Consider the following 115,343-nt stretch of genomic DNA (forward strand, 5'->3'; position numbering starts at 1 on the left):
GAATGCCATATTGTCGCGCAGGTAGTCAAAGCCGTATTCGTTGTTGGTGCCGTAAGTGATGTCTGCTGCATAAGCTTCACGCTTTGCTGGTGCAGGCATGTTTGGCAAGTTGATGCCAACGCTCAAGCCCAGGTATTCGAACAGCGGACGGTTGTTTTCAGCATCACGTTGAGCCAGATAGTCGTTCACGGTAACAACGTGAACACCACGGCCACTTAAGGCGTTCAGGTATGCAGGCAGAGTAGCCGTCAGTGTTTTACCTTCACCAGTACGCATCTCTGCGATACAACGTTCGTTCAGAACCATACCGCCGAGCAACTGCACGTCGAAGTGGCGCATGCCGAATACACGTTTACTCGCCTCGCGAACAACAGCAAAAGCTTCTGGGATCAGATTCTCCAGCACTTCACCTTTCTCAAGGCGCGCACGGAATTCGCCCGTTTTTGCTTTTAATTCATCATCGGAAAGTTTTTCAATTTCCGGTTCCATGCTGTTAATCAGGGTGACAACTTTACGCATACGACGCAGGGTGCGGTCGTTACGGCTACCGAAAACTTTAGTTAATAATTTGATTAGCATAATTAATTCTCAAACGCCTGCCATCGGGGCAGAGCTAAAAATAACGTTATAATTAAAGGAAATGAAATTTAGCTGAGACGGAGTGGGCCGGCGCGGATACCGTGAACCTGGCTTATCCAAATGGCAGGACTAAAAGTCTCGACAGCTGGCGATTGCCAAAGTGCAGTGTGGCGCACAATAACTGGGGGTTTGCTTTCCTGAGTGAGCAGCGCACTGAGCGTGTCCAGTAAAGCGAGTTTATGTGCCTGAAGTGGCAAACTCTCTTGTGCTGCTGGCTGCGTTTGCGGTGCCATTGCAAAAGAAAGGTGACGAATTACAGTTCGAATTGCATGCTGATGCCAGTAATCGACACTAAATGATGGTCGGCGGGTACTTTCCTGCAATAATGCCAGACTATTGAAGCTGACCTTGTTGAGGTAATCGTGGCTACTGGTGGATGTTTCAGCAGGGGCTGTTGGCTCGGTATTTTGGCTGAGCGCAGGCATACCAAAACTCGCCGCGACCATCCCTAATAAGAGATGCGGCCAGAAATAACGTCTGCCAAACTGTCGCCAACAATTTAGAATACCAATCACTTTATCCGCCGGAGCATTATGTATGCGTGATAGTCGCCCACAATCTTTAGATCATTTGTTCGATGATGCTGGAGCCGAAAGCGTGTTGCAAAACGTGCAACAACGCGCAACTGCACTACTTAGGCTCAACAGGGCTGTGAAAGGGGTATTACCCGCTCAACTACATCCCTGGTGCCGGGTAGCAAATTTCCGACAAGGCATTCTCGTACTTGAAACTGCAAATGCTAGCTGGTTGATGCGTTTACGCTATGAACAAGCCACGCTACTGAGTGCATTACGTGCACAAATATTACCATCATTGACATCAATCGACATCAGGATTAATCCATCACTGGCTGCAATTGGGCAAGAATCAGTACAAGAAAACAGCATTCAAACAGTGAAGGGGAAAACTGAAGGGGTTAACAGAGTTCTGAGTCAGCAAAGTGCAGAGGCATTAAGAATGGTGGCTGAACGTAGCCCTGAGAAACTGAAGGTAATAATAGAACGACTGGCATCATTGGCCGGAGAGAGTACCAATGAAACCAGTCGCAATAAATAATTCTGGTGTTATGCCAGAACCATTTTTGGTGCTTTGAACGCTAGCGGGAGCTCAGCATCGTCTTCGAAGGTTGCCCATTCCCAGGCTTCCTGCTTCGCCAGAACCGCTTGAAGCAATTTGTTATTCAGCGCATGACCAGATTTATAGGCGGTAAACGCGCCGATAATGTTGTGGCCGCACATGAACAAGTCACCAATTGCATCGAGCATTTTGTGACGAACGAATTCATCTTCAAAACGCAAGCCGTCTTCGTTCAGTACGCGATAATCGTCAACAACGATGGCACAATCGAAGCTACCGCCCAGGCACAAACCACGGGACTGCAGATATTCGATATCACGCATGAAACCGAAGGTACGAGCACGACTAATCTGGCGCATAAACGCGTCAGCAGAGAAGTTCATGCTGTAGCGTTGGGTGCTGGCATCAATCGCCGGATGGTTAAAGTCGATGGTAAAATCCAACGAGAAACCATTATACGGCTTGAATTCAGCCCATTTGTCGCCGTCTTCAACGCGCACTGTTTCTTTAACGCGTACAAATTTCTTCGCACAGTTTAATTCGTCAATCCCGGCATCAAGCAGCAGGTAGACGAATGGCGCTGCACTACCGTCCATGATTGGGATTTCAGGGGCATTGACTTCAATAATGATGTTATCAATACCTAATCCCGCAAGGGCGGCATTCAAATGCTCAACGGTAGAAATCCGCACATCGTGCTCGTTCACCAGGCAAGTACAGAGCATGGTATCACGCACAGATTTGGCATCTGCCGGAAAATCTACCGGAGGATTCAAGTCAGTGCGACGATAGATGACCCCGGTATTTGCCGGCGCAGGGCGTAACGTCAGCATGACTTTCTTGCCGGTATGTAAACCGACACCAGTCGCCTGAACGATACGTTTAAGAGTCCTTTGTTTGATCATCGTATAATCTCGCCAAATTAACTATCCAACCGAAGTGTATATCACAATCGGTGGGCCAGTTTAGCACAAAGAGCGCAGTTCCCCAAATTCCGGTTTATTCTTAATCAGCTTGCTTGCGCAAAAACGCTGGAATATCCAGATAATCAGGCTCTTTCGTCGTTTGTGGCGTATTGTCATTAACTACCTTGGCAACAGGTTTCTGCTCTTGCTGAAGCGGAGCCATACCGTGTTGTTGGTAGCGATCCATAACTGGCTGCTGAGTCTGCTTGTTAGTAACCAGGGTAATTTCTGGACGTTTGTCCATGCCAATACCGGTTGCAACAACAGTTACACGCAGTTCGTCGTTCATCTCTGGGTCCAGAGAAGTACCGATAACCACAGTCGCGTTATCAGATGCGAACGCACGAATGGTGTTACCCACAGTTTCGAACTCATCCAGACGCAGGTCGAAGCCAGCGGTGATGTTGACCAGAACGCCACGAGCGCCGGACAGATCGATGTCTTCCAACAGTGGGCTGGAAATCGCCATTTCTGCCGCTTCTTCAGCACGGTCTTCGCCACTTGCAACACCAGAGCCCATCATGGCATAACCCATTTCGGACATTACGGTGCGCACGTCAGCAAAGTCGACGTTCATCAGGCCCGGACGAGTAATCAGTTCTGCGATACCCTGCACTGCGCCTTTGAGCACATCGTTTGCTGCGCCAAAAGCGTCAAGCAAAGAAATACCACGGCCCAGCACTTTCAACAATTTGTCGTTAGGGATGGTGATCAAGGAGTCGACGTGCTTAGAGAGCTCAGCAATACCCTGCTCCGCGAATGCCATGCGCTTCTTGCCTTCGAAATTGAATGGCTTAGTCACAACAGCAACGGTCAGAATGCCCAGATCTTTAGCAACCTCTGCAACTACAGGTGCAGCACCTGTACCTGTACCACCGCCCATACCTGCAGCGATAAATACCATGTCTGCGCCTTCAAGGGCCGCACGTAACGCGTCACGGTCTTCTTCCGCAGCGGTACGACCCACTTCAGGATTCGCTCCAGCTCCCAGACCTTTGGTAATACCATTACCAATCTGGATAGTCTGGCCTACAGCAGTTTTACGTAACGCTTGAGCATCAGTATTCACTGCAAAGAATTCAACACCTTCGATGCGTTCACGCACCATGTGTTCAACGGCATTACCGCCGCCACCACCGACGCCGATGACTTTAATCACCGCGTCGTTGGTCAGTTCCATAGGTTCAAACATAGTTTCTCTCCGTTTTGTGCCTGTCGCCTGAGACCGCTAATTTTGTCTGGTCTCTTATAAAAATTAAAACTCTTTTCTCAGCCAGCTGTTGATTCGTTTAATCCATGAGCCGACAGAGGTTCGTTTTTCCACTTCTGCTTCACCACTGAGATGTGTTTCTTTCCCGTAGTGCAGCAAGCCGACTGCTGTGGAGTAATAAGACTCCTGGGCATAATCAGTCAGACCTGTAATATTTAGCGGTTGCCCGATACGTACTTGCGTATGGAACACCCGTTGTGCACAGGCAGCCAGCCCTTCGATTTGCGCGGCACCACCTGTCAAAACAATCCCCGCCGCCAGATGGTGCTTCACACCTTGCTGGCGAAGTTGTTCTTGTAACTGCAAAATCTCTTCGTTTACCAGGTTCAATAATTCGGTATAACGAGGCTCGATAACTTCTGCGAGCGTCTGGCGTTGTAGGCTACGCGGTGGACGTCCACCTACGCTTGGCACTTCAACGTTTTCGTCTTTACCTACTATCGAACCCAGCGCGCAGCCATGGCGCACTTTAATGGCTTCAGCATCACTCGGTGGAGTGCCGAAAGCATATGCGATATCACTGGTCACCACATTCCCGGCATAAGGGATAACTTTGGTGTGGCGTAATGCGCCGCCAGTGTAAACCGCGATGTCCATAGTACCACCACCGACATCGACTACGCAGACCCCTAATTCACGTTCATCTTCGGTCAATACTGCATAGCTCGCTGCAAGACCTGCAAAAATTAGTTGGTCAACTTTGAGGCCACATCGTTCAACAGCTTTGACGATGTTTTTAGCCATATCGTTGTGGCAAGTAATCAAGTGCACTTTAGCCTGCATACGTACACCCGATAAACCTACAGGATTTTTGATGCCTTCCTGGTAGTCAATCGCGTATTCTTGCGGGATTACATGCAAAACACGATGTTCGTCACGTACACGCACCGACTTTGCGGTGTGAACAACGTTCTCAACGTCTTCCTGCGTCACTTCTTCTTCAGAGATTGGCACCATACCAATCTCGTTTTGACAGCTAATATGCTTACCTGACAGCGCAAGGTAGACCGAAGATATCTGGCAATCAGCCATCAACTCGGCTTGGTCTATCGCACGTTGAACGCATTTAACGACTGACTCAAGATCGTTTACGCCACCTTTGTCCATACCACGCGATGGGCAACTGCCCACGCCAATAATATTGACCATACCGTCAGGCAGAACTTCCCCTACTAAAGCGGCAACCTTTGCGGTACCGATCTCCAGTCCTACTACCAGTTTTCTGTCCGTCGCCTTGATCATTGTTATTCTGCCTGTGCCTGATTCTGTTGCTGATTAGGATTAGGTTGTTCTGTTACGGGAGCAGGCTGCCAGCCTACTGCCGCGCCTGAGTCATAACGCAAGTCGACATAACTAATCCTTTTGTTGTCGGCTTGCTCTTGCTGCTGCAGAACAGGGTAAAGTTCCACAAAGCGACTCAAGCGTTTCATCGTATCGCCCCGGCCCAAGTTGAGCTTAATGCCATTATTCAACGTCAATTGCCAGGAACGACGAGCGGTCATCGCCGCTTCTTTCAACGTAAATTTATCCTTTGCCAGCACTGCGCCCATGTCGCGGAAGCCTTCCAACACTTCACCTTCACTGCCTTCTGGCCCGGATAACATAGGTAAAGTCTGCTTTGCAGAACGTTCTGCAGGAACACTAAACGAATTTCCTTGCGCATCAATCATATGCTGATCATTCCAGCGCGCGATGGGCACATATTCAACCAGATGAATCTTCAATTCGTCGGGCCACTGCTTTCTTACACTCGCCTGCTTAATCCATGGCAAGCGTTCAATTTGCTGCTGGATGATATTCACATCCTGGGTCATAAAGGTGCCAGGGGGCCCAAGTGCCAGAATTGACTGACGAATATCATCGTTACGGGTGTAATGCCGTTCACCAGTAACCACCAACTTCGATAGCGGCAGGCGCTGAGCATCTTCCATCCAGCCGACCACAATCCAGCCGCCGATAAATACCGTAAACAGTACTGCGCTCAGGAAAATTATCCCGGCCAGTCGCCCACCATTACTGCGACGAGAACTGGTTTCTTCTTCTTCCTGGCGATTACGCGTATTCAGAGCTGCTTGCGACATATCAGTCTGCCAACTCCAGAATACGCACTACCAGTTGAGAGAACGTCATACCTGCCTGACGTGCTGCCATTGGCACAAGACTATGGCTGGTCATACCCGGAGAGGTGTTAACCTCAAGCAGATAAAACTGACCGTCGCTATCTAGCATGACGTCTACGCGCCCCCAGCCACTGCAGCCCAAAACTTGCCAGGCTTGCAGCACTAAAGCCTGCAATTCTTGTTCGCGCTGCTCAATTAAACCGCTCGGGCAGAAATATTGTGTCTCATCAGAGAGATACTTCGCCTCATAATCATAGAAAATTCCAGCGGGTTGGATACGAATTGACGGTAATATTTCTTCGCCAAGAATCGCAACCGTGTACTCAGGGCCACTTAACCATTTCTCAATGAGCACTTCTTCGTCATGTTCGAAGGCTAATTCAAGCGCTGCAGGCAGTGCTGCAACGTTATCAACCTTAGACATACCAACGCTTGAGCCTTCACGGCTTGGCTTAACGATGACAGGCAGCCCTAAGCTTGCGATGCGTTCAACTGTAGTTGCACTAATGCCCGCTTCAACATCACGACGAGTTAACGCAACCCACGGAGCAACCGGTAAATCTGCACCTTTCCACAGCAATTTGGTACGCAATTTATCCATAGTGACAGCAGAAGCCATCACGCTGCTACCGGTGTACGGCAACTTTAAGAATTCCAGCAATCCTTGCAGCGTTCCGTCTTCCCCGCCACGACCATGTAAGGCAATAAAAACTTTGTCAAAACCCAGCGCTTTTAGCTCGGTCACTGGCGTGTTTTTAGGATCGACTTCGTGTGCATCAATTCCTGCTTCTCGAAGACCTGCAAGCACTGCAGCTCCTGATTGCAATGACACCTCACGTTCAGCGGAAGTACCGCCCAGCAGGACAGCGATTTTATCAGCCATGTTGGTCTCCTTCCTTAGTGTGGGGCTGCAATTTGAATTCAGCCAGGTTTCTGGCAACTTTTCCAACATTTCCCGCACCTTGCACCAGGATCAAGTCATTTCCCGACAAAACGGGTGCTAAAACGTCAGCGATCTGACTGGCATCAGGCACCAGAATCGGGTCCACTTTTCCGCGGCCACGAATGGTGCGGCAAAGTGAACGACTATCAGCACCGGGAATTGCAGCTTCGCCAGCAGAATAAACGTCCAGCATCAGCAATGAATCCACTTGCGACAATACGTTAGCAAAGTCATCGTACAAATCACGGGTACGAGTGAAACGGTGTGGCTGGAAAATCATGACCAGGTTTTTATCCGGCCAGCCCGCGCGCGCCGCCTTAATGGTTGCATCGACCTCTGTCGGATGGTGACCGTAGTCATCCACCAGCATTGCAGTACCTTCTTTGCCATTCACTTGCGCGAGTGGATACTCACCGAGGAAATCAAAGCGGCGGCCTGTCCCCTGGAAGCTTTCCAGGGCACGCAGAATATCGGCATCATCAATACCTTCTTCTGTGGCAACAGACACCGCAGCAGCCGCATTTAATGCATTGTGGCGGCCAGGTGCATTCAGGGTAACGTGCAACGCAGGTTTATCCTGACGCGAAATAGTGAAGTGGCCCTGAGCCCCTTTCTGCAGATAACTTTCAATGCGCACATCCGCATCTTCGCTAAAACCGTATGTAGTGATTTTGCGACCTACGCGCGGCAACAACTCGCGGATCACCGGATCATCGACACACATTACAGCTAAGCCGTAGAACGGTAAGTTGTGCAGGAAGTTAATAAACGTCTGCTTTAAGTTCTCGAAGTCACCCTGGTAAGTGTCCATGTGGTCAGCTTCGATATTCGTGACCACAGAAACCATTGGTTGCAGGTGTAGGAATGACGCATCACTCTCATCTGCTTCTGCAATCAGGTAACGGCTGTGACCTAAACGCGCATGTGTTCCTGCCGCTTTAACCAGGCCGCCATTCACAAAAGTAGGATCGAGGCCTGCTTCTGCATAAATACTAGAAATCATCGCCGTAGTGGTCGTTTTACCGTGCGTACCGGCAATCGCGATGCCATGGCGGAAACGCATCAGCTCGGCCAGCATTTCGGCACGACGAATAACGGGAATACGTGCTTCATGAGCTGCAACAATTTCCGGGTTATCCATAGAGATAGCTGTGGAAACCACCACAACGCTCGCATCAAGCACGTTTTCCGGGCGATGGTTGAAATAAATCGTGGCGCCCAGCGCCGACAACTGCTGAGTGACCGGGTTCGGAGCCAGATCAGACCCACTAATCTGGTAACCTTCGTTAGCTAAAACTTCGGCAATACCGCCCATACCAGCGCCGCCGATGCCAACAAAGTGAATGTGCCGGACGCGACGCATCTCGGGCACGATAGAACGCAGTTTCGCCAGTTGTTGTGTATTCATTCTCTAACCTGCAGCGTCAAACGCCATTACTTCAAATATTCATGGGCAACATAGCCACCCACAATGATTACGCCAGTGCTGCGGCGCTCACTTCTTTTGCTACCCGCTCTGTGGCATCAGGAATGGATACAGCACGCGCACGCTCGGCCATTGCCAATAACGTTGCTCTGTCCCACCCGGCGAGAGTTTGGGTAACGGCATCCACGGTAAACTGCGGTTGCTCCAGTATTTTTGCCGCTCCAGCTTTTTCCAACGGCAGCGCATTCCAGTATTGCTGCCGGTCTTTGTGCTGGAAGGGAACAAACAGTGCAGGTAACCCTGCGGCCGCGACTTCACTAACGGTTAATGCACCGGAGCGACAGACCACGACATCGGCCCACGCGTAAGCGGCGGCCATATCATCAATAAATTCGGTTACTTTATGCTGAGGCTGTCCTGCGTCGGCATAACCTTGCTTAACAAACTCTTCGCCACCTTTGCCACTCTGGTGCCAAATGGTGATGGCATCGCCCAGGCGACCTGCAACCTGCGGGATGGTCTGGTTCAGCACACGTGCGCCCTGAGAACCACCAACAACTAATACCCGCACAGGGCCTTCGCGCCCGGAAAAACGTTCTTGTGGCAATGGTAAAGCCAGCACATCCGTACGTACCGGGTTGCCCACTACGTCAGCATTTGGGAATGCGCCCGGAAATGCCTGCATCACTTTTTTAGCGATCCTGGACAGCCATTTGTTGGTCAACCCGGCAATACCGTTTTGCTCATGCAACACCACCGGAATACCCAGAGACCATGCCGCCAGACCACCTGGACCAGACACATAACCGCCCATGCCCAGAACCACATCCGGACGATAGGCCTTCATGATGGCCCGCGCTTGGCGCCAGGCATTGAAAATACGAACCGGCGCCAGCAACATTGCTTTCAGGCCTTTGCCACGCAAGCCAGAAATACGAATAAAATCGATCTCAATTCCATGCTTCGGAACTAAGTCAGCTTCCATACGATCGGGGGTTCCGAGCCAGCGTACTTGCCAGCCCTGAGCCATCAAGTGATGAGCAACTGCAAGACCCGGGAACACATGCCCGCCGGTCCCGCCTGCCATCACCATTAACCGCCGGGTTTGATTACTCATCGCACACCCTTCGTAAACGCCTGCGCTTTGGCCAGACGTGTTTCATGATCGATACGCAGCAACATCATGATTGCTGTAGACATAATTAATAGACTCGAACCACCGTAACTGATCAGTGGTAATGTCAGGCCTTTCGTTGGCAGCATACCCGCTGCTGCACCCACGTTTACCAGTGCCTGGAAACTAAACCAGACTCCAATTGAGCAACCTAAGAAGCCCGCAAAACGCTGGTCCATTTCTAATGCACGTTTGCCGATGGACATCGCACGAAAAGCCACGAAGAATACCATCAATAAAGCCAGTACCACACCGATATATCCCAGCTCTTCAGCGATAATCGAGAAGATGAAGTCGGTATGTGCTTCTGGTAAATACTCGAGTTTTTGAACTGAGTTACCTAAACCCTGCCCCCACAATTCGCCGCGTCCAAATGCCATCAGAGACTGTGTTAGCTGGTAACCACTACCAAACGGGTCATCCCATGGGTTCCAGAATGACGTTACGCGGCGGATACGATACGGTTCAGCCAGGATCAGCAGAATAACGGCTGAGATACCCATACCGATAATGGCCAGGAACTGCCAGAGTTTGGCTCCCGCAAGGAACAGCATCGCAAGCGTGGTAACAAACAGCACAACCACCGTACCAAGGTCAGGCTGCGCCAGCAGTAGCACGGCTAATACCAGAATAACGCCCATCGGCTTGAGGAAGCCGCGCAGGTTATTACGCACCTCATCAACCTTACGAACCAGATAGTTGGCGAGATAACAGAACAACGACAGTTTAGTGAATTCAGCTGGCTGAATACGCAACGGGCCGAAAGCAATCCAACGTGATGCACCGTTAACCGAGCTACCGACAACCAGTACAATCAAAAGCATAGCGATAGAGAGCAACAGCATTGCGGTACTGTGACGCTGCCAGAAATCCATCGGCAGGCGCAGCGTCACCATTGCCAGAGCAAACGCCAAAATGATGTACAACCCGTCGCGTTTCGCAAACAGGAAGGGATCATTGGCCAGGCGCTGCCCTACTGGCATAGATGCAGATGTCACCATAATGAAACCGACAGCTGCTAACCCGAAGGTCAGCCATAACAACGTGCGGTCATACATCACGATGTTATTGGAATCTGCTTCCTTGGTGCCCATCACCCAGCCTTTAAGCGCCGACCCCAACCAGGCCAGGATGGCAAATCCAGGCACGCGAGGCATACGCAGGCGAGGGAGAGATAAGCGCATCAGCCAAGCTCCTTCGCAAGTAAGGTGAATTGGTCACCACGTTGCTCAAAGTTTTTGAACTGATCGAGGCTTGCACAAGCAGGGGAAAGCAGAACCATATCACCTGCCTTGATACGAGAAGCGATTAATTTCATCGCCTCTTCCATCGTTTCAGTTTGCTCAGCAACATCCGGACGCAATGCAGCAAGCTCAGCACCATCGCGGCCAAAACAGTAAAGACGAATTGCAGAGCCCTGCAGGTATTGAGCAAGTGAAGAGAAATCAGCAGATTTGCCGTCGCCACCTAACAACAGATGTAGCGTACCCTCAACTTTCAAGCCATTTAGCGCCGCTTCAGTACTGCCAACATTGGTTGCCTTCGAATCGTTAATCCAGCGCACGCCGTTACGTTCCCAGGCAAGCTGGAAGCGATGAGCAAGGCCGGTAAATGTTGTAAGTGCTTTCAGGCTACTGGAACGCGGAAGTTTCACCGCATCGGCCAGCGCCAGCGCAGCAAGCGCGTTGGTGTAGTTATGACGACCAACCACTTTCATTTCTTTAGTGTTCAGTATTTTCTCGCCTTTCACCCGCAGCCAGGTATCGCCTTGCTGGTGGTTGAGATGATAGTCACCTACGTCGACGCCAAAGCTGATGCAGCGTTCATCTGCACCACGCACAGGCATCGTCAACGCATCATCGGCGTTGACTACACAAACAGCGGCGTTTTCATAAACACGTAATTTGGCTGCACGATACTGCTGCAAACCAAACGGATACCTGTCCATATGGTCTTCAGTGACGTTAAGAATCGTCGCTGCAGCAGCTTTCAGGCTAAAGGTGGTTTCCAACTGAAAGCTTGATAACTCAAGCACGTAAAGCTCACGATTTGGCTCCAGCAGCATTAACGCGGGTAGGCCGATATTTCCGCCGACACCCACATTCACACCAGCCGCTTTAGCCATTTCACCGACTAAAGTGGTGACGGTGCTTTTACCATTCGAGCCAGTAATCGCCACAATCGGCGCTTGTGCTTCACGGCAAAAGAGTTCGATATCACCCACAATCTCTACGCCCGCATCAGCCGCACGGCTCAAAGCAGGATGGGCAATCGCGATACCAGGACTGGCAACAATCAAGTCAGCCGCTAACAACCAGTCTTCGTTGAGTGAGCCAGTATGTCGCTCCACCGATTCAGGCAGTTTATCCAGACCCGGCGGTGAAATGCGGGTGTCCATCACACGTGGCGTAACACCACGCGCAAGGAAAAAGTCCACGCAAGACAGGCCCGTGAGGCCCAATCCGATAATGACGACATTTTTACCCTGGTAATCAGTCATAGTTAACGCACCTTCAGGGTAGCCAGGCCAATCAGGACCAGCATCAGCGAAATAATCCAGAAGCGCACAATAACTCGCGGCTCAGGCCAGCCTTTCAATTCGTAATGGTGATGAATAGGCGCCATGCGGAAAATACGCTGCCCACGCAATTTGAAGGAGCCGACTTGCAAGATGACTGACAGCGTTTCAACCACAAACACGCCGCCCATAATCACCAACAGGAATTCCTGACGCAGCAGCACGGCGATAGTACCGAGCGCACCGCCCAGAGCCAGTGAGCCAACATCGCCCATAAAGACTTGCGCTGGATAGGTGTTGAACCACAAGAAACCAAGCCCAGCACCAACAATCGCCGTACAGACGATGACCAGTTCCCCGGCATGACGCAGATAAGGAATATGCAGATATTCTGCAAACTTAATGTTACCGGTCGCCCAGGCAACCAGCGCAAAACCTGATGCCACCAGCACGGTTGGCATAATCGCCAGCCCGTCCAGGCCATCGGTCAGGTTTACTGCGTTGCCAGTACCGACGATAACGAAGTACGCCAGTAGCACATAGAAAAGACCAAGCTGCGGCATTACGTCTTTAAAGAACGGCACAACCAGCTCGGTGGCTGGCGTTCCTTTTCCTACGCTGTACATCGTGAAAGCTACAGCCAGCGCGATAACCGACATCCAGAAGTATTTCCAGCGTGCAATCAGACCTTTAGTATCTTTACGCACCACTTTGCGGTAGTCATCGATAAAGCCAATCACCCCGTAACCAATCAGCACGAACAACACACACCAGACATAAGGATTTGATGGATATGCCCACATCAACACGGAGATAACGATAGAAGTCAGGATCATAATCCCGCCCATCGTTGGTGTACCGCGTTTGCTGAAGTGAGATTCCGGGCCGTCGTTACGCACAACCTGGCCGAAGGAGAGTTGCTGCAAACGAGCAATCATACGCGGCCCCATCCATAACGAGATGAACAGAGCAGTCAGCAGGCTGACAATGGCGCGAAACGTCAGATAGGAAAAGACGTTAAAGCCGGAATAATATTTGACCAAGTGTTCGGCCAGCCAAACTAACATGTTCCATTCTCCTGTAATGCGTGTACTACCTGTTCCATGGCGGCACTACGTGAACCCTTCACTAAAATGGTAATCATTGAATGCTCAGCGAGTAGCGCCCTCAGGCGCACAATTAAAGAAGGCTTATCGGTAAAATGTTCGCCAACTTCAGAGGCAGTACTGATTGTTTCGCTCAGTGTGCCTACGCTTAGTACGCAATCGATGCCTGACGCTTTTGCTGCTTCACCCACCTGACGATGGCACTCAACAGACTCTGCACCCAACTCACCCATATCACCGACCACCATCACGCGGTAACCCGGCATTTCAGACAGCACCTGTGCTGCAGCGGTCATCGACCCCACATTGGCGTTGTAACTGTCGTCGAGGAGCAGTTGGTTTTCAGAAAGTTGAATCGGGAACAGACGCCCAGGAACGGCTTTAAGACCCGCCAGACCGGCTTTAACTGCTTCCAGAGAAGCCCCCACCGACATCGCAAGTGAGGCCGCAGCCAGCGCATTAGCAATGTTATGGCGACCAGGAAGTGGCAGCGTAACATCAACGTCACCCGCTGGTGTTTTGATGGTGAAATCGGTGCCATGCGCGGTGATGTGCACATTGGTTGCAGTAAAATCACTACCTGTGGCATTAGGTGAAAAACGCCATACTTTGCGCTCACCAATCACTTCCTGCCAGTTCAGCCAATCATTGTTATCTGCGTTGAGAATAGCGATGCCGTTCTCAGGCAAACCAGTGAAGATTTCACCTTTTGCTTTCGCAACACCGGCAAGCGACCCAAACCCTTCCAGGTGTGCAGCTGCCAGGTTATTGACCAATGCAGCTTCCGGGCGCGTGAGATTCACAGTCCAGGAGATTTCACCCTGGTGATTCGCACCGAGCTCAATGACTGCATATTCATGTTCTGGCGTCAGGCGTAACAACGTCATCGGTACGCCAATATCGTTATTCAAATTGCCAGCTGTATATAATGTGTTACCGCACTCACGCAAAATAGCGGCAGTCATCTCTTTTACAGAGGTTTTGCCGGAAGAACCGGTCAGCGCGACAATACGGGTTGGAACTTGCTGACGCACCCAGGCTGCGAGCTCGCCAAATGCCTGATGCGTATCGGCAACTACTAGCTGTGGAACATTGATAGCTAACTTGTGGCTAACCAATAACGCTCCTGCCCCACCCTTCACGGCATCTTGCGCAAAGTCATGAGCATCAAAACGCTCACCTTTCAGTGCGACGAACAGACAGCCCGGCGTTAATTTGCGCGTGTCGGTAGTGACATCAATGATATCGGCGTCAGCACCATGCAACTCTCCCTTCAGGACAGTGGCAAGTTGGCTCAAGGAAACGCGGATCATGCCACAACCCCCAACAGACGGGCGACAGTGACACGGTCGGAGTAGTCCAGACGGCGCACACCCACAATTTGATAATCCTCATGACCCTTGCCGGCAACCAGAACCACATCGTTTTCTTTGGCTTGCATAATCGCGTTAGTCACAGCTTCGGCGCGGCCTGAAACCACATGCGCGCGGCCTGCATCCAACATGCCTGTCAGAATATCGGCAACAATCGCTTTCGGCTCTTCGGTGCGTGGGTTGTCATCGGTGACGACAACGACATCTGCATATTGCTCGGCAATTCCACCCATAATTGGGCGCTTGCCTTTATCGCGATCGCCGCCGCAACCGAACACGCACCACAGCTTGCCGCTACAATGTAAACGCGCGGCTTGCAGGGCTTTTTCCAGCGCATCTGGCGTATGGGCGTAATCCACCACAACCGTCGGCTTACCAGGAGCTGTGAAAACTTCCATGCGACCGCAAACAGGTTGCAGGCTCTGAGCCGTTTTCAGCAGTTCTTCGAGTGGGTAATCCAGCACTAACAGAGTGGCAAGCGCCAGCAGCAAGTTGCTAACGTTAAACGCGCCCATCAGGCGGCTTTCAATTTCGCCATTCCCCCATGAAGAGCTGAACTGGATAGTGGCCCCGCCATCGTGATAATGCACGTTGGTTGCTTTCAACCAGCGTCCACGGCAGCCGGGCTGCAAATTGTTTTCCATCGTAACGGCAACAGCGTCAGGCAAGCGTGCTAACCAATTGCGTCCGATTTCATCATCAGCATTAATGATTGCATTGCCGTAATCATGTTCGGAGAACAGCAACCATTTCGCAGCTTCATAGCCTGCCATATCACCATGGTAATCCAGGTGATCTCGGCTGAGATTGGTGAACACGCTGGCAGTGAATTTCAATGCGGAAACACGATGCTGAACCAGCCCGTGTGAGGAAACTTCCATCGCTGCAAAGCTTGCGCCTTCATCAGCCAGTGTCGCCAGCACGTGCTGCACGTCAACGGCAGAGCCAGTGGTGTTTTCGGTCGGTTTCACATTGCCGAGTAAACCGTTGCCCACGGTACCCATAACGGCACTGGTTTCGCCTAATAACTGGCTCCACTGTGCTAGCAACTGAGCGGTAGTCGTTTTGCCATTTGTGCCCGTCACGCCAACCAGGCGTAATGCACTTGAGGGTTCGTTGTAAAAACGCCCTGCCAAAGCAGAAAGTCGTTGATGCAACTGGCTCAGATAAATAACCGGCACACCGTGCATTTCACGGATTTCACCATCTACTGCTTCGCCTTCAGCTTCAGCAACGATAGCGGCTACACCTTGCGCTATTGCCTGCGGGATATATCGACGCCCGTCCGCCTGATGACCGACTATAGCTACAAAAAGGTCGCCCGATGCCGCCACGCGGCTATCGAGTGTCATTTCTCGCAGAGCTCTCTCCGGCGCTTGTGGCACCCACGGAGCAAGAAGGTCGCGCAAATTACGATCTGCCACCTGATCCCTCATTTTGATTAATTACAAATTCACTTTTTTCACCTGTCGCCAGAGCATCCGGTTCGATATTCATGGTGCGCAGAACGCCGCCCATAATGGCACCGAACACAGGTGCAGAGACGGCACCACCGTAATACTTCCCTGCTTGTGGGTCGTTAATCACCACAACCAGCGCAAATCGAGGGTTACTTGCTGGCGCTACGCCCGCGGTGTAAGCAATGTATTTGTTGACGTATTTTCCGTCCGGCCCGACTTTTTTCGCCGTACCGGTCTTAATTGCAATGCGGTAGCCTTTGATGGCCGCTTTAACGCCACCACCACCAGGCAATGCCACACTTTCCATCATATGAACGACGGTACGAACCAACTGTTCAGGGAAGATACGTTCACCTGGAACAGGGGGATCAACCTTCGTAATTGACAGTGGGCGATACACACCGTAGCTGCCAATCGTTGCGTAGACTCGCGCTAACTGTAACGGGGTTACCATTAGCCCGTAGCCGAAAGAGAAGGTGGCCCTCTCTATGTCAGACCACCGTTGTTTTTGCGGATATAAGCCACTGCGTTCTCCGACCAGCCCCAAGTTGGTCGCTTTTCCCAATCCAAAACGTGAGTAAGTATCTACCAACGCTGAGGAGGGCATCGCTAACGCCAGTTTAGAAACCCCGACGTTACTCGACTTCTGTAGCACCCCGGTAAGGGTCAATTCGCTGTAGCGCGCCACATCTTTGATCTCATGACCATTAATGCGGTACGGCACGGTATTCAGAACGGTATTTTCACGTACCACGCCACGTTGCAGCGCAGTCATGACCACCATCGGTTTCACTGTAGAACCCGGCTCGAAAACGTCCGTAATGGTACGGTTACGCATCACGTCTTTCGGGGTTCCACTTAAATTATTTGGGTTATAGGATGGGCTGTTTGCCATCGCTAAAACTTCGCCAGTGCTCACATCAACCAGCACCGCACTGCCCGATTCCGCTTTGTTGAAGGCCACAGCATTGTTTAGCTCGCGATAAACCAACGCCTGTAAGCGTTCATCGATACTCAATGCGAGGTTATGAGCGGCCTGACTATCGGTTGAAGAAATATCTTCAATGACGCGCCCGAAACGGTCTTTACGCACGACGCGCTCGCCCGGTTGGCCGGTCAGCCATTTGTCGAAGCTTTTTTCAACGCCCTCGATACCCTGGCTATCCACGTTAGTGAAGCCAATAAGGTGAGCGGTTACTTCGCCTGAAGGGTAGTAACGGCGAGATTCCTGGCGTAAATGAATACCGGGAAGTTTCAGTTTTTTGATGTAATCGCCAATATCAGGGTTAACCTGACGGGCGAGATAAATAAATCGGCCTTTCGGGTTGCTGTTAACACGGGAAGCCAGTTGATCAAGAGGGATTTTCAGAGCATCCGCCAGCGCTTTCCAGCGGTTATCCAGCGTAATACCACCTGCATCATGCAGCTCTTTCGGATCGGCCCAAATCGCATTCACCGGCACGCTGACTGCCAATGGGCGACCAGCACGATCGCTAATCATGCCACGAGAAGTAGAGACTTCCTGCACACGCAAAGAGCGCATGTCTCCCTGGCGAACCAGCATATCTGGCGCAATGATTTGCAGCCAGGCAACGCGCCCCAGCAAGAAAACCAGCGCCAGCAAAATGCAACCGCAAAGCAACGCAAAACGCCAACTTACAAAGTTGGCCTGTTCTTCCTGGCGTTTCGGTTTAAGCGTTTTTGCCGCTGCTCTCATCTGCCACGCGATTCCTTATTGCTGAACTACAATGTTTTCCTGCGATGGGTCAACATGCTGCAATTGCAGCTTTTCCGTTGCGACCCGCTCCACCCGGCTATGATCGCCCAGTGCATTTTCTTCCAAAATCAGATTTCGCCATTCGATATCCAGCGCATCACGTTCCACAACCATTTGCTCACGCTGAGCGGTGAGCAGTCGGGTGTGGTGAGCGGTAGTCACAACAAAAATGGCGGTAACGATAATGGCGGTGAACAAGATCAGCGGTAGTTTCCCATGACGCAACAAATCACCACCAATCACTGTTGGTAGAGCATGCCGCTCGCCACTGCTCAACTGGCCAGTAACTTTATTCAGGGCTTCTGCCACTCTGCTGATCATGCGTTCGTCCTTTCAGCGATGCGCAGAACCGAACTACGCGCACGCGGGTTTTCCGCCACTTCTTCATCGCCTGGCATCATTTTGCCAATTGATTTTAAATATCTGCCACCAAGCTTATTCAACTGGGCTTCAGTCATTGGGATACCGGCCGGAACCTGTGGTCCACGGGTGTTTTCACGCATAAAGCGCTTAACAATTCGGTCTTCCAGAGAGTGGAAACTGATAATTGACAGGCGGCCACCCGTTGCGAGCGTTTCAATCGAGCCTTTCAGTGCCTTTTCGATCTCATCAAGTTCGCTGTTGATCCAGATACGAATAGCCTGGAAAGTACGCGTGGCCGGGTGTTTGAATTTGTCTTTAACCGGCATTGCTGCAGCTACAACCGTCGCAAGTTCTTTAGTGCGTGTCATTGGCTGTTCACGGTTGCGCTCGATAATGGCGCGCGCAATACGTTTGCCAAACTTTTCTTCACCGAAGGTTTTAATCACCCAGGCGATATCTGCTTCTTCAGCACTGAGCAACCATTCCGCAGCTGACTGGCCACGAGTCGGGTCCATACGCATATCCAACGGGCCATCACGCATAAACGAGAAGCCGCGTTCTGCATCATCAAGTTGCGGTGAAGAGACGCCAAGATCCAACAGGATGCCGTCAATTTTGCCCAGCAAGTCGCGTTCGCGTGCGTATTCAGCTAATTCAGAGAAAGGTCCATGAATGATAGAGAAGCGCGGATCATCAATTGCCCTGGCAGCCTCAATTGCTTGAGGATCTCGGTCGATTGCCAGCAGGCGCCCTTCTGGTCCCAGTTGGGAAAGAATCAGGCGAGAGTGACCACCGCGGCCAAACGTGCCATCAATGTAGATGCCATCCTGACGAATGTTGAGACCATTCACGGCCTCATCAAGCAGGACTGAAGTATGTTTAAAATTTTCCATCATTATTTATAGTGACAAGTCCTGCAGACGGTCCGACAAGGTGGTTGTCGTAGCCTGCTCAGCGTCGATGTCTTCCTTGACCTGTTGATGCCAGGTCGTTTCATCCCACAGTTCAAATTTATTGAACTGCCCAACCAGCATCACTTCTTTGGTTAGCCCAGCGTATTGGCGCAAAACAGGTGCTAGCAATAATCGCCCGGCGCTATCCATCTGACATTCACTGGCATGCCCGAGTAACAATCGCTGCACGCGACGCTCAACCGGGTTCATGCTCGACAGACGAGCTAGCTTTTGTTCAATAATTTCCCACTCGGGAAGGGTATAAAGCAGCAGGCATGGGTGATGGATGTCGATGGTACAAACCATCTGACCTTCAGAGGTTTCGACAAGCGCATCCCGGTAACGGGTAGGTACGGCAAGCCGCCCTTTGCTGTCGAGATTGACTAATGTTGCCCCACGGAACATGCCAGCCTCACCCTTAAATTCCCCTTTCCACCACTTTGACCCACAAAATCCCACCTAAAGGAGTTTACGGAGCGGAGGAAAACCTTGTCAAGCAAGCTACAACGCTGATGGAAATAATTTTCATCTCCTAAGCGATTGATAAATGACTGGCGTGAAAAGGCGCTACATCCACGATGCAAAATTAACGTTATGAATATTTGAAAGAAAAAAGATCAATAAGCATAAATATCGTTAAATCGACTGAAAACCTGCAAGGTAAAATATGAAGTGTTCAGTTTGCGACGCGGTCGGCATTTTAAGGTATTTCTCTGCAGGATAACAGCGCCAGATGCAGGCGAAACGCGGGCTGCGGGTTAGTTTGAAGGGGCACTGAGAACTATTGTTTAATTATCGGGCACTTTTACACACTGCTATGTAACAAAATAATTCAGAAGAAGGAATTATATCGATTCTGGAATTAAGAGAAGTGTCTATTATCAATGAAAAATAATTACCTGAATAACTAAGGTAAATAAAACGAGATTATTCTTAATTAAGAATGGCAGCCGTAACTGCCATCTCTTGTTAGTGCCGACTTAAACTGCCACGGCGATATAGATTACGACGAATACGTGTTAATCCAGGCTTAGGTTTACGTGGCTCATCGAGGCTTGCCAATACCAATTCCAGTACTCTTTCGGCTACATCACGGTGGCGCTGCGCAACAGCCAATACTGGACATTGCAGGAAATCAAGCAACTCATTGTCACCGAAAGTCGCAATTGCTAACTCTGACGGCAAATGCCCTTCACGGCGCAATGTTACATCCATAACACCTTGTAATAATGCAAAAGACGTCGTGTATAGAGCCTGCGGCATTGGGTGAGTTTCCAACCACTTGTCAAAAAGCTGCGCTGCGGCTTCACGCTCATAACTGTTGGCATATAAGAAGTGTACTTCACGTGGATCATCTTTCCACGCGGTGCGGAAACCTTGTTCGCGCAAGTAGCTAACTGACAGCTCCGGCAATGCGCCAAGATAAAGAACCGTTTCAGCAGGGAAAGTACGCAGCTCACTGGCCAACATTTCCGCATCTTCCTGGTCTGCACCGACTACGCTAATGAAATTTTCGCGATCTAATGCACGATCGAGCGCGATGATTGGAAAAGGGTCGTTCGCCCAGCGTTGATAGAATGGATGTTCAGGCTGCAGTGACGTTGAAACAATGATCGCATCAACCTGACGTTGTAGCAGGTGCTCAATACAACGCATTTCATTATCAGGCTGGTCTTCCGAGCACGCGATAAGCAACTGATATCCACGCTGACGAGCCTGGCGCTCCAGATAGTTGGCGATACGGGTGTAGCTTGTGTTCTCAAGGTCTGGAATAACTAATCCGATAGAACGCGTGCGCCCGGCACGCAATCCTGCAGCCACAGCATTCGGGTGGTAGTTATGTTCGCGTACAACTGCCATGACTTTCTCAACGGTCTTATCGCTAACGCGATACTGTTTTGCCTTACCGTTGATGACGTAGCTCGCCGTAGTGCGCGAAACTCCAGCCAGGCGCGCGATTTCATCCAATTTCACAGTAGCCCCTTATTTAGGATTTCCATAACCATACCCTGGTCATGGTTTCATTTTTATCATCTAAGCGCAGAATAATACCTCGGGCAACCGCTTTTGCTGGCAGTTGCTGCGCTATTTGCAAAAAAAAAACCCGGTACGTGTTTTACCGGGTTTTTTATTTAGCCGCCATTACAGGCTAGCGCATAATCTTATCGCCACGCGATACGCCCACAATACCTGAGCGTGCGACTTCCACAATCTTAGCCACTTCACGAATGGTATTCAGGAATGCGTCCAGTTTGTCGCTAGTCCCTGCCAGTTGAACCGTGTAGAGCGTTGGTGTGACATCAATGATTTGCCCACGAAAGATTTCCGCGTTGCGTTTCACTTCTTCACGCCCGTAACCACTCGCCTGCACTTTTACCAGCATGATTTCACGCTCGACATGCGCCCCTTGCACCAGTTCGCTGACACGCAGGACATCCACCAGTTTATGCAGCTGCTTTTCAATCTGCTCCAGCACTTTCGCATCACCAACCGTTTGGATAGTCATGCGAGACAGTGTGGGATCGTCAGTTGGAGCCACGGTCAGACTTTCAATGTTGTAACCGCGCTGAGCAAATAAGCCTATTACACGGGACAGCGCCCCGGACTCATTTTCGAGTAATACAGATAATATCCGGCGCATAATCAGGTTCTCTCCGTTTTGCTTAACCACATCTCATCCATACCACCGCCACGGATCTGCATCGGGTACACATGCTCAGTGCCATCAACTGCGACGTCGACAAATACCAGACGCTGGTTACGCACGGCCTCCAGCGCTTCGATCAACTTGCTTTCCAGCTCATGCGGCTCGTTAATGTTGATCCCTACATGCCCATAAGCTTCCGCAACGCGCACAAAATCAGGTAAAGACTCCATATAGGATTGAGAATGGCGGCCAGAGTAAATCATGTCCTGCCACTGTTTCACCATACCGAGATAACGGTTGTTGAGGTTAAGCACCAATACCGGCAAACCATATTGCAGCGCGGTAGAGAGTTCCTGGATATTCATTTGAATACTGCCATCACCCGTAACGCAAACCACGGTCTCGTCTGGCAATGCCAGCTTCACACCCAGTGCGGCTGGCAAACCAAAGCCCATAGTGCCGAGACCGCCAGAGTTAATCCAACGGCGAGGTTTATCAAAGGTGTAATAAAGTGCAGCAAACATTTGGTGCTGACCGACATCAGAGGTGACGTAAGCCTCACCTTTGGTCAGACGATAGATAGTTTCAATAACCGCCTGTGGCTTAATCTTATCGCTTGTTCTGTCAAACTCCAGGCACTGGCGTGCACGCCATTGCTCAATCTGTTGCCACCAGTCACGGATATCATCGCAGGACTGCGACGTATCTTCCTGCGCCATCAGCTCCAACATTTGCTGTAAAACCTGACGCGCATCACCAACAATAGGAATATCCGCACCGACAGTTTTAGAAATAGAAGTTGGGTCGATATCAATATGCAGCACTGTCGCATTCGGGCAGTACTTCGCGAGATTGTTGGTGGTGCGGTCATCAAAGCGCACACCAACTCCGAAAATCACGTCAGAGTTGTGCATCACCATGTTAGCTTCATAAGTTCCGTGCATCCCCAGCATGCCTAATGCCTGGCGATGAGTCCCTGGAAACACGCCAAGACCCATTAACGAGGAGACGACCGGAATATTCAGCTTCTGGGCTAGTTCAAGCAGTTCATCATGACAGGCAGAAGTGATCGCACCGCCACCGACATACATGACCGGCTTTTTCGCCGCCAGCAAGGTTTGCAATGCGCGCTTAATCTGCCCTTTGTGACCCTGAGTGGTCGGGTTATAAGAACGCATACTGACTGTTTCGGGGTAGCTGTAAGGGAACTTATTTGCCGGACTCATAATGTCTTTTGGCAAATCGACCACAACCGGCCCTGGGCGGCCACTTGCTGCAAGCCAGAAGGCTTTTTTGATGATGCCAGGAATGTCTTCTGCTTGTTTGACTAAAAAGCTGTGTTTCACGACCGGGCGCGAAATCCCCACCATGTCGCATTCCTGGAATGCATCATAGCCAATCAGCGATGTTGCAACCTGACCAGAAAGCACCACCATTGGAATGGAATCCATGTAAGCCGTAGCAATGCCGGTGATTGCGTTTGTAGCACCTGGACCGGATGTCACCAGCACGACCCCCACTTCACCGGTTGCACGCGCCAGGCCATCAGCCATATGCACTGCCGCTTGTTCATGGCGTACCAGTACGTGATCAATGCCACCAATAGTATGAAGCGCATCATAGATATCGAGTACTGCGCCTCCTGGGTAACCGAATACATGTTTAACGCCCTGATCGATAAGCGATCGGACGACCATCTCGGCTCCTGACAACATCTCCATGGTTTGCCTCCAGGCTTACGTGTTTGACCGACCACCGAAATCATTTCGGCTAAGTCGTTGAGGCAGGTTGTTGCGCCCTGCATATGTCTTTTTATTATTGATAGTTGCCTAACATAACCGTTGAAAATCTGGCAATCAATTGCCAATCTTCAAGCCTCAAACAAGGATTTTTTTACGAACACTACAAAACCCTCGAGTGGCAGAGTTAAGCTCTGACCATAAGCAGAAATTATGAATGAAAATACCATGGATGGTGGCTTTGCAGGATAAATCTAATTAGCGCACGATTTATCATATGTTTTGGAGAGAAAGCACAAAAACAACTAAAGAAGAAAAAACTATAAAGGCTAATAAAAGAAGGATAACCGGATAGTTTTAACCATCCGGATTACTCAGACAAGGATTCTAAATCTACTTACTGCACACTGTAGTCAGTAATTTTTCCATCCATTGATGCCCTTTATCGCGCCCTGCTGCTTCATGCCACGATAAATAACAAGTAGCTGTATTTTCTTTAAGCGGCAGTGTGAATGTTTGTAAATTCAGCGAGTCAGAAAACTCCTCAGCTAACCAGCGTGGTGCTATCGCAACCAGTTGAGTCTGCGACACAATATTTAAAACGCTGATCATTGCCATCCCTTGATAAGCAATACAGGCCAGTTTATCTGCTGTTTGATACCATGGTGCACTGAATGATGCAAAGCGATCCAGGGAAACAACCGCATGTTTTTCGTTATAAACGTCTTCTTCAGTTAATGGTTTAACTAAGCGTGGATTTTTCTTACTCGCCACCAGAACCATTTCATCTTCAAATAGTGGAATACATGTGAACTCAGGTCGACGAAATTCAGAATAGCTAATAACAAATTCTGTTTCCTGATAACGTAATTGGTGTTCAATATCTTTATTTAAAGACGATTTAAAGAGTAACTGAATACCCGGCGCAAAGCGTTTCACATTATTAAAGATAACAGAGGTTAAAAAATTATCTAAAGGGCTGCTAACGCAAATATTAAACACCCTTTCACTACTGCTCGGGTCGAAACCTGCTCCTGGTAACTCATTCTGTACCAGCTGCAATGCCTGGCGAATGGAGCCAAACAGTTGGAAGGCCCGAGCCGTAGGCTGAATGCCTCGGCCATAACGTACGAATAGTTCATCATTGAACATTATTTTCAACCGAGCTACCGCATTACTCACTGCGGGCTGAGACATCCCCAGGGTTTGAGCAGCACGGGTAATATTCTGCACTTGCATAACAGCATCAAATACAGTTAATAAATTTAAATCAACAGAACGTAGTTGAGGTTTAAACCCATCATGAACTGTTGGTTGTTCTACATAATTATCAGACATGGCAAACTCCACTAAGATGGTTCGTCCTTTTTCACAGATTAACTCTGCGGGCTATCCCTATTATCACTTGCTAAGCAGAACATGCTGATCAATACAATTGAAAACATTATTTAAAAATAAAAATAAAATTTTTAATTCACGTTTCCTGACACGCCAACACGGCTTCAGCTACTGACAAGTCTGGTATAACTATAAAGATGTATATAACTTTTTTGTGTCAGTTGATTTCCTGAACATGCTAATGAAATCACAAAATGACTTATCGCACAATGATTCACCTAATGAATTATATATCAACCATGGATGACATCGCTGGTCGGAAACAATAGTTCTACTGAGAATCGAGTGATAAGGAAAGGAGATAAATTCCTAAAATAGGATTCTTGCCTTGATTAACCCTCGCAAATCATAACTATGATGAATGACGATGGTAATAAACATATTATTTTTAATTGTTTCTGACGATTTCATTTTTACATAAAACGGTAAGCAGTCCTTTTTCATACCTTTTATAAATATTATGAAAAATTGATATACCAGCACAAATAACTGACCGTCACACCCACCTTACTATCGCCAAAACTGTGCCTGAGAGAATCGATTGTTGACACAGCAGGGCAGATCAAGTACCAATAAATGCATAACGAATTCACTTGGGGCTTGAAAACATGATTCGCACCATTCGCCTACTAGGTCTACTACTAAACGCAACTTCTTTGCGCGGTAGGCTGGTGGGCGAAATCGAGCGTTGATTCAAGCCATCAGACAGAAAAAACCCGCGCCACTGCGCGGGTTTTTTTATGCTCGTAGCAAGGGCCCCTAAGACGAGAAAGGACCACAACATGAGCCAACAAGTCATTATTTTCGATACCACTTTGCGTGATGGTGAGCAGGCATTACAGGCAAGTCTGAGTGTAAAAGAGAAGCTGCAAATTGCGATGGCACTGGAACGTATGGGTGTTGACGTAATGGAAGTCGGTTTCCCTGTTTCCTCTCCTGGTGACTTCGAATCCGTACAAACCATCGCCCGCAACATCAAAAATAGCCGTGTGTGTGGCCTCGCTCGTTGTGTAGATAAAGATATCGATGTTGCCGCCGAGGCGCTGAGGATTGCCGAAGCATTCCGTATTCATGTGTTTCTGGCCACGTCCACCATGCACATCGAAACCAAATTACGCAGTACCTTCGATGATGTTTTAGCTCGTGCAGTTAATTCTGTTAAACGCGCCCGTAACTACACCGACGACGTAGAGTTCTCATGTGAAGATGCTGGTCGTACTCCAATCGATAACCTGTGCCGTATAGTAGAAGCAGCCATTGGCGCAGGCGCTACAACCATCAATATCCCGGACACAGTCGGCTACACCACTCCAGTCCAGTTCGGCGGTATTATTCAGACTTTGTATAACCGCGTCCCTAACATTGATAAAGCGATTATCTCTGTCCACTGCCACGACGATTTGGGCATGGCAACAGGCAACTCTATCGCAGCAATTCAGGCCGGTGCCCGTCAGGTTGAAGGCACACTGAACGGTATAGGCGAACGTGCCGGTAACACTGCGCTGGAAGAAGTCATCATGGCGATTAAAGTACGCGGCCAAATGTTAGACGTGCATACCAATATCAATCACCATGAAATCTACCGCACCAGCCAGATTGTCAGCCAGCTGTGCAACATGCCAATCCCGTCGAACAAAGCGGTTGTCGGTTCAAACGCATTCGCCCACTCCTCCGGTATTCACCAGGATGGCGTGCTGAAAAACCGCGAAAACTACGAAATCATGACGCCGGAAACCATCGGCTTGAACCAGGTGCAATTGAACCTGACCTCCCGCTCGGGCCGCGCCGCAGTGAAACACCGTATGGAAGAGATGGGCTATAAAGAAGCCGACTACAATCTGGATTCTTTGTACGACGCCTTTCTGAAACTGGCCGACAAAAAAGGCCAGGTCTTTGACTACGATTTGGAAGCATTGGCCTTCATCGGCAAGCAGCAGGAAGAACCAGAACATTTCCGCATGGAATACTTCAACGTGCAGTCGGGTTCAAGCGTGATTTCCACCGCTTCCGTCCAACTGCAATGTGGCGAAGAAACGCATTCAGAAGCCGCGACCGGCAACGGCCCGGTTGACGCTGTCTACCAGGCGATTAACCGCATCACAAATTACGACGTTGAACTGGTGAAATATCAGCTGTCTGCGAAAGGCCAGGGCAAAGACGCATTGGGCCAGGTTGACATCGTTGTGACCCACAAAGGCCGCCGCTTCCATGGCGTAGGTCTGGCGACCGACATCGTTGAATCTTCAGCGAAAGCGATGATTAACGTGCTGAACAACATCTGGCGTGCGGGCATCGTCGAAAAAGAATTGCAACGCAAAGCTCATAATAAAGAAAATAATCAGGAAACCGTGTGACATGTCAAAAACTCATCATATAGCAGTATTGCCGGGTGACGGCATTGGCCCAGAAGTTATGGCTCAGGCGCTGAAAGTGCTGGATGCAGTTCGTAAGCGCTTCGATATGCGCATTACCACCAGTCAATATGACGTAGGTGGCATTGCTATCGACCGCCACGGCAACCCGCTGCCACCCGTTACCGTTGAAGGCTGCGAGCAGGCAGATGCGATTCTGTTCGGCTCCGTGGGCGGCCCTAAGTGGGAACACCTGCCTCCGGCCGAGCAGCCAGAGCGGGGCGCATTATTGCCGCTGCGTAAGCACTTTAAGTTGTTCAGTAACCTGCGCCCTGCTCGCCTGTACCAGGGTCTGGAAGAGTTTTGCCCACTGCGTGCTGACATCGCCGCGAACGGCTTTGACATTCTGTGTGTGCGTGAACTGACTGGCGGGATCTACTTCGGCCAGCCGAAAGGCCGTGAAGGCTCCGGCATGCACGAGAAAGCCTTTGATACCGAAGTGTATTACCGCTTTGAGATCGAACGTATTGCGCGCATTGCCTTCGAGTCCGCTCGCAAACGCCGCCATAAAGTGACGTCAATTGATAAAGCGAACGTGCTGCAAACTTCCGTCATGTGGCGCGAAATCGTCGGCGAAATCGCGAAAGAATACCCGGACGTTGAGTTGGCACACATGTACATCGACAACGCCACCATGCAGCTGATTAAAGACCCGTCGCAGTTTGACGTGCTGCTGTGCTCCAACCTGTTTGGCGACATTCTGTCTGACGAATGCGCGATGATCACCGGCTCCATGGGCATGCTGCCATCGGCAAGCCTGAACGAGCAAGGTTTCGGCCTGTACGAACCTGCGGGCGGTTCCGCGCCTGATATCGCAGGTAAAAATATTGCTAACCCAATTGCGCAGATCCTGTCTCTGGCTCTGTTACTGCGCTACAGCCTGGATGCTGAAGAGGCCGCTTTGGCCATCGAAAACGCTATCAACCTTGCGCTGGAAGAAGGTTTCCGTACCGGCGACCTGGCTCGTGATGGCAACGCAATCAGCACCGACGAAATGGGCGATACCATTGCTCGCTTCGTGGCAGAGGGGAAATAATCATGGCGAAGACGTTATATCAAAAGTTGTACGATGCCCACGTAGTCTACGAAGCCGTCGATGAAACACCACTGTTGTACATAGACCGTCATCTGGTGCACGAAGTGACTTCGCCACAGGCGTTTGACGGCCTGCGTGCCCACAAGCGCCCGGTGCGTCAGCCTGGCAAAACGTTTGCCACCATGGACCACAACGTTTCTACGCAGACTAAAGACATCAACGCTTCCGGCGAAATGGCCCGTATTCAGATGCAGGAACTGATGAAAAACTGCAAAGAATTCGGCGTTGAGCTGTACGACCTGAATCACCCGTTCCAGGGCATCGTTCACGTGATGGGGCCAGAGCAAGGCATTACGTTGCCGGGCATGACCATCGTGTGTGGTGACTCCCACACCGCGACCCACGGCGCATTCGGCGCGCTGGCGTTTGGTATCGGCACTTCCGAAGTTGAGCATGTGCTGGCGACGCAAACCCTGAAACAGGGCCGCGCCAAAACCATGAAGATTGAAGTGACCGGCACTGCGGCACCTGGCATCACCGCAAAAGACATCGTGCTGGCGATTATCGGCAAAACCGGCAGCGCTGGCGGCACCGGGCACGTAGTGGAATTCTGCGGTAGCGCAATTCAGGCGCTGTCGATGGAAGGCCGCATGACGCTGTGTAACATGGCTATCGAAATGGGTGCCAAAGCGGGCATCGTGGCACCAGACGAAATCACCTTTAACTACGTGAAAGGCCGTCTGCATGCGCCGAAAGCCGCCGATTGGGACGACGCAGTGGCGTACTGGAAAACCTTCAGCACTGACGAAGGCGCGAAATTCGACACCATCGTCACGCTGGACGCCGCAGAAATCGCTCCGCAAGTCACCTGGGGGACCAACCCAGGCCAGGTGATTTCCGTTACCGAAAACATCCCGAATCCAGAATCGTTCGCTGACCCGGTAGAACGCGCTTCTGCCGAGAAAGCGCTGGCATATATGGGCCTGAAACCGGGCATTCCATTGACCGAAGTCGCCATCGACAAAGTGTTTATCGGTTCATGCACCAACTCACGCATCGAAGATTTGCGTGCCGCAGCCGAAATCGCCAAAGGTCGAAAAGTCGCACCAGGCGTGCAGGCGTTAGTGGTTCCAGGTTCTGGCCCGGTAAAAGCACAGGCGGAAGCGGAAGGTCTGGATAAGATTTTCATCGAAGCTGGTTTTGAATGGCGCTTGCCAGGCTGCTCGATGTGCCTGGCGATGAATAACGACCGCCTGGAACCGGGCGAGCGTTGTGCTTCCACCAGCAACCGTAACTTTGAAGGCCGCCAGGGCCGCGGTGGCCGCACTCATTTGGTTAGCCCCGCAATGGCCGCCGCAGCCGCTGTATCCGGTCACTTTGCTGACATCCGCACGTTGAAATAAAGGAAAACACCATGGCAGAGAAATTTATCCAACATACCGGCCTGGTCGTTCCGCTGGATGCCGCAAACGTTGATACCGACGCAATCATTCCTAAGCAATTTTTGCAGAAGGTGACCCGCACTGGTTTTGGTGCTCACTTGTTTAACGACTGGCGTTTTCTGGATGATGCAGGGCAAAAGCCAAATCCAGAATTCGTGCTGAACTTCCCGGAGTTTAAGGGCGCTTCTATTTTGCTGGCGCGAGAAAACTTCGGCTGCGGTTCTTCCCGTGAACACGCGCCGTGGGCGTTGACTGATTACGGTTTCAAAGTGGTTATCGCGCCAAGTTTTGCGGATATTTTCTACGGCAACTCATTCAACAACCAGTTACTGCCGGTGACGTTGAGCGAAGCAGAAGTCGATGAGTTGTTCAAACTGGTCGCGGCCAATCCAGGTATTAAATTCGTTGTCGACCTGGAAGCGCAGACGGTGATTGCGGGTGAGAAAAGCTATTCATTTAATATCGATACTTTCCGCCGCCACTGCATGTTAGAAGGGCTGGATAGTATTGGCCTGACGTTGCAGCACGAAGGTTCAATTTCTGCTTACGAGCAGAAACAACCGGTGTTTATGCGTTAACAGACTCCAATTCTTATACCCAAAATAATTCGAGCTGCATCGAGGCGGCAAGTGTTCGAGGCCCAGGGAGCTTACATAAGTAAGTGACCTGGGCGAGGACACGCAGCCAACAAAGAGGCAGCTTGAAGTATGAAGGGTATTACTTCAGCGTTTCGACCAACCCCTTCCGCTGCCCTTCCAGCGTCACCACTTTGCTACACACATCGCGGCCAAACTGCTCGAAATCTTTTTCCTGATTCTTCCACTCGTTTTGAATCGACGTCTGTAACCCGCCGAGGCTACCTAACACGCCTTGCAGCGGATTGCCGCCGCCTTTCAGAACCGCTTTTGCACCCATTTCGTTGATGCTGTCCTGCAAGATGCCGCCCATCGCCTGATTCACCAACTGTTGCCCTTCGGAGCGCACTTGATCAATCGCTTTATAGTGGAAGGTTAAACCATCCGAGCGGGTTTCAATAATACGGTTCATCTGCTGCTTGAGTTGCGCGTCGAGTTTAGTCAGACGGCCACGCATATTGCTGCTCTCGCCCACTTCTTTAGCGATGATTTTATCCAGCGCAACACGGCCCTTTTCAACACGGGTCAATGCACCGTTGTTAATCCACGGAAGATCGCTACGCAACGCTTTCTGGTAATCCAGAGCCAACTGGCGCTGCGTTGCGTTTAATGTGTGTGGCTTGCCGTTAAATTGCAGGCTGCCATCGGGGGCAATAACCAGATTGCCATTCTCACCAACAACCTGAACGGATTGCGGGTTGATTACCACGTCATCGCGAGGCGTGACGCTGCATTTATAGTCGGCCTGTGCCTGCATCGCAGTTAGTAGCAGAACGCCCATCAAAGCCTTACGAATCATAGTCACTCCTGAAAAAAAGGGCCGGTTCTCACCAGCCCATTTGTTCTATTTCAATCAATCCCACCAGACATCAAACAGATCGCTGGTGCGAACGTCTTCAGCCTTGTGATCTTCAAGCCATTTACGCACCAGAGCTTGATGCTCTTCGGTGCATTTGCCGATTTCCTGCAGGCAAATTAAGCCTTCCCAGGAAAGGTGGCCGCCGCCATCAAAAGCCAGACCATTTTTATCGATCACTTCATCGATGAATTCATCAACGATTTTATCGATTTGTTCTTCGGAGGTGCCTTCCGGGAAACGCCATGCAACAGAGAACCCCACTTCCTGGAATTCGTCGATGTGCATTTTCTTACGCAAACGACGGCTACGATTAATTGCCATTACTTTACCCTCTCGAACATTAAGTCCCATACGCCGTGACCAAGACGATGGCCACGTTGTTCAAATTTGGTCACCGGACGTGAATCCGGGCGTGGTACGTAGTCGTTAGTCTCTGACTGGTTTTGATAACCGTCGACAGAGGACATCACTTCGAGCATGTGTTCAGCATAAGGTTCCCAATCGGTCGCCATATGGAACACACCTCCCAGTTTCAGTTTGCTTTTCACAAACTCGGCAAACGGCACCTGAACGATACGGCGCTTATTATGACGCGCTTTGTGCCACGGATCAGGGAAAAAGAGCTGAACCATGGATAAAGAATTGTCAGGAACCATTTTTTGCAGCACTTCCACCGCGTCGTGACACATCACGCGCAGGTTCTCAACGCCCTCTTCATGAGCGGTCGCAAGGCATGCGCCCACGCCCGGCGAGTGCACTTCAATGCCTAAAAAGTTCTGCTGTGGATTAGCCTTCGCCATTGCCACCAGCGACGTGCCCATGCCAAAACCGATTTCCAGCGTGACTGGCGCTTCGCGGCCAAACAGCTCGGTAAAATCAACAGGCGCGTCTTGATATTCAACGCCCATCACCGGCCAATAGTTTTCCAGTGCGAATTCCTGGCCCTTAGTCAGGCGGCCCTGGCGGCGCACAAAACTACGAATCCGGCGCATTGCGCGGCCTTCTTCATTAAATTCCGGTGAGATGACGTCATTTTTCATGGTGTTCAGGCTTTCGTTAGTGTTCGGGAAACGGGCATTATCCAAAGTTAATGATGAGAAGCAAGCACCAGAAAGTTCCGGTTTACAGCACGGAGTCGTCTGTGCTGGAATCAGCCCCCTAATTTATATTCTTATCGGATGCCAGGTAACAATGACACATGCGCCGCAATTCTCCCACCAGGTTCTCGACTGGTACCAAAAATACGGCCGCAAAACACTGCCATGGCAACTCGAAAAAACGCCTTATAAAGTATGGCTGTCTGAGGTGATGTTGCAACAAACTCAGGTTGCGACCGTTATTCCTTACTTTGAGCGTTTTATGGAGCGCTTCCCGACTGTCACAGATCTCGCCAACGCCCCCCTTGATGAAGTGCTGCATCTGTGGACTGGGCTGGGTTATTACGCTCGCGCCCGAAACCTGCATAAAGCGGCGCAAATGGTGGCGAACCAGCATGGCGGTATTTTTCCGGAAACCTTTGAAGAAGTGTCTGCACTGCCAGGCGTTGGGCGCTCGACTGCGGGCGCGATCCTTTCTCTGTCGCTCGGTAAACACTTCCCGATTCTCGATGGCAACGTAAAACGCGTGCTTGCACGTTGTTATGCCATTGGAGGCTGGCCGGGTAAAAAAGATGTTGAGAAGAAACTTTGGGATATCAGTGAGCAAGTCACGCCCGCGCAAGGTGTGAGCCAGTTTAACCAGGCAATGATGGATCTTGGGGCGATGGTTTGTACCCGCTCGAAACCAAAATGCGAACTTTGCCCGGTGAATAATATCTGCGTGGCCTGGGCCAATAACAGTTGGGCCAGTTATCCAGGCAAGAAGCCTAAAGTTACAATACCGGAACGCACCGGCTATTTACTGATGATGCAGCACCAGGACAGCGTACTGCTTGCCCAGCGTCCACCGGTTGGTCTGTGGGGTGGCTTGTACTGTTTCCCACAATTCGAAACCGAAAATGAACTGCGCGACTGGCTGGCACAACACCAGATTCCAGCAGATAATCTCACGCAATTAACCGCCTTCCGCCATACATTCAGCCACTTCCATTTGGACATCGTCCCAATGTGGCTCCCAGTGCCTTCATTTAGTGGGTGCATGGATGAAGGAACAGCTCTCTGGTATAACTTAGCGCAGCCACCGTCCGTAGGACTGGCCGCCCCTGTAGAACGTTTATTACAGCAATTGCACGCCGAGCCGGTAGTCGTAAAAGCGGCCCGAGCCGTTGAAGAGGAATAATGATGAGCAGAACTATTTTTTGTACTTACCTACAACGTGACGCAGAAGGCCAGGATTTCCAACTTTATCCAGGCGAACTTGGCAAACGTATTTATAACGAAATTTCTAAAGAAGCGTGGGCGTTATGGCAGGCAAAGCAAACCATGCTGATTAACGAACGTAAAATGAGCATGATGAATCCAGAGCATCGCAAAGAGCTGGAAGCTGAAATGGTCAACTTCCTGTTTGAAGGCAAAGAAGTCCACATCGAAGGCTACACGCCGCCAGAAAAATAAAAATACGAGGGCCATCGGCCCTTATGCAAACCAACAAGCACAAGCATACGTATACACGGAACGATGAAAAAATTTCTCGCGCTAGCTCTGGTTGTCCCGTTGCTCATCTCCTGTTCGAGCAAAAAAGATGATTCCTATAACGAGGCCTTTGTTAAGGACACTAATGGTTTCGATATTTTGATGGGGCAATTTGCTCACAACATCGAAAATATCTGGGGTATGAAGGAAGTGTTGATTGCGGGTCCAAAAGACTACGTAAAATATACTGACCAGTACCTGACACGTAGCCACATCAACTTTGACGACGGTACGATTACCATTGAAACCATTGCTGGCACCGATCCTGCGGCGCACCTGCGCCAGGCGATCATCACTACTTTGCTGATGGGTGACGATCCTGGTTCTATCGATCTTTATTCCGATGCCAACGATGTGTTGATCTCCAAACAACCGTTCCTGTATGGCCAGGTTGTTGATAACACCGGTCAGGCAATTCGCTGGGAAGGCCGCGCTGCCAAATTTGCTGACTATCTGCTGCAAACTCGCCTGAAAAGCCGTAGTACCGGGCTTAAAATTGTTTATAGCGTGACTATCAATCTGGTACCAAACCATCTTGATAAACGTGCACATAAATATATCGGCATGGTGCGTAAAGCATCGAAGAAGTACGGTGTCGATGAATCGTTGATTCTGGCCATTATGCAGACTGAATCAAGCTTCAACCCATACGCAGTAAGCCACGCAGACGCGCTCGGTTTGATGCAAGTTGTACAGCACAGCGCAGGGGTTGATGTATTTAAATCTCAGGGGAAATGGGGCAAGCCAAGCCGCAGCTACTTGTTTGATCCTGAAAGCAATATCGATACGGGTACTGCTTATCTGGCCATTTTGCAAAATAGCTACCTGAGTGGAATTGATAACCCAACATCACGTCGCTACGCTGTGATAACTGCTTATAACGGCGGTGCGGGTAGTGTTCTGCGCGTGTTCAACAACGACAAGAACCGTGCCTACAACATTATCAACAGTATGGATCCGGGCGATGTGTATCAGACTCTTACTACACGCCACCCTTCAGCGGAATCACGCAACTATCTATACAAAGTGAATACCGCACAGAAGAGTTACCGCCGACGCTAATTTCTGATGCTTGTCCTATCTCCCACCAGCCGTTTCTACGGTGGGAGATATCACTCTCCCTCCGGTTTATCGCCTGATTGCGCAAAAAGTGTAACCTAAATCACTATTCTCGAATGCAATTCGAAGATGTTTTCATTTATTTGCTGAATGTACCAAAAATTACTTCACGGCACTGCTAATGTTACTTTCACAACATATTTCATGTCATATGTTAGAAATGAAACATTCAACACCAAAATCCTGTGAGGAAATTTACATGAACCTTAAGCTGCAGCTAAAAATACTTTCGTTTCTGCAGTTCTGCCTGTGGGGGAGTTGGCTCACTACGCTCGGCTCCTATATGTTCGTCACCCTCAAGTTCGATGGCGCAGCTATCGGCGCGGTGTACAGTTCGTTAGGTATTGCGGCGGTATTCATGCCGACGTTACTCGGCATTATTGCGGACAAATGGGTTAGTGCGCGCTGGCTCTACGCGGCTTGCCATATTGTCGGTGCCATCACCTTGTATTTCGCCGCACAGGTCACAACGCCAAGCGCGATGTTCATCGTCATTCTGCTGAACTCGCTGGCCTATATGCCAACGCTTGGGCTGGTGAACACGATTTCTTACTATCGCCTGCAATCAGCGGGAATGGACATCGTCAGTGACTTCCCGCCGATCCGTATCTGGGGAACCATTGGCTTTATCTTCGCCATGTGGGGCGTGAGCTTCTCAGGCTTTGAACTGAGCCACATGCAGCTTTATATCGGTGCAATCTTATCTGTGGTGCTGGCGTTGTTCACTCTGACGCTGCCGCATATTCCGGTTGCCAACGCGCAGAAAAACCAGAGCTGGAGCTCAATGTTAGGGCTGGATGCCTTTGCGCTATTCAAAAACAAACGCATGGCGATTTTCTTCATCTTCTCCATGCTGTTAGGCGCCGAGCTGCAAATTACCAATATGTTCGGCAACACCTTCCTGCACAGCTTTGACCAGAACCCACTGTTCGCCAGCAGCTTTATTGTCGAACATGCGTCGGTGCTGATGTCTATTTCGCAGATTTCTGAAACCGTATTTATCCTGACGATTCCGTTCTTCCTGATTCGTTACGGCATTAAAAACGTGATGCTTATCAGTATCGTGGCGTGGATGCTGCGCTTTGGTCTGTTTGCCTTTGGCGACCCATCACCAATGGGTACTGTGTTGCTGGTGATGTCGATGATCGTCTACGGCTGTGCCTTCGACTTCTTCAACATTTCCGGTTCAGTATTCGTTGAAAAAGAGGTGAGACCAGAAATCCGTGCCAGTGCACAGGGCATGTTCCTGATGATGACTAACGGTTTTGGTTGCATCCTGGGCGGGATTGTCAGCGGTAAAGTGGTGGAGAACTACACTACGGCGGGGATTACCGATTGGCAAAGCGTATGGCTGATTTTCGCCGGTTATTCACTGGTGCTGGCCTTCGCCTTCGTCGCCCTGTTCAAATATAAACATGTCAGGACGCCAGCGGCCATTCAGCCAGCAGTCTGATAGTTCAGGGATTGCTTCAATAACCTAAATAATTCGAGGTGCAGGCAGGCGACCAGACCGTTAGTCCCCAGGAGCATAGGTAACTATGTGACTGGGGTGCACGGGTGCAGTCAACACACCTGCAACTTGAAGTATGACGGTTATTTCATCATATATCCGTACAAACGCTTAATTCCGTCGGCATCCGTTTCGCTATACACGCCCTGCAACTCCGGCGAGAAGCCCGGCAACATATTCACGCCCTCTTCAAGCGCCAGGAAATAACGCAACGCGGCACTGCCCCAGACTTCGCCTGGCACCACACAAAGCACGCCCGGTGGGTACGGCAACGCTCCCTCCGCTGCAATACGCCCTTCTGACTGACTCAGGCGCACCAGTTCCACATTGCCGCGAATAAACTCGCTGTTGGCATCCTGTGGGTTCATGGCAACGGCAGGGAAACTGGCTTTACGGAACATCGCTTTTTGCAGATCCTTCACTTCAAAGCTGACGTAAAGATCGTGCATCTCCTGGCAAAGTTGACGCAGCGTGTAGCCTTTATAGCGTTGGGAATACTTCTGATAGATCGTCGGCAACACATCCACCAGCGGCGTATCATCTTCAATATGCTGTTCAAATTGCGCTAGCATCGCTACCAAATGCGCCATCTTCTCCGCACTTTCCGCAGGTGTCAGCAGGAAAAGAATTGAGTTGAGATCTGCTTTTTCGGGGACAATACCGTTTTCACGCAGGTAGTTTGCAAGAATCGCGGCAGGTACGCCGAAGTCTGTATATTGCCCAGTTTGGGGATCGATCCCCGGCGTAGTCAGCAGCAGCTTGCAAGGATCGACAAAGTATTCATCCTGCGCATAGCCTTCAAAACCATGCCACTTCTCACCCGGCTCAAAGCTAAAGAAACGGCGTTCCTGGGCAATTGCTGTAGTTGGGTGATCCTGCCACGGTCTGCCCGCAACTACCGGTGGAATAAACGGTTTGATCATCTTGCAGTTAGCGATGATCGCTTTGCGCGCTTCAATACCTAGATCGACACACTCAGCCCACAGGCGGCGGCCGCTCTCCCCTTCGTGAATTTTCGCATTCACATCAAGAGCCGCAAACAGCGGGTAGAACGGACTGGTTGAAGCGTGAAGCATGAAAGCATTGTTCAGCCGCTTGTGTGGGCAAAAACGCGCTTGCCCGCGCAAATGGTTATCTTTCTTGTGGATCTGCGAAGTTTGCGAGAATCCAGCCTGCTGTTTATGCACCGATTGCGTAACAAAAATGCCTGGATCATTTTCGTTAAGATCCAACAGCAGTGGCGAGCAATCAGCCATCATCGGGATGAATTGTTCATAACCGACCCAGGCTGAATCAAACAAAATGTAATCGCAAAGATGGCCGATGTTATCCACTACCTGGCGTGCGTTATAAACCGTGCCGTCATAAGTACCGAGCTGGATAATTGCAAGACGGAACGGGCGTTTTTGCTGAGCACGTTCTGGTGCAACTTCTGCAATCAATTCACGCAGATACTTTTCATCAAAGCAGTGCGCGTCTATTCCACCGATAAAACCAAATGGGTTGCGAGACGCCTCCAGATAAACCGGCGTCGCCCCCGCCTGAATCAATGCACCGTGATGGTTTGATTTATGGTTATTACGATCGAATAGGACCAAATCGCCACGGGTCAGCAACGCATTGGTCACGACTTTGTTTGCAGCCGAGGTACCGTTTAAAACGAAGTAAGTTTTATCGGCATTAAATACTTTGGCGGCAAATTTCTGTGCATGTTTGGCCGATCCTTCATGAATCAGCAGATCCCCGAGTTTAACGTCGGCGTTGCACATATCAGCGCGGAATAAATTCTCACCGAAGAAATCATAGAACTGCCGCCCTGCCGGGTGCTTTTTGAAAAACTCACCATGTTGGTGGCCCGGGCAGGCAAAAGTGCTGTTTTCCATCGCGACATATTTCGTCAACGTATCGAAAAACGGAGGAAGCAAGCCTTCTTCATAATCTGTTGCGGCGGTTTCGAGCTCCAGATAGTCCTGCGCTTTGCCGGTGATCAGTCCCGTAATACCTTCCTGCTCGCCTGACCATGCATCAGCCTCTAGAAAAACGGGTATCGAAAAACCAGTCCGTTTTAGCAACGCAAGAATACCGCTGCGGCTATCGGCTACAGAAAGAACAACAGCGGCAATATCGGTGAAGTCTGTGCTATCAAGCGCAACCACTTCACGATGCGTGGACAGAGTTGCAACCACATCGTGGCTGGCGGCAATTTTTAAAGATTTCATATGCACAAATCCCAGAGGTCAAGGATGAGTGAGTGCCTTATGGCACAGCAAAGGGAGCATTCCCCGGCGAATGTGTCTTGATGGTCTGAAGGATAATACCCACTCCGACCGCCAGACATCAGTAAAAACAGGCATCGCCTGATTTTACTGATGTCCTACAGTGAAGGTGCGTTGCCCTCACCGCATGGTGAGCAAGGGTCTTCGGGATACGAACGAGAGGTGAACGAGCGCCATCGAGAGATGTCGGTAAACATTGACTATAAACATCAATAAGCGCCCCGTTGCAGATGTGTGAAAAACCGCGCAATCATGGCACCTTCTGACCTGTGGTTCAAGACAGCGCTGCTACCTGGAGCACATTATTCGTGCAAACGCACGGCTTATTAACACAAAACCGTTGACGCCAAACGGCCTTTACGGTTTAATGCGCCCCGTTGCCCGGATAGCTCAGTCGGTAGAGCAGGGGATTGAAAATCCCCGTGTCCTTGGTTCGATTCCGAGTCCGGGCACCACATTTAGAAGAACCCGCCTATGGCGGGTTTTTTGCTTTCTGGGATTCGGACTCTCCATCGAACTTGGTTCGATTACTCGTCGCATCCATGCGACTCGCCCTGCGGGCCAGCGCAAGCGCTGTTCAAAAACGTTCCCGACGTTTTTGTCAGAGTCCGGGCACCACTATTTAAAGAAACCAGCCTAAGGGCTGGTTTTTTGCTTTATGGGATTCAGGAATTCAACTTTTCGCCGTATTCACCACTTGCCCGAACCCCTTCCCTTCAAGCTCTGCTTCTGGAGCCGCAAAAAAATCAATATTGAAATATGTGTCTTCGGTAAGCAGTTCAATACGGTGCCAATATTGCGGCGGGCTTACGCCAAAATGACCTTCCTCAATAATCACTTCTATCTCAGCAACGGTGTCATTTTCATTTTTGAAGCCGATATATTTGACCGCTCCTGCCATTACAGACAGACGCCCATAAACATTTTTTTTGGTGTTGTGATGGGTGAGCAAAGCTTTAGGAACCGAGTCTTTGTTCCAGAATGGAGTTGAACGAGTGTGTTTGTAATCTGCCGGGATACGAGCTGCCATAGTGTTCTCCAGAAATAAAAAGTATCTGGATGATAAAGAGCAACATGCATGCCACTTATTTATCACATTGTATTTAAAGGAATTATTAAAAAAGCAGTGACTAATAAAGTCATTATGACAATAAAAAAACGGTCAAAATGACTGCATTGAGTCATTTTGACTATTTCAGGTATTAGCGCACGTTACCCGTGGGTGGGCTATATATTTGAAAGATTCAGTTTTGGATTTCTCCTCATGATGCGGCTAACAATGATCCTGCTTGGTGTTGATTTCCTGCGCTCCCACTGGCGCGGGCTGCGCCGTTTCGGCTGGGTTACGCTAATTGCCGGCGTGGTGATATTCATTGATGCGCTGGATGGTACGCTGTTCTTCCCTATCGAACCTTTTGCCTGCTTAATGCTGGTCGAAGGATGTGCGACGCTGATGGTTGCTCATAGCGGTATGGGCGGGCAGCGTGTGCTGCGCTACGTAAAAGGTGGGGCATTTACTGTCGCTGCGCTGTTGATTCTGGCGGGTCACCATGACGGAAACTTCGTATTAGCAATGATCTTCGGCATGCTATTTATGTTTGATGGTGCGCTGCAAATTGCCTCTGCATTAGTGGTGCGCTATCGGCGCTGGCGGCCAGCTTTATGGGGCGGAATTGTCGAAATCGCACTGGCAATATTCTTTTTCCAGCCCTGGCCCTCGCACTATGCAGGTACGGCTCCTTACTGCCTCGGACTGGGCCTGGCTTTTGCGGGCTGGAATATGTTTATCCTCGCTAACCGCGTTAAAAGCGCCGCTGCAAACCCTGGGCTTAAAGGTGCGGTCTTTATGGAAGAAGCTGATGTTCCGCCGCTTAAGGTCGTGGAATGGGACGGGCCACCGGGTGACGATGAAAAAGCACTGACAGTTCATGTCTGGACACCTGCTGGCTCAGCCCCGAGCGAGACAATTCCCCGCCCAGTGATTAGCCGTTATATCGCCGCAGTCGACCGCAACGGGGTTATCTCAACCGGCCATGCAGCCATTGAGTCCCCAGGTGGAATTTACATCAGCCTCTACCCTGCCGAGCTAATTGACCAATCGCCCGACGAGTTCGCCCGCCTGTTGCGCGCAACCCCGGAAAACAACGTTGCAGGATTATTTCAGCCAGATTATGCGACTGAGGCCGCAAAGTGGTGCCCATCCACAAGAAAAGTGCGTATCCGCAATTACAACGAAGCAAAGCTGAAAGCATTCTGGGAGAGTTATCGCCAGAATGAGTCCTACAACCTGACGTACCGCAATTGTTCCAGCAGTGTAGCGCGAGCTTTAGAGGCCGCGCTCGAAGGGTCAGTTGGACGATTGTGGCACAAACGAGGGTTCTGGATGGCAATGGGGAAACTGATGTCTACCCCAGAGCTTTGGGTGGCGTTACAACTACGCAAACGAGCTGAAACCATGGCCTGGACACCGGGCCTGGTTCTGGATTACGCCCGTGCCCTGAGTATGCTTGCCGACCCACGACCAACAGGTTGGTTTAACACCACAAGCCGGGCGCTGAAAAAGATGTTTAACCGCCGTATTGCCTGGGGAAAAGGGAAAAGCGGCGAAGAGGCCGCTGAAGAGTAGCGCTAAACACCTGCCACTAATTTTGCCGCGGCACGGCGATGACGAGAAATCAGATCCGGCACATCAAGACCGATGATATTACCCTGTGTCACGCGCCACTTCCCGCCGACCATTACATGTTCAGCCTTTTCCGCGCCGCATAACAACAGCGCGGAGATGGCATCATGACTGCCGCTAAAACGCAGTTCATCCTGAGCAAACAAGGCTAAATCAGCCTGCTTCCCAACGGCAATTTCACCGATATCAGTGCGCCCGATGAGTTTCGCTGAACCTTGCGTCGCCCAACCCAGCACCCGCTGCGGAGTAATGGCTTCAGCGCCATAACGAAGGCGTTGTAGATAGAGTGCCTGCCGCGCTTCATACATTATGTTTGAAGCATCGTTAGATGCAGATCCATCCACGCCAAGCCCCACTGCGGCACCTGCATTTTCTAAATCCACTGTCGGACACATGCCTGATGCCAGGCGCATATTGGAAACCGGACAATGGCAAACGCCAACTCCCGCACGCCCAAGCCGTTGAATCTCACGCTCATCAAAGTGAATACCATGTGCAAGCCAGGTTCTGTCATTAAGCCAACCTACGCTTTCCAGATAATCCACAGTTCGTAGGCCGAAACGTTGCAGGCAGAAGTTCTCTTCATCCAGTGTTTCAGCCAAATGAGTATGCAAACGCACATCTTCTTTCTGAGCAAGTTGGGCGCTGTCGCGCATGATTTCGGTAGTTACGGAAAACGGTGAGCATGGCGCGAGGGCTATTTGTAGCCACGCTCCTTCCCCGCGCTGATGGTAGCGTTTAATCAACCGTTCGCTGTCGCGTAAGATTGTCTCCGCCTGCTGTACGGTGTGCCGTGGAGGCAAACCGCCTTCGTCTTCACCAAGGCTCATCGAGCCACGCGTTAACACCGCACGCATCCCCAGTTCGCCAACCACATCCACCTGCACATCAATCGCCTCTTCCATTCCCTGCGGGAAAAGATAGTGATGATCCGTGGTGGTAGTGCAACCAGAAAGCAGCAGCTCTGCCATTGCGACTTTGCTGGCAAGAGCCAAGGCTTCAGCATCGAGACGAGCCCAAATGGGGTAAAGCTGCTTTAACCACGGGAATAGTGGCACGTTAACCACCGGAGCCCAGGCGCGAGTCAGAGTTTGGTAGAAATGATGATGTGTATTGATAAGGCCGGGCAGCAGGACAAGATCGCGGGCGTCGAACACCGTATCGCAAGGCACGGAAGGCTCGCCACCAGCAGGAATTAATTCGCTGATAACCGCACCTTCAATCACCACGCCACCGGAGGCATCTTGTGTATTAGCGGTAAAAACTGCGTTGGGTTTTTTGATCCACAAACGTTGTGCAGTCATAACTGGCTCCTGAAAATGAAGATAAAGGGAAGCCAGCTCAGTTATGGCCTGTCTGCTGATCCAGGCATTGCTCAGGCAATTGACGCCATTCTACCCAGGAATTTTGAGCAGTATTATCGCATTTACTTATGGGGGGTTTTGACAGGAGCTCTTGGATGAATTGAAGCTTCGCTGAGTATCTCAACGAAGCTTTTTACTTACTGGGCTATTTTGCAGCCGGTCCACTCGCTTTAACGGCGAAATCTGGCAGTTTTGGGAATTCTAGTTTTGTAGTTTTAAGCTTCTGGGTCAGATCGGCACTGACATCCAGTTCTGGTGAAACTGACATCGCTACTTGTGTCGGTAAAATCACGCCAATTTTCTTGTCGTTACGGTAAGCATCGGTCGCACTCTTCAATGCAGCCATCACCACATTACGCGCAGCTTGTTGCTGCCCTTTCCATTGTTGTGTAAGAACATTTCTATCCGCTTTTCGCGCGGCATCAACTTTATTCGCAGGCATACTGATGTAATTCTTTTCAGCCAATTGCTGACCCTTGTGCAAACTTTCATTCACAGCTTTGAGGTGATCCTGCTCTTGCTTCAGCAAACCAGAATCTACTAAGACCATTTCTACATTTACAAATTTCACTGACGCTTCTCCTGCTTGTTTTGCATCACAACCTATGAGCATCGTACCCGCAACAAGGACCACCATTACTGCACCCGCCATACGGTGAATTAAATTTCTTTTCATTTAATAACAATCTCGTTGGAAATAAGAATATAAATCTCATGGACTTATATTCAAACCAAATACATTAATACGATCTCATTCATTGAATACATAAGTTAGAATGAATATTTCAAAAAGAATGGCCATAATAATGTTGGTGAAAGCAAAATAAAACCTCAGAAATATTATTTATATTCAGCCAATCATTTTTAAACGCCGAGCCGTTTCATAATGATCCATCCAGTAACGGTTAGCCAGTGAGGAAATGGTTACTCCCACGCTGCTTGAGGCATGGATAAACTGGTTATTACCGACATACACGCCAACATGGCGGGTGCCCGGAGAAGTTTGAAAAAAGACTAAATCGCCTGGTTTAAGCTTTTCTTTATTGACGTGCTCACCATTTTGAATTTGCTGAGTTGTGGTTCTTGGCAAAGACTTGTGGAAAGAATCACTAAAAATATGCTGCATGAGTGCAGAGCAATCCACACCTTTATGTGTGGTACCACCAAAACGATAGTGTGTACCTTTCCAATTGGAAAATTCAGCCAATATAGCGGACCTGATATTATTAGAAGTTGTTTTTCTATCATCCTTTATAAATGAGGCATGCTTAGAAAACACATCTTTATTAGAAAGGTTTTTAACCCCTAATGATGCAAATTCCTTTGGCATATTAAAAGCAAAGGAATTTGCACTAATAACTAAAGGGATAATTAAAAGTGAAGCGGTAATGATTTTTTTAAACAAATACATGAGTCATATCTTTTTTGAAGGCAAATACTGTATTACTGAATCTTCAGCAACGTGGCGAACAACTCCTTTTGGGTGAGCAAATAATAAACAGTGCTGAGTGTTAATCCAGCAGATAATCAGTCCATTTTTAGATTTGGCTTTTTTTAGTTTAAAAAACAGCCTGATATCAAATCAGCCTAATTGGCAAAATGCACTATACATTCTCAAGACAGACTTCCGGTCTCTGAAGATGCGGCCATACCAAAGCAACCAACGCGGGGTAAGCATCATGACTGAACTCATCAAAGCACTGGCGTAAATTCAGCAGTTCGATATCAGCAAAAGGTACCTTCTCCCCCTCGGAACAGCGCTTTCTGAGATTATCGTAATAGCGGTAGATGGCAGAGTGTAAATCACTACAACGCCGCTGAGCGTTAAAGAGTGTCAGGTCAGCGCTAAGTTCGTCAATATGCATCCGTTTGATAGTGGCATGATTGAAATCCACATATTCATGGCTCACTCGCCAGTAATAATCAGGCGTTATTTTTAACATTAACTTAGCAAAATAATCTTCACGCTCGTCAATTTCAGATAAATTTAATTTAGGGATACTAGCGGGGGTTAATTTAACTTTGGGATGCGATATCTCATGCATCAGCACCAGTACTACGCACAGCAATAACAATATTAATACAATTGAATAAAAGACGCTTTGCATGGGAACTCCTGTTTTTTTTATAGTAATTTTGAGGCAACATATAGTCAACCTGGCATCTGTTAACCGTAAAAATTTATTCCATTGATATAAAAGGACATCTCTAATGCTGCCCAACAACCTGGTGCCAGTGACCTTTCCTGTCTCTCAGGCTGATATTGCCGGATCAGAAGAACATAGCGCTCTAACGCTAAATCCTCAGGATAATCTTTTAGTTCTGGAGAAAACGATTCTGAGCGCTCCTCATTATGCTGGGCAAGCGAAAAATACATTGCTTGAAGAGAACGACCGGCATTTAAAAGATCGTTTGTTTTATGCAGTGAAAATTGAAGCGATAGTGACAGTATTAAATGAACTCATAGAGCAAGAAAAAATCAACTCAGCCGATCTGCAAATGCTAATAGAAGATAAAAAATTGCAGATAAGTCACCATTCACAGCAAATCTGGGTCAATCAGTTAACTCAGGAAAAAAGCTGGCCTCTGTTTTATTCTCTGGATGAGTAATGCCAATGTCAGAATTGCAATTTCCCCCAGTTCAAACGGCCGCACCATCTGACGATACCGCGTCTGATAATACGTTATTACGTGAAAATATTGCCGCGCTGGTACAGATTAAAAATGAAAATATTGCTCGCATCGCGCAAGGTCAGATCAATATCACTGCGGCATTAGTTGAACAAAAATGGCATAACCGCCATCAAATTTACCTATATCGTGTGAAAGATGAGATTTACGGCGCAGTTCTCAGCGAGATCATCAGCCACCATCCCGGGTTTAAAACCGAAGTTCTGGCTCGACTAGAGGCGGTGTATCAGAAGTTGAGAGATGAAGAAGCACAAACACTCTCACGTACCCGTGCATTGCTGGAAAACAGCTACAAAACTCCGCACTTATAAGATTTCTGGAGCGCATGCGAAAAGCAGGCGCTCTTCTTTGGCGACATAAATACGCTTACGAACCGGTTATCAGGCCAGACGAAATACTGAGATTGCCTGCTGCAAATCATCAGCTTGTTGCTGTTGTTGGCGCGCAGCCTGTACGGTTTGCGCAGTATGTTCCACGTTATACCTCACGCTTTCATCGATACTGGCGATGCTCTCATTCATTTGCCTGATGCTGATGCTTTGCTGTCCACTCATATCAGAAAGCTCTTCCACCAACTGTGCCAACGCATTGATGGAACCAATCACTTCACGCATGGTTTGCCCAGCGTTCTCCACTTGTACCGAGCCTGTCCGAGTACACTCTACCGATACGCTTATCAACTGACGTATGTCTTTGGCCGCATTTTCGCAACGTAACGCCAGTGTGCGTACTTCGGCAGCCACCACCGCGAACCCTCGACCATGAGCACCTGCCCGGGCTGCTTCAACGGACGCGTTTAGTGACAGAATATTAGTCTGAAAGGCAATGCCATCGATGAGTTCGAGAATATTGCTGATGTGGTCAGACTCTTCGCGGATTTGATCCATAGTGTGTGTGGCAGCATCAATACTGACTCCACCTTTGCTGGCGAGATTACTTGCCTGAGTGGCAAGCATTCTGGCACTTTGCGCTTTGTCACTAGTCGCGACTGCGGAGGAGCTGAGTTGTTTCATAGCACTGGCTGCAACGGCCAATGCGGCGGCCTGCTCGTCAGTACGTTTAGACAATGCGGCATTACGTTGGATGATACTTTCCGAAGCTGTGAGTACTGATGCCACACCAGCGCGCACCTGGCTTAGCGTGTCTCTCATCGTGGTAAGCGTAGTATTAAAGGTTTGAGCAAACGGCGTGCGGCTTTCTCTTTCACTACGCGTAAGGGTCAGGCAACCCGGCTGGCGGTTAATCTGCGCCGCCAGTTGCGCGACTTCGCTGGCGGAACGGGCATCGTCTGCCATTCGCAATGCCATATAAATCAGGATTGCCGTTTGCGCCACCACAAAAATGGCATGGAATACCACCATATGAATGCCGGGATGCATAAAGCAAGTGATACCAAATAAGTCATTAGCTTGCAGCCAGGCAAATAATACATGGTGAAGCGCTGCAACCATCGCCCCTATTAATAATGGTCGATAATCGCGATAAGCTAATAATGCTGATAGCAATACAAAAACCGAAAAGTGATATTCAGTTTCACCGTCACCTAATTGAATGAGCAATGCGGCAAAACCGATTAATGTGAACGCATAATACAAGCGGGTAAATAGCTTACCGGGTAGTAATACTTTGATAATACTGGAACTCAACGCAAGTAAACTGCCCACTACCAGCGCCACCGGTAGCGCATCATAAGCCCACCCCACCGCCAGTGAAATAACAAACATTCCCCACACGACCCAAAACATTAAAACATCAGCATGCAGATAAATGTTTCTCAGAGACACCACGTCGGGCTGTTTATTGCCGGTATGCAAAACAGTCATCGTTGCCATTTGGTTATCCACGCTTCTGTTATCAGATATTTTCAGGACGGAATAATCCCGCATATACCCAAAATAATTCGAGTTGCAGGTAGGCGGCAAGGGAGCAAATCCCCAGGAGCTTACTTAAGTAAGTGACTGGGGTTTGTGAGTGCAGCCAACACCCCTGCGGCTCGAATTATGACGGGCATAGAAATAGCATAGATAAACATTGTTTCATCGCGAATAAGTTTCACACGTTATCAATAATACGTTCGTGTGATTTTAAAATTTGAATTAAGTCAGACGGGAATGCGGACAAAAGAAAAACGGCCCGTTAGTTGAGCTAACAGGCCGTTGTAAGAGCATGCAAAACTTATTTGGCGGCAGTGACTTCTTGTCCCACCAACCCGATCTTCAAATACCCTGCCTGATGCAGCGTATCCATCACGTTCATCATGGTTTCGTAATCAACCGTTTTGTCTGCGCGGAAGAAAATCGTGGTGTCTTTCTTGCCTTCGGTCGCCGCCATCAGCGTGTTAATCATGCTTTCTTTGGTCACTTCATCGTTACCAATAAACATGGTTTTGTCAGCTTTGACGGACAGATAGACGGGCTTTTCCGGGCGCGGTTGCGGCTGGCTTGAAGATGCAGGAAGGTTAACCTTCACATCCACTGTCGCAAGCGGTGCGGCCACCATGAAGATAATCAGCAGTACCAACATGACATCGATAAACGGCGTCACGTTGATGTCATGCATTTCGCCGTTATCATCGTGGTTTTCGTTAAAACTCATTGCCATGGGATCAACCTACACGCAGTTTCTGAGCGGTACGTACTGGGCGAGACTGAGAGCTAGCCGCTAAATCCAGATCACGACTTTGCAGCAGCAGAACCTGAGCAGCAACGTCACCCAGAGACGCTTTATAGCCGCCAATCACTCGGGCAAAGACGTTATAGATAACAACCGCAGGAATCGCTGCAACCAAGCCAATAGCCGTTGCCAGCAACGCTTCTGCGATACCAGGTGCAACAACCGCCAGGTTAGTGGTCTGCGACTGAGCAATCCCAATGAAGCTGTTCATGATGCCCCAGACCGTACCAAACAGGCCGACGAATGGAGAGATCGCACCGATGGTCGCAAGGAAGCCGTTACCGCGTCCCATGTGGCGACCCGCTGCCGCAACACGGCGCTCAAGGCGGAAACCGGTACGCTCTTTAATGCCTTCGTTATCTTCGCTGCCTGCGGAAAGCTCCAGTTCGTTCTGTGCTTCGTTGATAAGCATAGTGCTGAGGCTTTTCGAATCAAACGTTTCGGCCATTTCACTGGCTTCATCCAGAGAGCGGGCATTAGCCAGTTGCTGCTGTTCACGCTTAAGACGGCGCTTCTGCGATGACAGCTCAACACTTTTGCTAAAGAAGATTGCCCAAGTGACGACAGAGGCCATAATCAGGCCGATCATCACAATCTTTACCACGATGTCGGCATGTTGATACATGCCCCAGACAGAGAGGTCTGTCTGCATCAAATTATTCGTCACTCTTACTCTCCACCACGAAACAATACAAAAACTGGTCGTAATAATATCAAAACGGCATCGAATTGATAGTAGTTCTCATTAGTATTTAAAGAGTGCCTTAAATTGTCTATGCATTCCTTGCGCTTACGCAGCAAAAAGATGATAAGTTAGATTTAGACATCCAGATGGTTAAACAGGGTAAAGTGAACATGACTGCGAAGAAGCACATTGAAACGGCGCTGGTTAATGCCGGGCGCGATAAAAAATTCACCCAGGGTTCGGTTAACAGCGTCATTCAACGCGCTTCCTCGTTGGTTTTTGAAACTGTTGAAGCCAAAAAGCAGGCGACGGCTAACCGCGCGAAAGGCGAACTTTTTTATGGTCGCCGCGGCACCCTGACCCACTTCTCTTTACAAGAAGCAATGTGCGAGCTCGAAGGTGGTGCGGGTTGTGCGCTTTACCCTTGTGGCGCCGCAGCCGTTGCCAATGCGATTCTGGCGTTCGTCGAGCAAGGTGACAATGTGCTGATGACCGGCTCCGCTTACGAGCCCAGCCAGGACTTCTGCACCAAAATCCTCGCTAAACTCGGTGTGAGCACCACCTGGTTTGACCCAATGATTGGCGCAGGCATTGCTGAACTTGTGCAACCCAATACTAAAGTCGTATTTCTGGAATCGCCCGGCTCTATCACAATGGAAGTACATGACGTTCCAGCCATTGTACAGGCGGTACGCAGCGTTGCCCCAGACGCCATCATCATGATTGATAACACCTGGGCGGCAGGCATTCTCTTTAAGGCGCTGGATTTCGGTATCGATATTTCGATTCAGGCCGGCACCAAATACCTGATTGGCCACTCGGATGCGATGGTTGGTACAGCTGTATCAAATGCACGTTGCTGGGATCAGTTGCGCGAGAACTCTTATCTGATGGGGCAAATGTTGGATGCCGATACCGCTTATATGACGAGCAGAGGTCTACGCACTCTTGGTGTTCGCCTGCGTCAACATCATGAAAGTAGTCTGAAAATTGCCGAATGGCTGGCACAACACCCGCAGGTTGAACGTGTTAATCACCCTGCACTGCCCGGCAGCAAAGGGCATGAATTCTGGAAACGAGACTTTACAGGTAGCAGCGGCTTGTTCTCATTTGTGCTGAAGAGTCGCTTAAATAACGAGCAATATCAGCACTACCTGGATAATTTCCACTATTTTAGTATGGCCTATTCCTGGGGCGGCTATGAATCGCTTATCCTAGCCAACCAACCGGAAGAACTCGCAGAGATCCGCCCGGCTGGCGGGGTAGACTTCAGCGGGACGCTAGTACGCATTCACATTGGCCTGGAAAATGTTGACGATCTCATCGCCGATCTTGAAGCAGGTTTCCAGCGGATCGCCTAAAATTGCCAGAAGTGGACGCCCATAAGGACAGTTTTTGCTATCCCATAATGATTTGTTGAGCCTGTGATCAAGATGTCGCAGGCTTTTTAGCGTTACACTAAGTTCCTAAAACTAAGGTGTGCCTAATCTAACTACTGTAGATTCAGGCCTGCTCAATAAAGCGGTTCCACAGGATTTGCCATGGCTGTTATACACAATATCGTTCAAGCGCTTTGGCAACATGACTTTGCTGCACTCGCGGACCCTCATGTTGTTGGAGTGGTTTATTGCGTCATGTTTGCGACGCTGTTTCTCGAAAATGGATTACTGCCCGCCTCGTTTTTGCCAGGTGACAGTCTGCTATTACTCGCAGGAGCGCTAGTGGCAAAAGGGGTTATGAATTTCGTCCCGACAATCGTTATTTTAACCGCGGCAGCAAGCCTCGGTTGCTGGTTGAGCTATGTGCAAGGCCGCTGGCTCGGCAATACCCGGGTGGTGAAAAGCTGGCTGAAACAACTTCCACCGCAGTATCACGAGCGAGCGACGGTGATGTTTGACCGACACGGTTTATTCGCTTTGTTAGCTGGCCGTTTTTTGGCGTTTGTGCGCACACTGCTGCCAACCATGGCGGGCATTTCTGGCCTTAGCAATCGCCGCTTCCAGGTATTTAACTGGTTTAGTGGGTTGTTATGGGTTGGTAGCGTCACCAGCCTGGGTTATGCCCTGAGCATGATTCCATTTGTGAAACGCCACGAAGATCAGGTGATGACCTGCCTGATGATTCTGCCGATGGTTCTGCTGGTCGCAGGTCTGGTAGGCACACTATTTGTGGTTATCAAAAAAAGATTTAACCCCGCATAAAAATTACAGAGTGGATAATGCGAAATTATCCACTCTGTAAGCTTCAGCTTAAATGACTCGCATACGAGCGGCATCTTCACCCGGAGTCACCCCAAAGTAGCGTTTAAACTCGCGGCTAAACTGCGAAGCACTTTCATATCCCACACGAATAGCCGCAGCGCTAGCTTTCACCCCATCATGCAAAATCAACATTCGCGCTTTATGCAGGCGGTAGCTTTTGAGGTATTGCAGCGGCGAAGTACTGGTCACCGACTTAAAGTTATGGTGAAACGCAGAGACGCTCATATTCGCTTCAGCGGCTAGTTGGTCCACTGAGAGGTTCTCGGTGTACTGCGTTTCAATACGACGCAACACACGGCTAATCAGGCTGAAATGCGTCTGCCGGCTAACCAATGCCAGCAGCGCCCCGCCACACGGCCCAATTAAAATGTGGTAGAGAATCTCGCGAATGATCTGTTTTCCCAGAATTCGCGCATCAAGCGGGTGTTCGAGCACGTCCAGCAAACGCTCGGCGGCACACAGGATCTCTTCGGAAATCTCGGCTGAGTTAATCCCTGTTGAGTTGTTATGCGGATGCGATAAATCATCCTCGCCAATATCCATAAGCAAATCCTGAAGCTGCAAGATATCGATATTAATTCGCAAGCCCGCCAGTGGCATTTCAGGTGAGGCAAAGGTTTCACATTCAAAAGGCAGTGGCACCGTTAATAGCAGATATTCATTAGCATCGTAGCGAAACACACGATCGTTCAAATAACCCGTTTTTTGCCCTGAAAAGAGAATAATGATTCCCGGCTCATACATTACTGGCGTGCGGGCATAGGGTTTAGTGCCATACAATAAAGTGACATTTGGTAATGAAGAAAGACCACTATTTTCTTTTTGTATCAAATAATTAATCTTGTTTGTTAATTGCTGGCAAATCTCTTCCCGCTTCATTCCCTTCCGCTCCACAAGGCTTTTATGACGTGATAAGTCTGCGACTAATTTATATTTTTCTCCAGAGGTAAGTAGAAATAGGCAAGACAAAGGCAGGAATAAGCATTGAGAGATAGCCAGCCGAAGCCGACAATGGCTACCATCAAATTCGATAAGTATTGTCTCTAACGATCCAAACCACAGGAATCAAATAATGAACAACTTCAACCTACATACCCCAACTCGCATCCTGTTTGGTAAAGGCGCTATTTCCGAATTGCGCGCACAAATTCCTGCTGATGCCCGCGTATTGATCACCTACGGCGGCGGCAGCGTGAAGAAAAACGGCGTGCTGGACCAGGTTTACGCCGAACTCAAAGGGCTGGATGTACTGGAGTTTAGTGGTATTGAACCTAACCCGACTTACGAAACGCTGATGAAAGCGGTAGAAGTTGTGCGCCAGCAGAAAGTCACTTTCCTGTTAGCGGTCGGTGGCGGTTCTGTGCTGGATGGCACTAAATTCATCGCCGCAGCAGCCAACTATCCGGCTGATATCGATCCATGGAATATCCTGCTAACTCATGGCAACGATGTGAAGAGCGCAATCCCAATGGGTTCTGTTCTGACGCTGCCTGCGACCGGTTCTGAATCCAACAAGGGTGCCGTAGTTTCTCGCCGTGAAACAGGCGACAAACAAGCGTTTATGTCTGAACACGTTCAGCCTGTATTCGCGGTACTTGACCCGGTTTACACCTACACTTTGCCACCGCGCCAGGTTGCAAACGGTGTAGTCGACGCCTTTGTTCACACCGTTGAGCAGTACATCACTTACCCAGTGAACGCCAAGGTGCAGGACCGTTTTGCCGAAGGTATTCTGTTAACGCTGGTTGAAGACGGCCCAATTGCACTGAAAGAGCCAGAAAACTATGACGTGCGTGCCAACGTAATGTGGGCGGCGACCATGGCATTAAACGGCCTGATCGGTGCCGGCGTACCGCAGGACTGGGCGACTCACATGCTGGGTCATGAACTGACTGCGATGCACGGCCTGGATCACGCGCAGACTCTGGCGGTGGTTCTGCCATCTTTGTTGAATGAAAAACGTAACGAGAAACGCGGCAAACTTCTGCAATACGCTGAGCGCGTGTGGAATATCACTGAAGGTTCCGAAGAAGAACGTATTGATGCGGCAATTGCTGCAACCCGTAATTTCTTCGAGCAAATGGGTTCCCCAACTCGCCTGTCTGCCTATGGTCTGGATGGCAGCACCATCCCGGCTCTGTTGGTAAAACTGGAAGAAAAAGGCATGACTAAATTAGGTGAGCGCCAGGACATTACTCTGGACGTAAGCCGTCGTATTTACGAGGCAGCACGCTAAGTAATTTAGCCATTTTTTTCACGTTTCTGAGTATTTGGTCCAGACTTAAATGCAATTGTTACACCGGAAGCCCCTTCCGGTGTATCGCTTATTAAGGAGGAATACATGGCAAATCCAACAGTAATCAAGCTTCAGGATGGAAATGTAATGCCACAATTGGGGCTCGGTGTCTGGCAAGCCAGCAACGATCAAGTCCTGATTGCCATCGATAAAGCGCTGGAAGTCGGCTATCGCTCCATTGATACCGCTGCGGCGTACAAGAACGAAGACGGCGTGGGCAATGCACTAAAACAGGCTGGAATTGCGCGCGACGAACTGTTTATCACCACCAAACTGTGGAATGACGATCAGCAAAGGCCACGTCAGGCGCTGGAAGACAGCCTTGAAAAGCTCCAGCTCGATTACGTCGATCTGTATTTGATGCACTGGCCGGTGCCGAGCAAAGATCACTATGTTGAAGCCTGGAAAGGTATGATTGAGCTGCAAAAACAAGGGCTGGTCAAAAGCATTGGCGTCTGTAATTTCCAACTCAACCATCTCCAGCGTCTGATTGATGAAACGGGCGTCTCGCCGGTTATCAACCAGATTGAACTCCACCCACTGCTGCAACAACGCCAGCTTCATGCCTGGAATGCGACACATAAAATTCAGACCGAATCCTGGAGCCCACTGGCTCAGGGCGGAGAGGGTGTGTTTGATAAGAAAATCATCCGTGACCTTGCCGATAAATACGGTAAAACCCCGGCACAGATTGTCATTCGCTGGCATCTGGATAGCGGGCTGGTTGTGATTCCGAAATCGGTGACCCCATCGCGTATTGCTGAGAACTTTGACGTGTTTGATTTCCGTCTTGATAAAGACGAGTTAAGCGAGATTGCGAAGCTGGATAATCATAAGCGTCTGGGACCAGACCCTGATGTGTTTGGCTCGTAAAACTGTTTCATAGTGTCGGATGGCGCTTACGCTTATCCGATCCAGGAAAGATATTGTAGCGCCAGGGCGGATGTCGTTTGCGACATCCGCCCTGGCTGTTTCACTACAATCCTTAAGCCGGGCGTTTCCTGCTTGTAGGCTTTGATACAACTTTAGGTGCAGGTCTTGCACCAGTAGCCGCTTTAGCACCAGCAATAGGTTTAGCACCAGCTGTAGGCTTCGCGCCAGCAACAGGTTTAGCACCAGCCGTAGGCTTCGCACCAGCAACAGGTTTAGCACCAGCCGTAGGCTTCGCACCAGCAACAGGTTTCCCACCGGCAGCAGGCTTAGTGTCGCCAGGTGCACGACGCTGATGTGTCATTGGCGTATGTTTCGTCAATGCTGGACGCGCTCCACGGTTATAACGGCGCGCTTCACGCATCTCTTCAATCGTTGGCGAAGGCACCAGGCACTCACGGCGGCCACCAATCAGGTGCTTTTTACCCATCGCTTCCAGCGCTTCACGAATCAGCGGCCAGTTGGCTGGATCATGGTAACGCAGCAACGCTTTATGCAAGCGGCGCTGACGATCGCCTTTCGGCACCACCACATCTTCACTCTTATAACCAATCTTACCCAACGGGTTCTTGCCGGTGTAATACATGGTGGTCGAGTTCGCCAGCGGCGACGGGTAGAAGTTCTGCACCTGATCCAAACGGAAGCGGTTCTTCTTCAGCCACAGAGCCAGATTCACCATGTCTTCATCACGCGTACCCGGGTGCGCAGAAATAAAGTAAGGAATCAAATACTGCTCTTTACCTGCCTGTTTGGAGTAAGTATCAAACAGCTCTTTAAAGCGCTGATAACTGCCCATACCCGGCTTCATCATCTTAGATAGCGGCCCTTCTTCGGTATGCTCCGGAGCAATCTTCAGATAACCACCAACATGGTGCGTCGCCAGCTCTTTGATATAACGTGGATCTTCCACTGCGATATCGTAACGAACACCGGATGCGATCAGGATCTTCTTAACCCCTTTAATCTCACGGGCGCGGCGATACAAGTTGATCGTCGGCTCATGGTTGGTGTCCATGTGCGGGCAAATGTCCGGATACACGCAAGACAAGCGGCGGCATGTCTGTTCCGCACGCGGCGACTTACAGCGCAGCATATACATGTTGGCGGTTGGGCCACCGAGATCCGAAACCACGCCAGTAAAGCCTGGAACGGTATCGCGCATCGCTTCAATTTCGCTAATGATCGAATCTTCAGAACGGCTCTGAATGATGCGGCCTTCGTGTTCGGTAATGGAGCAGAATGAACAGCCACCGAAACAGCCACGCATGATGTTCACTGAGAAACGAATCATCTCATAAGCAGGAATTCGCGCCTTGCCATAGGCAGGGTGCGGAACGCGCTTGTAAGGCAGTGCAAATACGCTGTCCATCTCTTCAGTGGAAAGCGGGATGGCTGGCGGGTTAATCCAGATATAACGGTCACCGTGTTTTTGCATCAACGCACGAGCACAACCTGGGTTGGTTTCATGGTGCAAAATACGTGAAGCATGCGCATACAGCACTTTGTCATTTTTGACTTTTTCAAAGGACGGCAGCAACACGTAGGTTTTTTCCCACGGCTTCATCGGCGCTGGTTTAACCACGATAGCCTGAGCTTCGTTAATTGGCTTATCCGGTTTACCGGTTTCTGCACACGGCAAATCTTCACCGTAAGGGTGTGGAATCGGGTCGATACGGCCAGGCATATCCAGACGCGTAGAATCCACACCAGACCAGCCCGGCATCGCTTCTTTACGCATCATGGCGGTGTTACGCACATCGCAAATTTGATCGATTTTCTCGCCCATTGCCATGCGGTGAGCCACTTCTACCAGCGGGCGCTCGCCGTTGCCGAAAATCAGCATATCGGCTTTCGCATCGACCAGGATTGAGCGACGAACGGTATCAGACCAGTAATCGTAATGCGCGGTACGGCGCAGGCTCGCTTCAATGCCACCAAGAATGACGGGCACATCGCGCCAGGCTTCTTTACAACGCTGGGTATAAGCAAGCGACGCACGATCCGGGCGTTTACCCGCCACGTTATCTGGCGTGTAAGCATCGTCATGGCGCAGCTTACGATCCGCGGTGTAGCGGTTGATCATGGAGTCCATGTTGCCTGCGGTCACACCGAAAAACAGATTCGGTTTGCCAAGACGCATGAAGTCTTCTTTAGTATTCCAGTCTGGTTGGGCAATGATGCCCACGCGGAAGCCTTGGGCTTCCAGCATTCGGCCACAGATCGCCATACCAAAACTTGGATGGTCAACGTAGGCATCTCCGGTAACCAGAATGATGTCACAGCTATCCCAACCTAACTCGTCCATTTCCTTGCGTGACATGGGTAAAAATGGTGCCGGGCCGAAACAGGCTGCCCAGTATTGTGGCCACGAAAAGAGTTCGCGATCGGGCTGGATCAAGCTAATAGAGCTCATAATGCTTCCGAAAAATGAATAAAAAATGATTTAAAAATAACCAAAGCCGGCGATTATACGCTGGTATGGGGTCAAAAATGAAGTGTTATTGCCGTGTTAAAATCTAAGGCCCTTTCACTGATGGAAAGGACCTAAAATGGTTTATGGCGCAGGCTGCACCAGCAATTGACCGATAGAACCACGGTCTGCCATTTCAAGCGTCTGACTTGTATAGAGGAATGGGAAATGTTCCCAGGAAGGCTGGCCAAAATAGACCAATAACTCTACCTGCCCATCAACCCAAACCGTATCTTTCCAGCCGCGGTCTTCACCAAATGGTGCTGCGCCATTGACGTTTTTAATCAGGAAACTCACGCCTTCAATATGGAAAGATTGCGGCATATCGGAACGCACGGTCCAGCGCTCCCAGGTGCCTTGCTGAGTCTGAATATCAATGCGTTTCATATCCCATAGCTGACCGTTAATACCGGGATCTTCGCCGAGAGTAATTTCACGGCTACGCGCCGGGTTGCCATTAATAATTTCATCCGGCAGCAAGCGCATTGGTAATGTATCAGTCACTAACGGCAGCAGACCGGTGGCACGCAACGTCAGAACCAGCGTGGAAATAAGAATGCTCGACGGCTCAAAGAAACCACGGATTCTATCCATGATACCGGCCGCTTCACCGCAGGTTATCGACACTTCTTTGCCGTCACTCATATCCACCAGAATCTCACGGCGTTCGCCCGGAGCCAGTGAAAGTTGCTTTACGGAAACCGGTGCAGGCAGGAAACCCTGGTCGCTGGAAATAACATGCATCGCACGGCCATCGCTCATTTGCAGTAGATAGCGGCGTGAGTTAGAAGCGTTCAGCAAACGCAAACGCACCCAGCCGCGAGAGACCTCAACATACGGCCCCTGCACACCATTCACCAGCAGTGTGTCGCCCACAAATCCACCATTGCCTGGCTCTTCATATTCAGGCGCGCCAAAGTTATCGAGGCGCTTATCTTGAATAATGACCGGGAAGTCATCGACACCATAGTGGTTAGGAATAGGCAGATTTTTGCTGACTTCATCTTCAATCAGCCACATGCCCGCAAGGCCATTGTAAACCTGCTTTGCGGTACGGTTAGGCGTGTTGGCGTGATACCAAAGCGTCGCCGCTTGCTGGCGAATTGGCAGAACCGGTGCCCAGTCGACGTTGGGCTGCATCATGCGTGCAGCGCCACCCATAAGCGGACCTGGAACCTGCAAACCGGCAATCGTCATGGCGATATTTTCTTGTAGACGATTGCTGTAAATCATCTTCACGTCATCACCGCTCCATACCCGGATGGTCGGCCCGAGATAACGTCCGTTCAAACCCCAGACCGGCGCCTTAGCACCACCGGTAAATGACCAGTGTGCTCGTTGTAACGTAAGGAACAAGGGTTGCCCACGACGGGATTCTAATAAAGGTGGTACGGGTAAAGGTTGCTGCAGCCCTGCTGCGTTTGCCCTCAGTGGCACCGAGCCGGCACAAAGTGCGACTCCTGATGCCTGAATAAACTGACGCCGACTGAGTGACATAATTACTCCATGGGAAACTGACTTACGTAGTGCGGCACAAAACGTGCCGCCAAAATACCCCCGTAATACTCTAATTGCAGGGGTATAAAAATGATTAATTCGCCTGCTTTTTCTCAACTCGACCGGAAGCTTCACGCTCCGCGACTTCTTTATCTAATTCGGCGATTTTTTCCCTCATGATATCGCGGCAATGAGTAGCGAGTTTACGCGCCTGATCTTTGCCATAACCGCTGATATCAATTGGCTCCAGCATTTCGACAATCACCAAACCGTTATTCCAACGGTTTAGCTTAATTTTATTGCTGGTATTGGAAACACACACCGGAATAATTGGGACGCCCGCAGCAATTGCTGCATGGAATGCGCCTGTTTTAAACGGCAACAAGCCACGACCACGGCTACGCGTGCCTTCAGGGAACATCCAGACCGATATTTTGCGTTTCTGAATCTGCGCCACCACCTGGGAAATGGTGCTCAGGGCTTTGGCGCGATTGTCACGGTCAATCAGCATATTTCCGGTTAACCAGTAGATTTGGCCAAAAAAGGGAATCCACAGCAGGCTTTTTTTCCCGACGGTTACTGTCGGCGGCTGCACAATACTCGCAGCTGTCACCATGTCGAAATTATTCTGGTGGTTACAGATATAAATCGCCGTCGGGTGATTTTCATGACCTTCCGGTAAACGTGTTTCGACTTTCAAACCGAACACCGGTGCCAGGCGCCCAAACAGATGGCCAAAAGTTGCAACGTGGCGCGGGTTACGTGGGCTGAACAGGCAATAAATACAGCCAAAAATGCTCACCAGGATGCAATAAATTATAACGATAATAAAACGTACGATGGATAGCATAACAACCTCAAAAGCCAAAAGCGCTGACAAGTATACCCTAAATAATTCGCGATGCAGGAAAGCACCAGACTGTAAGTATGGGGGTAGTCAGGGCACTGCAACTTGAATGATGACGGGTGTACGACTTGCTTAAGCGTAAAATATACCAATCTGGCGGCCTTTCAGCCGCCATTTTTTGATTACTCTTCGCTATCACCTGCACTTGCGCGAAGCGGAGAATCAACTTCAACACGATCAATGCGTTGTAGACCACGCATCAATGTGCCGCGACGGCCACGCTCACCAGTGATTTTTTGAAGCTCTTCCGGACGAAGTTTAATTTTGCGCTTGCCGACGTGCAAAGTAACGGTGCTTTGCGGCGGCAATACAAATAGATGAACCAGTTTGTCTTCGCCTTTTGCCGCTTCCGCCGAAGGAATCGAAATGATTTTATTCCCTTTACCTTTGGAAAGCTGCGGCAAATCACCGACCGGGAACATCAGCATACGGCCTGCGGCGGTAATCGCCAGCAGCATGTCGTCCACACTTGAAATTTCCATTGGCGGCATGACTTTCGCATTTTCCGGCAATGAGATCAGCGTTTTACCCGCACGGTTGCGTGCCACTAAATCGTTAAAGGTGCAGACAAAACCGTAGCCCGCGTCAGACGCCATCAACAGTTTCTGGTCGTCCGGTGCCATTAATACGTGCTCAACGACTGCACCTGGCGGCGGCGTCAGTTTACCGGTCAAAGGTTCACCCTGGCCACGAGCCGAAGGCAACGTTATCGGGTCAAGCGCGTAGCTTCGCCCGGTGGAGTCGATAAACGCCACCGGCTGGTTGCTCTTGCCTTTGGCTGAGCCGAGGTAGCTGTCGCCCGCTTTGTAGTTTAGCCCTTGCGCGTCGATATCATGGCCTTTGGCGCTACGCACCCAGCCCATTTGCGACAACACAATGGTCACCGGTTCAGACGGAGTCATGTCGTGCTCGCTCATGGCTTTCGCCTCGCCACGTTCACGCAGTGGTGAACGGCGGTCATCGCCATAGGCATCAGAATCTGCCTGCAATTCTTTCTTCAGCAAGGTATTCATTTTGCGTTCAGACGCCAGAATGCCCTGCAATTGGTCACGCTCTTTTTCCAGATCGGCTTGTTCGCCGCGAATCTTCACTTCTTCGAGTTTTGCCAGGTGGCGTAATTTCAGCTCGAGGATAGATTCAGCCTGGGTTTCACTTAACTCAAAGCGCGACATCAACACCGGCTTCGGCTCATCCTCAGTACGAATGATGTGGATCACTTCGTCAATATTGAGGAACGCCACCAGCAAACCTTCGAGGATATGCAGGCGTTTGAGGACTTTTTCCAGACGATAGCTCAGGCGGCGGCGCACCGTTTCGCGACGGTAAACCAGCCACTCGGTAAGAATTTCCAACAGGTTTTTCACCGATGGACGGTTATCCAGACCGATCATATTGAGGTTAATGCGATAGCTTTTCTCAAGATCGGTGGTGGCAAACAGGTGGTTCATCACCTGCTCGACGTCGATACGGTTGGAACGTGGCACAATCACCAGACGCGTCGGGTTTTCGTGGTTCGACTCATCGCGCAAGTCTTCAACCATTGGCAGCTTTTTAGCGCGCATTTGGTTGGCGATTTGCTCAAGCACGCGCGCACCGGAAACCTGATGTGGTAACGCGGTGATCACCACATCGCCATCTTCTTTTTTCCACACGGCACGCATACGCACAGAACCACGGCCGTTCTGGTAAATTTTGCGGATCTCTTCACGCGGGGTGATGATTTCGGCTTCTGTCGGGTAATCCGGGCCCTGAACAATATCCAGCAGCTCATCGAGCGTAGTTTTCGGCTGGTCAATCAGAGTGATTGCCGCTTTCGCTACTTCACGTAAGTTATGCGGCGGGATGTCAGTTGCCATACCAACGGCAATGCCGGTGGTGCCGTTAAGCAGGATATTCGGCAGACGTGCAGGTAGCATTTTCGGCTCCTGCATGGTGCCGTCAAAGTTCGGCACATAGTCAACCGTCCCCTGCCCTAATTCACCAAGCAGGACTTCAGCATATTTCGACAGTCGCGATTCGGTATAACGCATCGCGGCGAAGGACTTCGGATCATCCGGCGCACCCCAGTTTCCCTGGCCATCAACCAGTGGGTAGCGATAGGAGAATGGCTGCGCCATCAATACCATGGCTTCATAGCAAGCGCTGTCGCCGTGCGGATGGTATTTACCCAGCACGTCACCAACGGTACGGGCTGATTTTTTGAATTTAGCGCTATTGCTTAATCCCAACTCCGACATCGCATAGACGATGCGACGCTGTACGGGCTTTAAACCATCGCCAATGAACGGCAGAGCGCGGTCCATAATGACGTACATGGAATAGTTGAGATAAGCATTTTCCGTGAATTCGTGCAGCGCAAGGCGTTCTGCACCATCATGAGTTAAATCACTCATTAATTATTCATCCTCAAACTGACGAGCCGAGTGTGGCCACATACCCTAAATAATTCGAGTTGCAGAAAGGCGGCAAACTCAGAAATCCCCAAGAGCTTACTTAAGTAAGTGACTGGGGTGACTGAGTGCAGCCAACGCATCTGCAGCTTGAAGTATGACGGGTATAAACGGCGTAATTGCCGCCGATAGTACCTTATCTGGCAGTCGTAGTCACAGAGGAGTGAGTATCTTTAGATGAAGTAAGACGATAAGAAATGAGCCGCAAATTGCGGCTCATTTGGGGCATTATTTTACTTTGGTAATTTGCTTCACGTCGATTTCAACAGAGTTCCAGTCCTTATCGACTTCACCTTGAATCTCAACGGTATCTTGCGGAGTGATGGTCTGGCCGTTCCAACGCTTATGGTCGATATCGACATTAATGGTGCCAGATGTATCACGGAAGATGTAATGGTCACCGCCGATGCGTGACTCAATCTTGCCGCGCAAAGTGACCCAGGTATCGTCAGACAGTGACTTGGCCTGTGTCGCCGTGGTGTTGCTGCCACTTGGGCCGACAAAACCGCCTGCGGTTTGAGTTTGTGTGGTGGCAGGAGCTGCGTTCGGATCGGAGAACCCGCCCTGATTTGCAGCCAGTGCAGGTGCTGCGGTAATAGCGAGAATAGTCATAATAGCGGCTATTTTTTTCATTTTAATTTTCCTTTTATGAATGATTTCATGAGTGCTATTTAACGTGATAGATCTTAACGCGATCTTAATTCTCCCATCAAAAATCGCTTTTTTTAGTAAATTGCGCACTATGCCGAAGCATCGTATTTTTCCCCTGTACACACCCTCACAAAAGTTATTAACTTCCCGCAAATGGGCAGTAAGGGAAACACTATGCGCATATTACTAATTGAAGACGATAAGCTCATTGGCGACGGACTCAAAGCCGGGCTGACAAAAATGGGTTTTACCGTCGACTGGTTTACAGATGGCCTTCAAGGTCAGTCAGCTCTGAGTTTAGCCCCCTACGACGCAGTGGTGCTGGATTTAAGTCTGCCGGGAATCGACGGACTGGATATCTTAAAATACTGGCGTCGTAATGGCCGAACTGAACCTGTGTTAATTCTAACCGCGCGCGATGCCCTGGAACAACGAGTTGAGGGATTACAACTTGGTGCCGATGACTATTTGTGTAAACCCTTTGCGTTAATAGAAGTTGCCACCCGCTTACAGGTTTTAATCCGCCGTAACCATGGGCAGGCTCAATCTACCCTTTGCCATGCTGGTGTCGAACTTGATCCGATTAAATTAACCGTTACCCGCGACGGTGAACCACTGCAACTAAAACCCAAAGAGTTTGCCTTGCTGGAACTGTTTATGCGTAACACAGGACGTGTATTACCGCGCACGCTCATTGAAGAGAAACTTTATAGCTGGGAGAACGATGTTTCCCGAAATGCGCTGGAAGTACATATCCACCATTTACGCCGCAAACTCGGCAGTGGGTTTATTCGCACGGTACACGGCATCGGTTATACGTTAGGTGAAGAATGATAAAAAAAGTGACTCAGAGTTTACGCGCAAGACTCATTGCCGGGTTTATTTTACTCACGCTGGTTGCCTGGGTCGGCGCAAGTGTTGCTGCCTGGCAGCAAACCAGCAAAACCCTCAATAAACTCTTTGATACCCAACAAGTGCTGTTTGCCAAACGCCTGAGTGCGTTAGAGCTTGATGGCGTGCAAAACGATACACAATTGCCTCGTACCAAAAAGATGATTTCGCATCATCGAGGCAAACAAGATGATGACACCCTCGCCTTCGCCATTTATACCGCCAACGGGCAGTTGCTGCTAAACGACGGCGACAACGGCAGGTATCTCAGCTATCGCTACCAGCGTGACGGATTTGTTGATGGCAAACTGGCGGGCGATGACGATATGTGGCGCATGGTCTGGGTGACAACACCCGACGGAAAATACCGCATCGTAGTAGGTCAGGAGTGGGAATACCGCGAAGACCTGGCACGGGACATCGTTTTGTCTCAGCTCACCCCATGGCTTATCGCCTCGCCGATGATCTTACTGTTGTTGGTATGGCTGGTCAGCCGGGCACTCTCCCCGCTTCACAAACTGGCACTGCAATTACGTAGCCGCAAACCAGACGATGCCAGTGAGTTGCCAACGCAAACCCTGCCACAAGAAGTACGCCCTTTGGTGATTGCGCTTAATCAGCTATTTACCCGCACCGGGGAGTTTATGCAGCGCGAACGGCGCTTTACCTCTGATGCCGCACATGAGCTACGCAGCCCACTCGCCGCATTAAAGGTACAGGCCGAAGTGGCACAGCTTGCACAAAATGATGAACCGATGCGCGATCACGCACTGAATAACCTGAGCGTAGGCATCGATCGCGCGACTCGTCTGGTCGATCAACTGCTGACTTTATCGCGGCTGGATTCTTTAGCGGGTCTGGATGATGTCCAGGACGTGCCTTTCCAGCCACTACTGCAAAATGCGGTGATGGATGCTTATCACGAGGCGCAGCGTGAAGGCATTGATATTCGCCTTGATATTCAGGACGCAAAAGTAAAACGCCAGGGTCAGCCGCTACTACTTAGTTTGATGGTCAGAAACGTGCTGGACAATGCCGTGCGCTACAGCCCACGCGGCAGCGTAGTCAATGTCGTTCTCCAGAGCCACGAAATTACGATTACCGACAACGGCCCGGGCGTCAGCCCTGAATATCTGACCTCACTTGGTGAACGCTTCTTCCGTCCACCCGGGCAGGAAAAAACCGGCAGCGGCCTCGGGTTATCTATCGTCAGGCGAATCGCTGCATTACACGGTATGCAGGCGAGCTTCGTAAACGCCCCCAGCGGTGGATTTCAGGTACAAATACGCTGGTAAAAACGGATTCAGCCCTCTGATTATTGCGTTTTTAGCAAAAGTCTTTGCCTATATATGGCATTTAATTGTGACATACATCACGGTAAACTCCGCGCCAGACGCAATTATTCGAGGACTAACTATGAGCAATATTCTGATTATCAATGGTGCGAAAAAATTCGCCCATTCTAATGGCCAACTTAACGACACCCTGACCGACGTCGCGGAAAGCTTTTTGCGCGACCTCGGGCATGATGTTCAGGTCACACGTACCGACAGTGAGTACGACATTAAAGAAGAAGTCGCGAAATATATGTGGGCTGATACTGTGATTTATCAGATGCCAGGCTGGTGGATGGGCGCACCGTGGACCATGAAGAAATACATTGATGATGTATTTACTGAAGGTCATGGCTCACTGTATGCAAGCGATGGTCGTACCCGTTCTGATGCAGAGAAAAAATACGGTTCTGGCGGCCTGATCCAGGGCAAAACTTATATGCTGTCACTGACCTGGAACGCCCCGCTGCAAGCATTTGAAGACAAAGAACAGTTCTTCCACGGTGTTGGAGTTGATGGTGTTTACCTGCCATTCCACAAAGCTAACCAGTTCCTTGGAATGGAAGGTCTGCCGACATTTATCGCCAACGACGTAATGAAAGCGCCTGATGTACCGCGTTTTATTGCAGAATACCGCGAGCATCTGGGCCGAGTTTTTGCTTAACTGTCTTATGACTACAACAAGGAGTTGAACATGATTACAGTAATAGCTGAAATTCGTACCCGCCCTGGTGTTCACCATCGCCAGGCTGTACTGGACGCGTTTGCAAAAATTATTCCTACTGTGCTCGAAGAGGAAGGCTGCTTTGGTTATGCGCCACTCATCGACCATAACGCACAAGTCGCGTTCCAGACCACTGCACCAGATTCTGTGTTTATGCTGGAAAAATGGGAGAGCGTGGCTCACCTCGAAGCTCACCTGCAAACAAAACACATGAAAGATCACAGCGTCACTGTTAAAGACGACGTTCTGGACGTTCATATCCATATTCTGGAAGACGCAATTAAGTAATTGGGTTTACCGAATGATTTAAGGGGGCGGCTTTCATATCTGCCCCCTTTTTGTATCTGCATTCTAAACGCTGCCCTGAGCCATTCACATTGAGAAAATGCTGCTAAGCTATTCTTTAATCAATATTCTCAGCAAGGCCAGGACATGAAGACGAACACGGTTTCCGATAAAATCATCAACCTTGCCAACTTTAATCTCAATCTTTTAACCACCTTCTGTTTGATCTATTCCACACGCAGTATTACTGAAGTTTCTGAAATATTGGATGTAACTCCGCCGTCAATAAGCCACTCGTTACGTAAACTGCGTCTGCATTTTGCCGATCCGTTATTTATTCGCCATGGCAATACCATCGCACCAACTGTATTTGCAGATGATCTGTACGTTAAACTTAAACAGTCTCTGGAAATAATGAGTGATTCTGTCGAGCGGAGTAAAAAAACAAATAAACGAGAGACAGTGGTTATTTACTCTCCTTTTTCAGTAGCAATACATGATTTGTCAGACACGGTATTAAAGATCAAGGAGGCGAAATTAAATTATAAAATAAAATATATAGAAACGCTTCTTGGTATTCCAGATGCTGTTGGTCTGCTTAATTTACGTAAAGCCGATATTGTTTTCTCTGCCACTTCTGTTATCAACACGACACTAACCAGTGTCCTGCTGCGTGATTTCACCCCAGTTATGGTCTGCCGGGAAGACAATCCATTTAAAAAGACCACAATTAGCACCGATGAATTAAAGCAACTGGATCTAGTCAGCCATTTGACTGGCGATGAAATGATATATCAAAGAAAACAGTCATTGCTGGCAACCTTAAAAGATGCCCATATCGTATTCGAAACGAATTCAATAATGATGCTTCTCACGTTGTTATCCGAGACCGATTGTGTAGGGTTTCTCACGCCTGAAGCCTTTGCGCGCTATAAAGTACTTTTCAAACTGCGACAGCTAACACCATTATTCCCGTTACAACTCATTGGTGTCTATTTAGTTTACCGTAAAGAGATGGAGAAAAAGCCAAGTTTTATGCAACTACTCGCAGCAATTCGGGGGGTTAACGAATAAAGCAAGCGATGTAATAGAAATAAATCCGCAATTAACGCCATGTAATACCCTCAAAGCAAACTGTACGTATAATCACCAGCACATTAAGCCACCCGGCTTCAATATTTATATTCACCACCGCCCCCCATTATATTCTCAATATACTGCCGAAATTGTCGCTGGTGATTATTCATTTACGCACAGTTACTAACATGAATATCCGTAATCAGGATTCATGGAGGCATTCGCATGAAAATCATCAAAATATCCCCCTCACACATCGAGCAAAACAGACGAAAAATCATTATTAAAACATCGGCGAGTCTGGTCGCTGGTGTTCTGAGCTTTAGTTACGTCGATACCCGAGCAGAAACACTGGTCAATACTTCCGGATCAACAGGGATTGATACCAGTGGTTTATATTTCGATGAAACAATAAAAATGAATGCTGCAAATACCGCGGGCATCAAAATAGGCAAAGATGGCACGGTTACCCTGAGCAGGGGTAGCATTAAAAATAATGCAATCTCAGCGGCGGGATCAAAAGATCAAGTTGGTGTTTATGTTTTCGAGGGAGGTCAAGTTGCCCTTTCTGGCAGCACAGTAGCACTTGATCCAAAAACCGCAGCGGGAGCAACCGTCACGGCAAATAACATGACTGCATTGGTCGCGAAATCTGGTGGGCAGCTCAATCTTGATAACTCCACCGTGACGGTAGGTGGCGGCGCTAAGGGAAATAACAACTTCGGAATTGTCGTAACAGGCCCGCATTCTAAGGCATCACTCAGTAAATCCACGGTGCAGACTTCATCCTGGGGAGCCCCGGCGGTTTCAGCAACTCAAGGTGGTCGAATCAATCTTTCTGAAGGAACTGTAATCCTGACCACGGGGGCAAGAGGCAGCAACGGCGGCAGTCATGGTGCAGCCGTTGATGGCCTGGACAGCACACTTTATGCGGAAAGTACCTCCATCACTACCACTGGTGCTTCAGCATATGGCGTCAAACTCGAAAATAGTGCGGCGCTTAATTTAACTGAAACCACTATCACAACCAGCGGAGCGAATGGCCACGGTATTTTGCTTGCTGGGGACGCCACCAGCGGCACAATATCAGGCAGCAGCATTCAAACCACAGGAAAAGGGGCGACAGGGTTATGGGCACGTAACGGCGCAAACGTATCGCTGCAACAAGGGACACGAATCAACACTTCTGGGGCCGCGGTATCTACCGCTTCACCGCTGGATAATGAAAAAAACCTGAGCTTAAGTCATACCCTGCTGGCAAGTGAGTTCGGCAGTGATATTGACGCGCAGGGCGTGTTTTTGACCACTTCTGCCGCCAGCGCCAGTGCCGCGCGAGCCGAGAATAATGCCCGTATTAATTTGCAGGCAAGCGAGATTGTAAGTAGCGGCGGTGCTGGTAGCACAACCAGCACCGCCGCCCTTCATGCATTGTCAGGGGCCACTATCACCGGTTCAGACCTCACTGTTAACGTCACGGGGAATTATCAAGGAGGCGGACGTGCCGAGGGTGATGGTAGCTCAGTTTACCTGAACAATAGCAACATCCTGGTGAAAGGTGCCGGAGGCGCAGAAGCCACATCAACTGCAGCTCGCGCAATATCTGGTGGCTCTGTACTTGTTAACCGTTCAACAATGACCACATTGGGTATGCAAAGCCATGGTGTCTCAGCAGAAGGAGCCGGCTCTCACGCACAAATCAGCGATACAACTATCGAAACGTTCGGCGCGCGCAGCTCTGGGGTCAATATCATAAATGGCGCAACTGCTGACATTAGCGGCTCAATTATCAAAACAACGGCTCCTGATAATGGAACTGGCCCATGGGGGCCGGGCATACTGCTTCAGGGGGTGGGTTCATCCTTAAGCCTTACCAACACTGATGTCAGCACCACACAAAAGTCCAGCGTAGGCATCAGTGCCACAAGTGGCAGTCATCTGGAGGTTGATACCTCTCGAATTACCACCTCCGGGAACTACGGCTCCGGTATTGCCGTCGCGAACACCACGGCCACGATAACCGGCACTCACATCACGACATCAGGTGATGATAATGCAATGGGAGTTATTGCCGATGCGGGAGCTACAGTCACAGTCGTGGGTGGTAGTATCGTCACGTCGGGTAATGGCTCAACCATACAGTCAAACCTTACCTTCCCACACGCAGTCGCGTCACGTAACCCAGGTTCTTTGCTGACAATTGAAGGGACCAGCCTTCTTACCACGGGCACCCAGGCCTATGGAGCCACCGCCGATGACGGCGGCAATATCATCCTGAAAAATGTGTCGGTCAAAACGCAGGGGGATAATTCACTCGGTTTATACGCCGGAATTGGTGCGGCAAAACCGGGTAGCGTTAGTTTATCGGCCAGTAATGTCACAGTCGAGACACTTGGAAATAACGCGACGGGTGCTTTTGTTGGCCGCAAGTTTAAAACCGAAACAGCTGAAATGGCACTTGATAGCGTCACGTTAACGACACATGGGGATAACTCACGTGGTATCTGGGCCGAAGCAGGCGCTGACTTAAGTGCCGAAAACTCAGTCATTCGAACCATGGGCGCAGGCTCAACAGGTGCGCTGGTGAATAACACGGCAACATTGTCGCTCAACAAAACAGGTATCACCACATCAGGGGAGCTGGCGCACGGCATCCTCGCCAGTAACGGAGGGAGTGTTTTTGCCGAGAATACGATAGCTACCACACAAGGTGATGGCGCGGCGGCACTGGCGGTTCAGGGTTCAGAAACTCAACCCGGAAAGGCCAGCATCAGCAATACTATTTTGTCCAGTAATCATGGCTATGGCATTGAAACTACTGGCTATGCGGATATTGATATGCAAAACAGCCATGTTAACGGCGAAAGCCAGTGGCTACAGGTGAAGAATGGCTCTGGAGTGGTGCCAGGCAATGCTTCTGTAGATATGTCCGGGAGTATTGTCACGGGTGCGGCATTAACAGATGCAGGTGCCTGGTCTGAGGTGTCATTAAACAATACCAGTCTGTGGTTTTTAACCGGTAACTCTGTGCTTAGCGAGCTTACCAATAACCACAGCCTGATAAATTTCAGCACTCCGGAAAACAACCAGTACAAAACGCTGATGGTGAATAACTACCATGGCGACAACTCAACGATTGCGTTAAACACCCATCTCCATGACGACGATTCACCTACGGATCTGCTCGTTATTAACGGCGGGAAGGCTGATGGATCCACAAGCCTGAAAATTACCAATACCGATGGTAGCGGTGCACTCACACATGGCAATGGTATCAAGGTCGTCGATGCCATAAGTGGCGCAACCACCGCAACGGAAGCATTCAGTTTGCTCAGTAAGGTTAAAGCTGGGCCCTATGAATATTCGCTTTACCGTTCAAGTGTTGATGACAGTAATAAACAGGCCTGGTATCTGCGCTCTCATAAAAATGTACCGGATGATGTTAAGAATGATGATCCGCCTCCTCCTCCTCCTCCAGCAGATCCCGTACCCGATCCTGAACCAGAGCCAATCCCGGAACCTAAGCCCGGAGAAAAACCGGTCATAAAACCGCCAGTGATTCCTGTAAATCCCCCTCCCGTCACGCCGGTTGATGAACAACCAGCACCAGATGAACAGGTAAAACCAGATGAGGAGGGAAAACCAGAAACGCCGCAGCATCCTGAACCGCCACAACATGCTGGCGAAGTCCCGAACTACCGAGCAGAAACCTCGCTGTACCAGGATATCCCACAGTTGGCTTTGCTCTACAGCCGAATGCTCGTCGATAGCCTGCATGAACGCACCGGGGAACAGTTCGCCAGCGCAGAAAAGATCACCCAGGCAACGCAGTCGCCACACATGAGTTGGGGGCGTGTGATATATAAAAATGGCAAATCAGACTTTGATGGGCCGCAATCGCGCTTTACGCTTAATGCGATTCAGTTAGGGATTGATTTGTATCGAGAAAGCAAAGACGACGGAAGTTCGAATTTTGCTGGCGTGCTTGGAAACATCGGCAAGATAAATAGTAAAGTCACTCACACCGACGGTGAAAATGCAGGTCGAAACACGCTGAAGTCATGGGGAATCGGCGGCTATTGGACGCACTTTACGCCTGCGGGAAGTTATCTGGATGCGGTCGTGCAGTACAACAGGCTGTATGTGGAATCCAGCCCCACCGATCTTAGCCCGATGAAAACTAAAGGTTACGCGCTTAGCGCCTCGCTGGAAGCCGGTTACCCATGGCAGCCCGATGCAGAGGTTCAACGTTTTATCGAACCTCAGGCGCAGCTGATTTACTCAACGGTTAAGCTGGATAACACCCATGACGACGCTTCCGGGGTGAATTTCAGCAATGCCGATTCGCTTACCGGCCGCGTGAGCCTGCGTTTCCACCAGTCGTGGAACCACAATAACACCCAAAAAAGTCAGGAAAAGGGCACTCGCACCACGGCATGGCTGCGCCCAGGGATTGTGCATGAATTCAGGGGAGAGACTAAAACCAATTTTGCCTCACAGGACGGGTATATTCCTTTCGTCACCAATAGTGCTGGCACATGGGGGCAGTTAAATGCAGGCGTTGATCACCAGCTTAATAAGTCGGTTTCTCTTACCGGTTCTTTAAGCGTTGAAAAAGCGTTTACAGGTAACAGCATCAATTACGGCGGGATTGTGGGCTTAAAAATTAAGTTTTAAGAAACGATATGGGGCGAATAAGTGCAAACCAGACAAATGGGTAACACTTATTCGCTCTGAAAAATTAGGGCAGCTTAAAGGAAATCAGCCTTGCGGAAGGCTTGCAGCGCATCTTGCTTTTGCTGCTCAGTCATTGGGCGCAGCGGACGACGCGGGTCACCTACATCAATGCCGTGCAGTTTCATCGCAACTTTACCAGCCGCAACGCCACCGTACTGCACCAGCACGCGGATGATAGCGATGACCTTATCCATACAACCAGCAACATCTGCCTGATCACCACGATTAAAGCTATCAATCAGGCGGTGATACAACGGCGCTGCATAGTTATAGGTGCTGCCTACTGCGCCAACTGCACCACATGCCAGGCCCGCCGGTAAAAACTCATCAACACCAAATGGAATATCAAACTGGCCGTTATTCACGCGCACACAGCGTTGATACTCATACATGTCGCTGGAGTTAAACTTCATGCCAGTAAGGTTAGGGATACGATCGGCTGCAACCTGTAAAAATTGCTCCATATCGAGATTCACACCCGACATGCCGGAATGGTAATAGTAGAAACCTTTAGATGGTGCGGCGGCCGCATTAATACGGCAGTATTCCACTAGATCTTCAATATTGCCCGGCTTGAAGAAGCAAGGACCAATTACTGAGGTAGCGAAGATATCCAAAGTTTCAGCGTGACGGCTAAGTTCAACGGAGTCCGCGATACTCAGAGCACCTGTATGCAAAGTAATACTCAGTTTACCCGCACTTGCACTCACCCAACGTTCTGCAATTTTTTTGCGCTCATCGACCGAGCAATGAATGCCCTCACCGGTAGTGCCCAGTACATAGGCACCTTTAACACCTTGCTCAATCAGATGTGCGGCAATTTGGTCAATAACCGGATAATTAACACTTCCATCAGCGGTAAATGGTGTGTGTGGCGCGGCGATTAAGCCAGTTAACTTTTCCATGCAAGCCTCTTTGGAGTTTTACTTCTAATGATTTGTGATTATGAAGTTTAACTCTATATTAAGACGACAAATGGAGTGATGCAACCATCGTGGCATCGCTAAAATGGCTTAATACGTTGAACTGTGATCAATGCCGCTAATGTGGCATTACTTTGCGATATTAAGTGCATCCATGGTACGCAACTTACTTTCGCGAGCTTGCTCTGGCGCAGCCTGTACCAGCAAGGTATAGAGCAAATCCAGCACAAATAGTTGTGCTGTCTTAGTGCCAATCGAATCGCCTTGCAGCATCCCCTGGCGGTTACCGTTGATCAGGCTAAAATCAGCTACTTCAATTAGCGGGGAGCCTAAATTATGGGTCAGAGCAACGGTGGTTGCCCCCGCTTGTCTGGCAAGCTTGAGGGCATGGACCGTTTCCGGAGATGTACCGGTGTGGCTGATAGCAATCGCCACATCGCCCGCTTTGAGCAATGTAGCCTGCATATACATAAAGTGATTATTGGTAACGGCATCGACCCGCAAACCAATACGCATCAGCTTATGCTTCATATCTTCCGCAGTAATTCCCGACGAGCCGACACCGAAAATGTACACCGAGTTGCTGGTGCGTAATGCGTCGACGACCTGATTAACCTGATTCATATCCAGCAAATTCAGGGTTTCAGACAACACATTATTAATGGTGCTTTGCAGTTTCAAACCAATGGTGCGCGCATCGTCTGACTCATTGATTTCCCCATCTAACAGCGGGCTACTGTTATCGGTATCCACCGTGGCCAGTTCAATAGCCAAATCCATTTTAAAATCTTGAAAACCCTTATAACCCAGGGTGCGACAGAAACGAATGACGGTGGCTTCTCCAGCCTGTGTTTCGCGTGACAACTCGGCGATAGAGAGCTGAGTCACCTGCTGTGGAGAGGTCAAAATATAGTGCGCGATCCGCTGTGAAACACGCGTCAGGCTATTTTGCATCGCACCAAGTGTGTCGAGGATTTTTCCGGGTTTAAGGCGTTGGACTTGAGACTCCATAATTTCCTGCTCTTGAGTACGTGATGTGGCAAAAAGCCTGCAATATTGAATGGTTGAGAGCGTAACAAGTCTGTGGCATGAAAAAAAGCGCGATGTAAGCATAGGGGGTATGCGTACATCGCGCCGTCAAAGAAGAACTCATTTACTGCTTAATATTATTATGACGTTAAAACATCGTGTTATAGACAGCGATAATGCACTTTGATGACTACCTTGCTAATAGACTGCGCCGTTTCGCTGATACAACCTGGTTTATGTGGCTCGCCCGGAAGGAATATCGCAAACATTCCGGGTTGCATATGCAAAGTCTGGCAAGGTGCCACCTCATCACAAAGCAGATAATCATCATCTTCGTGATAAATATCTGGCTCTATTGCCGCACCAATCGGGCCAAAATCAATGCGCTCCTGACCACTGAGTAACAGCTGAATATCAAGATATTCGCGATGCTGCTCGTAACGCTTGCTCTGTGGTTCTGAGGTATCAAAGCTCATAACATTCATAAAGATATCGTCACCGTCTATTTCATGGCGGCCCGCACTTAGTGTTTCCGGATGCTTCGCCAGCGCCTGCTTAATAATGGCCAGTAACTGAGGTGCAATACCAGTCTGAGCGCTGAGCTCTGAAATTCGTCCTAAAATCATGATGTCACCTTTTACTCACGTGTTTCATCAAGCGTCAGCGCCGGCGCTGAAGCAAATAATGGGGCGAAAATAACGCCGCTGATAACCACACTCAGACAGCCAACCACGCCATAGAAGAAGAAATTCAAGTCGGTGGCATAGCGAGCAAACAGCACCGCTACAATACTGACCACAATGCCAAGAGTTGCACTACCCGCATTGGCACGTTTGCAGAAAATCCCCAGCATAAACAGACCAGTCATAGGGCCACCCATCAGCCCAATTAAGCTGTTAAAGGCATCCCAGATTTCTGATTCATTCGCCATCACCAACCATACCGTCGCAGCGCTACTAAATAGCCCGGCAATAAGGATCACCAGTTTAGCCATACGCATACTGTTTTCTGGGGTTCTTTTTTTGCTGCTCAGTCTTTGATAAATATCGGAGTTAAAGCAACTGGAGATACTGTTCAGGCTACTTGAAATACTGGACTGCGCAGCTGCAAAAATAGCGGCGATAATCAAACCGGCAATACCTGTAGGCATTTCCGTCACCACGAATAGCGGCAAGATCCCCCCGATGTTAAAGCCTGCTGGTAACAGACTTGGGTTTTGTTTGTAGTAAACAAACAGAGCCGAACCGATAGCAAAGAAGAAAATTGGAATAATGGCGATTAGCTTAGCGTTGGTGAGCAGTGTTTTCTTCGTCTCCTCAATGGAGTCCGTCACGATATAGCGCTGGACCACATCCTGACTGGCGGTAAATTGCTGAATATTGGCAAACAGGAAACCAATCATCAGAACTGGCACAGTGCTTTCCGTCCAGCTCCAGCGGAACTGTGACGCCGGGAAGAATTTATCGGCATGTTGTGTCACGGTGAAAATCTCACCGAACCCGCCCTGCACCTTGAAGCAAATCACGATGAAAATAAGCACCGCGCTGCCCGATAACAACAACCCCTGAATAACGTCAGTCCAGATAACCCCTTCAATACCACCCATCCAGGTATAGATAATGCACATAACACTAATCAGCAGCACCAAAACGATTGGGTCAATGCCAATAAATGGTCGCAAAGCCAACACCGTTAAGTAAGTGATAATGGCGATACGGCCTATGTTAAACATCATAAAAGAGAGGCTGGCGAACAAACGGCTACGAACATCGAAACGAGCTTCAAGATATTCGTAGGCAGAGGTTACCTTTAGCTTACGGAAGAATGGAATATAGAAGTAAAAGACCACCGGTAAAATAGCAATAACCAGATATTGGCCAAGAATAAACGTCCAGTCGGTGGTGAATGCCTTGGCTGGAATTGACATAAAAGTAATCGAGCTTAGCGTGGTGGCGAATACACTAACACCTGCAGCCCAGCCAGGAATTCGGCCACCGCCACGGAAATAATCATCAGCCGTTTTCTGCCGCTTTGAAAAATAGACACCGACTAACATCATTGCCAGTAAATAACCGAAAAGAACAACGTAATTAAAGATGCCGAAAGAGTGAGTCATTATGGCACTTTCCTACTTATGGTTTTATTAGGATGAAGTAACTGTCTGAATTTTAAATTTTATAAATGATCAGACTGCGTGATGTTCAGACCAGAGGGCAGCCCCCATTAACCCAGCATCATGATGATAGTGAGCGGAATAAACAGGAACATAGAATGCCGCAGGTAGTGTTGCGAGCTGCTTTTCCACCTGTATACGGTAACCCGGAGCAAGCCCGACGCTGCCGCCTAGCACGATACATTCGGTATCCAGCAGGGCTTTAAGATTGGCGATCAGTTGGCAAATCGCCTGTGCTGAACGCGTAAATAGTTGTTGTGCCTGCTCGTTGCCTTCTTGCGCCAAGGCAAAGATTTCACGGGCATTTTTGCCCAAAAGATCGTGCTGAGCCCCTGCTGCAATGGCGCGCCCGGAGGCTATAGCCTCAACGCAACCAACGCGTCCGCAACCACACATTGGGCCATTCGGATCGGCCTGAGTATGCCCAATATGGCCTGCGAAGGCATGAGGACCCGTTAGCAATTCGCCATTGATAACGATGCCACCACCTACTCCAGTGGAAACCGTAATAAACGTAACGTGTTTGAATTGATCTGACAGATAGCAATATTCTGCCCAGGCGGCAGCCTGCGCATCGTTGAGAACCACGCACGGCAACCCTGTGAGGCGTTCAACGGTTGCCTGCAACGGGAAATGATTCAGGCCACCGAGATTATCTGGATTTAGCGCGGTAAGAATTCCGTTATCAATAATACCTGTAGAGGCAATCGCCACTCGCTGTGCTTTCCCCTCATAGGCTGCAACCAAATCAGCCAAAGCCTGCTCCAGAGCTTGTGGCTTGGCATTAGCCGGAGTGGGAATTTCCGTGCGTAAAGAGATTTCATGCTGTGAGTTGATAAGCGCCGCGGCCAGTTTTGTGCCGCCGATATCAATGGCAAGTGTGTTCATCGTCTTCTCCGGCTTAGCGCTTAACAGCATCGCTGAACCACTGGCAAATATGTTCAATACGGGTGATGGCTGAACCAACAGTAACAGCCCATGCGCCATGATTGATAGCCTGTGATGCCAGCTCAGGGGAGTTGTAACGACCTTCAGCAATGACGCGGCAGCCAGCGTCGCTTAACTCGGACACCATCATCAGATCCGGCCCTTCAGGCGTAACTGAAGTGGTGTACCCAGACATCGTTGTGCCAATGAACTCAACGCCTTTGTATTTGCAATTGAGGCCTTCTTCTACCGTTGAGCTGTCTGCCATTGCCAGTAATCCATGATGGTGAATACGTGCAATCAGTTCATCAATGGCCACCGGGCGTGGGCGGAATGTTGCGTCAAAGGCAATAATATCGGCCCCGGCGTTTGCGAGCGCATCAACGTCATGCAAAAACGGAGTGATGCGCACAGCAGAATCTTCCAGGTCGCGTTTCATAATGCCAATAATTGGAACTGAAATAAGTGGCCGTACCGCTTCCAGATTGGCGATTCCTTCAATGCGGATGGCAACAGCCCCCGCAGATACGGCAGCCTGCGCCATTGCTGCCACGATATCGGGCCTGTCCATTGGGCTTCCGGGTACGGGCTGGCAGGAGACGATGAGCCCCCCACAATCACGCACGCTTTGTTCTAATTTTGTTAGTAGTGACATTCTGCTCCGCCTTACAAATCCAAATGAAGTTTAACTCCAAAAAAGAATAGCGGATGGAGTATTACTATTTCAAGCTGCAAACGGGAAAAATGTGAGGAGGGTCATGCGCAAGGGGAGAAGGAACCGTCAGGAATTGAAGCGAGCAGAGAAGATTTTTAACCTGCAAGGCTGATTTGGAAAGCGAAATGGGTGTCTTTATTTTCAAAAAGAGCAAGGATTTCTGCCGGGATAATGAGTCCATAATTCAATCGCTTTATGGTTACTGCAATAAATATAATGAATAACTCAATAATTATCCTACTGATGAAAATTCGGTAATTCATATAATTTAAAAAAACTTGTAAAATAACACCATCCAGAAACATCCAAATCTATATATTGAATAGAAGATGAAATTACTTATATAATGATGCACAAAAAACTCATAACTGTCTCATTAATAATGAATAAAAAGCATCTATTGTTAGTAATTTGGGTGGTTTGCGTTGCTGCCATGTTGGGCTCATATTGGGAAAAAGATACTGTACGTATAAATGAAACTGTTGATTCATATATAAAAAGCATAAGTGAAAAAATAAATGTCAGTATTGTATTATGCGAAATGCTGCGAAAACAGATGGAAATCAACTTACAATCTAACAATAGCTACAACACCATTTCAATGCCAAATAAGAACATTAACGCATCAGAGAATTGGCATTTTAAAATAACACCACACAAGAATATTTCCGGAGGGATGATTAGTGGACTTGGTGCTTATGAGAAGTTAAATCCTCAGACAAAAAATGAAGCAAATGCTGCAGCGTCTCTTAACATTGATGTAGGGGATGGTTACTTTACCAAATTATATTCATGGATTTACTATACCTCAAAAAACTCATTCGTCTATATAGCCCCTTATTCATCTAAAAAAGAGATTAGTACTTATTATTTTAATCCAGGTATGTATACCGATCCATTCTGGTATTTAATTACACCAGAAAACAATCCGAAGCGTGAGGTCAAAATCACAACTCCTTATATTGATATTGCTGGAAAGGGGCAGATATTAACGGTTACAGCACCTGTTTATAATAAAGATGAATTCACAGGGGCTATTTCTCTTGATCTCAACCTTAATTATATAAATAAAATAGTCAAGAGCAATGACAATAATTATCATGTTACTGTATTTGATAAGAATCATAAAATTATAATCTCTAGTGATAATGATACATCCAATAACGCGATTTCCTCGATCGTTGAAACTAAAGGTGGGGTTTATTCGAACTATACCAACAAAGAGATATTGAGCGGTATACTCTATATTGAGCAATATACAACCCTACAAGAAAAAGTTATTAGAGTAATAACTCAAGCAGGATTACCAATAGGTATTATAACATTTATTGTTTTTTCTGTTATATTCCTTCAATCGTTTTCTCACTATAACTTTCTTTCTAAAAGATATATGCTTCGCGCGATGAGAAAAAATGAGTTCATACCTTTTGCACAAGCTATAATAGACACAAGAAACAATAAAATCATTGGTTGTGAAATACTTCTTCGATGGAAACATCCAACAATGGGACTCATCCCCCCAAATACATTTATTCCGGCGATGGAATCAAGTGGCATCATTATTAAGATAACGCATCAATTACTTGAAAATGTGCAAAAAATCTTACAAGACAAAGCACATAAACTGCCAAAAGATTTTCACTTATCAATTAATATCTCTCCTGAACATTTAGAAGATCCAGAACTAGTTACAAAAAGCAAATCATTCAAAGAAAGTTGTGATTCGATAACTACCATATTCGAAATAACAGAAAGAAACTTTAATACTGATGCTAAAATTGCGATAAAGGGCGCTGTGGCGCTTAAGAATCTCAATATACTTTTTGCTCTTGACGATTTTGGAACAGGGTATGCCACTCACCACTACCTCCAAAAATTCCCAGTAAGCTATATTAAAATTGACCGTAGTTTTATTAAAATGATTGGTCTTGATGCTATCTCTCACCATATTGTAGAAAATGTTGTCTCATTATCAAAATCACTGAATTTAAAAGTTATTGCGGAAGGTGTTGAAACTAAGGAACAGGCAAAATATTTGCATGATAACAACGTTGATTATCAACAAGGCTATTTGTATCACCGCCCGGTTCCTTTATCCGATTTTTTAGATACATTGGGGGCATAGGAGGGGTTTTACTTCGATATCGCAAAAGAATCGATTTCCGACAATTCCATATAATCGCCGGAAATCAAAAAATAATTTTCAAACTAAATCTTACGAGCTGGTTCTGATATTTTACAGCCTGACCAGAGCTTCCATGCTCAAAGCTAAGCTAATGTATCAATTTACTCTTAGGGACATTAGACGTCGAGATCTGCCATATCGCCTTTATCCTGCAACCAGTTACGACGATCTTCAGAACGCTTCTTCGCCAGCAACATATCCATGATTGCCATTGTTTTGTCGTTGTCTTCATCGTCAATGGTGAGCTGCACCAGGCGGCGAGTATTTGGATCAAGCGTGGTTTCACGTAATTGCAGCGGGTTCATCTCGCCCAGTCCTTTAAAGCGCTGCACGTTCGGTTTCCCTTTCTTACGCTTAAGCTGCTCAAGCACACCTGCTTTTTCTTCTTCATCCAGCGCGTAGTAAACCTCTTTACCGAGGTCGATACGGTAAAGCGGTGGCATCGCGACATAAACGTGACCACCGCGAACCAGCGAGCGGAAGTGGCGTACGAACAACGCGCACAGCAGCGTGGCGATATGTAAACCATCGGAGTCCGCATCCGCAAGGATACAAACTTTGCCGTAGCGCAGTTGGCTTAGATCTTCGCTGTCTGGGTCGATACCGATCGCGACAGAAATATCATGCACTTCTTGCGACGCCAGCACTTCATCCGACGAGACCTCCCAGGTGTTTAAGATCTTACCTTTGAGCGGCATGATCGCCTGGTATTCACGGTCACGAGCCTGTTTAGCAGAACCGCCAGCGGAATCCCCTTCCACCAGGAACAGTTCGGTGCGGCTTAAATCTTGTGCAGAACAGTCAGCCAGTTTGCCAGGCAATGCCGGGCCACTGGTCAGTTTCTTACGCACCACTTTTTTGGCGGCACGCATACGGCGCTGAGCACTGGAAATAGCCAGCTCAGCGAGTTGTTCTGCAATCTGAATATTCTGGTTCAGCCACAGGCTGAATGCGTCTTTCACAACACCGGAAACAAAGGCTGCGCACTGGCGTGATGACAGGCGTTCTTTGGTTTGCCCGGCGAACTGAGGGTCCTGCATTTTAACGGAGAGCACGTAGGCGCAACGTTCCCAAATATCCTCAGCAGATAGCTTTACGCCGCGCGGCAGAATGTTGCGGTATTCGCAAAACTCGCGCATCGCATCAAGCAGCCCCTGGCGCAAACCGTTGACGTGCGTGCCGCCTTGCATAGTTGGGATCAGGTTGACGTAGCTTTCCGTCAGTAGCTCGCCACCTTCCGGCAGCCATAGCAGCGCCCAGTCTACTTGCTCGAAATCACCAGCAAAGTTGCCGACAAATGGCTTTTCCGGAAGCGTCGGCAGGCCGTTTACCGCTTCGCACAGATAGTCTTGCAGACCATCCTGATAACACCAGCGCTGCTCGGTGTTGTTCACTTTATCGGTAAAAGTGATCTCTACACCCGGGCAAAGTACCGCTTTGGCTTTCAGCAAATGGCTTAAACGAGAAACGGAGAAACGTGGACTGTCGAAGAACGATGCATCTGGCCAGAAGTGAACACTGGTGCCGGTATTGCGTTTGCCGCAGGTGCCGACCACCGCCAGTTCCTGGACTTTATCGCCGTTTTCAAACGCGATGCTGTAAACCTGCGCATCACGACGCACGGTGACTTCAACGCGTTTGGACAAGGCGTTAACGACAGAAATGCCCACGCCGTGCAGACCACCAGAGAACTGGTAGTTTTTGTTGGAGAATTTACCGCCCGCATGCAGGCGGCAAAGGATAAGCTCGACCGCCGGAACGCCCTCTTCCGGGTGGATATCTACCGGCATGCCGCGCCCGTCATCAATAACTTCTAATGACTGATCGGCATGGAGAATAACATCAACACGCTTCGCATGGCCTGCCAGCGCTTCATCCACGCTGTTATCAATGACTTCCTGGCCCAAATGGTTTGGACGGGTGGTGTCGGTGTACATCCCGGGGCGGCGGCGAACAGGCTCAAGCCCGGTGAGTACCTCAATGGCATCGGCGTTATAACTGGATTGCGTCATGGTTTATTCGTTCAGATAGCGAAACAGGAATCCGACATCAGGCCTTAGTGCAGGCCAAGAAAGTCGACGATCTGTGTGAAATAATCTTCGAAGCCTACAAAGGCGTGATTGCCACCGGATTCTACCGTCTGGCGACAGGGGGTGTAGTACGCAACCGCCTGGCGATAATCAAGCACTTCGTCACCCGTTTGTTGCAACAACCAGATGAGATCTGGCGAATCTAACGGGTCAACTTGCATGACTTTAAGATCGTAAATATGGCGAGACTCTAGCACATATTGCTGCCCGGTGTAGGGGTTCTCGTTGGTGCCGAGATAATCCACCAGCAGTTCAAAAGGCCGGACTGCCGGGTTTACAACTACCGCTGGGAGCGTAAAACATTGCGACAACCAAGTGGCGTAATAGCCGCCCAAAGACGAGCCAACTACACCTAACGGTTCGCCACCATGCTCCAGCACCAACGACTCCAGCAACTCTGCCGCATCGGCAGGATACGGTGGGAGTTCCGGTACAATCATATTGATATGAGGATGGTTCTGCGCAAGCCACGCTTTCAAACTCGTGGCCTTGGCTGAACGCGGCGAACTGTTGAAGCCGTGTAAGTAAAGTAGCGTTGACATCAATACCCTTCTGACGCGGTATCAGGGTTAAATACCGCACCCTTCAGGCGGCAAACCTCCGTGGTCACCTCACCGTTTGGATGAAGTTCCAGCCAACGCCAACCCGGCTCGATGGTATCGAGTGTGAAGTTGGAGCAGTGAGGTTTGAATTGCACGCAAGTCGAAGGTGTTGCCAGCATACGTCGACCATTCCAGTCGAGATCTAACTCCTGATGAATATGCCCACACACCAGAGTTTTCACTTTTGGGAATTTTTGCAGCACGTTATCAAGCTCAGCGGCATTGCGCAGGCTATGTTGATCCAGCCAACTACAGCCCGCAGGGACTGGATGATGATGCAACAGCAATAGAGTATGGCGTTCAGGCGCACCAGCGAGTTTGCGCTCTAGCCAGTCGAGCTGATAGTCGCTCAATTCACCATGTGGAACACCAAATACCTGGCTGTCCAGCAACAAAATCTGCCAGCTATCGCCTAAGAAAACTTGTTTAGCCGGGGAAATTCCGGCTTCCAGCAACGAGCTGAACATCGCCGGTTGGAAATCGTGATTACCAGGGAGCCAAACGCAGGGCGCAGGAATCTCCGCGATGCCTTCAACAAAGTGTTGGTAGGCTTGCGCACTGTGATCCTGGGCCAAATCCCCAGTTGCAACGATAAGGTCATAATGACGCTGCTCAGCGAGGATGGCGTCAATAACAGCCTGATAACTCATCCAGGTATTGATACCAAGCAGCGTTTCGTTCTTTCCAGAGAACAGGTGGGTATCTGTAATTTGCAAGATCCTGATCTGGCCCCCACCGGCCACAGGAAGATTTAACAGGCTTTCCAAATGGTGTCCTTAGGTTTCACCCTCACTAACAAACCGGAACCGCCATCGCTCCATGCGCCAAACAATAACGCAGCCAATCGGCTAGAAACTGGTTAATTTGATGCTTTTCGTCGCGTTGATGCAACTTTTTATTAGGATAATCATAACGCGCTTTGAAGCGAAAGATCTGCTGACTTGAACACACTTCCGCGACCATCGCGTCATGATATAGCCTCACAGACATCGATGGTAGGCTCCAATAGCTCACAGCTGGGGCCGTTTGTTCGATTTGCACAAGAGTTGTATAACGTGTCGACTCAATAATAGTGAGCCGATATTGGGCGCTACTGACCTGGTAAGTGACTTTTTCACCTACCTCATCATTACGAGGAAGCAGACGTCGTAGTTGTGCGAAATTGGTTTCGCACAGACGCATCATTTCCGGGAAGTCAGGTGTGTAGCGCTTCATGTTTAGTTGTTCCACTCGGCTCTTAATTTCTCATGATGCAATTGCAGCCAAAGCAGTGCGATGACTGAAGCTGCGTTATCGATTTTCCCTTCTTCTACTAACTGATAAGCCTGTTCCCGGCTCACGACATGAACACGAATATCTTCGTTTTCATCTGCCAGACCATGTATACCCTGCGCGTTCGAAGCATCCACTTCCCCCACCAGGATAGATAAACGTTCGCTGGTCCCACCCGGGCTTGCAAGGTAGTTGATAACAGGTTTTGTTCGACCTACTACCAGACCCGCTTCTTCGATTGCTTCACGGCGCGCAACGTCTTCGACGCTTTCACCTTCTTCAATCATTCCTGCAACCAGTTCGAGCAGCCATGGGCTCTCACTTGTGTCATAGGCAGCAATCCGAATCTGCTCTATCAATACAACTTCGTCTCGCACAGGGTCATAGGGTAGCAGTACTGCAGCATGCCCGCGTTCTAAAATTTCACGCCGAACTTCACCACTCATTTCGCCATTAAACAGGCGATGGCGAAAGCGATAAAGATCTAGCGAAAAAAAACCGCTATAAAGCGTTTCCCGTGCAATAATTTCAACATCGTTTTTACCTAACGTGACAAGTTGATCTTTTTGCTTAGTCATATTGGTTTCCTGATATTTTTATGGTCATGAAATGTGCGAATTCAAGTTGGTATGACTGCCGTTTCATTTCCTATGTGGTAGATTGATGAAAATTAAGGGCAGATGGCACATTACGCCAAGCTTCCCAGCTGGCAGACTCTGCTAGAATCGGCGATCATTTTCGGCTCTTGTCAGCGCTAACAAACAATTTCTGCTTCACAACAAGGAATGCAAATGAAGAAACTGCTCCCAATTCTTATCGGTCTGAGCCTAACGGGTTTCAGTGCCATGAGCCAGGCAGAAAACCTGATGCAGGTTTATCAGCAGGCACGTTTAAGCAACCCGGACTTGCGTAAATCCGCTGCTGACCGTGATGCCGCATTCGAAAAAATCAACGAAGCACGTAGTCCATTACTGCCACAGCTAGGCCTTGGTGCTGATTATGAATACAGCAATGGCTTCCGTGATTCGAATGGCATCGACTCCAATACGACCAGTGCCTCTTTGCAATTAACGCAAACTATTTTTGATATGTCGAAATGGCGTGCGCTAACCCTGCAAGAAAAATCTGCTGGTATTCAGGACGTCACTTATCAGACAGATCAGCAAACGCTGATCCTGAATACAGCGACCGCCTATTTCAATGTGTTGAGTGCCATTGACGCCCTCTCCTACACAGAAGCACAGAAACAGGCTATTTATCGCCAGTTAGATCAAACTACTCAGCGCTTTAACGTAGGCCTGGTAGCCATCACAGACGTTCAGAACGCCCGTGCACAATACGATAACGTATTAGCGAACGAAGTGACTGCACGGAATAATCTGGATAACGCGGTAGAAACGCTGCGCCAGGTCACCGGTAACTACTATCCTTCTCTGGCTTCGCTGAATGTTGATGGCTTCAAAACCAACAAGCCTGACGCGGTGAATAACCTGCTGAAAGAAGCAGAAAAGCGTAACCTGGCATTGTTACAGGCACGTCTGTCTCAGGACCTGGCGCGCGAGCAAATTCGTTACGCTGAAACTGGCCATATGCCAACCGTGGGCTTAACCGCTTCGACAGGTGTTTCTGATACTGACTACAGCGGCTCTAAAACCACCAGCCAGGCGTACGATGATAAGGGTGTTGGTCAGAATAAAATCGGGCTGAATTTCTCTCTACCATTGTATAGCGGCGGTTCTGTAACTTCTCAGGTGAAACAAGCGCAATACAACTTTGTAGGCGCAAGTGAGCAACTGGAAAGTGCACATCGTAGCGTGGTGCAAACAGTTCGTTCTTCGTTTAACAACGTTAACGCCTCTATCAGTACCATCAATGCTTATAAACAAGCGGTTGTCTCTGCCCAAAGCTCTTTAGATGCAATGGAAGCAGGATACTCCGTAGGTACACGTACCATCGTTGATGTGTTGGATGCGACGACTACGCTGTATAACGCAAAACAACAGCTCTCTAGTGCTCGTTATAACTACCTGATCAACCAGCTGAATATTAAATCAGCTCTGGGTACGCTTAACGAACAAGATCTGATTGCGTTGAACGGCACATTAGGCAAACCAGTACCAACTACTGCCGAAAGCGTCGCGCCAGAAACGCCAGACCAGAATGCTCGCGCAGATGGTTACTCCGCTGATACAGCCGCAACCACTGAGACGGCAACACCAGCAAAAGCCACTCCGGTCTCTGCAACAAACAAAAAATCAGCTAACCCATTCGGTAACTGATCAGGTATTTCGGGGGCATGACAACATGCCCCCGTCACAACTTACGCACGTGAACGTAAGGCAAAGTAAAGATCTCCCTCCAAACAGCCGTCATCGCTTTAATTTCAACCATTCATCCCCTATTCTAAACGCAATATTAGCTTCATTCCTTTGGGCTCAGGACAGAACAATGAAACGGACAAAAATCATAAATCACGCATCGTTCCGCAAAAGCTGGAACGCTCGCCATTTAACGCCGGTCGCACTGGCCGTTACCGCTGTGTTTATGCTTGCCGGTTGCGAACAAAATGACGAAACAGTTTCCATGTATCAAAACGCGGATGACTGCTCGCAGGCCAACCCTGGTAAAAGTGCTGAATGTACTACTGCCTTTAACAACGCGCTGAAAGAAGCAGAACGTACCGCACCGAAATACGCTTCGCGCGAAGAGTGTATTGCTGAGTTTGGTGAAGGCCAATGTCAGCAAGCCCCTGCACAAGCCAGTATGGCTGGTGAACAAGCTCAGGCTCAGCCACAACAAAGTGGCAGCTTCTGGATGCCGCTGATGGCAGGCTATATGATGGGTCGCCTGATGGGCGGCGGTGCGGGTTTCGCACAGCAACCGTTGTTTAGCTCTAAAAATCCAGCGAGCCCGGCTTACGGTAAATATGCTGATGCCTCCGGCAAAAGCTATGGTGCAGCCACACCAGGCCGTACGACTACAGTTCCAAAAACTGCCATGGCACCAAAACCTGCAACCACCAGTACAGTGACTCGTGGCGGTTTCGGTGACTCAGTTGCCAAACAATCAACTATGCAGCGCAGTAACAGCGCAACAGGTTCTTCTCGCTCCATGGGTGGCTAAGAAATTATGGAAAGAATTGCGATTACTGAGCGCCCGGATTGGCGCGAGAAAGCCACTGAATACGGTTTTAACTTTCACACCATGTATGGCGAGCCGTACTGGTGTGAAGACGCATATTACAAGCTAACGCTCGCTCAAGTTGAACGCCTGGAAGAAGTCACCGCTGAACTGCACCAGATGTGTCTGAAAGTTGTCGAAAAAGTGGTGAGCAGTGATGAGCTGCTGGCCAAATTCCGCATCCCGAAACACACCTGGGAATTTGTGCGCCAGTCCTGGCGTTCGCAGCAGCCGTCTCTCTACTCCCGTCTGGATATCGCGTGGGATGGCGTGGGTGAACCTAAGCTGCTGGAAAATAACGCCGATACCCCAACTTCGTTATACGAAGCGGCATTCTTCCAGTGGATCTGGCTTGAAGACCAAGTTCAGGCAGGGAATCTGCCTGAAGGAAGCGATCAGTTCAACAGCCTGCAAGAGAAGCTGATTGAACGTTTTGCTGAATTAAAACAGCAACACGGCTTCAATCTGGTGCATTTCGCCTGCTGCCAAGACACCACAGAAGATCGCGGCACGGTTCAGTATTTGCAAGATTGTGCAGCTGAAGCAGAAGTGGCGAGCGAATTCGTCTACATGGAAGATATCGGTCTGGGCGAGAGAGGCCAGTTCACCGATTTGCAGGATCAGGTTATCAGTAACCTATTCAAGCTCTATCCATGGGAATTCATGCTGCGTGAAGTGTTCTCCACCAAACTCGAAGATGCTGGCGTTCGCTGGCTGGAGCCTGCCTGGAAGAGCATTATCTCCAACAAGGCATTGCTGCCAATGCTGTGGGAAATGTTCCCGGATCATCCAAACTTGCTGCCTGCTTATTTCGCCGAAGATAACTATCCGGCGATGGATAAATACGTGGTGAAGCCAATCTTCTCCCGGGAAGGTGCAAATGTGAAGATCATCGAAAACGGCGAAGAAATTGCCCGTGTCGATGGCCCTTACGGTGAAGAAGGCATGATCGTGCAGGAATTCTATCAGTTGCCTAAATTTGGCGACAGTTATGTGCTGATCGGTAGCTGGCTTATCAACGATCAACCTGCAGGTATTGGCATTCGTGAAGATCGCGAGCTGATCACTCAGGATCTTTCGCGCTTCTATCCGCATGTGTTTGTAGAGTAAATATAAAAATACTCGAAACTAGCATCATATTCTTACCCTAAATAATTCAGCTTGCAGGTAGACGGCAAGAGAACAAATCCCCAGGAGCTTACATGAGTAAGTGACTGGGGTGAGTGAGCGTAGTCAACACCTCTGCAAGTTGAAGTATGACGGGTAAGTTAGCCAATCTGCACAGAAAGCATACTCAACGATCCCATCTCAATACCGTCTGTCGGCAGTGTAACTGGCTCTTTACCATCCCATGCCCCGAGAACATATAACAGTGGCAGGTAGTGATCCGCTGTTGGGTTAGATAACGATCCACCTTCATGTTCCAGGTAGTTAACCAATGGGTGTTCGTCTACCGGCCCAAGCCAGGTGAGATTGTCTTTAACGTATTGGTTAAATGATTCTGCCCACGGATATGGCGTGTTTTCACCGTGCCAGCGCGCAGTTCTCAGGTTATGAACCACGTTACCACTGGCAATGAGCATGATGCCCTGATCGCGCAATGTCGCCAGCTTGCGGCCTATTTCAAAATGCCAGTCCGCCGGTTTCGTGCTGTCGATACTGAGTTGCACCATTGGAATATCGGCATTAGGGTACATCTTAATAAGTACACCCCAGGAGCCGTGGTCAAACCCCCAGGCTTCTTTGTCTTGCATCACCGGAACGGGGGCCATCAAATCGACCAACTGTTGTGCCAGCTCAGGGGAACCCGGTGCCGGATAATGAGTATCGTAGAGAGCCTGTGGGAAACCACCAAAATCATGGATAGTTTTTGGCGTTTCCATTGCCGTAACACCCGTGCCTTTAGTGAACCAGTGTGCAGATATCACCACAATAGCTTTTGGGCGCGGTAACGTCTCTCCCAAATGGCGCCAGGCTTGGGTATATTGGTTATCTTCCAGCACGTTCATTGGGCTACCGTGTCCGAGGAAGAGCGCAGGCATTCGTTGAGTTGTCATGGTGGTGTCCTTTAATCGGGTCATTCAGTTTATGAAAACTACAGTACGCGCTTTTACGCTATGAAGAACTCAGATAAGAATGATGAAGATCTTCAGGAAATTTGAATGTAAGCGATGTGTAAAGCTTCTCAACTGGCTCTCGATTTTTATCACATCGCCCATTAATATGAATGAGAATCATTATCAAAAGGAGTGATAAATGTCAGTACCCTTGATCCTGACCCTATTAGCAGGGGGAGCCACTTTCATTGGTGCTTTTCTTGGCGTGCTCGGCCAGAAGCCATCAAACCGTGTGCTGGCATTTTCCCTCGGCTTTGCAGCGGGCATTATGCTGCTTATCTCTTTAATGGAGATGCTGCCTGCCGCACTCCATACCGAGGGAATGTCGCCGGTACTGGGTTATGGCATGTTTATGCTGGGTTTGCTGGGCTACTTCGCACTCGATCGCGCCCTACCCCATGCGCATCCGCAAGATTTGATGGACAGCAAGCCACAGCCGCGTAATTTACGCCGCACCGCATTGCTGCTGACGCTGGGTATTAGCCTGCACAACTTCCCTGAAGGGGTAGCAACGTTTGTAACTGCCAGTAGTAACCTGGAATTAGGGATGGGGATTGCGCTCGCAGTAGCATTGCACAATATTCCTGAAGGTTTGGCCGTGGCGGGCCCGGTCTACGCGGCTACGGGTTCAAAACGCAAAGCCATCTTCTGGGCAGGGATTTCGGGACTTGCGGAAATTCTCGGTGGTGTACTCGCCTGGCTGATTTTAGGCCCGATGATTTCGCCAGTTTTAATGGCTGCCATTATGGCCGCCGTAGCAGGCATTATGGTGGCATTGTCAGTTGATGAACTAATGCCACTCGCTAAAGAAATCGATCCACATAACAATCCAAGTTACGGTGTGCTTTGCGGTATGGCGGTGATGGGGTTTAGCCTGACGCTGCTGCAAAGCAACGGAATCGGCTAAAAAAGAAGCCCGGTGTAATAACCGGGCTTTTTGCTTTTTAGCTCGCTAGTTAGCTTGCTTTGCGTTCGTGAGACTGGCGGTATTCCACCAGGTCTTCAATCGTTACAACAGCCATATTGTGCTGGCGAGCAAAGGTGATGCACTCAGGTGCACGCGCCATGGTGCCATCATCGTTGGTCAGTTCACACAAAACACCAGCCGGTTTAAAACCAGCAAGCGTTACCAAATCAATGGTTGCTTCAGTGTGACCACCACGCGTTAACACGCCACCAGGCTGAGCACGCAGCGGGAACACATGGCCCGGGCGGTTCAGGTCGCTTGGTTTTGCGCCATCAGCAATCGCGGCACGCACAGTCGTAATACGGTCTGCAGCAGAAACACCGGTAGTTACACCACTTGCAGCTTCGATAGTCACAGTAAACCCGGTGCCATAAGCACTGGTGTTGTTCTCAACCATCATTGGCAATTCGAGTTGTTTACGGCGTTCTTCAGTCAGGCACAGGCAAACAATACCGCTACCGTGGCGAATGGTCAGAGCCATTTGCTCAACGGTCATGGTTTCCGCAGGGAAAATCATGTCACCTTCGTTCTCGCGATCTTCATCGTCAAGAACCATAACCCCGCGGCCTTCACGTAGTGCTTCAAGAGCGTGTTCTACGCGCTGTGTAGGGGTGCCAAATGCAGAAAGGAGCGTCTGATTCATGGTAAAAAAACCTCATTAAAATTATGGTTACCAGAATCAGGGCAGTCTTAGGAGCTATAAAAATAACGTGAGCAGGCTTAAAAGCTTGAGCTTAGTCGTTACTCTCTCCCATCCGGACTATAACCGTCGGCTCCGGAATTACACCGGATCTGCTGACCTCCAGATTGCTCTGGAGCGCTCGCGGGCTTTCAGCGTTCGCTGATTTACCGCCGGTGGGGAGTTACACCCCGCCCTGAGAATAAGCAGACTTACTATAACGCCGATGATTTTCTCTGGCAACGGCAAACCTTATAACATTTCGGGTTTCTAACCAGCCATGCAGGCATTACAATTAAGGCAGACAATCCCGTAAGATTATGGAAGCCGCTATGATTGACCCGAAAAAAATTGAACAGATCGCACGCCAGGTCCACGAGTCAATGCCGAAAGGGATTCGTGAATTCGGGGATGATGTCGAGAAAAAAGTTCGCCAGGTTTTGCAGTCGCAGTTAACTCGCCTGGACTTGGTGAGCCGTGAAGAGTTTGATGTGCAGACTCAAGTGCTACTGCGCACCCGAGAAAAACTGGCTTTACTGGAGCAGCGTTTAACCGAGCTTGAGAATCGTAGCGTTCAGGCACCGGAAGTTACTCCTCCAACTGAACCGCAGATGTAAAAATTCGCTCCCTTTTCATCAGGGAGCGTATTCCTGATTCTCATCCCTTGATTAATTCGCATAATTAGTTGCGAAACTTCTGAATATTAGCTTCGTTTGCCTCAGAAAAGATTGACCCGCGCCTTTCCAAGGCTATATTTTCCCAGTACTCATTCGCATCGTAATTTTATAATTCACATTATTTATGTATTAAATTAATTTATAACTTATGCGAATATTATAAAAAGGGAAATTTCCACTCATGAATTTACTTACGTATGACTACAGCCCTTTTTTATGTGCCTTCACCATATTAATTCTTCTGGGTATTGCTGAGCTTATTTCACTTCTTTTAGGATGGTATTTATCGGGCGCGCTGGATGCTCATTTTGAGCACATCCATATCAGTACTCATGAATCCCCGGCTATACAATTTTTAGACTATCTGAACGTAGGTCGAATCCCCCTTATGGTCGTACTATGCCTTGTACTGGGATGTTTTGGGCTTATCGGCGTCTGTAGTCAATACTGTATAATCACATTCTTCGGCTCCCCTCTCTCGCCCTTTTTAGTTTCTATTTTCAGCCTGATACTCACATGTCCTTTGGTCCATACTTTGGGCATAAAACTGGCCCCTTGGTTACCACATGATGAAAGCAGCGCAGTTTCAGAAGAAAGTTTTATAGGATGCCTGGCATTCGTTACCGGCTCCCTCGCCATTGCAGGTAAACCTTGCGAAGCAAGGCTGAAAGATAAATTTGGGCAGATACATTATTTACTTGTTGAACCTGAAGAAGGAACCCAACTGCATTCAGGAGACAGAATAATCATTATTGAACGTTTAACGAGCACACGCTATTTGGCCGAGAAAAACCCCTGGCCTGATATTTTAATTTAGAAAAGGAAGAGATATGTTTGAAGGAATAAATTCCATGCCCTTGTGGCTTGTTACTGCCATCAGTGTCGTGGTCACGCTTTTTATAATCGGTTTGATCTTTGCCCGATTATATAACCGCGCTTCTGCGGAACAGGCATTTGTCAGAACCGGGCTTGGCGGTCTTAAAGTTGTGATGAGCGGGGGAGCCATTACGCTGCCTGTTTTCCATGAAATCATCGTCATTAATATGAACACCCTAAAGCTTGAAGTTAGCCGGGCGATGAAAGACAGCTTAATTACCAAAGATCGCATGCGTGTCGATGTCGTGGTTGCATTCTTTGTTCGAGTCAAACCGACAAAAGAAGGTATTGCCACCGCTGCTCAGACATTAGGTCAACGCACACTTTCTCCCGAAGATTTACGCATTCTGGTAGAAGATAAATTCGTCGATGCGCTGCGAGCTACCGCTGCGCAAATGACGATGCATGAACTCCAGGACACCCGCGAAAACTTTGTCCAGGGCGTTCAGAACACTGTTGCAGAAGACCTTACCAAAAACGGTCTGGAGTTAGAAAGTGTATCCCTGACTAACTTCAACCAAACTGAGAAAGAACATTTTAATCCTAATAATGCCTTTGATGCCGAAGGCCTGACCAAGCTCACTCAAGAAACAGAACGCAGGCGCCGAGAAAGAAACGAAGTCGAGCAGGATGTTGAAGTCGCTGTACGCGAGAAAAACCGTGACGCATTGTCACGTAAGCTCGAAATTACGCAGCAAGAATCTTTTATGTCGCTCGAACAAGAACAGCAGATTAAAACCCGTACAGCTGAGCAAAACGCTAAAATCGCGGTGTTCGAAGCCGAGCGTCATCGGGAAGCGGAGCAAAGCCGTATTCTCTCTGAACGCCAGATCCAGGAAAGTGAAATCGAAAGAGAGCAGATGGTTCGGACTCGTAAGGTTGAAGCCGAACGAGAAATTCGTATCAAAGAGATTGACCAACAGCAAGTCACCGAAATTGCGCAACAAAATAAAGCGATCGCTATTGCAGGCAAATCAGAACAGCAATCCCAGGCAGAGGCACGAGCCAACGATGCCCGTTCGGAAGCCGTGAGATCGGAACAAAATGTGGTTACAACCAAAGAAACCGCGATAGCGGACCGTGCAAAGCAAGTGGCATTGATTGCAGCAGCTCAAGATGCGGAAACTAAAGCTGTGGAACTGACTGTTCGCGCAAGAGCTGAGAAAGATGCGGCAGAAATGCAGGCTGCAGCTATTGTTGAACTGGCAGAAGCTGCACGTAAAAAAGGCCTCGCGGAAGCGGAGGCTCAGCGCGCACTTAACGATGCTATCAACGTGCTTTCCGATGAGCAGACCAGCCTCAAGTTCAAACTGGCGCTGCTGCAATCCCTGCCAGCTGTCATTGAAAAATCTGTTGAACCGATGAAAGCTATCGAAGGTATTAAGATCATTCAGGTTGATGGCTTGAACCGTGGCGGCGCAGTCAACGAAACCTCTAGCGGTGGTATTGGGGGTGGAAATCTGGCTGAACAAGCGTTGTCTGCAGCGTTAGCCTACCGCACTCAAGCTCCGTTAATTGATTCTTTACTCAATGAAATTGGTCTTTCCGGCGGATCACTTTCTGGACTGAGCGAACCATTGAAAGCCCTGGAAAAAAGAGCACAGCCCGCATTGATTGCAGATGTAGATAAGAACTTACATGTTGAAAGGAAAGAACAATCCGACAACAGAGAGCTTGAGTCCCTGCCGGTAGTGGCAGAGTAACCCTTACGCTAGCTGGAATAGTAAAGTCTACAGTTCTGGCAAAAATGCCCCGGTTATTGTTACCGGGGCATTTTTTTAGTGGCAATTACTGACCACTATCTTTTTGAATCTTCTTAATAATGTTCGTGGTTGAACAACCATCTTCAAAATTCAGCACCATCACTTCACCACCGTTGGCCCAGACCTCTTTACTCCCGGCAATATCATCCGGTTTGTAATCGCCACCTTTGACCAGCAGGTCAGGCAAGATCTCGCCAATCAAGCGTTGCGGAGTGTCTTCTTCAAACAACACAACCCAATCCACCGCTTCCAGGGCCGCTAACACGATCATGCGTTGATCCTGCGGGTTCACCGGACGGGTTTCACCTTTCAGGCGTTTGGTTGAAGCATCACTGTTTGCCGCAACAATCAGACGGTCGCCGAGCTTGCGCGCATTGGCCAGATACGAAACGTGGCCCGCATGAAGAATGTCGAACACGCCATTGGTCATCACGACCTTCTCGCCGCGCTTACGCGCGTTAGCCACAGCCACTTTCAGCTCAGCTTCGGTCATAACGCCAAAGCCTGAGTCAGCACGGCCACGCACAGCGTTTTCCAGCTCAATTGGCGAAACGGTGGAAGTACCCAGTTTGCCAACAACCACGCCTGCTGCCGCATTGGCAAAGTAGCATGCTTCTTCCAGCGAATTACCCGCAGCAAGCGTTGCCGCCAGCACACCAATTACCGTATCACCCGCACCGGTCACATCGTAAACTTCCTGCGCCTGCGTCGGCAAATGGAACGGCTCGATGCCAGGCTGAAGCAGTGTCATACCGTGTTCGGAACGAGTAATCAGCAAAGCGGAAAGATCGTATTCAGCGATTAGCTTCATACCACGTTCCACCAGCTCTTCGTCGTTCTTACACTTGCCAACAACCGCTTCAAATTCAGAGAGATTTGGCGTCAACAACGTAGCACCGCGATAGCGATTAAAGTCTGTGCCTTTCGGATCAATCAGCACTGGCACATTGGCCGCACGCGCAAGGCTAATCATATGCTGGACGCTTGCCAGCGCGCCTTTTGCGTAGTCAGAAAGCACCAGCGCGCCAATGTGTGGCAAAGCCTGGCTAATACGCTCGTGCAAAGGTTCCGGGTCAACGCCTTCAAAGCCTTCTTCGAAATCGAGGCGAATCAGCTGTTGGTTGCGGGAAAGTACACGCAGTTTGGTGATTGTCGGATGAGTCGGGACCGAAACGAAATCGCACTTAACGTTCACACCGGCCAGCGTCTGGCTGAGCGCGCGTGCAGCATCGTCGATGCCCGTCAGGCCAACCAGGCGTGAATTTGCACCCAGCGAAGCAATATTCATTGCCACGTTAGCCGCGCCGCCAGGGCGTTCTTCAATATTCTCGACTTTCACCACTGGCACCGGAGCTTCCGGGGAGATGCGGCTCGTAGGGCCATACCAGTAGCGATCCAGCATCACATCACCAACTACCATGACGCCTGCACGGCTGTATTCGGGCAGCGTTACTTTCATTCCTGACTCTCCAGAGAGGGATAAAATTTTGTCGCGGATAATATCACAATTAATCTTATGCGCGTGTTTGCGACTCACTCAGCCATTTGTGCCAGCTTGTTAATACCTGCTCGCGCTCTTGAGTGAATGTATCCATTGCCACGTTTCCAGGCAGCTCTTGCAATGCCAGGTGATGAAGTTCATCGCGCAACGTGACATAAGCATGCGTCAGCGCTTTCGCTTCGTCATCACTCATGATGTCGTTTTGCGCCATTAATTCCAGAATGCGCACATTGTCAGACCAACGCGTCAATTTTGGAGCCTGCGCCGCATAACGTAAAACCAGATATTGAGTGATAAATTCGATATCGGTAATACCACCTTCATCGGCTTTAATATCAAAGCGTTCACGGGTTTTCCCTCCCAGATGCGCACGCATTTTTTCGCGCATTTCACGCACTTCGGTCTGGAGTTTTTGACCTTCACGCGGCACACATAAGATCTTGCGGCGAATTGCATCGAATTCCTGCTTAAGCAGCGGATCGCCATAGACAATACGTGCGCGCACCAGGGCCTGGTGCTCCCAGGTCCAGGCTTCATTTTGCTGATAATCAGCGAAAGCTTCGGCGGTAGTCACCAGCATGCCAGCGGCACCCGACGGGCGCAAACGCGCGTCGACTTCATACAAAATGCCCGATGAGGTTCGTGTGCTAAACAGGTGCATAACGCGTTGCGCGAGGCGCAAATAGAACTGGCGACCGTCAATTTCACGCTCACCATCAGTCATCACATCCGACGGGCAATCGTGCAGGAAAACAAGATCCAAATCGGAACTGTAGCCGAGTTCCCAGCCACCGAGTTTGCCATAACCGACCACCGCAAACCCGCGCCCTTCACGGTTCTGTAAGTGTTTTGGCTGGCCGTATCGCAAGACCATTTGCGCCCAGGCTTGCTGGACGACAGCATCGATCATCGCTTCGGCAAGCCAGGTCAGATGATCACTGACTTTCATCACCGGCAACGTGCCCGTAATGTCAGCCGCCGCCACACGTAGCAGCTGCGCCTGTTTAAACTGGCGTAATGCTTCAAGCTGTTGTTCTTCATCGTCATCAGGAACGCGCAGCAAATACTGGCGCAGTTCATCACGATAGGCGTCGGTGGCGGTCGGTTGGTAAAGCGTATTCGGGTCTAGCAATTCATCCAGCAGCAGCGGATAACGTGCCAGTTGACTGGCAATCATTGGCGACGCAGCACACAGCGTGATCAGGTGCTTCAGCGCTCCCGGATATTCCGTCAGCAGCTCAAGATAGGTGGTGCGTGTGACAATGCCGAGTAACAGCGGGGTTAAGCGCGACAACGGCAACGGCGCATCGCTGCGGGAACAAGCCTCGCACAGCAGGCGCGGCATCAGTTGATCCAGCACCTGGCGGCCACGCGGGCCAATGGTGCGCTTGTCAGTGTCCTGGCGGAAATCACTTACCAGACGCAGAACTTCGCCACGCGCTTGCGGCGTTAAATGCTCCAACACTGGCGTATTCGCATCAGCGTCCAATGCGTCCTGCCACAACTCACGCCAAGCTTCAGAGAGTTTATCCTCGCCCGGTTCAGGTTCATCATCGCCAATCAGCTCGTTAAATACCTGGCGCACCGCATTCATATGCTGTTGCAGCGTTTCTTGCAGTTCATCCCAGGTTTGCGCGTTCATGCCCCATGCAAGGCGAGCGCGGTTCAGCTCATCCCCAGGCAGCGTCTGAGTTTGTTCGTCATTGATGCTTTGCAGCAGGTTTTCGAGGCGGCGAAGATATAAATAGGCCTCATTCAGTTTGACGGCATCGCCTTCTGGCAGCAGGTGCAAATGTTGAATAGCTTTAAGGGTCGGCAGCAACGAACGTGACTGCAAAGAGGGCTCGCGGCCGCCACGAATCAGCTGGAATACCTGAACGATAAACTCGGTTTCGCGAATGCCGCCCGCGCCAAGTTTAATGTTATCGGTCAACCCACGGCGGCGGACTTCACGGGCGATCATCCCTTTCATGTTTCGCAAGGATTGGATCACACTGAAATCGATATAACGGCGGAAGACAAAAGGACGCAGCATGTTGCGCAGCTCCTGACTCCACACATCGTCGTTATCGCCCATGATACGAGCTTTAACCATCGCGTAGCGTTCCCAGTCACGGCCTTGTTCCTGGTAATAATCTTCTAATGCGGCGTAGCTCACCACCAACGGGCCGCTGTCGCCAAACGGACGCAGGCGCATATCGACGCGATAAACAAAGCCGTCTTGTGTCGGTTGGTCGAGGACTTTAATCAGGCGCTGGCCGAGGCGTGTGAAGAACTGGGCGTTGTCCAGTTCACGGCGCCCACCCAGGGTAGAACCGTTTTCCGGCCAGGCAAAAATCAGGTCGATATCCGAGGAGAAGTTCAGCTCACCGCCGCCAAGTTTGCCCATACCAAGAATCATCAGCGGTTGTGCGACACCCGCCTGGTTACACGGCGTGCCCCATTCGCGGCAGCATGCGGCATAGAGCCAGTCACGGGCGGCGATAATCAGCGTTTCTGCCAACGCACTCAACTGCTGGAGAGAGCTTTCAGTTGGCACTTGCTGTAAGGCCTGCGACCAGGCAATTCTCACCATCATGCGGCGGCGGAACAGGCGCAGTGCGGACATTAAAGCGAGTTCGCTATCGACCCCCTGCAACTCTTGCTGCAGCCAGGCCGCATAGTGCTGCCATTCGTCAGCAAGCGGCGGGGAATGCTGTAATTCCTCAAGCCATGCAGGATGCGCCGCCATGCTGTCACAAACAAAATCACTAAACGCCAGCACAACCTGAGCCTCAGGGCTTAGCGTCTGGCGGTCAATCTCTTGTGGCAGACGCGCCAGCGCCGCCTGCAAATGCTGCTGTAATAGTGGCGCTTGCGACATCATGGTCGTATCCCTTGTTAACAGTATCCCCTAAATAATTCGAGTTGCAGGTAGGCGGCAAGGGAACGAATCCCCAGGAACTTACAAGAGTAAGTGACTGGGGTGAGTTCCTGCGGCCAACAACCCTGCGACTCGAAGTATGACGGGGATTATTTTCCGCTATGCAGCCAGAATGGGGCCTGCGCAATAGCTTCATTACGATAATGTTCGATTTCTACTTGTTGGCGCGTCGCAATGGCATGACGCAGCCCTTGCCAGTTGTCCAACCACGGTTGCGTTTTCGCATCTTCATAAACGCCTGCCAGCAGACGGATAGAGCCAGTTTCACGCGCCAGACGCGGCAGTTGATCAGCATAGCTGTCACCTAACGGGCGCTGGAAAGTTTCTTTAAGTTCTGCGGCGTGGCGCGAAAGATGGGTATCCGCAAAACGCTTAAACGAACCCGCCAGTTTGACGTTAGCTTTTTCGTCGGTGAATTTCTGCCATTGACGCCCTACCAGCCACTCGGTCAGCGCCAGTTTGGCCTGGCTACTTTCGGCGCTGAAAGCCAGCTCCTGCGCTTTAAGGTCAGAGGCCAACATGGTTTCATAAGTTGCGACCAGTTCACGAACTTGCGTACTCGCCTTGCGTGGAATAATGCCGCCGAACAGCGCCAGTGCGTAGCGCACAAGGCCAACCGCTTCCAGAACCTGTGCTTTCGCTTTGCCGTTACCACGCAACCACAACTCTTCATGGTATTGCCAGTGGCTAAGCGCCAGTTCCAGTGAACCTTCCAGTCCTTGTTCAACCGTCGCTTTCGGGGGAACGCGTAATACCGTTAACGGCTTAATTTCTCTTTCCATATTTCCCTGCACCAGATGGTATCCACGCGCGGCTTTGCTCAGGCTGCCCTGACGTAAACCCGGTTGAGCAACCAGTTGCTTCGCAAAGGCTAAAACGTCTGCCGTCTCGCCTTCGAGTAATTCCAGTTCCAGCTCGCACAATGGCTCAGACAGTTCACCCGCTTTCACTTCTCCGAGATCCAGCGCCAGTTCGATACGGCTTTTGCCGTACGTCACCACCCATTTTTCGCGGGCAAAATCAGTGCTGAAAAGTGGGTTTAGCTGGGATTGCAAATCGTCCGGAGAAAGGCCCTCAGGCCAGACTTCTTTTGGCAGCAGCGACAGGTCAAGCTCAGCCTTGCTAAGCTCAACATTATATTCCGGGCGCTGGTGCAGCCCGCCAGTGACACGGCCTGCGATTTTCATCGTCATTTCATAGCGGCCATTATCGCCACGGATGCGTAAACCCATATCATGACGGCGCAACTGGTTGTCGGCGGTTTCATAATAGATGTTGAGCAACTGGCGGGGTTCACTATGCTGGCTTTCCAGCGAATTTAATGTGTTACGAAGAGAATCCAGTACAGCTGGATTAACAATAAATTTGAGTTCGATTTCCTGAGTCATCGTCATTTTACTTTTGGTTGTGTCACATCGGGCTAATGCCTGACGAACTTAATCGTTTGATGGGTGTCAGTAGATAATATTTTTCGCCAAATTACCATGAGTGGCGCGCATTTTGACGAGCCATAAGCTGTGAGCAATTGGTCAAATTCACACCAGGATGATTCTCATTCAGGTTTACGGATTGCACCGTCAGACTGATGCCACTACTATCGTTCCACTATTTATGACAATAACGACGAAATCATGCACAAATTCCGCCTAATTTGCCTTACTTTGCTCTCCCTTAGCGTTTCCGTAGTGGCTCATGCCGATGAAAAACGTTATGTATCTGACGAATTGAACACCTGGGTGCGTAGTGGTCCTGGGGATAATTACCGCTTGCTTGGCACCGTAAATGCGGGCGAAGAAGTGACATTGCTGCAAAGCAATGAAGAAACTAAATATGGCCAAGTGCGCGACAGTAATGGCCGTACCTCCTGGATCCCACTGGCGCAACTGAGCACCAATCCAAGCCTGCGTACGCGTGTGCCGGACCTTGAAAACCAGGTTAAGACGCTGACTGACAAGCTCACAAATATCGATACCACCTGGAATCAGCGCACGGCTGAAATGCAGCAGAAAGTTGCACAGAGTGACAGCGTAATCACTGGTCTTAAAGAAGAAAATCAACAACTTAAGAACCAATTGATCGTCGCAAAGAAGAAAGTCGATGCCGCGAATGTTCAGTTGGATGACAAGCAACGTGCCATCATTATGCAGTGGTTTATGTATGGCGGCGGCGTCGCTGGTTTCGGTCTGCTGCTCGGCCTGTTGCTGCCTCACATGATCCCAAGCCGCAAGAAGAAAGATCGCTGGATGAACTAATCTGCAACCCTGTATCCTACACTTACGTATTATCGTAATTGGATGCAGGGGCATTAAAGCGTGAAGATTTATCTGGTCGGTGGTGCAGTACGTGATGGGTTGTTGAGATTACCGGTCAAAGATAAAGATTGGGTGGTTGTTGGTGCAACACCACAAGAGATGCTTGATGCTGGGTACCAGCAGGTAGGGAAAGATTTCCCGGTGTTCCTGCACCCTAAATCACGTGAAGAATATGCACTTGCGCGTACTGAACGTAAATCAGGCCAGGGATATACAGGTTTTACCTGTTATGCCGCGCCTGATGTCACGCTTGAGCAGGACTTGCTGCGCCGCGATTTGACCATCAATGCGATTGCCCAGGACGAACACGGCGAATTTATCGACCCTTACAACGGGCGTGCCGATATCGAAAATCGTCTGCTGCGCCATGTTTCTCCCGCTTTTAATGAAGACCCGCTGCGCGTTTTACGCGTGGCGCGTTTTGCTGCACGTTACGCCCATCTTAGTTTCCAGATTGCCCCAGAAACCCTGACGCTGATGTCCTCCATGGCCTCTAACGGCGAACTTGAGCACCTCACGCCGGAGCGCGTGTGGAAAGAGACGGAAAACGCCCTCACCAGCCGTAACCCGCAGGTTTATTTCGATGTGCTGCGCAAATGCGGGGCATTGAAAGTGTTGTTCCCGGAAATCGACGCGCTATTTGGTGTGCCTGCGCCAGAAAAGTGGCACCCAGAAATCGACACCGGTATTCACGTTCTGATGACGCTGGCGATTGCCGCCCAGCTCAGCCCGGACGTTGACGTACGCTTTGCCACGCTGTGCCACGATCTCGGTAAAGGGCTCACGCCAAAAGAGTTCTGGCCGCGTCACCATGGGCATGGCCCGGCAGGGGTAAAACTTGTCGAACGGTTATGCCAGCGCATGCGTGTGCCGAATGAAATTCGTGACCTCGCCAAACTGGTTGCCGAATATCACGATCTGATTCATACGATTTCTATCCTGCAACCCAAAACCATCATCAAATTATTCGATGCCATCGACGCATGGCGCAAACCACAGCGCGTCGAACAGGTGGCGTTAACCAGTGAAGCCGATGCTCGTGGGCGCACTGGTTTTGAAGCCAGTGATTATCCACAAGGCAGGTTGCTGCGAGCGGCCTGGAATGCGGCGCAAAGCGTCACCAACAAAGAAGTGATTGATGATGGTTTTAGCGGACCCGCAATTCGCGATGAATTAACGCGCCGCCGTATTGCCGCCGTGGAAGCATGGAAAAAAGAAGCGGGGTTGACCACGCCTTTACCATCCGCTAGCTGATGGATATCTGCCACAAACGAAGACGCCAAACAAAAAGCCACTCAATATGAGTGGCTTTATTACTGAGTGGAGAACTTTAGAAGAAGACGAAATAAACCACTGCTGCGACCGCAAAGCGATAAATTGCGAATGGGATAAAGGAGATGCGTTTAATAACTTGCAGGAAGGTTTTAATCGCAATCAGCGCAACGATGAATGCGGTAATAAAACCAACGGCAAACATTGGCAAATCAGCCATGGTTAGGAAACCGATGCTCTTATACACATCCAGCACCGTGGCACCCATCATCATCGGCACCGCTAGCAAGAACGAGAACTCAGATGCTGCATAACGGCTAACACCCATTAACATCCCACCTGAAATTGTCGCACCAGAGCGAGAAAAACCAGGCCATAACGCTAAGCACTGGAAGCAACCAATTGCAAAAGCCTGACGATAGGTGATGTCATCAACCCCATCAGCACGCGGGACTTTTGGTTTTAACAGTTCTGCTGCAATCAGCAATACGCCGCCGACGACTAATGCGTACATGACGTTTATAGGGTTAAAGAGTGATTTAATGGCATCGTGGAATACCAGTCCCAGAACCACAGCAGGCACCATACCCAGCAAGATATGGATCAGCGACAAACGCCCTGTTCCAGTACCTTCATGCGGTTGGCGACCAAAATGAATGCCAATCAAGCCAAACAGGCGGCGCCAGAACATCACCACAACAGCTAAGATCGAACCAAGCTGGATTACCACTTCAAATGTTTTCGCGGTATCACCTTCAAATCCCAGAAGATGACCAACAATAATCATATGGCCGGTGGACGAGACGGGTAAAAACTCCGTTAACCCCTCGACAACACCAAGAATCGCGGCAATAACCAACGAGTGCAGATCGCTCATTAAAAAAATCCTCTAACCCCAAAAACAAACGTTAAAAAAGCGGCATCTGCCGCGAAAGATCACAGTTCAGACCAGGTTACCTACTTTTGGTTTAACTATGATGAACTTATTTACTGAGTTTAAGATTAACGCCACGCTCAATCACCACGCCAACATTCGCGGCCTGTGCCACAGCGCCTGGCTTGCTGACTTTTAACCTGATCCAAGGTGAGTTAAAGCGAGTCAGCAGCAATTGCGCTACCTCTTCAGCAACACGTTCTACCAATGCAAAACGGCCGCCAGATACATGGTTGATTACCGCTTCGCTGACATCTGCATAGCTTAAACAATGAGTTACATCATCACTGCTGGCGGCCAGGCTATTATCCCATGCCATCTCGATATCAAATACCAGCTTCTGGGAGATGGTTTGTTCCCAGTCATAAACACCAATAGTGGTGATTACAGTAAGTTGCTCTATAAATACAATATCCATCACGCCCTGCCCGGTTTTTAGTCACGCCAGATACCACTTCCGGCGAAATATGCGTATTATCCACAGATGCAGAGAATACAACGACACTTTCAAAATGGAACAGCGTTATGAGTGCAATCGCGCCTGGCATGATCCTGCTTGCGTATCTTTGCGGCTCAATTTCTAGCGCCATCCTGGTCTGCCGAATCGCCGGTCTCCCTAACCCACGAGAGAATGGATCCGGCAACCCAGGTGCGACCAATGTTTTGCGAATTGGCGGTAAAGGTGCAGCCGTAGCGGTACTCATTTTTGATGTTCTCAAAGGAATGTTACCCGTCTGGGCGGCTTACGCGCTGGGTGTGACACCTTTCTGGCTTGGGCTTATCGCCATCGCTGCCTGTCTTGGCCATATCTGGCCCGTTTTCTTTAATTTCCACGGTGGCAAAGGGGTTGCGACCGCCTTTGGCGCTATTGCACCTATCGGCTGGGACTTAACCGGCGTGATGGCTGGAACCTGGCTGTTGAGTGTATTACTCAGCGGTTATTCCTCACTAGGTGCCATAATTAGCGCACTGATTGCCCCTTTCTATGTCTGGTGGTTCAAACCGCAGTTCACCTTCCCGGTCGCTATGCTTTCTTGCCTGATTTTAATGCGCCATCACGATAATATTCAGCGTTTGTGGCGCGGGCAAGAAACCAAAATCTGGAAGAAACTGCGCAAAAATAAAGACAAAAAAAAGGAGTGATTGCTCACTCCTTCTCGACTAATTCTGCAAAGTTTTTACGCCGCAGGTAACTCAGCCAATGGCCAACGTGGGCGGACTGTTACGCTTAATTCGCCCACCGTTCCTGCTTTCAAACGAATCATACCTGCATAGGCAATCATCGCACCGTTATCGGTACAAAACTCAGGACGAGCGTAGAAGACTTCGCCACGGCGCTTAGCCATCATTTCTGCCATACGCGCACGCAGTGTACGGTTGGCGCTCACACCACCAGCCATCACCAGACGTTTAAAACCAGTTTGATCCAATGCACGTTTGCACTTGATTGCCAGGGTATCAACAACCGCATCTTCAAAGGCACGAGCGATATCGGCACGCGTTTGCGGGTCTGCTTCGTTGCCGCGAATAGTGTTCGCAGCAAAGGTTTTCAGACCAGAGAAACTGAAATCAAGACCAGGGCGATCGGTCATCGGGCGTGGGAAAGTAAACCGCCCTTCAGTGCCCTCAGAAGCCATTTTTGACAACATTGGGCCACCAGGATAATCCAGACCCAATAGTTTGGCCGTCTTATCAAAGGCTTCACCTGCAGCGTCGTCAATTGACTCACCCAGAAGTTCGTATTGGCCAATACCCGTCACACTAATCAGTTGCGTATGGCCGCCGGAAACCAGCAGTGCCACAAACGGGAACTCTGGCGGATTATCTTCCAGCATCGGGGCTAATAAATGCCCTTCCATGTGATGCACCGGCACAGCGGGTACATCCCAGGCAAACGCCAGAGAACGGCCAATTGTTGCGCCTACAAGCAGTGCTCCTACAAGCCCTGGTCCGGCGGTATAGGCAACACCATCAATATCTTTTGCTGTTAATCCAGCCTCTTTAAGAGCCGCCTGAATCAATGGCACGGTTTTACGTACATGGTCACGGGAAGCAAGCTCCGGCACCACGCCGCCGTAGTCAGCATGCAATTTCACCTGACTATACAATTGATTGGCTAATAAACCTTTTTCATCGTCGTAAATGGCGATGCCGGTTTCATCACAGGATGTTTCTATACCCAGTACACGCATGGCGTTCTCTACCTCAAAGTCTTGCGGCGAAGTTTAAGCCCATGAGCGCTTATTGTAAAACTTTGCTCACATACTGGGCGTAGGTGGTGTATAATCCGCACCCCTGGAAGATTCCGGCCTTAAAAGCCAGGTTTCTGGTTGTCCGGTGCTTTACAAAGCAGCAGTAGTTGCAGTAAAATTCCGCACCATTTTGAAATAGCTGACGCCTCAGTCAGCGGCAAACCGAATTTATCAAAGGTGAGAGTTAATGCCGGTAATTAAAGTACGTGAAAACGAGCCATTCGACGTAGCACTGCGTCGCTTCAAGCGTTCTTGTGAGAAAGCAGGTGTTCTGGCGGAAGTTCGTCGTCGTGAGTTCTATGAAAAACCAACGACTGAACGTAAACGCGCTAAAGCTTCTGCTGTGAAACGTCACGCTAAGAAACTGGCTCGCGAAAACGCACGCCGCACTCGTCTGTACTAGTATCCTGGAGGTTTACACCTCCGGAACAGACTTGTAGTAGTTGTAAAGGCCGTGCTTCCGAAAGGAATGCGCGGCTTATTTTCGTTCATGAACTGACATACTTCCTGCTCTTTCGCACTGCTGCAATATCGCATGTCTGAAGGAAAGCGAGTACCAAACGGGGCCTATGGCTGGACGAATTCCACGTGTTTTCATCAATGACTTGCTGGCTCGCACCGACATCATCGATCTGATCGATGCGCGTGTTAAGCTCAAAAAGCAGGGCAAGAACTATCATGCGTGCTGTCCGTTCCATAACGAAAAAACCCCCTCTTTCACCGTAAACGGTGAAAAACAGTTTTACCATTGCTTCGGCTGTGGGGCACACGGCAACGCCATCGATTTTTTAATGAACTATGACAAGCTTGAGTTTGTCGAAAGCGTTGAAGAATTATCAGCGATGCACAATCTTGAAGTGCCTTACGAAGTCGGTAGCGGACCAAGCCAGATTGAGCGTCATCAACGGCAAAGTCTTTATCAATTGATGGATGGCTTGAACGCCTTCTATCAGCAATCCCTGGCTCAACAATCGGCTGAATCTGCACGCCAGTATCTGGAACGGCGTGGTTTAAGTAACGAAGTTATTCAACATTTCGCCATTGGCTATGCTCCTCCCGGCTGGGATAATGTATTAAAGCGTTTTGGTGGCAATAGTGAAAACCGTCAAGCTCTGACGGATGCAGGCATGTTGGTAACTAACGATCAGGGACGCAGTTACGACCGTTTCCGCGAAAGGGTGATGTTTCCCATCCGCGACAAACGGGGCCGGGTAATTGGTTTTGGTGGACGAGTGCTTGGCGATGGCCAGCCTAAATACCTTAACTCCCCGGAAACCGATATTTTCCATAAAGGCCGCCAGCTCTATGGCCTGTATGAAGCACAGCAAAGCCAGCCTGAACCAGCACGTTTATTGGTTGTGGAAGGCTACATGGATGTGGTGGCATTGGCGCAATACGGCATATCGTACGCCGTTGCTTCATTGGGCACCTCAACCACCGCTGACCATATCCAGTTGTTGTTCCGGGTGACGGATACCGTTGTCTGTTGTTATGACGGGGATCGCGCAGGGCGTGACGCTGCATGGCGTGCTCTGGAAACTGCGCTACCTTATATGACGGATGGACGTCAGTTGCGCTTTATGTTCCTACCTGACGGTGAAGATCCCGACACGCTGGTGCGTAAAGAAGGAAAAGAAGCATTTGAAGCGCGCATGGAACATGCTCAACCGCTTTCGACGTTTCTTTTTAACAGCCTGATGCCTCAGGTTGATTTGAGTTCACCTGATGGCCGTGCGCGACTGAGTACTCTTGCTTTACCCCTGATTAGTCAGGTACCTGGTGAAACACTACGCATTTATTTGCGTCAGGAACTGGGAAACAAACTGGGCATTCTGGACGATAACCAGCTTGAAAAGCTGATGCCAAAGCTTGCGGAAAGCAGCACCCCGCGCCCGGCTCCACAGCTAAAACGCACAACCATGCGTATACTGATAGGACTGTTGGTGCAGAATCCGGAGTTGGCACCGAGTGTGCCACCGCTTAGCGGTCTGGAGCAGGCGAAGTTGCCAGGATTAAAACTCTTTATTGACCTGGTGAACACCTGTCTGGCACAACCTGGTTTAACCACCGGGCAGCTTTTAGAGCTATATCGCGGCACAAATGAAGCCGCCACCCTTGAAAAACTCTCTTCTTGGGACGATATAGCAGATAAGGACATCGCAGAAAAAACGTTCAACGATGCACTCGAACATATGTTTGATTCCGTGCTGGAGTTGAGGTTTGAAGAATTGATGGCACGTTCCAGAACCACTGGGCTAACGCCTGCGGAGCGTGAGGAAGTCCGTGTGATTACACAATCGATTACACAATCACGCGCGAAAAAGTAAAGGCGTTATCGGTGAAACCAGTTTTCGTGCGGACAGCGCACAGCCACCGGAGCATACTCAAGTATGTGAGGATGGCGAGCACTGCCCAAGCGGAAAATGGTGAACAAGATAGCCTGCAAGATTCTATCGGCTTAACTGCCGAACATTCGTCGGGTAAACCCGAACGCCGCGAGGATGGGCAGCGGCAATAAAATAAGTCAGCCCTCGTTACGTTATTGTTGGCGGTTTCGCCGACCGACACCAACCCTAATACTGAAGTGTGGATACCGTCTTATGGAGCAAAACCCGCAGTCACAGCTTAAACTTCTTGTTACCAAGGGCAAGGAGCAAGGCTATCTGACCTATGCCGAGGTCAATGACCATCTGCCGGAAGATATCGTCGACTCTGATCAGATCGAAGACATCATCCAAATGATCAATGACATGGGCATTCAGGTGATGGAAGAAGCACCTGACGCCGATGACCTGTTGCTTGCTGAAAACTCAAACAACACAGACGAAGATGCGGAAGAAGCTGCCGCTCAAGTACTGTCCAGCGTAGAATCCGAAATCGGGCGTACTACTGACCCGGTTCGCATGTACATGCGTGAAATGGGTACCGTTGAGCTGTTAACCCGTGAGGGTGAAATCGATATCGCTAAGCGTATCGAAGACGGTATCAACCAGGTGCAGTGCTCCGTTGCCGAATATCCGGAAGCGATCACTTATCTGCTTGAGCAATACGACCGCGTTGAAGCAGAAGAAGCTCGTCTGTCTGATTTGATCATCGGCTTTGTTGACCCGAATGCTGAAGAAGACCTTGCCCCTACCGCCACTCACATTGGTTCTGAGCTAACCAGCGAAGAAAACACTAATAGTGACGATGAGGAGGAAGACGAAGAAGAAGCTGACGATGACAACAGCATCGACCCAGAACTTGCTCGTGAAAAATTCGGTGAGCTGCGTACACAGTACGAAAAAGCTCGCGACACGATCAAAGCGAAAGGCCGTGCACACGCCGATTCTGCAGCTGAAATCCAACAACTGTCTGAAGTCTTCAAACAGTTCCGCCTGGTACCGAAGCAATTCGACTACCTGGTAAACAGCATGCGCGTCATGATGGACCGCGTTCGTACTCAAGAACGTCTGATCATGAGATTGTGTGTTGAACAGTGCAAAATGCCGAAGAAAAACTTCATCACACTGTTCACTGGCAACGAAACCAGCGAAACCTGGTTCAACGCAGCCATCGCAATGAACAAGCCATGGTCTGAGAAACTGCATGACGTTTCTGATGACGTGCATCGTAGCTTGCAGAAACTGCAACAAATTGAAGAAGAAACCGGCCTGACCATCGAGCAGGTTAAAGATATCAACCGTCGTATGTCCATCGGTGAAGCGAAAGCTCGTCGTGCGAAGAAAGAGATGGTTGAAGCAAACTTACGTCTGGTTATTTCTATCGCTAAGAAATACACCAACCGTGGTCTGCAATTCCTCGACTTGATTCAGGAAGGCAACATCGGCCTGATGAAAGCGGTTGATAAGTTTGAATATCGTCGTGGTTATAAGTTCTCTACTTATGCAACATGGTGGATTCGTCAGGCTATCACGCGTTCTATCGCTGACCAGGCGCGTACCATCCGTATTCCTGTGCATATGATTGAGACAATCAACAAACTCAACCGTATTTCGCGCCAGATGCTGCAAGAGATGGGCCGTGAACCGACGCCGGAAGAATTAGCTGAACGTATGCTGATGCCGGAAGACAAAATCCGTAAAGTGCTGAAAATCGCTAAAGAGCCTATCTCCATGGAAACGCCAATTGGCGACGATGAAGATTCGCATCTGGGTGATTTCATCGAGGATACCACCCTCGAGCTGCCACTGGACTCTGCAACGTCTGAGAGCCTGCGTAACGCAACTCACGACGTTCTGGCAGGCCTGACAGCGCGTGAAGCTAAAGTTCTGCGTATGCGTTTCGGTATCGATATGAATACCGACCACACGCTGGAAGAAGTGGGTAAACAGTTCGACGTTACCCGCGAACGTATCCGTCAGATTGAAGCGAAGGCACTGCGCAAACTGCGCCACCCAAGCCGTTCTGAAGTACTGCGTAGCTTCCTGGACGATTAATCTTATCGCCCTTCTAAAGAGCCCTCTTCGTGAGGGCTTTTTTATGCCCGTAAGAATGTCATTCCAGCCAGTATTCGTGCCCGTGTTGCCCGATGAAATACCAGAAGTGAAAAGTATAAGAGTTTGATTAGGCTTTGATTATAAAAGCAGCAGATGTCACGCAATCACTGGATTGATGCTGCAAGTTACATTATAATCCTGCGCCACGGCCCCTTAGCTCAGTGGTTAGAGCAGGCGACTCATAATCGCTTGGTCGCTGGTTCAAGTCCAGCAGGGGCCACCAAATTTTATCTTTAAAATCATATGATTAAGCCACTCGAAAGAGTGGCTTTTTTGTTATCTAAACTTTGAGTGGCGATGGTGTGGCAACAGTGCCGCGTCGGCGATACCAGCGAGACACCATGTAATTCAGGCCACAGCACAGCAGGTAATACACCAACCCCGTAAAGATAAAGATGGCCGCGGGATAGACCTGTACCCGGCTGTTGACCTGTCCCGCCACGGTGGTTAGCTCTGGCACATTGACGATGAACGCCAGAGAAGTGTCTTTAAGCAGCGCGATAAACAGCCCCACGTAGGAAGGAAAGACGTTGCGCATCGCCTGTGGAAGTAATACCAGGCGCAGTATTTGCCATGCATTCATTCCACCAGCCACCGCTGCTTCACGTTGCCCGGACGGGAGAGCCTGTAAACCCGCGAGCGTGGTGTGCATCACGGCAGCAGAGGTAAACCACGCCAGCGCCAGAGTGACGGTCAGCGCACCGGGTAAATCGCTACCGGTGATAATCGGCAGCAAGAAGTAGAGCCAGAAAATTACAAAAATAAGCGGGATACCGCGGATGAATTCAACCCAAATAAACAGTAACCGCCGCACAATGCCATCAAACCGCCAGGCGAGTCCTGCCAGCAATATCCCCCCTACCAGCGCCAACACTGCCGCTCCGGCCGCCATTAGCAGCGTCAACAATACGCCGCCCGGTTCACCCTGCGCCATTCTTCCCCACAGTAGATAATCCAGGTTGTCGGTAATCACCGTTAGATTAGCTATCATGCTGTGCCTCCGTATCCCGCACTTTACTAACATGGCGCTTATATTCGGACGGGTGCGGGCCAAGCCAGGCGAACAATCCACCCATCACCAATCCTAAAGCCAGATACAGCACTGTTCCCACAGCAAAAGCCTCCAGCGCATGTGCGTTGTAGCTTTCGATTTGTCTAACCTGATAAGTCAGTTCCGCAAAGCCGATACCAGTGGCCAGCGACGAGAGCTTCATCAAGTTAAGATACTGCCCCACTACCGGCTGCCAGGCATTCCTCATCCCTTGTGGAAGTAGGATCCAACGGAAGATCGACCAGAATGAGAAGCCTTGCGAAAGCGCAGCTTCCACCTGTCCCTGAGGTACGGCCTGCAACCCGCTGCGCAGCTCTTCGAGCAGAAATGCAGAAGTAAACAGCCCAAGCCCCCAGGCAGCGCAGAGAAACTCCGGAGTGAGCCACCACACATTTCCGGGCAGTATCGACCAGCGGTGCTCATCGTTAATAAAGCCACGCAACGCCTGCGGAAGGAAATTCCACGCGGCGAAATACCAGAACAGCAGTTGCACCAGCAGCGGCGTGTTGCGAAACAGAGATACCCATACCGCAACCACCGCGCGACCGATACGCCCGCCGGCAAGTCTCAGCCCGAGTAATAATAGCGTTGAAGCCGTTGCCAACAGTACTCCCGCCAGGGTGACCCAGACCGTGGTTAAAAAGCCGGAAATAATCCACTGCAACGGCTGTCCTGTCAGGACTCCAGCCCAGTCTATGTGCCAGTTCATGGTTCATCCTTAAACCCGGCATGCAAAGGGTCGAGTACCTTTTGTAGAAAACGCCGGGTGCGTGGATGTTGCGGTGAGCTGAAGAACCGCGCCGGAGGAGCCTGCTCAAGAATTTCGCCGCCATCGATAAACACCACCCGATCGGCAATTTCCCGGGCGAACTGCATTTCATGGGTGACGACAATCATCGTAATGCCACTGTGGGCCAGGGATTTCATCACCATCAGCACTTCACCGATCATTTCCGGATCCAGTGCCGAAGTGGGTTCATCGAACAAGATTATCTGCGGCGAGGACGCTAAAGCCCGGGCGATGGCCACACGCTGCTGCTGCCCACCGGAAAGCTGCGCAGGATATTGATGTGCTTTCTCGGCAAGCCCGACCCGAGTCAACAACGTTACTGCCTGATGTTTAGCCTCATCAGGTTCCCAGCCATGAACATGCGTCAGAGAAAGTGTGATGTTCTGCTCGGCGGTGAGATGAGCATATAAATTGAACTGCTGGAACACAAATCCGATGCGGCTACGCAAGGCACGCAGAGCTTTGCCCTGCAAATCCCGTGTCGGTTTGCCATCAATAAAAATGTCCCCCGCACTTAACGGTTCGAGCTGGTTTATCAGTCGTATTAACGTCGATTTACCGGAGCCCGAAGGCCCGCAAATCGCCACCACTTCACCTGCGTTGATTTTCAGGTCGATGGACTTGAGGACCTGGTTTTCGTCGTAACTTTTGCCAGCCTGACGAAACTCAACGCTGGCATCCTGTAAATGTGCAAAATCCGCGGCCTGCACCGCGGATCGTTTGGATAAGGCACTCACCATGTTACTGAGCTTCTATTTTAAAGCCGCGTGGCTGGGGAGTTTTACTGCCAGGACCAAACCAGCTGTCGTAAATCTTCGCCGCTTCACCGTTTTGCTCAAGCTTCACTAACTCGCCGTTAACTGCTGTAAGCAGTGCCGTTTCGCCCTTCTTCACCCCGACGCCAATCTCTTCTTTGCTGAGTAGGTCAGGGAGAATTTTGAACTTCGCTTTATCCGGTGCTTCAGCCAACAGACCGGCCAGAATGGTGCTGTCCTGGGTAATCGCCTGCACGTTGCCGTTACGCAGCGCCGTCAGCGCCAGCGGGATATCGTCATAGGAAAGCACGCGAGCGGATGGGAAACGCTGATGCAGCGCCTGCTCACCGGTCGTGCCTTTTACTGCACCAATACGGTCGTGCCCGTAGTCATCAAGTTTGTCCGCTGACGCTGCCGGTACCAGGAATTGCTGGCCCGTCACGAAATAAGGCGTGGAGAAGTCGACAACCTGCGCGCGCTCCGGCGTGATGGTGATATCAGCGACGATCAGATCCACCTTGCCAGATTGCAGCAAAGGAATGCGGTTGGCTGGATTGGTTGCCACCAGCTCCAGTTTTACGCCAAGAGACTTTGCTAGGGCCTTCGCAAAATCAACATCATAGCCAACGATATCGTGAGTTTTAGCATCGATGGAGCCAAATGGCGGGTTAGCGTCAAAAGTGGCGACGCGCACGACGCCTGCTTTTTGAATATCGGCCAGTTGGTCAGCCTGAGCCACTGTGGCGGTAAGGCCGGACAGTGCCAGTAAAACGAGTGATGCGATCTTATTTTTATGAGAGGTCATTGCGTGTGCCATAGTTTTTCCTTGTTATCCCAGCTTTTAGCAAGCTAAGGCCTTACACTCCCATATCCCGAATCGCACCACCAATGCTTAAAAAACATTAACATATGAGGAAAATATATTAAGGTTGGAGGCGTTTCACATCGATAGACAGAGAAATCCGCCATCCTTAAGCTCGCAGATATAGCCGCTTTAATGGTTCAAATAAGGGTCCATCAATAATGAATGCTCAAATAACGAAAACCCCGACGTCCACGATATCTACCGGTACAACTTTTAGCCCGGCGAGTCTGCAGTTCCTGAACAAGCTCGCGCAAAACAATTCCCGAGACTGGTTTAAAGACCACCAGGATGAATACGAAAATACCGTGCGCACCCCTGCCCTGCGGTTTATCGAGCAGATGCAGCCCGGTATTCTTGCCATTTCATCGAAGCTCACTGCCGTGCCGAAAAAGGTCGGCGGTAGTCTTATGCGCCCGCAGCGAGACAGTCGCTTCAGCAAAGATAAAACGCCCTACAAAACCAATGTCGGGATTCAGTTCCGTCATTTCCAGGGAAAAGACGTTCATGCGCCAGGGCTCTATCTCCATATCGCCCCTGACGGTTGCTTTATTGCCGCCGGAATTTGGCACCCCGAATCAAAAGCCTTGAGTGCTATTCGCCAATGTATTGATGAGAACCCCAACGCTTATCAAAAGGCGTTACAGGAGCTACAAAGCCAGGGATTTATCATGGATGGCGATAGCTTAAGTCGCCCGCCCAAAGGCTATGATAAGACTCATCCATTATTAGCTGAATTAAAACGCAAAGATTTTATCGCGTTGAAAAACATCGATTTCGAAGAGCTGTGCAAACCGGATGCTATCACTTTCTGTGCCGAACAATTTCAGCATTGCTCTCAATTGATGGCTTATCTCTGTTTTGCCCTGGAACTTGATTTCTAAAACATCTCGGGAAAGTTGCCAAAACGTTAAATGCATCACATTTACGGTGCTACACTACGCGGCTTTATTGGAAGCAGCGGCGGGTAGATTAATGAGTGAGCATATTGAAAGGATGAACGAGACAAAGGCCGTATCCAGGCCTAACTGGTCAGCAGTATTTGCTGTGGCGTTTTGCGTAGCCTGCCTGATTACCGTGGAGTTCTTACCAGTAAGCTTGCTGACACCAATGGCACAGGATCTGGGGATCTCGGAAGGTGTTGCCGGGCAGTCTGTCACCGTGACCGCTTTTGTGGCAATGTTCGCAAGTCTGTTTGTGACCAGCATTATTCGCTCAACCGACAGACGCTATGTAGTCATCCTTTTCTCTGTGCTGCTCACCCTCTCATGCCTGCTGGTTTCCTTTGCTGAAAACTTCTCCATGTTGCTGATTGGGCGCGCCTGTTTAGGGATAGCCCTCGGCGGCTTCTGGGCAATGTCGGCCTCTTTAACCATGCGGTTAGTTCCAGCTCGTACAGTGCCAAAAGCGCTCTCAGTTATCTTCGGGGCTGTCTCTATCGCACTGGTTATCGCCGCCCCGCTCGGTAGCTTCTTAGGCGGCATTATTGGCTGGCGCAACGTCTTTAATGGCGCGGCATTAATGGGTGTGGCCTGTATCATATGGGTGTGGAAAGCACTGCCGCCGCTGCCAGGTGAATCAACGCAGCATAAGCAAAACATGTTGGGTCTGCTTAAACGCCCGGGCGTACTGGCCGGCATGACGGCAATATTTATGACCTTTGCCGGGCAGTTTGCCTTCTTCACTTACATTCGCCCGGTATATATGACGCTTGCAGGCTTTGATGTCGACGGCCTGACGCTGGTGCTGTTGAGTTTTGGCATTGCGAGTTTTGTCGGCACATCGCTTTCTGCGGTTTTCCTCAAGCGTTCACTCAAACTGTCGCTGACCTGTGCCCCGCTGATTCTGGCACTGAGTGCGCTGGTTCTGGTGTTGTGGGGGAGCGATAAAATCGTCGCATCAGCCATTGCCATTATTTGGGGCTTTGCCTTTGCTCTGATTCCAGTTGGCTGGTCGACGTGGATCACCCGTTCACTTGCGGATCAAGCTGAGAAAGCGGGATCTATTCAGGTTGCGGTGATCCAGTTAGCAAACACTTGTGGAGCGGCAATTGGCGGCCTGGCACTTGATAATTTCGGCATTATTTCGCCGCTGGTGTTGTCAGGGAGTTTGATGTTACTGACAGCGTTGTTAGTAGCGACAAAGGTACGAGCAAAATAACTGTGTCGGATGGCGCACTGCTATCCGACCAGCTTCACCCACCAAAATCCCATTACCCTCGCCAGAAAGGCTTATCCCCCAGAATCGTTGCGCGATGCATGATGCGACGAGCGGGGAGATAGTCAGCATTCGCATAATGCTGCGTGACACGGTTATCCCAGATAGCGATGTCGTTTTCCTGCCAGCGCCAGCGAACCTGGAACTCCGGCTTCGTAATATGTGCAAACAGGAAGGCGAGCAGCGCATCGCTCTCTTTTTGCGAGAGGTCGACAATCCGCGTGGTGAAACCCTCGTTAACAAACAACGCCTGCTTACCGCTTACCGGATGGGTGCGGACTACCGGATGCAACAACGGTGGATTCTTAACGACCGCCTCACGCCAGCGCTG

The 115,343-nt window shown here is 49.7% G+C and carries 101 protein-coding genes, 2 tRNA genes, 1 pseudogene and 1 riboswitch (2 of these 105 running past the window's edge); of the genes and pseudogenes, 40 read left to right on the plus strand and 64 right to left on the minus strand.

Features of this window, described 5'->3' with window-relative positions; translation table 11 throughout:
- Nucleotides 1-579, minus strand: partial view of a preprotein translocase subunit SecA gene (gene secA, locus LVQ77_RS17815; protein ID WP_232866386.1) — the start only. 2,127 nt of this gene lie to the left of the window's left edge; only the first 579 of its 2,706 coding nucleotides appear in the window; the start codon lies at nucleotides 577-579; its stop codon lies beyond the left edge, outside the window.
- Nucleotides 580-647: 68 nt separating this feature from the next.
- Nucleotides 648-1,154 (minus strand): secA translation cis-regulator SecM, encoded by a 507-nt coding sequence (gene secM, locus LVQ77_RS17820; RefSeq protein ID WP_232905142.1) that lies wholly within the window; start codon nucleotides 1,152-1,154, stop codon nucleotides 648-650.
- Between the two features lie 22 nt (nucleotides 1,155-1,176).
- Here secM and LVQ77_RS17825 point away from each other — a divergent pair, with 22 nt between their 5' ends.
- Complete coding sequence (locus LVQ77_RS17825; protein WP_232905143.1) at nucleotides 1,177-1,695, plus strand: DUF721 domain-containing protein; 519 nt, start codon at nucleotides 1,177-1,179, stop codon at nucleotides 1,693-1,695.
- Nucleotides 1,696-1,703: 8 nt separating this feature from the next.
- Here the strand turns inward: LVQ77_RS17825 and lpxC are convergent, their stop codons facing one another.
- The 20 genes from lpxC to leuO form a co-directional block, all read right to left on the minus strand.
- On the minus strand, nucleotides 1,704-2,621 hold the full coding sequence (gene lpxC, locus LVQ77_RS17830) for a UDP-3-O-acyl-N-acetylglucosamine deacetylase (protein WP_034460936.1): 918 nt from the start codon (nucleotides 2,619-2,621) through the stop codon (nucleotides 1,704-1,706).
- Nucleotides 2,622-2,721: 100 nt separating this feature from the next.
- A complete protein-coding gene (gene ftsZ / locus LVQ77_RS17835) occupies nucleotides 2,722-3,873 on the minus strand; it encodes a cell division protein FtsZ (protein WP_064539921.1) in 1,152 nt (383 codons plus the stop codon).
- Between the two features lie 63 nt (nucleotides 3,874-3,936).
- Complete coding sequence (ftsA, locus tag LVQ77_RS17840) at nucleotides 3,937-5,193, minus strand: cell division protein FtsA (protein WP_034460940.1); 1,257 nt, start codon at nucleotides 5,191-5,193, stop codon at nucleotides 3,937-3,939.
- A 2-nt stretch (nucleotides 5,194-5,195) separates the two neighbouring features.
- On the minus strand, nucleotides 5,196-6,032 hold the full coding sequence (ftsQ, locus tag LVQ77_RS17845; RefSeq protein WP_151994952.1) for a cell division protein FtsQ: 837 nt from the start codon (nucleotides 6,030-6,032) through the stop codon (nucleotides 5,196-5,198).
- A 1-nt stretch (nucleotide 6,033) separates the two neighbouring features.
- Nucleotides 6,034-6,954, minus strand: coding sequence for a D-alanine--D-alanine ligase (locus LVQ77_RS17850; protein WP_232866382.1), 921 nt, complete (start codon nucleotides 6,952-6,954; stop codon nucleotides 6,034-6,036).
- Nucleotides 6,947-8,422 (minus strand): UDP-N-acetylmuramate--L-alanine ligase, encoded by a 1,476-nt coding sequence (gene murC, locus LVQ77_RS17855; RefSeq protein ID WP_232866381.1) that lies wholly within the window; start codon nucleotides 8,420-8,422, stop codon nucleotides 6,947-6,949. Before murC ends, LVQ77_RS17850 begins: the two co-directional genes overlap by 8 nt.
- A gap of 67 nt (nucleotides 8,423-8,489) precedes the next feature.
- Nucleotides 8,490-9,557, minus strand: coding sequence for an undecaprenyldiphospho-muramoylpentapeptide beta-N-acetylglucosaminyltransferase (gene murG / locus LVQ77_RS17860; protein WP_232866379.1), 1,068 nt, complete (start codon nucleotides 9,555-9,557; stop codon nucleotides 8,490-8,492).
- The gene (gene ftsW, locus LVQ77_RS17865; RefSeq protein WP_154151501.1) at nucleotides 9,554-10,798 is read right to left on the minus strand and encodes a cell division protein FtsW; all 1,245 of its coding nucleotides are present in this window, start codon (nucleotides 10,796-10,798) and stop codon (nucleotides 9,554-9,556) included. Before ftsW ends, murG begins: the two co-directional genes overlap by 4 nt.
- Nucleotides 10,798-12,114 (minus strand): UDP-N-acetylmuramoyl-L-alanine--D-glutamate ligase, encoded by a 1,317-nt coding sequence (gene murD / locus LVQ77_RS17870; protein WP_232905144.1) that lies wholly within the window; start codon nucleotides 12,112-12,114, stop codon nucleotides 10,798-10,800. The genes ftsW and murD overlap by 1 nt, the downstream gene beginning before the upstream one ends.
- Before the next feature lie 2 nt (nucleotides 12,115-12,116).
- The gene (gene mraY / locus LVQ77_RS17875) at nucleotides 12,117-13,199 is read right to left on the minus strand and encodes a phospho-N-acetylmuramoyl-pentapeptide-transferase (RefSeq protein WP_034460947.1); all 1,083 of its coding nucleotides are present in this window, start codon (nucleotides 13,197-13,199) and stop codon (nucleotides 12,117-12,119) included.
- Nucleotides 13,193-14,551 (minus strand): UDP-N-acetylmuramoyl-tripeptide--D-alanyl-D-alanine ligase, encoded by a 1,359-nt coding sequence (murF, locus tag LVQ77_RS17880; RefSeq protein WP_232905145.1) that lies wholly within the window; start codon nucleotides 14,549-14,551, stop codon nucleotides 13,193-13,195. The genes mraY and murF overlap by 7 nt, the downstream gene beginning before the upstream one ends.
- Nucleotides 14,548-16,035, minus strand: a complete 1,488-nt coding sequence (murE, locus tag LVQ77_RS17885) for a UDP-N-acetylmuramoyl-L-alanyl-D-glutamate--2,6-diaminopimelate ligase (RefSeq protein WP_232905146.1) — start codon at nucleotides 16,033-16,035, stop codon at nucleotides 14,548-14,550. The genes murF and murE overlap by 4 nt, the downstream gene beginning before the upstream one ends.
- Nucleotides 16,022-17,788 (minus strand): peptidoglycan DD-transpeptidase PBP3, encoded by a 1,767-nt coding sequence (ftsI, locus tag LVQ77_RS17890; protein ID WP_064516179.1) that lies wholly within the window; start codon nucleotides 17,786-17,788, stop codon nucleotides 16,022-16,024. The genes murE and ftsI overlap by 14 nt, the downstream gene beginning before the upstream one ends.
- A gap of 15 nt (nucleotides 17,789-17,803) precedes the next feature.
- Nucleotides 17,804-18,169: a cell division protein FtsL gene (gene ftsL, locus LVQ77_RS17895; protein WP_134187112.1), complete on the minus strand. Its 366-nt coding sequence runs from the start codon at nucleotides 18,167-18,169 to the stop codon at nucleotides 17,804-17,806.
- On the minus strand, nucleotides 18,166-19,107 hold the full coding sequence (rsmH, locus tag LVQ77_RS17900; protein WP_064516175.1) for a 16S rRNA (cytosine(1402)-N(4))-methyltransferase RsmH: 942 nt from the start codon (nucleotides 19,105-19,107) through the stop codon (nucleotides 18,166-18,168). Before rsmH ends, ftsL begins: the two co-directional genes overlap by 4 nt.
- A gap of 3 nt (nucleotides 19,108-19,110) precedes the next feature.
- On the minus strand, nucleotides 19,111-19,569 hold the full coding sequence (gene mraZ, locus LVQ77_RS17905; protein ID WP_064516173.1) for a division/cell wall cluster transcriptional repressor MraZ: 459 nt from the start codon (nucleotides 19,567-19,569) through the stop codon (nucleotides 19,111-19,113).
- A 564-nt stretch (nucleotides 19,570-20,133) separates the two neighbouring features.
- Nucleotides 20,134-21,138: a catabolite repressor/activator gene (gene cra / locus LVQ77_RS17910; RefSeq protein ID WP_232866370.1), complete on the minus strand. Its 1,005-nt coding sequence runs from the start codon at nucleotides 21,136-21,138 to the stop codon at nucleotides 20,134-20,136.
- Between the two features lie 175 nt (nucleotides 21,139-21,313).
- Nucleotides 21,314-21,805 (minus strand): acetolactate synthase small subunit, encoded by a 492-nt coding sequence (gene ilvN / locus LVQ77_RS17915; RefSeq protein WP_034460956.1) that lies wholly within the window; start codon nucleotides 21,803-21,805, stop codon nucleotides 21,314-21,316.
- Nucleotides 21,806-21,807: 2 nt separating this feature from the next.
- Complete coding sequence (ilvI, locus tag LVQ77_RS17920) at nucleotides 21,808-23,532, minus strand: acetolactate synthase 3 large subunit (protein WP_064516169.1); 1,725 nt, start codon at nucleotides 23,530-23,532, stop codon at nucleotides 21,808-21,810.
- A 411-nt stretch (nucleotides 23,533-23,943) separates the two neighbouring features.
- Nucleotides 23,944-24,888, minus strand: a complete 945-nt coding sequence (gene leuO, locus LVQ77_RS17925) for a transcriptional regulator LeuO (protein ID WP_151994942.1) — start codon at nucleotides 24,886-24,888, stop codon at nucleotides 23,944-23,946.
- 842 nt (nucleotides 24,889-25,730) lie between these two features.
- On the opposite strand from leuO, the gene leuA reads away from it, so the two are divergent.
- From leuA to leuD, 4 genes are read left to right on the plus strand one after another with little or no spacing between them, the layout of a single operon-like run.
- Nucleotides 25,731-27,302 (plus strand): 2-isopropylmalate synthase, encoded by a 1,572-nt coding sequence (gene leuA, locus LVQ77_RS17930; RefSeq protein WP_232905147.1) that lies wholly within the window; start codon nucleotides 25,731-25,733, stop codon nucleotides 27,300-27,302.
- Between the two features lies 1 nt (nucleotide 27,303).
- The gene (leuB, locus tag LVQ77_RS17935) at nucleotides 27,304-28,395 is read left to right on the plus strand and encodes a 3-isopropylmalate dehydrogenase (RefSeq protein WP_232905148.1); all 1,092 of its coding nucleotides are present in this window, start codon (nucleotides 27,304-27,306) and stop codon (nucleotides 28,393-28,395) included.
- 2 nt (nucleotides 28,396-28,397) lie between these two features.
- Entirely contained in the window at nucleotides 28,398-29,798 is a 1,401-nt protein-coding gene (gene leuC / locus LVQ77_RS17940; protein WP_232866363.1) for a 3-isopropylmalate dehydratase large subunit, read from the plus strand.
- 11 nt (nucleotides 29,799-29,809) lie between these two features.
- The gene (gene leuD / locus LVQ77_RS17945; RefSeq protein WP_232866361.1) at nucleotides 29,810-30,415 is read left to right on the plus strand and encodes a 3-isopropylmalate dehydratase small subunit; all 606 of its coding nucleotides are present in this window, start codon (nucleotides 29,810-29,812) and stop codon (nucleotides 30,413-30,415) included.
- Nucleotides 30,416-30,554: 139 nt separating this feature from the next.
- On the opposite strand, the gene LVQ77_RS17950 is transcribed toward leuD, so the two are convergent.
- Genes LVQ77_RS17950 through trmB form a run of 3 tightly spaced genes read right to left on the minus strand, consistent with a single transcriptional unit; the run spans nucleotide 30,555 to nucleotide 32,371 of the window.
- Nucleotides 30,555-31,271 carry a YggN family protein gene (locus LVQ77_RS17950; protein WP_232905149.1) on the minus strand — a complete coding sequence of 239 codons (717 nt, stop codon included), beginning with the start codon at nucleotides 31,269-31,271 and terminating at the stop codon, nucleotides 30,555-30,557.
- Nucleotides 31,272-31,325: 54 nt separating this feature from the next.
- On the minus strand, nucleotides 31,326-31,652 hold the full coding sequence (locus LVQ77_RS17955) for a YggL family protein (RefSeq protein WP_064516156.1): 327 nt from the start codon (nucleotides 31,650-31,652) through the stop codon (nucleotides 31,326-31,328).
- A complete protein-coding gene (gene trmB, locus LVQ77_RS17960; RefSeq protein WP_232905150.1) occupies nucleotides 31,652-32,371 on the minus strand; it encodes a tRNA (guanosine(46)-N7)-methyltransferase TrmB in 720 nt (239 codons plus the stop codon). The genes LVQ77_RS17955 and trmB overlap by 1 nt, the downstream gene beginning before the upstream one ends.
- Nucleotides 32,372-32,522: 151 nt before the next feature.
- Between trmB and mutY the strand changes: the two genes are divergently transcribed.
- The 4 genes from mutY (at nucleotide 32,523) to LVQ77_RS17980 (ending at nucleotide 36,533) form a co-directional block, all read left to right on the plus strand.
- A complete protein-coding gene (gene mutY / locus LVQ77_RS17965) occupies nucleotides 32,523-33,608 on the plus strand; it encodes an A/G-specific adenine glycosylase (protein ID WP_232905151.1) in 1,086 nt (361 codons plus the stop codon).
- A gap of 2 nt (nucleotides 33,609-33,610) precedes the next feature.
- On the plus strand, nucleotides 33,611-33,883 hold the full coding sequence (locus tag LVQ77_RS17970) for an oxidative damage protection protein (protein ID WP_034460971.1): 273 nt from the start codon (nucleotides 33,611-33,613) through the stop codon (nucleotides 33,881-33,883).
- Between the two features lie 63 nt (nucleotides 33,884-33,946).
- On the plus strand, nucleotides 33,947-35,023 hold the full coding sequence (gene mltC / locus LVQ77_RS17975) for a membrane-bound lytic murein transglycosylase MltC (RefSeq protein ID WP_064516152.1): 1,077 nt from the start codon (nucleotides 33,947-33,949) through the stop codon (nucleotides 35,021-35,023).
- A 256-nt stretch (nucleotides 35,024-35,279) separates the two neighbouring features.
- A complete protein-coding gene (locus tag LVQ77_RS17980) occupies nucleotides 35,280-36,533 on the plus strand; it encodes a nucleoside permease (protein ID WP_232866357.1) in 1,254 nt (417 codons plus the stop codon).
- A gap of 140 nt (nucleotides 36,534-36,673) precedes the next feature.
- On the opposite strand, the gene LVQ77_RS17985 is transcribed toward LVQ77_RS17980, so the two are convergent.
- Nucleotides 36,674-38,809 carry an ornithine decarboxylase gene (locus tag LVQ77_RS17985; protein ID WP_232905152.1) on the minus strand — a complete coding sequence of 712 codons (2,136 nt, stop codon included), beginning with the start codon at nucleotides 38,807-38,809 and terminating at the stop codon, nucleotides 36,674-36,676.
- A gap of 436 nt (nucleotides 38,810-39,245) precedes the next feature.
- On the opposite strand from LVQ77_RS17985, the gene LVQ77_RS17990 reads away from it, so the two are divergent.
- Nucleotides 39,246-39,321, plus strand: a tRNA-Phe gene (locus LVQ77_RS17990).
- Between the two features lie 218 nt (nucleotides 39,322-39,539).
- Here LVQ77_RS17990 and LVQ77_RS17995 read toward each other — a convergent pair.
- Nucleotides 39,540-39,896 carry a TehB family protein gene (locus LVQ77_RS17995; protein ID WP_232866354.1) on the minus strand — a complete coding sequence of 119 codons (357 nt, stop codon included), beginning with the start codon at nucleotides 39,894-39,896 and terminating at the stop codon, nucleotides 39,540-39,542.
- 234 nt (nucleotides 39,897-40,130) lie between these two features.
- Between LVQ77_RS17995 and LVQ77_RS18000 the strand changes: the two genes are divergently transcribed.
- Nucleotides 40,131-41,492, plus strand: a complete 1,362-nt coding sequence (locus LVQ77_RS18000) for an HdeD family acid-resistance protein (protein ID WP_232905153.1) — start codon at nucleotides 40,131-40,133, stop codon at nucleotides 41,490-41,492.
- Nucleotides 41,493-41,494: 2 nt separating this feature from the next.
- Here LVQ77_RS18000 and LVQ77_RS18005 read toward each other — a convergent pair whose 3' ends face one another.
- The 4 genes from LVQ77_RS18005 to LVQ77_RS18020 all read right to left on the minus strand — a co-directional run bounded on the left by LVQ77_RS18005 (nucleotide 41,495) and on the right by LVQ77_RS18020 (nucleotide 45,021).
- Nucleotides 41,495-42,853, minus strand: a complete 1,359-nt coding sequence (locus LVQ77_RS18005; protein WP_232905154.1) for an 8-oxoguanine deaminase — start codon at nucleotides 42,851-42,853, stop codon at nucleotides 41,495-41,497.
- 205 nt (nucleotides 42,854-43,058) lie between these two features.
- On the minus strand, nucleotides 43,059-43,589 hold the full coding sequence (locus LVQ77_RS18010; RefSeq protein ID WP_232866348.1) for an OmpH family outer membrane protein: 531 nt from the start codon (nucleotides 43,587-43,589) through the stop codon (nucleotides 43,059-43,061).
- A 174-nt stretch (nucleotides 43,590-43,763) separates the two neighbouring features.
- Nucleotides 43,764-44,324 (minus strand): NlpC/P60 family protein, encoded by a 561-nt coding sequence (locus tag LVQ77_RS18015; protein WP_232905155.1) that lies wholly within the window; start codon nucleotides 44,322-44,324, stop codon nucleotides 43,764-43,766.
- A gap of 193 nt (nucleotides 44,325-44,517) precedes the next feature.
- The gene (locus LVQ77_RS18020) at nucleotides 44,518-45,021 is read right to left on the minus strand and encodes an ESA_00282 family adhesion-associated protein (protein ID WP_232905156.1); all 504 of its coding nucleotides are present in this window, start codon (nucleotides 45,019-45,021) and stop codon (nucleotides 44,518-44,520) included.
- Between the two features lie 103 nt (nucleotides 45,022-45,124).
- On the opposite strand from LVQ77_RS18020, the gene LVQ77_RS18025 reads away from it, so the two are divergent.
- Both LVQ77_RS18025 and LVQ77_RS18030 read left to right on the plus strand, forming a co-directional pair.
- The gene (locus LVQ77_RS18025; RefSeq protein WP_232905157.1) at nucleotides 45,125-45,523 is read left to right on the plus strand and encodes a hypothetical protein; all 399 of its coding nucleotides are present in this window, start codon (nucleotides 45,125-45,127) and stop codon (nucleotides 45,521-45,523) included.
- On the plus strand, nucleotides 45,523-45,915 hold the full coding sequence (locus tag LVQ77_RS18030) for a cytoplasmic protein (protein ID WP_232905158.1): 393 nt from the start codon (nucleotides 45,523-45,525) through the stop codon (nucleotides 45,913-45,915). The genes LVQ77_RS18025 and LVQ77_RS18030 overlap by 1 nt, the downstream gene beginning before the upstream one ends.
- Before the next feature lie 69 nt (nucleotides 45,916-45,984).
- Here LVQ77_RS18030 and LVQ77_RS18035 read toward each other — a convergent pair whose 3' ends face one another.
- From LVQ77_RS18035 to exbB, 3 genes are all read right to left on the minus strand, one after another.
- The gene (locus LVQ77_RS18035) at nucleotides 45,985-47,436 is read right to left on the minus strand and encodes a methyl-accepting chemotaxis protein (protein ID WP_232905159.1); all 1,452 of its coding nucleotides are present in this window, start codon (nucleotides 47,434-47,436) and stop codon (nucleotides 45,985-45,987) included.
- A gap of 343 nt (nucleotides 47,437-47,779) precedes the next feature.
- Entirely contained in the window at nucleotides 47,780-48,205 is a 426-nt protein-coding gene (exbD, locus tag LVQ77_RS18040) for a TonB system transport protein ExbD (RefSeq protein WP_232866215.1), read from the minus strand.
- A 4-nt stretch (nucleotides 48,206-48,209) separates the two neighbouring features.
- Nucleotides 48,210-48,944: a tol-pal system-associated acyl-CoA thioesterase gene (exbB, locus tag LVQ77_RS18045; protein WP_151994909.1), complete on the minus strand. Its 735-nt coding sequence runs from the start codon at nucleotides 48,942-48,944 to the stop codon at nucleotides 48,210-48,212.
- A 188-nt stretch (nucleotides 48,945-49,132) separates the two neighbouring features.
- Here exbB and metC point away from each other — a divergent pair, with 188 nt between their 5' ends.
- Nucleotides 49,133-50,323 carry a cystathionine beta-lyase gene (gene metC, locus LVQ77_RS18050; RefSeq protein WP_232866217.1) on the plus strand — a complete coding sequence of 397 codons (1,191 nt, stop codon included), beginning with the start codon at nucleotides 49,133-49,135 and terminating at the stop codon, nucleotides 50,321-50,323.
- A 180-nt stretch (nucleotides 50,324-50,503) separates the two neighbouring features.
- Entirely contained in the window at nucleotides 50,504-51,163 is a 660-nt protein-coding gene (locus tag LVQ77_RS18055; protein ID WP_232866219.1) for a DedA family protein, read from the plus strand.
- A 48-nt stretch (nucleotides 51,164-51,211) separates the two neighbouring features.
- On the opposite strand, the gene LVQ77_RS18060 is transcribed toward LVQ77_RS18055, so the two are convergent.
- Nucleotides 51,212-52,102 (minus strand): AraC family transcriptional regulator, encoded by an 891-nt coding sequence (locus tag LVQ77_RS18060; RefSeq protein ID WP_151994906.1) that lies wholly within the window; start codon nucleotides 52,100-52,102, stop codon nucleotides 51,212-51,214.
- Between the two features lie 193 nt (nucleotides 52,103-52,295).
- On the opposite strand from LVQ77_RS18060, the gene yqhD reads away from it, so the two are divergent.
- Nucleotides 52,296-53,459: an alcohol dehydrogenase gene (gene yqhD / locus LVQ77_RS18065; RefSeq protein WP_232905160.1), complete on the plus strand. Its 1,164-nt coding sequence runs from the start codon at nucleotides 52,296-52,298 to the stop codon at nucleotides 53,457-53,459.
- Nucleotides 53,460-53,564: 105 nt separating this feature from the next.
- The gene (gene dkgA, locus LVQ77_RS18070; protein ID WP_232905161.1) at nucleotides 53,565-54,392 is read left to right on the plus strand and encodes a 2,5-didehydrogluconate reductase DkgA; all 828 of its coding nucleotides are present in this window, start codon (nucleotides 53,565-53,567) and stop codon (nucleotides 54,390-54,392) included.
- Nucleotides 54,393-54,504: 112 nt separating this feature from the next.
- On the opposite strand, the gene LVQ77_RS18080 is transcribed toward dkgA, so the two are convergent.
- The 5 genes from LVQ77_RS18080 to LVQ77_RS18100 form a co-directional block, all read right to left on the minus strand.
- Nucleotides 54,505-56,862, minus strand: a complete 2,358-nt coding sequence (locus LVQ77_RS18080; RefSeq protein WP_503489116.1) for a YgiQ family radical SAM protein — start codon at nucleotides 56,860-56,862, stop codon at nucleotides 54,505-54,507.
- Between the two features lie 141 nt (nucleotides 56,863-57,003).
- Complete coding sequence (gene ftsP / locus LVQ77_RS18085) at nucleotides 57,004-58,416, minus strand: cell division protein FtsP (protein WP_232866226.1); 1,413 nt, start codon at nucleotides 58,414-58,416, stop codon at nucleotides 57,004-57,006.
- Between the two features lie 94 nt (nucleotides 58,417-58,510).
- On the minus strand, nucleotides 58,511-59,266 hold the full coding sequence (locus tag LVQ77_RS18090; protein WP_232866228.1) for a 1-acylglycerol-3-phosphate O-acyltransferase: 756 nt from the start codon (nucleotides 59,264-59,266) through the stop codon (nucleotides 58,511-58,513).
- Nucleotides 59,267-59,445: 179 nt separating this feature from the next.
- A complete protein-coding gene (gene parC / locus LVQ77_RS18095) occupies nucleotides 59,446-61,716 on the minus strand; it encodes a DNA topoisomerase IV subunit A (protein ID WP_151994900.1) in 2,271 nt (756 codons plus the stop codon).
- A gap of 285 nt (nucleotides 61,717-62,001) precedes the next feature.
- The gene (locus tag LVQ77_RS18100; RefSeq protein WP_034460999.1) at nucleotides 62,002-62,406 is read right to left on the minus strand and encodes a YgiW/YdeI family stress tolerance OB fold protein; all 405 of its coding nucleotides are present in this window, start codon (nucleotides 62,404-62,406) and stop codon (nucleotides 62,002-62,004) included.
- Between the two features lie 192 nt (nucleotides 62,407-62,598).
- On the opposite strand from LVQ77_RS18100, the gene qseB reads away from it, so the two are divergent.
- The 6 genes from qseB (at nucleotide 62,599) to LVQ77_RS18130 (ending at nucleotide 71,409) form a co-directional block, all read left to right on the plus strand.
- Nucleotides 62,599-63,258, plus strand: coding sequence for a quorum sensing response regulator transcription factor QseB (gene qseB, locus LVQ77_RS18105; RefSeq protein WP_154151561.1), 660 nt, complete (start codon nucleotides 62,599-62,601; stop codon nucleotides 63,256-63,258).
- Nucleotides 63,255-64,610, plus strand: a complete 1,356-nt coding sequence (gene qseC / locus LVQ77_RS18110; protein ID WP_232905162.1) for a quorum sensing histidine kinase QseC — start codon at nucleotides 63,255-63,257, stop codon at nucleotides 64,608-64,610. Before qseB ends, qseC begins: the two co-directional genes overlap by 4 nt.
- A gap of 121 nt (nucleotides 64,611-64,731) precedes the next feature.
- The gene (locus LVQ77_RS18115; protein WP_034461002.1) at nucleotides 64,732-65,313 is read left to right on the plus strand and encodes an NAD(P)H-dependent oxidoreductase; all 582 of its coding nucleotides are present in this window, start codon (nucleotides 64,732-64,734) and stop codon (nucleotides 65,311-65,313) included.
- Between the two features lie 30 nt (nucleotides 65,314-65,343).
- Nucleotides 65,344-65,661, plus strand: coding sequence for a putative quinol monooxygenase (locus LVQ77_RS18120; RefSeq protein WP_232866233.1), 318 nt, complete (start codon nucleotides 65,344-65,346; stop codon nucleotides 65,659-65,661).
- 144 nt (nucleotides 65,662-65,805) lie between these two features.
- On the plus strand, nucleotides 65,806-66,732 hold the full coding sequence (locus LVQ77_RS18125) for a LysR family transcriptional regulator (protein ID WP_232866235.1): 927 nt from the start codon (nucleotides 65,806-65,808) through the stop codon (nucleotides 66,730-66,732).
- Nucleotides 66,733-66,960: 228 nt separating this feature from the next.
- Nucleotides 66,961-71,409 carry an autotransporter outer membrane beta-barrel domain-containing protein gene (locus LVQ77_RS18130; protein WP_232905163.1) on the plus strand — a complete coding sequence of 1,483 codons (4,449 nt, stop codon included), beginning with the start codon at nucleotides 66,961-66,963 and terminating at the stop codon, nucleotides 71,407-71,409.
- A gap of 74 nt (nucleotides 71,410-71,483) precedes the next feature.
- Here the strand turns inward: LVQ77_RS18130 and LVQ77_RS18135 are convergent, their stop codons facing one another.
- The 6 genes from LVQ77_RS18135 to LVQ77_RS18160 all read right to left on the minus strand — a co-directional run bounded on the left by LVQ77_RS18135 (nucleotide 71,484) and on the right by LVQ77_RS18160 (nucleotide 77,176).
- Nucleotides 71,484-72,374: a dihydrodipicolinate synthase family protein gene (locus LVQ77_RS18135; RefSeq protein WP_064516102.1), complete on the minus strand. Its 891-nt coding sequence runs from the start codon at nucleotides 72,372-72,374 to the stop codon at nucleotides 71,484-71,486.
- Nucleotides 72,375-72,521: 147 nt separating this feature from the next.
- A complete protein-coding gene (locus tag LVQ77_RS18140; RefSeq protein ID WP_232866239.1) occupies nucleotides 72,522-73,403 on the minus strand; it encodes a MurR/RpiR family transcriptional regulator in 882 nt (293 codons plus the stop codon).
- 179 nt (nucleotides 73,404-73,582) lie between these two features.
- Entirely contained in the window at nucleotides 73,583-74,047 is a 465-nt protein-coding gene (gene nanQ, locus LVQ77_RS18145; RefSeq protein ID WP_232866241.1) for an N-acetylneuraminate anomerase, read from the minus strand.
- Between the two features lie 11 nt (nucleotides 74,048-74,058).
- The gene (locus LVQ77_RS18150; protein WP_151995975.1) at nucleotides 74,059-75,540 is read right to left on the minus strand and encodes a sodium:solute symporter family protein; all 1,482 of its coding nucleotides are present in this window, start codon (nucleotides 75,538-75,540) and stop codon (nucleotides 74,059-74,061) included.
- Between the two features lie 66 nt (nucleotides 75,541-75,606).
- A complete protein-coding gene (gene nanK / locus LVQ77_RS18155; protein ID WP_232905164.1) occupies nucleotides 75,607-76,482 on the minus strand; it encodes an N-acetylmannosamine kinase in 876 nt (291 codons plus the stop codon).
- Between the two features lie 13 nt (nucleotides 76,483-76,495).
- A complete protein-coding gene (locus tag LVQ77_RS18160) occupies nucleotides 76,496-77,176 on the minus strand; it encodes an N-acetylmannosamine-6-phosphate 2-epimerase (protein ID WP_232905165.1) in 681 nt (226 codons plus the stop codon).
- 406 nt (nucleotides 77,177-77,582) lie between these two features.
- Here LVQ77_RS18160 and LVQ77_RS18165 point away from each other — a divergent pair, with 406 nt between their 5' ends.
- Nucleotides 77,583-79,361 carry an EAL domain-containing protein gene (locus LVQ77_RS18165; protein ID WP_232905166.1) on the plus strand — a complete coding sequence of 593 codons (1,779 nt, stop codon included), beginning with the start codon at nucleotides 77,583-77,585 and terminating at the stop codon, nucleotides 79,359-79,361.
- A 176-nt stretch (nucleotides 79,362-79,537) separates the two neighbouring features.
- On the opposite strand, the gene parE is transcribed toward LVQ77_RS18165, so the two are convergent.
- Genes parE through nudF form a run of 5 tightly spaced genes read right to left on the minus strand, consistent with a single transcriptional unit; the run spans nucleotide 79,538 to nucleotide 83,963 of the window.
- Complete coding sequence (gene parE / locus LVQ77_RS18170) at nucleotides 79,538-81,433, minus strand: DNA topoisomerase IV subunit B (protein WP_232905167.1); 1,896 nt, start codon at nucleotides 81,431-81,433, stop codon at nucleotides 79,538-79,540.
- A gap of 44 nt (nucleotides 81,434-81,477) precedes the next feature.
- Nucleotides 81,478-82,053: an esterase YqiA gene (gene yqiA / locus LVQ77_RS18175; RefSeq protein WP_034461016.1), complete on the minus strand. Its 576-nt coding sequence runs from the start codon at nucleotides 82,051-82,053 to the stop codon at nucleotides 81,478-81,480.
- Entirely contained in the window at nucleotides 82,053-82,880 is an 828-nt protein-coding gene (gene cpdA, locus LVQ77_RS18180) for a 3',5'-cyclic-AMP phosphodiesterase (protein ID WP_232866248.1), read from the minus strand. Before cpdA ends, yqiA begins: the two co-directional genes overlap by 1 nt.
- A 25-nt stretch (nucleotides 82,881-82,905) precedes the next feature.
- Entirely contained in the window at nucleotides 82,906-83,328 is a 423-nt protein-coding gene (locus LVQ77_RS18185) for a DUF1249 family protein (protein ID WP_151995981.1), read from the minus strand.
- Between the two features lie 2 nt (nucleotides 83,329-83,330).
- Nucleotides 83,331-83,963 (minus strand): ADP-ribose diphosphatase, encoded by a 633-nt coding sequence (nudF, locus tag LVQ77_RS18190; RefSeq protein WP_151995982.1) that lies wholly within the window; start codon nucleotides 83,961-83,963, stop codon nucleotides 83,331-83,333.
- A gap of 207 nt (nucleotides 83,964-84,170) precedes the next feature.
- Here nudF and tolC point away from each other — a divergent pair, with 207 nt between their 5' ends.
- The 3 genes from tolC (at nucleotide 84,171) to LVQ77_RS18205 (ending at nucleotide 87,675) form a co-directional block, all read left to right on the plus strand.
- Nucleotides 84,171-85,664 (plus strand): outer membrane channel protein TolC, encoded by a 1,494-nt coding sequence (gene tolC, locus LVQ77_RS18195; RefSeq protein WP_232905168.1) that lies wholly within the window; start codon nucleotides 84,171-84,173, stop codon nucleotides 85,662-85,664.
- Between the two features lie 169 nt (nucleotides 85,665-85,833).
- Complete coding sequence (locus LVQ77_RS18200; RefSeq protein ID WP_232905169.1) at nucleotides 85,834-86,508, plus strand: DUF1190 family protein; 675 nt, start codon at nucleotides 85,834-85,836, stop codon at nucleotides 86,506-86,508.
- Between the two features lie 6 nt (nucleotides 86,509-86,514).
- Nucleotides 86,515-87,675 (plus strand): glutathionylspermidine synthase family protein, encoded by a 1,161-nt coding sequence (locus tag LVQ77_RS18205; RefSeq protein WP_151995984.1) that lies wholly within the window; start codon nucleotides 86,515-86,517, stop codon nucleotides 87,673-87,675.
- A gap of 158 nt (nucleotides 87,676-87,833) precedes the next feature.
- Here the strand turns inward: LVQ77_RS18205 and ygiD are convergent, their stop codons facing one another.
- Nucleotides 87,834-88,622, minus strand: coding sequence for a 4,5-DOPA-extradiol-dioxygenase (ygiD, locus tag LVQ77_RS18210; RefSeq protein ID WP_232866250.1), 789 nt, complete (start codon nucleotides 88,620-88,622; stop codon nucleotides 87,834-87,836).
- A gap of 199 nt (nucleotides 88,623-88,821) precedes the next feature.
- Here ygiD and zupT point away from each other — a divergent pair, with 199 nt between their 5' ends.
- Nucleotides 88,822-89,589 (plus strand): zinc transporter ZupT, encoded by a 768-nt coding sequence (zupT, locus tag LVQ77_RS18215; protein ID WP_064516072.1) that lies wholly within the window; start codon nucleotides 88,822-88,824, stop codon nucleotides 89,587-89,589.
- A 49-nt stretch (nucleotides 89,590-89,638) separates the two neighbouring features.
- On the opposite strand, the gene ribB is transcribed toward zupT, so the two are convergent.
- Nucleotides 89,639-90,292, minus strand: coding sequence for a 3,4-dihydroxy-2-butanone-4-phosphate synthase (ribB, locus tag LVQ77_RS18220; protein ID WP_151995986.1), 654 nt, complete (start codon nucleotides 90,290-90,292; stop codon nucleotides 89,639-89,641).
- 96 nt (nucleotides 90,293-90,388) lie between these two features.
- Nucleotides 90,389-90,536: riboswitch (FMN riboswitch) on the minus strand.
- 124 nt (nucleotides 90,537-90,660) lie between these two features.
- Between ribB and ubiK the strand changes: the two genes are divergently transcribed.
- From ubiK to LVQ77_RS18235, 3 genes and pseudogenes are all read left to right on the plus strand, one after another.
- On the plus strand, nucleotides 90,661-90,945 hold the full coding sequence (gene ubiK / locus LVQ77_RS18225) for a ubiquinone biosynthesis accessory factor UbiK (RefSeq protein ID WP_232866253.1): 285 nt from the start codon (nucleotides 90,661-90,663) through the stop codon (nucleotides 90,943-90,945).
- Nucleotides 90,946-91,186: 241 nt separating this feature from the next.
- Nucleotides 91,187-91,822, plus strand: a complete 636-nt coding sequence (locus LVQ77_RS18230) for an OB-fold-containig protein (RefSeq protein ID WP_232866255.1) — start codon at nucleotides 91,187-91,189, stop codon at nucleotides 91,820-91,822.
- A gap of 13 nt (nucleotides 91,823-91,835) precedes the next feature.
- Nucleotides 91,836-93,464: pseudogene (locus LVQ77_RS18235) on the plus strand (flotillin family protein); the annotation flags it as partial.
- Between the two features lie 205 nt (nucleotides 93,465-93,669).
- Here LVQ77_RS18235 and hldE read toward each other — a convergent pair.
- The 3 genes from hldE to LVQ77_RS18250 all read right to left on the minus strand — a co-directional run bounded on the left by hldE (nucleotide 93,670) and on the right by LVQ77_RS18250 (nucleotide 99,456).
- Nucleotides 93,670-95,103: a bifunctional D-glycero-beta-D-manno-heptose-7-phosphate kinase/D-glycero-beta-D-manno-heptose 1-phosphate adenylyltransferase HldE gene (gene hldE, locus LVQ77_RS18240; protein ID WP_232866257.1), complete on the minus strand. Its 1,434-nt coding sequence runs from the start codon at nucleotides 95,101-95,103 to the stop codon at nucleotides 93,670-93,672.
- A 55-nt stretch (nucleotides 95,104-95,158) separates the two neighbouring features.
- On the minus strand, nucleotides 95,159-98,008 hold the full coding sequence (gene glnE, locus LVQ77_RS18245) for a bifunctional [glutamate--ammonia ligase]-adenylyl-L-tyrosine phosphorylase/[glutamate--ammonia-ligase] adenylyltransferase (protein WP_232905182.1): 2,850 nt from the start codon (nucleotides 98,006-98,008) through the stop codon (nucleotides 95,159-95,161).
- A gap of 149 nt (nucleotides 98,009-98,157) precedes the next feature.
- The gene (locus tag LVQ77_RS18250) at nucleotides 98,158-99,456 is read right to left on the minus strand and encodes a CYTH domain-containing protein (RefSeq protein ID WP_232866260.1); all 1,299 of its coding nucleotides are present in this window, start codon (nucleotides 99,454-99,456) and stop codon (nucleotides 98,158-98,160) included.
- 243 nt (nucleotides 99,457-99,699) lie between these two features.
- Here LVQ77_RS18250 and LVQ77_RS18255 point away from each other — a divergent pair, with 243 nt between their 5' ends.
- Both LVQ77_RS18255 and LVQ77_RS18260 read left to right on the plus strand, forming a co-directional pair.
- Nucleotides 99,700-100,320, plus strand: coding sequence for a TIGR04211 family SH3 domain-containing protein (locus LVQ77_RS18255; RefSeq protein WP_064516062.1), 621 nt, complete (start codon nucleotides 99,700-99,702; stop codon nucleotides 100,318-100,320).
- Between the two features lie 60 nt (nucleotides 100,321-100,380).
- The gene (locus LVQ77_RS18260; protein WP_232905170.1) at nucleotides 100,381-101,634 is read left to right on the plus strand and encodes a multifunctional CCA addition/repair protein; all 1,254 of its coding nucleotides are present in this window, start codon (nucleotides 100,381-100,383) and stop codon (nucleotides 101,632-101,634) included.
- 76 nt (nucleotides 101,635-101,710) lie between these two features.
- Here the strand turns inward: LVQ77_RS18260 and bacA are convergent, their stop codons facing one another.
- Nucleotides 101,711-102,529, minus strand: coding sequence for an undecaprenyl-diphosphate phosphatase (bacA, locus tag LVQ77_RS18265; RefSeq protein ID WP_232866263.1), 819 nt, complete (start codon nucleotides 102,527-102,529; stop codon nucleotides 101,711-101,713).
- Between the two features lie 106 nt (nucleotides 102,530-102,635).
- Complete coding sequence (folB, locus tag LVQ77_RS18270) at nucleotides 102,636-103,004, minus strand: bifunctional dihydroneopterin aldolase/7,8-dihydroneopterin epimerase (protein ID WP_232866264.1); 369 nt, start codon at nucleotides 103,002-103,004, stop codon at nucleotides 102,636-102,638.
- A 107-nt stretch (nucleotides 103,005-103,111) separates the two neighbouring features.
- Between folB and plsY the strand changes: the two genes are divergently transcribed.
- A complete protein-coding gene (plsY, locus tag LVQ77_RS18275) occupies nucleotides 103,112-103,729 on the plus strand; it encodes a glycerol-3-phosphate 1-O-acyltransferase PlsY (RefSeq protein ID WP_232866265.1) in 618 nt (205 codons plus the stop codon).
- Between the two features lie 35 nt (nucleotides 103,730-103,764).
- On the opposite strand, the gene tsaD is transcribed toward plsY, so the two are convergent.
- Nucleotides 103,765-104,778, minus strand: a complete 1,014-nt coding sequence (gene tsaD / locus LVQ77_RS18280) for a tRNA (adenosine(37)-N6)-threonylcarbamoyltransferase complex transferase subunit TsaD (RefSeq protein WP_232866267.1) — start codon at nucleotides 104,776-104,778, stop codon at nucleotides 103,765-103,767.
- 247 nt (nucleotides 104,779-105,025) lie between these two features.
- On the opposite strand from tsaD, the gene rpsU reads away from it, so the two are divergent.
- The 4 genes from rpsU to LVQ77_RS18300 all read left to right on the plus strand — a co-directional run bounded on the left by rpsU (nucleotide 105,026) and on the right by LVQ77_RS18300 (nucleotide 109,560).
- The gene (gene rpsU, locus LVQ77_RS18285; protein ID WP_001144069.1) at nucleotides 105,026-105,241 is read left to right on the plus strand and encodes a 30S ribosomal protein S21; all 216 of its coding nucleotides are present in this window, start codon (nucleotides 105,026-105,028) and stop codon (nucleotides 105,239-105,241) included.
- A gap of 166 nt (nucleotides 105,242-105,407) precedes the next feature.
- Complete coding sequence (dnaG, locus tag LVQ77_RS18290; RefSeq protein WP_232866268.1) at nucleotides 105,408-107,165, plus strand: DNA primase; 1,758 nt, start codon at nucleotides 105,408-105,410, stop codon at nucleotides 107,163-107,165.
- Nucleotides 107,166-107,438: 273 nt separating this feature from the next.
- Entirely contained in the window at nucleotides 107,439-109,277 is a 1,839-nt protein-coding gene (gene rpoD, locus LVQ77_RS18295) for an RNA polymerase sigma factor RpoD (protein ID WP_232905171.1), read from the plus strand.
- A gap of 207 nt (nucleotides 109,278-109,484) precedes the next feature.
- Nucleotides 109,485-109,560, plus strand: a tRNA-Ile gene (locus tag LVQ77_RS18300).
- Nucleotides 109,561-109,617: 57 nt separating this feature from the next.
- On the opposite strand, the gene LVQ77_RS18305 is transcribed toward LVQ77_RS18300, so the two are convergent.
- Genes LVQ77_RS18305 through LVQ77_RS18320 form a run of 4 tightly spaced genes read right to left on the minus strand, consistent with a single transcriptional unit; the run spans nucleotide 109,618 to nucleotide 112,738 of the window.
- Nucleotides 109,618-110,328: an amino acid ABC transporter permease gene (locus LVQ77_RS18305; protein WP_232905172.1), complete on the minus strand. Its 711-nt coding sequence runs from the start codon at nucleotides 110,326-110,328 to the stop codon at nucleotides 109,618-109,620.
- A complete protein-coding gene (locus tag LVQ77_RS18310; protein ID WP_232905173.1) occupies nucleotides 110,318-111,097 on the minus strand; it encodes an amino acid ABC transporter permease in 780 nt (259 codons plus the stop codon). Before LVQ77_RS18310 ends, LVQ77_RS18305 begins: the two co-directional genes overlap by 11 nt.
- Entirely contained in the window at nucleotides 111,094-111,918 is an 825-nt protein-coding gene (locus tag LVQ77_RS18315; RefSeq protein ID WP_232905174.1) for an amino acid ABC transporter ATP-binding protein, read from the minus strand. The genes LVQ77_RS18310 and LVQ77_RS18315 overlap by 4 nt, the downstream gene beginning before the upstream one ends.
- Nucleotide 111,919: 1 nt before the next feature.
- A complete protein-coding gene (locus LVQ77_RS18320; protein ID WP_232866283.1) occupies nucleotides 111,920-112,738 on the minus strand; it encodes an ABC transporter substrate-binding protein in 819 nt (272 codons plus the stop codon).
- Nucleotides 112,739-112,956: 218 nt separating this feature from the next.
- Between LVQ77_RS18320 and LVQ77_RS18325 the strand changes: the two genes are divergently transcribed.
- Both LVQ77_RS18325 and nepI read left to right on the plus strand, forming a co-directional pair.
- Complete coding sequence (locus tag LVQ77_RS18325; RefSeq protein ID WP_232905175.1) at nucleotides 112,957-113,679, plus strand: DUF2461 domain-containing protein; 723 nt, start codon at nucleotides 112,957-112,959, stop codon at nucleotides 113,677-113,679.
- Nucleotides 113,680-113,770: 91 nt separating this feature from the next.
- Nucleotides 113,771-114,955, plus strand: coding sequence for a purine ribonucleoside efflux pump NepI (gene nepI, locus LVQ77_RS18330; RefSeq protein WP_232905176.1), 1,185 nt, complete (start codon nucleotides 113,771-113,773; stop codon nucleotides 114,953-114,955).
- 52 nt (nucleotides 114,956-115,007) lie between these two features.
- On the opposite strand, the gene tauD is transcribed toward nepI, so the two are convergent.
- Nucleotides 115,008-115,343, minus strand: partial view of a taurine dioxygenase gene (gene tauD / locus LVQ77_RS18335; RefSeq protein ID WP_064556549.1) — the 3' end only. 513 nt of this gene lie beyond the right edge of the window; only the last 336 of its 849 coding nucleotides appear in the window; its start codon lies beyond the right edge, outside the window; it ends in the stop codon at nucleotides 115,008-115,010.

It is taken from the genome of Buttiauxella cochleicola (assembly GCF_021282435.1).
GTDB classification, from domain to species: Bacteria; Pseudomonadota; Gammaproteobacteria; order Enterobacterales; family Enterobacteriaceae; genus Buttiauxella; species Buttiauxella massiliensis.

Bases quoted from the DNA above. Each gene is read 5' to 3' on its own strand.
- LVQ77_RS17825 (WP_232905143.1), top strand. From the start codon at position 1,177: ATGCGTGATAGTCGCCCACAATCTTTAGATCATTTGTTCGATGATGCT.
- lpxC (WP_034460936.1), bottom strand. From the start codon at position 2,621: ATGATCAAACAAAGGACTCTTAAACGTATCGTTCAGGCGACTGGTGTC.
- ftsZ (WP_064539921.1), bottom strand. From the start codon at position 3,873: ATGTTTGAACCTATGGAACTGACCAACGACGCGGTGATTAAAGTCATC.
- ftsA (WP_034460940.1), bottom strand. From the start codon at position 5,193: ATGATCAAGGCGACGGACAGAAAACTGGTAGTAGGACTGGAGATCGGT.
- ftsQ (WP_151994952.1), bottom strand. From the start codon at position 6,032: ATGTCGCAAGCAGCTCTGAATACGCGTAATCGCCAGGAAGAAGAAGAA.
- LVQ77_RS17850 (WP_232866382.1), bottom strand. From the start codon at position 6,954: ATGGCTGATAAAATCGCTGTCCTGCTGGGCGGTACTTCCGCTGAACGT.
- murC (WP_232866381.1), bottom strand. From the start codon at position 8,422: ATGAATACACAACAACTGGCGAAACTGCGTTCTATCGTGCCCGAGATG.
- murG (WP_232866379.1), bottom strand. From the start codon at position 9,557: ATGAGTAATCAAACCCGGCGGTTAATGGTGATGGCAGGCGGGACCGGC.
- ftsW (WP_154151501.1), bottom strand. From the start codon at position 10,798: ATGCGCTTATCTCTCCCTCGCCTGCGTATGCCTCGCGTGCCTGGATTT.
- murD (WP_232905144.1), bottom strand. From the start codon at position 12,114: ATGACTGATTACCAGGGTAAAAATGTCGTCATTATCGGATTGGGCCTC.
- mraY (WP_034460947.1), bottom strand. From the start codon at position 13,199: ATGTTAGTTTGGCTGGCCGAACACTTGGTCAAATATTATTCCGGCTTT.
- murF (WP_232905145.1), bottom strand. From the start codon at position 14,551: ATGATCCGCGTTTCCTTGAGCCAACTTGCCACTGTCCTGAAGGGAGAG.
- ftsI (WP_064516179.1), bottom strand. From the start codon at position 17,788: ATGAGAGCAGCGGCAAAAACGCTTAAACCGAAACGCCAGGAAGAACAG.
- ftsL (WP_134187112.1), bottom strand. From the start codon at position 18,169: ATGATCAGCAGAGTGGCAGAAGCCCTGAATAAAGTTACTGGCCAGTTG.
- rsmH (WP_064516175.1), bottom strand. From the start codon at position 19,107: ATGATGGAAAATTTTAAACATACTTCAGTCCTGCTTGATGAGGCCGTG.
- mraZ (WP_064516173.1), bottom strand. From the start codon at position 19,569: ATGTTCCGTGGGGCAACATTAGTCAATCTCGACAGCAAAGGGCGGCTT.
- ilvN (WP_034460956.1), bottom strand. From the start codon at position 21,805: ATGCGCCGGATATTATCTGTATTACTCGAAAATGAGTCCGGGGCGCTG.
- ilvI (WP_064516169.1), bottom strand. From the start codon at position 23,532: ATGGAGATGTTGTCAGGAGCCGAGATGGTCGTCCGATCGCTTATCGAT.
- leuO (WP_151994942.1), bottom strand. From the start codon at position 24,888: ATGTCTGATAATTATGTAGAACAACCAACAGTTCATGATGGGTTTAAA.
- leuA (WP_232905147.1), top strand. From the start codon at position 25,731: ATGAGCCAACAAGTCATTATTTTCGATACCACTTTGCGTGATGGTGAG.
- leuB (WP_232905148.1), top strand. From the start codon at position 27,304: ATGTCAAAAACTCATCATATAGCAGTATTGCCGGGTGACGGCATTGGC.
- leuC (WP_232866363.1), top strand. From the start codon at position 28,398: ATGGCGAAGACGTTATATCAAAAGTTGTACGATGCCCACGTAGTCTAC.
- leuD (WP_232866361.1), top strand. From the start codon at position 29,810: ATGGCAGAGAAATTTATCCAACATACCGGCCTGGTCGTTCCGCTGGAT.
- LVQ77_RS17950 (WP_232905149.1), bottom strand. From the start codon at position 31,271: ATGATTCGTAAGGCTTTGATGGGCGTTCTGCTACTAACTGCGATGCAG.
- LVQ77_RS17955 (WP_064516156.1), bottom strand. From the start codon at position 31,652: ATGGCAATTAATCGTAGCCGTCGTTTGCGTAAGAAAATGCACATCGAC.
- trmB (WP_232905150.1), bottom strand. From the start codon at position 32,371: ATGAAAAATGACGTCATCTCACCGGAATTTAATGAAGAAGGCCGCGCA.
- mutY (WP_232905151.1), top strand. From the start codon at position 32,523: ATGACACATGCGCCGCAATTCTCCCACCAGGTTCTCGACTGGTACCAA.
- LVQ77_RS17970 (WP_034460971.1), top strand. From the start codon at position 33,611: ATGAGCAGAACTATTTTTTGTACTTACCTACAACGTGACGCAGAAGGC.
- mltC (WP_064516152.1), top strand. From the start codon at position 33,947: ATGAAAAAATTTCTCGCGCTAGCTCTGGTTGTCCCGTTGCTCATCTCC.
- LVQ77_RS17980 (WP_232866357.1), top strand. From the start codon at position 35,280: ATGAACCTTAAGCTGCAGCTAAAAATACTTTCGTTTCTGCAGTTCTGC.
- LVQ77_RS17985 (WP_232905152.1), bottom strand. From the start codon at position 38,809: ATGAAATCTTTAAAAATTGCCGCCAGCCACGATGTGGTTGCAACTCTG.
- LVQ77_RS17995 (WP_232866354.1), bottom strand. From the start codon at position 39,896: ATGGCAGCTCGTATCCCGGCAGATTACAAACACACTCGTTCAACTCCA.
- LVQ77_RS18000 (WP_232905153.1), top strand. From the start codon at position 40,131: ATGATGCGGCTAACAATGATCCTGCTTGGTGTTGATTTCCTGCGCTCC.
- LVQ77_RS18005 (WP_232905154.1), bottom strand. From the start codon at position 42,853: ATGACTGCACAACGTTTGTGGATCAAAAAACCCAACGCAGTTTTTACC.
- LVQ77_RS18010 (WP_232866348.1), bottom strand. From the start codon at position 43,589: ATGAAAAGAAATTTAATTCACCGTATGGCGGGTGCAGTAATGGTGGTC.
- LVQ77_RS18015 (WP_232905155.1), bottom strand. From the start codon at position 44,324: ATGTATTTGTTTAAAAAAATCATTACCGCTTCACTTTTAATTATCCCT.
- LVQ77_RS18020 (WP_232905156.1), bottom strand. From the start codon at position 45,021: ATGCAAAGCGTCTTTTATTCAATTGTATTAATATTGTTATTGCTGTGC.
- LVQ77_RS18025 (WP_232905157.1), top strand. From the start codon at position 45,125: ATGCTGCCCAACAACCTGGTGCCAGTGACCTTTCCTGTCTCTCAGGCT.
- LVQ77_RS18030 (WP_232905158.1), top strand. From the start codon at position 45,523: ATGCCAATGTCAGAATTGCAATTTCCCCCAGTTCAAACGGCCGCACCA.
- LVQ77_RS18035 (WP_232905159.1), bottom strand. From the start codon at position 47,436: ATGGCAACGATGACTGTTTTGCATACCGGCAATAAACAGCCCGACGTG.
- exbD (WP_232866215.1), bottom strand. From the start codon at position 48,205: ATGGCAATGAGTTTTAACGAAAACCACGATGATAACGGCGAAATGCAT.
- metC (WP_232866217.1), top strand. From the start codon at position 49,133: ATGACTGCGAAGAAGCACATTGAAACGGCGCTGGTTAATGCCGGGCGC.
- LVQ77_RS18055 (WP_232866219.1), top strand. From the start codon at position 50,504: ATGGCTGTTATACACAATATCGTTCAAGCGCTTTGGCAACATGACTTT.
- LVQ77_RS18060 (WP_151994906.1), bottom strand. From the start codon at position 52,102: ATGAAGCGGGAAGAGATTTGCCAGCAATTAACAAACAAGATTAATTAT.
- yqhD (WP_232905160.1), top strand. From the start codon at position 52,296: ATGAACAACTTCAACCTACATACCCCAACTCGCATCCTGTTTGGTAAA.
- dkgA (WP_232905161.1), top strand. From the start codon at position 53,565: ATGGCAAATCCAACAGTAATCAAGCTTCAGGATGGAAATGTAATGCCA.
- LVQ77_RS18080 (WP_503489116.1), bottom strand. From the start codon at position 56,862: ATGAGCTCTATTAGCTTGATCCAGCCCGATCGCGAACTCTTTTCGTGG.
- ftsP (WP_232866226.1), bottom strand. From the start codon at position 58,416: ATGTCACTCAGTCGGCGTCAGTTTATTCAGGCATCAGGAGTCGCACTT.
- LVQ77_RS18090 (WP_232866228.1), bottom strand. From the start codon at position 59,266: ATGCTATCCATCGTACGTTTTATTATCGTTATAATTTATTGCATCCTG.
- parC (WP_151994900.1), bottom strand. From the start codon at position 61,716: ATGAGTGATTTAACTCATGATGGTGCAGAACGCCTTGCGCTGCACGAA.
- LVQ77_RS18100 (WP_034460999.1), bottom strand. From the start codon at position 62,406: ATGAAAAAAATAGCCGCTATTATGACTATTCTCGCTATTACCGCAGCA.
- qseB (WP_154151561.1), top strand. From the start codon at position 62,599: ATGCGCATATTACTAATTGAAGACGATAAGCTCATTGGCGACGGACTC.
- qseC (WP_232905162.1), top strand. From the start codon at position 63,255: ATGATAAAAAAAGTGACTCAGAGTTTACGCGCAAGACTCATTGCCGGG.
- LVQ77_RS18115 (WP_034461002.1), top strand. From the start codon at position 64,732: ATGAGCAATATTCTGATTATCAATGGTGCGAAAAAATTCGCCCATTCT.
- LVQ77_RS18120 (WP_232866233.1), top strand. From the start codon at position 65,344: ATGATTACAGTAATAGCTGAAATTCGTACCCGCCCTGGTGTTCACCAT.
- LVQ77_RS18125 (WP_232866235.1), top strand. From the start codon at position 65,806: ATGAAGACGAACACGGTTTCCGATAAAATCATCAACCTTGCCAACTTT.
- LVQ77_RS18130 (WP_232905163.1), top strand. From the start codon at position 66,961: ATGAAAATCATCAAAATATCCCCCTCACACATCGAGCAAAACAGACGA.
- LVQ77_RS18135 (WP_064516102.1), bottom strand. From the start codon at position 72,374: ATGGAAAAGTTAACTGGCTTAATCGCCGCGCCACACACACCATTTACC.
- LVQ77_RS18140 (WP_232866239.1), bottom strand. From the start codon at position 73,403: ATGGAGTCTCAAGTCCAACGCCTTAAACCCGGAAAAATCCTCGACACA.
- nanQ (WP_232866241.1), bottom strand. From the start codon at position 74,047: ATGATTTTAGGACGAATTTCAGAGCTCAGCGCTCAGACTGGTATTGCA.
- nanK (WP_232905164.1), bottom strand. From the start codon at position 76,482: ATGAACACACTTGCCATTGATATCGGCGGCACAAAACTGGCCGCGGCG.
- LVQ77_RS18160 (WP_232905165.1), bottom strand. From the start codon at position 77,176: ATGTCACTACTAACAAAATTAGAACAAAGCGTGCGTGATTGTGGGGGG.
- LVQ77_RS18165 (WP_232905166.1), top strand. From the start codon at position 77,583: ATGATGCACAAAAAACTCATAACTGTCTCATTAATAATGAATAAAAAG.
- parE (WP_232905167.1), bottom strand. From the start codon at position 81,433: ATGACGCAATCCAGTTATAACGCCGATGCCATTGAGGTACTCACCGGG.
- yqiA (WP_034461016.1), bottom strand. From the start codon at position 82,053: ATGTCAACGCTACTTTACTTACACGGCTTCAACAGTTCGCCGCGTTCA.
- LVQ77_RS18185 (WP_151995981.1), bottom strand. From the start codon at position 83,328: ATGAAGCGCTACACACCTGACTTCCCGGAAATGATGCGTCTGTGCGAA.
- nudF (WP_151995982.1), bottom strand. From the start codon at position 83,963: ATGACTAAGCAAAAAGATCAACTTGTCACGTTAGGTAAAAACGATGTT.
- tolC (WP_232905168.1), top strand. From the start codon at position 84,171: ATGCAAATGAAGAAACTGCTCCCAATTCTTATCGGTCTGAGCCTAACG.
- LVQ77_RS18200 (WP_232905169.1), top strand. From the start codon at position 85,834: ATGAAACGGACAAAAATCATAAATCACGCATCGTTCCGCAAAAGCTGG.
- LVQ77_RS18205 (WP_151995984.1), top strand. From the start codon at position 86,515: ATGGAAAGAATTGCGATTACTGAGCGCCCGGATTGGCGCGAGAAAGCC.
- ygiD (WP_232866250.1), bottom strand. From the start codon at position 88,622: ATGACAACTCAACGAATGCCTGCGCTCTTCCTCGGACACGGTAGCCCA.
- zupT (WP_064516072.1), top strand. From the start codon at position 88,822: ATGTCAGTACCCTTGATCCTGACCCTATTAGCAGGGGGAGCCACTTTC.
- ribB (WP_151995986.1), bottom strand. From the start codon at position 90,292: ATGAATCAGACGCTCCTTTCTGCATTTGGCACCCCTACACAGCGCGTA.
- ubiK (WP_232866253.1), top strand. From the start codon at position 90,661: ATGATTGACCCGAAAAAAATTGAACAGATCGCACGCCAGGTCCACGAG.
- LVQ77_RS18230 (WP_232866255.1), top strand. From the start codon at position 91,187: ATGAATTTACTTACGTATGACTACAGCCCTTTTTTATGTGCCTTCACC.
- hldE (WP_232866257.1), bottom strand. From the start codon at position 95,103: ATGAAAGTAACGCTGCCCGAATACAGCCGTGCAGGCGTCATGGTAGTT.
- glnE (WP_232905182.1), bottom strand. From the start codon at position 98,008: ATGTCGCAAGCGCCACTATTACAGCAGCATTTGCAGGCGGCGCTGGCG.
- LVQ77_RS18250 (WP_232866260.1), bottom strand. From the start codon at position 99,456: ATGACTCAGGAAATCGAACTCAAATTTATTGTTAATCCAGCTGTACTG.
- LVQ77_RS18255 (WP_064516062.1), top strand. From the start codon at position 99,700: ATGCACAAATTCCGCCTAATTTGCCTTACTTTGCTCTCCCTTAGCGTT.
- bacA (WP_232866263.1), bottom strand. From the start codon at position 102,529: ATGAGCGATCTGCACTCGTTGGTTATTGCCGCGATTCTTGGTGTTGTC.
- folB (WP_232866264.1), bottom strand. From the start codon at position 103,004: ATGGATATTGTATTTATAGAGCAACTTACTGTAATCACCACTATTGGT.
- plsY (WP_232866265.1), top strand. From the start codon at position 103,112: ATGAGTGCAATCGCGCCTGGCATGATCCTGCTTGCGTATCTTTGCGGC.
- tsaD (WP_232866267.1), bottom strand. From the start codon at position 104,778: ATGCGTGTACTGGGTATAGAAACATCCTGTGATGAAACCGGCATCGCC.
- rpsU (WP_001144069.1), top strand. From the start codon at position 105,026: ATGCCGGTAATTAAAGTACGTGAAAACGAGCCATTCGACGTAGCACTG.
- dnaG (WP_232866268.1), top strand. From the start codon at position 105,408: ATGGCTGGACGAATTCCACGTGTTTTCATCAATGACTTGCTGGCTCGC.
- rpoD (WP_232905171.1), top strand. From the start codon at position 107,439: ATGGAGCAAAACCCGCAGTCACAGCTTAAACTTCTTGTTACCAAGGGC.
- LVQ77_RS18305 (WP_232905172.1), bottom strand. From the start codon at position 110,328: ATGATAGCTAATCTAACGGTGATTACCGACAACCTGGATTATCTACTG.
- LVQ77_RS18310 (WP_232905173.1), bottom strand. From the start codon at position 111,097: ATGAACTGGCACATAGACTGGGCTGGAGTCCTGACAGGACAGCCGTTG.
- LVQ77_RS18315 (WP_232905174.1), bottom strand. From the start codon at position 111,918: ATGGTGAGTGCCTTATCCAAACGATCCGCGGTGCAGGCCGCGGATTTT.
- LVQ77_RS18320 (WP_232866283.1), bottom strand. From the start codon at position 112,738: ATGACCTCTCATAAAAATAAGATCGCATCACTCGTTTTACTGGCACTG.
- LVQ77_RS18325 (WP_232905175.1), top strand. From the start codon at position 112,957: ATGAATGCTCAAATAACGAAAACCCCGACGTCCACGATATCTACCGGT.
- nepI (WP_232905176.1), top strand. From the start codon at position 113,771: ATGAGTGAGCATATTGAAAGGATGAACGAGACAAAGGCCGTATCCAGG.